The organism is Dyella sp. 05T440 (assembly GCF_056395965.1).
In genome coordinates this window covers 171850-287192 of the sequence record NZ_JBFTKN010000001.1, presented here as the reverse complement: position 1 = coordinate 287192, position 115343 = coordinate 171850, and the positions used below count along the sequence as shown (strand labels likewise).

89 protein-coding genes (2 of these 89 only partly in view) are annotated in these 115343 nt (G+C 64.8%); 45 read left to right on the top strand and 44 right to left on the bottom strand.

What is annotated here, in order from left to right; translation table 11 throughout:
• The 9 genes from AC1DE1_RS01140 to AC1DE1_RS01100 form a co-directional block, all read right to left on the bottom strand.
• On the bottom strand, positions 1–2398 hold the 5' portion of the coding sequence (locus AC1DE1_RS01140) for an efflux RND transporter permease subunit (RefSeq protein ID WP_441605197.1). It extends 704 nt beyond the left edge of the window; 2398 of the gene's 3102 nt are visible here — the first part of the coding sequence; the start codon lies at positions 2396–2398; the stop codon falls past the left edge of the window.
• The gene (locus AC1DE1_RS01135) at positions 2391–3500 is read right to left on the bottom strand and encodes an efflux RND transporter periplasmic adaptor subunit (protein WP_441605196.1); all 1110 of its coding nucleotides are present in this window, start codon (positions 3498–3500) and stop codon (positions 2391–2393) included. Before AC1DE1_RS01135 ends, AC1DE1_RS01140 begins: the two co-directional genes overlap by 8 nt.
• 284 nt (positions 3501–3784) lie before the next feature.
• The gene (locus AC1DE1_RS01130; protein WP_441605195.1) at positions 3785–5434 is read right to left on the bottom strand and encodes a Na/Pi cotransporter family protein; all 1650 of its coding nucleotides are present in this window, start codon (positions 5432–5434) and stop codon (positions 3785–3787) included.
• Between the two features lie 217 nt (positions 5435–5651).
• Positions 5652–8321, bottom strand: coding sequence for a magnesium-translocating P-type ATPase (gene mgtA, locus AC1DE1_RS01125; protein ID WP_441605194.1), 2670 nt, complete (start codon positions 8319–8321; stop codon positions 5652–5654).
• 167 nt (positions 8322–8488) lie between these two features.
• Complete coding sequence (locus AC1DE1_RS01120; RefSeq protein ID WP_441605193.1) at positions 8489–8728, bottom strand: hypothetical protein; 240 nt, start codon at positions 8726–8728, stop codon at positions 8489–8491.
• Positions 8729–10025: 1297 nt separating this feature from the next.
• Complete coding sequence (cyoE, locus tag AC1DE1_RS01115) at positions 10026–10940, bottom strand: heme o synthase (RefSeq protein WP_441602915.1); 915 nt, start codon at positions 10938–10940, stop codon at positions 10026–10028.
• Complete coding sequence (locus AC1DE1_RS01110; RefSeq protein ID WP_441602914.1) at positions 10937–12103, bottom strand: COX15/CtaA family protein; 1167 nt, start codon at positions 12101–12103, stop codon at positions 10937–10939. Before AC1DE1_RS01110 ends, cyoE begins: the two co-directional genes overlap by 4 nt.
• Positions 12103–12672 (bottom strand): hypothetical protein, encoded by a 570-nt coding sequence (locus tag AC1DE1_RS01105; RefSeq protein WP_441602913.1) that lies wholly within the window; start codon positions 12670–12672, stop codon positions 12103–12105. Before AC1DE1_RS01105 ends, AC1DE1_RS01110 begins: the two co-directional genes overlap by 1 nt.
• Positions 12669–13406 carry an SURF1 family protein gene (locus AC1DE1_RS01100; protein WP_441602912.1) on the bottom strand — a complete coding sequence of 246 codons (738 nt, stop codon included), beginning with the start codon at positions 13404–13406 and terminating at the stop codon, positions 12669–12671. Before AC1DE1_RS01100 ends, AC1DE1_RS01105 begins: the two co-directional genes overlap by 4 nt.
• A 59-nt stretch (positions 13407–13465) precedes the next feature.
• Between AC1DE1_RS01100 and AC1DE1_RS01095 the strand changes: the two genes are divergently transcribed.
• A complete protein-coding gene (locus AC1DE1_RS01095) occupies positions 13466–13681 on the top strand; it encodes a twin transmembrane helix small protein (protein ID WP_046971617.1) in 216 nt (71 codons plus the stop codon).
• A gap of 388 nt (positions 13682–14069) precedes the next feature.
• On the opposite strand, the gene AC1DE1_RS01090 is transcribed toward AC1DE1_RS01095, so the two are convergent.
• The 5 genes from AC1DE1_RS01090 to AC1DE1_RS01070 all read right to left on the bottom strand — a co-directional run bounded on the left by AC1DE1_RS01090 (position 14070) and on the right by AC1DE1_RS01070 (position 18337).
• Positions 14070–14957, bottom strand: coding sequence for a cytochrome c oxidase subunit 3 (locus AC1DE1_RS01090; RefSeq protein ID WP_441602911.1), 888 nt, complete (start codon positions 14955–14957; stop codon positions 14070–14072).
• A 105-nt stretch (positions 14958–15062) separates the two neighbouring features.
• Positions 15063–15194, bottom strand: a complete 132-nt coding sequence (locus AC1DE1_RS01085; RefSeq protein WP_275586833.1) for a hypothetical protein — start codon at positions 15192–15194, stop codon at positions 15063–15065.
• 50 nt (positions 15195–15244) lie between these two features.
• On the bottom strand, positions 15245–16861 hold the full coding sequence (gene ctaD / locus AC1DE1_RS01080; protein ID WP_441602910.1) for a cytochrome c oxidase subunit I: 1617 nt from the start codon (positions 16859–16861) through the stop codon (positions 15245–15247).
• 41 nt (positions 16862–16902) lie between these two features.
• Positions 16903–17877, bottom strand: coding sequence for a cytochrome c oxidase subunit II (gene coxB / locus AC1DE1_RS01075; RefSeq protein ID WP_441602909.1), 975 nt, complete (start codon positions 17875–17877; stop codon positions 16903–16905).
• A 19-nt stretch (positions 17878–17896) separates the two neighbouring features.
• Entirely contained in the window at positions 17897–18337 is a 441-nt protein-coding gene (locus AC1DE1_RS01070; protein ID WP_441602908.1) for a DUF2244 domain-containing protein, read from the bottom strand.
• A 509-nt stretch (positions 18338–18846) separates the two neighbouring features.
• Between AC1DE1_RS01070 and putA the strand changes: the two genes are divergently transcribed.
• Together putA and AC1DE1_RS01060 are read left to right on the top strand one after the other, a co-directional pair.
• A complete protein-coding gene (gene putA / locus AC1DE1_RS01065) occupies positions 18847–22002 on the top strand; it encodes a bifunctional proline dehydrogenase/L-glutamate gamma-semialdehyde dehydrogenase PutA (RefSeq protein ID WP_441602907.1) in 3156 nt (1051 codons plus the stop codon).
• A 54-nt stretch (positions 22003–22056) separates the two neighbouring features.
• The gene (locus AC1DE1_RS01060) at positions 22057–22791 is read left to right on the top strand and encodes a TlpA family protein disulfide reductase (protein WP_441602906.1); all 735 of its coding nucleotides are present in this window, start codon (positions 22057–22059) and stop codon (positions 22789–22791) included.
• A 273-nt stretch (positions 22792–23064) separates the two neighbouring features.
• On the opposite strand, the gene AC1DE1_RS01055 is transcribed toward AC1DE1_RS01060, so the two are convergent.
• Positions 23065–24534: a flavin-containing monooxygenase gene (locus tag AC1DE1_RS01055; RefSeq protein WP_441602905.1), complete on the bottom strand. Its 1470-nt coding sequence runs from the start codon at positions 24532–24534 to the stop codon at positions 23065–23067.
• A 61-nt stretch (positions 24535–24595) separates the two neighbouring features.
• Positions 24596–25402 carry an acid phosphatase gene (locus tag AC1DE1_RS01050; RefSeq protein ID WP_441602904.1) on the bottom strand — a complete coding sequence of 269 codons (807 nt, stop codon included), beginning with the start codon at positions 25400–25402 and terminating at the stop codon, positions 24596–24598.
• A 129-nt stretch (positions 25403–25531) separates the two neighbouring features.
• On the opposite strand from AC1DE1_RS01050, the gene AC1DE1_RS01045 reads away from it, so the two are divergent.
• Positions 25532–26608, top strand: coding sequence for an AraC family transcriptional regulator (locus tag AC1DE1_RS01045; RefSeq protein WP_441602903.1), 1077 nt, complete (start codon positions 25532–25534; stop codon positions 26606–26608).
• A 13-nt stretch (positions 26609–26621) separates the two neighbouring features.
• On the opposite strand, the gene AC1DE1_RS01040 is transcribed toward AC1DE1_RS01045, so the two are convergent.
• Positions 26622–27254 (bottom strand): nucleotidyltransferase family protein, encoded by a 633-nt coding sequence (locus AC1DE1_RS01040; RefSeq protein ID WP_441602902.1) that lies wholly within the window; start codon positions 27252–27254, stop codon positions 26622–26624.
• Positions 27251–28348 carry an XdhC family protein gene (locus tag AC1DE1_RS01035; protein WP_441602901.1) on the bottom strand — a complete coding sequence of 366 codons (1098 nt, stop codon included), beginning with the start codon at positions 28346–28348 and terminating at the stop codon, positions 27251–27253. The genes AC1DE1_RS01040 and AC1DE1_RS01035 overlap by 4 nt, the downstream gene beginning before the upstream one ends.
• A 211-nt stretch (positions 28349–28559) precedes the next feature.
• Between AC1DE1_RS01035 and AC1DE1_RS01030 the strand changes: the two genes are divergently transcribed.
• The 5 genes from AC1DE1_RS01030 to AC1DE1_RS01010 all read left to right on the top strand — a co-directional run bounded on the left by AC1DE1_RS01030 (position 28560) and on the right by AC1DE1_RS01010 (position 35970).
• Entirely contained in the window at positions 28560–29039 is a 480-nt protein-coding gene (locus tag AC1DE1_RS01030; RefSeq protein WP_441602900.1) for a (2Fe-2S)-binding protein, read from the top strand.
• Between the two features lie 41 nt (positions 29040–29080).
• The gene (locus AC1DE1_RS01025; RefSeq protein WP_441602899.1) at positions 29081–31357 is read left to right on the top strand and encodes a xanthine dehydrogenase family protein molybdopterin-binding subunit; all 2277 of its coding nucleotides are present in this window, start codon (positions 29081–29083) and stop codon (positions 31355–31357) included.
• Positions 31354–32640: a c-type cytochrome gene (locus tag AC1DE1_RS01020; RefSeq protein ID WP_441602898.1), complete on the top strand. Its 1287-nt coding sequence runs from the start codon at positions 31354–31356 to the stop codon at positions 32638–32640. The genes AC1DE1_RS01025 and AC1DE1_RS01020 overlap by 4 nt, the downstream gene beginning before the upstream one ends.
• A gap of 316 nt (positions 32641–32956) precedes the next feature.
• Positions 32957–33307: a DUF4242 domain-containing protein gene (locus AC1DE1_RS01015; RefSeq protein WP_441602897.1), complete on the top strand. Its 351-nt coding sequence runs from the start codon at positions 32957–32959 to the stop codon at positions 33305–33307.
• Positions 33308–33384: 77 nt separating this feature from the next.
• On the top strand, positions 33385–35970 hold the full coding sequence (locus AC1DE1_RS01010) for an ATP-binding protein (protein ID WP_441602896.1): 2586 nt from the start codon (positions 33385–33387) through the stop codon (positions 35968–35970).
• Between the two features lie 33 nt (positions 35971–36003).
• On the opposite strand, the gene AC1DE1_RS01005 is transcribed toward AC1DE1_RS01010, so the two are convergent.
• Complete coding sequence (locus tag AC1DE1_RS01005) at positions 36004–36426, bottom strand: cupin domain-containing protein (protein WP_441602895.1); 423 nt, start codon at positions 36424–36426, stop codon at positions 36004–36006.
• Positions 36427–36809: 383 nt separating this feature from the next.
• On the opposite strand from AC1DE1_RS01005, the gene AC1DE1_RS01000 reads away from it, so the two are divergent.
• Positions 36810–37586: an SDR family oxidoreductase gene (locus tag AC1DE1_RS01000; protein WP_441602894.1), complete on the top strand. Its 777-nt coding sequence runs from the start codon at positions 36810–36812 to the stop codon at positions 37584–37586.
• Positions 37587–37725: 139 nt separating this feature from the next.
• Here AC1DE1_RS01000 and AC1DE1_RS00995 read toward each other — a convergent pair whose 3' ends face one another.
• Positions 37726–38607, bottom strand: coding sequence for a hypothetical protein (locus tag AC1DE1_RS00995; RefSeq protein ID WP_477178833.1), 882 nt, complete (start codon positions 38605–38607; stop codon positions 37726–37728).
• 340 nt (positions 38608–38947) lie between these two features.
• Here AC1DE1_RS00995 and AC1DE1_RS00990 point away from each other — a divergent pair, with 340 nt between their 5' ends.
• Complete coding sequence (locus AC1DE1_RS00990) at positions 38948–39898, top strand: RNA polymerase sigma-70 factor (protein ID WP_441602892.1); 951 nt, start codon at positions 38948–38950, stop codon at positions 39896–39898.
• Between the two features lie 51 nt (positions 39899–39949).
• Here AC1DE1_RS00990 and AC1DE1_RS00985 read toward each other — a convergent pair whose 3' ends face one another.
• Both AC1DE1_RS00985 and AC1DE1_RS00980 read right to left on the bottom strand, forming a co-directional pair.
• Positions 39950–40771 (bottom strand): alpha/beta fold hydrolase, encoded by an 822-nt coding sequence (locus AC1DE1_RS00985; protein ID WP_441602891.1) that lies wholly within the window; start codon positions 40769–40771, stop codon positions 39950–39952.
• A 136-nt stretch (positions 40772–40907) separates the two neighbouring features.
• Complete coding sequence (locus AC1DE1_RS00980) at positions 40908–41672, bottom strand: SDR family oxidoreductase (protein ID WP_441602890.1); 765 nt, start codon at positions 41670–41672, stop codon at positions 40908–40910.
• Between the two features lie 324 nt (positions 41673–41996).
• Between AC1DE1_RS00980 and AC1DE1_RS00975 the strand changes: the two genes are divergently transcribed.
• The gene (locus AC1DE1_RS00975) at positions 41997–43070 is read left to right on the top strand and encodes a LysR family transcriptional regulator (protein WP_441602889.1); all 1074 of its coding nucleotides are present in this window, start codon (positions 41997–41999) and stop codon (positions 43068–43070) included.
• Between the two features lie 77 nt (positions 43071–43147).
• Here the strand turns inward: AC1DE1_RS00975 and AC1DE1_RS00970 are convergent, their stop codons facing one another.
• Positions 43148–43579 carry a tetratricopeptide repeat protein gene (locus tag AC1DE1_RS00970; RefSeq protein WP_441602888.1) on the bottom strand — a complete coding sequence of 144 codons (432 nt, stop codon included), beginning with the start codon at positions 43577–43579 and terminating at the stop codon, positions 43148–43150.
• A gap of 297 nt (positions 43580–43876) precedes the next feature.
• On the opposite strand from AC1DE1_RS00970, the gene AC1DE1_RS00965 reads away from it, so the two are divergent.
• The 4 genes from AC1DE1_RS00965 (at position 43877) to AC1DE1_RS00950 (ending at position 50225) form a co-directional block, all read left to right on the top strand.
• A complete protein-coding gene (locus AC1DE1_RS00965) occupies positions 43877–45115 on the top strand; it encodes a parallel beta-helix domain-containing protein (RefSeq protein WP_441602879.1) in 1239 nt (412 codons plus the stop codon).
• 11 nt (positions 45116–45126) lie between these two features.
• Positions 45127–46272: an SO2930 family diheme c-type cytochrome gene (locus AC1DE1_RS00960; RefSeq protein WP_441602878.1), complete on the top strand. Its 1146-nt coding sequence runs from the start codon at positions 45127–45129 to the stop codon at positions 46270–46272.
• Positions 46273–46333: 61 nt separating this feature from the next.
• Complete coding sequence (locus AC1DE1_RS00955) at positions 46334–48796, top strand: TonB-dependent receptor (protein ID WP_441602877.1); 2463 nt, start codon at positions 46334–46336, stop codon at positions 48794–48796.
• Positions 48797–48812: 16 nt separating this feature from the next.
• On the top strand, positions 48813–50225 hold the full coding sequence (locus AC1DE1_RS00950) for a coniferyl aldehyde dehydrogenase (RefSeq protein ID WP_441602876.1): 1413 nt from the start codon (positions 48813–48815) through the stop codon (positions 50223–50225).
• A gap of 210 nt (positions 50226–50435) precedes the next feature.
• On the opposite strand, the gene AC1DE1_RS00945 is transcribed toward AC1DE1_RS00950, so the two are convergent.
• Positions 50436–51875, bottom strand: coding sequence for an OmpP1/FadL family transporter (locus tag AC1DE1_RS00945; protein WP_477178832.1), 1440 nt, complete (start codon positions 51873–51875; stop codon positions 50436–50438).
• 324 nt (positions 51876–52199) lie between these two features.
• On the opposite strand from AC1DE1_RS00945, the gene AC1DE1_RS00940 reads away from it, so the two are divergent.
• Both AC1DE1_RS00940 and AC1DE1_RS00935 read left to right on the top strand, forming a co-directional pair.
• Positions 52200–52502: a YcgL domain-containing protein gene (locus AC1DE1_RS00940; protein ID WP_441602874.1), complete on the top strand. Its 303-nt coding sequence runs from the start codon at positions 52200–52202 to the stop codon at positions 52500–52502.
• A 71-nt stretch (positions 52503–52573) separates the two neighbouring features.
• On the top strand, positions 52574–56038 hold the full coding sequence (locus AC1DE1_RS00935) for an ankyrin repeat domain-containing protein (RefSeq protein ID WP_441602873.1): 3465 nt from the start codon (positions 52574–52576) through the stop codon (positions 56036–56038).
• On the opposite strand, the gene AC1DE1_RS00930 is transcribed toward AC1DE1_RS00935, so the two are convergent.
• The 3 genes from AC1DE1_RS00930 to AC1DE1_RS00920 all read right to left on the bottom strand — a co-directional run bounded on the left by AC1DE1_RS00930 (position 55957) and on the right by AC1DE1_RS00920 (position 60129).
• Positions 55957–57126 (bottom strand): glycosyltransferase family 9 protein, encoded by a 1170-nt coding sequence (locus AC1DE1_RS00930; RefSeq protein ID WP_477178831.1) that lies wholly within the window; start codon positions 57124–57126, stop codon positions 55957–55959. The two genes, AC1DE1_RS00935 and AC1DE1_RS00930, sit on opposite strands and share 82 nt — an antisense overlap.
• Positions 57127–57302: 176 nt before the next feature.
• Positions 57303–59147, bottom strand: coding sequence for a monovalent cation:proton antiporter-2 (CPA2) family protein (locus AC1DE1_RS00925; protein WP_441602871.1), 1845 nt, complete (start codon positions 59145–59147; stop codon positions 57303–57305).
• 91 nt (positions 59148–59238) lie between these two features.
• The gene (locus AC1DE1_RS00920; protein ID WP_477178240.1) at positions 59239–60129 is read right to left on the bottom strand and encodes a LysR substrate-binding domain-containing protein; all 891 of its coding nucleotides are present in this window, start codon (positions 60127–60129) and stop codon (positions 59239–59241) included.
• Between the two features lie 105 nt (positions 60130–60234).
• Between AC1DE1_RS00920 and AC1DE1_RS00915 the strand changes: the two genes are divergently transcribed.
• From AC1DE1_RS00915 to AC1DE1_RS00905, 3 genes are read left to right on the top strand one after another with little or no spacing between them, the layout of a single operon-like run.
• The gene (locus AC1DE1_RS00915; protein ID WP_441602869.1) at positions 60235–60384 is read left to right on the top strand and encodes a hypothetical protein; all 150 of its coding nucleotides are present in this window, start codon (positions 60235–60237) and stop codon (positions 60382–60384) included.
• Positions 60385–60389: 5 nt separating this feature from the next.
• A complete protein-coding gene (locus AC1DE1_RS00910) occupies positions 60390–60926 on the top strand; it encodes a DUF4865 family protein (protein ID WP_441602920.1) in 537 nt (178 codons plus the stop codon).
• Positions 60927–60947: 21 nt separating this feature from the next.
• Entirely contained in the window at positions 60948–61328 is a 381-nt protein-coding gene (locus tag AC1DE1_RS00905) for a tautomerase family protein (protein WP_441602868.1), read from the top strand.
• On the opposite strand, the gene soxR is transcribed toward AC1DE1_RS00905, so the two are convergent.
• Complete coding sequence (gene soxR / locus AC1DE1_RS00900; protein ID WP_441602867.1) at positions 61325–61795, bottom strand: redox-sensitive transcriptional activator SoxR; 471 nt, start codon at positions 61793–61795, stop codon at positions 61325–61327. The two genes, AC1DE1_RS00905 and soxR, sit on opposite strands and share 4 nt — an antisense overlap.
• Positions 61796–61864: 69 nt before the next feature.
• On the opposite strand from soxR, the gene AC1DE1_RS00895 reads away from it, so the two are divergent.
• Positions 61865–62194 carry a hypothetical protein gene (locus tag AC1DE1_RS00895; protein ID WP_441602866.1) on the top strand — a complete coding sequence of 110 codons (330 nt, stop codon included), beginning with the start codon at positions 61865–61867 and terminating at the stop codon, positions 62192–62194.
• Positions 62195–62759: 565 nt separating this feature from the next.
• On the opposite strand, the gene hemB is transcribed toward AC1DE1_RS00895, so the two are convergent.
• Positions 62760–63752: a porphobilinogen synthase gene (gene hemB, locus AC1DE1_RS00890; protein ID WP_441602865.1), complete on the bottom strand. Its 993-nt coding sequence runs from the start codon at positions 63750–63752 to the stop codon at positions 62760–62762.
• Between the two features lie 187 nt (positions 63753–63939).
• On the opposite strand from hemB, the gene AC1DE1_RS00885 reads away from it, so the two are divergent.
• The 4 genes from AC1DE1_RS00885 to AC1DE1_RS00870 all read left to right on the top strand — a co-directional run bounded on the left by AC1DE1_RS00885 (position 63940) and on the right by AC1DE1_RS00870 (position 69627).
• Positions 63940–65496, top strand: coding sequence for a S53 family peptidase (locus tag AC1DE1_RS00885; RefSeq protein ID WP_441602864.1), 1557 nt, complete (start codon positions 63940–63942; stop codon positions 65494–65496).
• 721 nt (positions 65497–66217) lie between these two features.
• The gene (locus AC1DE1_RS00880; RefSeq protein WP_441602863.1) at positions 66218–66997 is read left to right on the top strand and encodes an alpha/beta fold hydrolase; all 780 of its coding nucleotides are present in this window, start codon (positions 66218–66220) and stop codon (positions 66995–66997) included.
• 489 nt (positions 66998–67486) lie between these two features.
• Positions 67487–67783 carry a hypothetical protein gene (locus AC1DE1_RS00875; protein ID WP_441602862.1) on the top strand — a complete coding sequence of 99 codons (297 nt, stop codon included), beginning with the start codon at positions 67487–67489 and terminating at the stop codon, positions 67781–67783.
• Positions 67780–69627 (top strand): tetratricopeptide repeat-containing diguanylate cyclase, encoded by a 1848-nt coding sequence (locus tag AC1DE1_RS00870; RefSeq protein WP_441602861.1) that lies wholly within the window; start codon positions 67780–67782, stop codon positions 69625–69627. The genes AC1DE1_RS00875 and AC1DE1_RS00870 overlap by 4 nt, the downstream gene beginning before the upstream one ends.
• A gap of 24 nt (positions 69628–69651) precedes the next feature.
• Here the strand turns inward: AC1DE1_RS00870 and AC1DE1_RS00865 are convergent, their stop codons facing one another.
• From AC1DE1_RS00865 to AC1DE1_RS00845, 5 genes are all read right to left on the bottom strand, one after another.
• Positions 69652–72687 carry an efflux RND transporter permease subunit gene (locus AC1DE1_RS00865; protein ID WP_441602860.1) on the bottom strand — a complete coding sequence of 1012 codons (3036 nt, stop codon included), beginning with the start codon at positions 72685–72687 and terminating at the stop codon, positions 69652–69654.
• Positions 72684–73730 (bottom strand): efflux RND transporter periplasmic adaptor subunit, encoded by a 1047-nt coding sequence (locus AC1DE1_RS00860; RefSeq protein WP_441602859.1) that lies wholly within the window; start codon positions 73728–73730, stop codon positions 72684–72686. Before AC1DE1_RS00860 ends, AC1DE1_RS00865 begins: the two co-directional genes overlap by 4 nt.
• Positions 73727–75067: a TolC family protein gene (locus tag AC1DE1_RS00855; protein WP_441602858.1), complete on the bottom strand. Its 1341-nt coding sequence runs from the start codon at positions 75065–75067 to the stop codon at positions 73727–73729. The genes AC1DE1_RS00860 and AC1DE1_RS00855 overlap by 4 nt, the downstream gene beginning before the upstream one ends.
• A gap of 87 nt (positions 75068–75154) precedes the next feature.
• Entirely contained in the window at positions 75155–76561 is a 1407-nt protein-coding gene (locus tag AC1DE1_RS00850; protein ID WP_441602857.1) for an ATP-binding protein, read from the bottom strand.
• Entirely contained in the window at positions 76558–77223 is a 666-nt protein-coding gene (locus AC1DE1_RS00845) for a response regulator (RefSeq protein ID WP_441602856.1), read from the bottom strand. The genes AC1DE1_RS00850 and AC1DE1_RS00845 overlap by 4 nt, the downstream gene beginning before the upstream one ends.
• A gap of 238 nt (positions 77224–77461) precedes the next feature.
• Between AC1DE1_RS00845 and AC1DE1_RS00840 the strand changes: the two genes are divergently transcribed.
• The 4 genes from AC1DE1_RS00840 to AC1DE1_RS00825 all read left to right on the top strand — a co-directional run bounded on the left by AC1DE1_RS00840 (position 77462) and on the right by AC1DE1_RS00825 (position 85169).
• Entirely contained in the window at positions 77462–81028 is a 3567-nt protein-coding gene (locus tag AC1DE1_RS00840; protein ID WP_441602855.1) for an autotransporter domain-containing protein, read from the top strand.
• A 75-nt stretch (positions 81029–81103) separates the two neighbouring features.
• The gene (locus AC1DE1_RS00835) at positions 81104–83524 is read left to right on the top strand and encodes a DEAD/DEAH box helicase (RefSeq protein WP_441602854.1); all 2421 of its coding nucleotides are present in this window, start codon (positions 81104–81106) and stop codon (positions 83522–83524) included.
• Complete coding sequence (locus AC1DE1_RS00830; RefSeq protein WP_441602853.1) at positions 83521–84387, top strand: ribonuclease H-like domain-containing protein; 867 nt, start codon at positions 83521–83523, stop codon at positions 84385–84387. The genes AC1DE1_RS00835 and AC1DE1_RS00830 overlap by 4 nt, the downstream gene beginning before the upstream one ends.
• A 110-nt stretch (positions 84388–84497) precedes the next feature.
• Positions 84498–85169, top strand: a complete 672-nt coding sequence (locus AC1DE1_RS00825) for a MarC family protein (protein WP_441602852.1) — start codon at positions 84498–84500, stop codon at positions 85167–85169.
• Positions 85170–85184: 15 nt separating this feature from the next.
• Here AC1DE1_RS00825 and AC1DE1_RS00820 read toward each other — a convergent pair whose 3' ends face one another.
• The 3 genes from AC1DE1_RS00820 to AC1DE1_RS00810 are packed head-to-tail and all read right to left on the bottom strand — an operon-like array spanning position 85185 to position 86830.
• Positions 85185–85913: a cytochrome c biogenesis CcdA family protein gene (locus tag AC1DE1_RS00820; RefSeq protein WP_441602851.1), complete on the bottom strand. Its 729-nt coding sequence runs from the start codon at positions 85911–85913 to the stop codon at positions 85185–85187.
• The gene (locus AC1DE1_RS00815) at positions 85913–86299 is read right to left on the bottom strand and encodes a thioredoxin family protein (protein WP_441602850.1); all 387 of its coding nucleotides are present in this window, start codon (positions 86297–86299) and stop codon (positions 85913–85915) included. Before AC1DE1_RS00815 ends, AC1DE1_RS00820 begins: the two co-directional genes overlap by 1 nt.
• A gap of 27 nt (positions 86300–86326) precedes the next feature.
• Positions 86327–86830, bottom strand: a complete 504-nt coding sequence (locus AC1DE1_RS00810; RefSeq protein WP_477178239.1) for a DoxX family protein — start codon at positions 86828–86830, stop codon at positions 86327–86329.
• 276 nt (positions 86831–87106) lie between these two features.
• On the opposite strand from AC1DE1_RS00810, the gene bufA2 reads away from it, so the two are divergent.
• From bufA2 to AC1DE1_RS00760, 10 genes are all read left to right on the top strand, one after another.
• On the top strand, positions 87107–87391 hold the full coding sequence (gene bufA2, locus AC1DE1_RS00805; RefSeq protein WP_441602848.1) for a BufA2 family periplasmic bufferin-type metallophore: 285 nt from the start codon (positions 87107–87109) through the stop codon (positions 87389–87391).
• A gap of 61 nt (positions 87392–87452) precedes the next feature.
• The gene (gene bufB / locus AC1DE1_RS00800; protein ID WP_441602847.1) at positions 87453–88295 is read left to right on the top strand and encodes an MNIO family bufferin maturase; all 843 of its coding nucleotides are present in this window, start codon (positions 87453–87455) and stop codon (positions 88293–88295) included.
• Complete coding sequence (locus tag AC1DE1_RS00795) at positions 88292–89083, top strand: HvfC/BufC family peptide modification chaperone (protein ID WP_477178830.1); 792 nt, start codon at positions 88292–88294, stop codon at positions 89081–89083. The genes bufB and AC1DE1_RS00795 overlap by 4 nt, the downstream gene beginning before the upstream one ends.
• Positions 89084–89160: 77 nt before the next feature.
• Complete coding sequence (locus tag AC1DE1_RS00790) at positions 89161–90105, top strand: AraC family transcriptional regulator (protein WP_441602845.1); 945 nt, start codon at positions 89161–89163, stop codon at positions 90103–90105.
• A gap of 467 nt (positions 90106–90572) precedes the next feature.
• Positions 90573–92564, top strand: coding sequence for a serine hydrolase domain-containing protein (locus AC1DE1_RS00785; protein ID WP_441611437.1), 1992 nt, complete (start codon positions 90573–90575; stop codon positions 92562–92564).
• 3 nt (positions 92565–92567) lie between these two features.
• Positions 92568–92948: an MliC family protein gene (locus tag AC1DE1_RS00780; RefSeq protein ID WP_441602843.1), complete on the top strand. Its 381-nt coding sequence runs from the start codon at positions 92568–92570 to the stop codon at positions 92946–92948.
• 229 nt (positions 92949–93177) lie between these two features.
• Positions 93178–96108 carry a TonB-dependent receptor gene (locus AC1DE1_RS00775; protein ID WP_477178829.1) on the top strand — a complete coding sequence of 977 codons (2931 nt, stop codon included), beginning with the start codon at positions 93178–93180 and terminating at the stop codon, positions 96106–96108.
• A gap of 224 nt (positions 96109–96332) precedes the next feature.
• A complete protein-coding gene (pip, locus tag AC1DE1_RS00770; RefSeq protein WP_441602841.1) occupies positions 96333–97286 on the top strand; it encodes a prolyl aminopeptidase in 954 nt (317 codons plus the stop codon).
• A 255-nt stretch (positions 97287–97541) separates the two neighbouring features.
• Positions 97542–98492, top strand: a complete 951-nt coding sequence (locus AC1DE1_RS00765; RefSeq protein ID WP_441602840.1) for a hypothetical protein — start codon at positions 97542–97544, stop codon at positions 98490–98492.
• Between the two features lie 108 nt (positions 98493–98600).
• Positions 98601–99062: a hypothetical protein gene (locus AC1DE1_RS00760; RefSeq protein ID WP_441602839.1), complete on the top strand. Its 462-nt coding sequence runs from the start codon at positions 98601–98603 to the stop codon at positions 99060–99062.
• A gap of 66 nt (positions 99063–99128) precedes the next feature.
• On the opposite strand, the gene AC1DE1_RS00755 is transcribed toward AC1DE1_RS00760, so the two are convergent.
• The 4 genes from AC1DE1_RS00755 to AC1DE1_RS00740 all read right to left on the bottom strand — a co-directional run bounded on the left by AC1DE1_RS00755 (position 99129) and on the right by AC1DE1_RS00740 (position 107583).
• Positions 99129–100709, bottom strand: a complete 1581-nt coding sequence (locus AC1DE1_RS00755; RefSeq protein WP_441602838.1) for a tryptophan halogenase family protein — start codon at positions 100707–100709, stop codon at positions 99129–99131.
• Between the two features lie 201 nt (positions 100710–100910).
• Positions 100911–103352 (bottom strand): TonB-dependent receptor, encoded by a 2442-nt coding sequence (locus AC1DE1_RS00750; protein WP_441602837.1) that lies wholly within the window; start codon positions 103350–103352, stop codon positions 100911–100913.
• A gap of 368 nt (positions 103353–103720) precedes the next feature.
• Positions 103721–106174, bottom strand: a complete 2454-nt coding sequence (locus AC1DE1_RS00745; RefSeq protein WP_441602836.1) for a glycoside hydrolase family 3 protein — start codon at positions 106172–106174, stop codon at positions 103721–103723.
• A 395-nt stretch (positions 106175–106569) separates the two neighbouring features.
• On the bottom strand, positions 106570–107583 hold the full coding sequence (locus AC1DE1_RS00740) for a LacI family DNA-binding transcriptional regulator (RefSeq protein ID WP_441602835.1): 1014 nt from the start codon (positions 107581–107583) through the stop codon (positions 106570–106572).
• A gap of 304 nt (positions 107584–107887) precedes the next feature.
• On the opposite strand from AC1DE1_RS00740, the gene AC1DE1_RS00735 reads away from it, so the two are divergent.
• Complete coding sequence (locus AC1DE1_RS00735; RefSeq protein ID WP_441602834.1) at positions 107888–108376, top strand: hypothetical protein; 489 nt, start codon at positions 107888–107890, stop codon at positions 108374–108376.
• A 70-nt stretch (positions 108377–108446) separates the two neighbouring features.
• Positions 108447–109142, top strand: coding sequence for a dienelactone hydrolase family protein (locus tag AC1DE1_RS00730; protein ID WP_441602833.1), 696 nt, complete (start codon positions 108447–108449; stop codon positions 109140–109142).
• Between the two features lie 22 nt (positions 109143–109164).
• On the opposite strand, the gene AC1DE1_RS00725 is transcribed toward AC1DE1_RS00730, so the two are convergent.
• A complete protein-coding gene (locus tag AC1DE1_RS00725) occupies positions 109165–110013 on the bottom strand; it encodes a LysR family transcriptional regulator (RefSeq protein ID WP_441602832.1) in 849 nt (282 codons plus the stop codon).
• A gap of 166 nt (positions 110014–110179) precedes the next feature.
• On the opposite strand from AC1DE1_RS00725, the gene AC1DE1_RS00720 reads away from it, so the two are divergent.
• On the top strand, positions 110180–110959 hold the full coding sequence (locus tag AC1DE1_RS00720; RefSeq protein ID WP_441602831.1) for an alpha/beta hydrolase: 780 nt from the start codon (positions 110180–110182) through the stop codon (positions 110957–110959).
• A 66-nt stretch (positions 110960–111025) separates the two neighbouring features.
• On the opposite strand, the gene AC1DE1_RS00715 is transcribed toward AC1DE1_RS00720, so the two are convergent.
• Entirely contained in the window at positions 111026–112210 is a 1185-nt protein-coding gene (locus AC1DE1_RS00715; protein ID WP_441602830.1) for an alpha/beta fold hydrolase, read from the bottom strand.
• A 304-nt stretch (positions 112211–112514) separates the two neighbouring features.
• Here AC1DE1_RS00715 and AC1DE1_RS00710 point away from each other — a divergent pair, with 304 nt between their 5' ends.
• Positions 112515–113636 (top strand): hypothetical protein, encoded by a 1122-nt coding sequence (locus tag AC1DE1_RS00710; protein WP_441611441.1) that lies wholly within the window; start codon positions 112515–112517, stop codon positions 113634–113636.
• 182 nt (positions 113637–113818) lie between these two features.
• On the top strand, positions 113819–114463 hold the full coding sequence (locus AC1DE1_RS00705) for a hypothetical protein (protein ID WP_441602828.1): 645 nt from the start codon (positions 113819–113821) through the stop codon (positions 114461–114463).
• A gap of 52 nt (positions 114464–114515) precedes the next feature.
• Here the strand turns inward: AC1DE1_RS00705 and AC1DE1_RS00700 are convergent, their stop codons facing one another.
• Positions 114516–115343: the 3' portion of a M20/M25/M40 family metallo-hydrolase gene (locus tag AC1DE1_RS00700; protein ID WP_441602827.1), read on the bottom strand. The gene runs 822 nt beyond the window's last position; the window shows 828 of its 1650 coding nt (coding positions 823–1650); the start codon falls outside the window, past its right edge; its stop codon occupies positions 114516–114518.

Below are 115343 nucleotides of genomic sequence, written 5' to 3'. Positions count from 1 at the left end.
CAATGGTGCTCTCGCCGGTCTTGAAACGGATATCCGCCACCTGCTTCAACGGCACCTGCGCGCCGCTGGCGGAACTCAACGGCAACTGGCCGATCGCTTCGAGGTTGTTGGCGGTCTCGTTCGACACGCGCGTGGTCACGTTGTAGATGCGGTCGCCGACATAGACCTGGGTCACCGGCGTGCCGCCAATAGCCGTCTGGATCAGGTTGCTGATGTCGCCGATATTGATACCGTAGCGCGCTGCCGCGTCGCGATCGGCGGTGATCGCCAGCTGCGGGATCGGCGGCTCCTGGAAGATCGACGCCTCGGCCGTGCCGCGCACGCCGTGCAGTACATCGACAATCTGGTTGCCCACGCGCCGCAGCTCGGTGAAGTCGTCGCCATAGATGCGCAGCACCAGCGGACTGTGCGCGCCGCCGATCATGTCGTTCTCGCCATCGACGATGGGCTGGCTGATGCCCACCGACACGCCGGGTATCTGCTGCATGCGTGCATTGAAGCGGCGCAGGAAGACCGCCTTGTCCTCGCCATGCGGCCAGGTGTCGTACGGCTTGAGCCCCACGCCGGCTTCCACGTGCGACGGCGTCCACGGATCGGTGCCGGTATCGTTGCGACCCAGCTGCGTCACCACGTACGACACTTCGGGAAACTCGCGGATCACGCGACGCAGCTCGGCCGTCATCTCGCTGGCCTTGTCCAGTGACAGGCCCGATGGCATCTGCACCTGCAGCCAAAGCGAACCTTCGTCCAGGTCCGGCAGGAATTCGCGACCGATGGTGGCGCCCAGCAGCAGCACGCCGACCAGGGCGACGCCCGCCACCGTGTAGACCACGGGCAACTTGCCGAGCAGCTTGCCAAGCCAGGCCGTATATCCCGCCTGCAGGCGCTCAAGTGGCTTGTTGCGGAACAGCTTGCGCGGTTTGCGCAGCGCAAAGTACGCCAGACCGGGCGTCAACGTGACCGTGCACAGCAGCGCCGCCAGCAGGGCATAGCCCACGGTGAACGCCATCGGCCGGAACAGCTTGCCCTCGGCATGCTCGAACGCGAACAGCGGCAGATACGCCGTGATGATGATCAGCGTGGCGAAGAAGATCGAGCGGCCCACGTGCTTGGTCACCGTCATCACATCGTCTTCGGTGAGCACCGAATTGGGCCTCTCCTCGCGGCGCCGCAGGATGGCCTCGGTCACCACGATCGTGCCGTCCACGATCACGCCGAAATCGATCGCACCCAGCGAGAACAGATTCGCCGGCATATGCGTGAACTGCATCAGGATGAACACGGTCACCAGCGACATCGGAATCGCCACCGCAGCCACCATGGCCGAGCGCGGGCTGCCCAGGAACAGGATGAGCACGATGCACACCAGGCCGACGCCTTCCATCACGGTGTGCAGCACTTTTTCCTTGGTCGCGTTCACCAGGTCGTCGCGGTCGATGTACGGCACGATGCGCACATCCTGTGCGGCCAGCTGCCTGTTGAGGTCGGCGACGGTGGCGTGGATGTTCTCCAGCACGCGCGACGGGTTCTCGTACTTCAGCAGGTCGACGATGCCTTCGATCGTGTCCGGATTGCTGTCCTTGCCCAGAATGCCCTGGCGCACCTGATGACCGTATTGCAGCTTGCCCAGGTCACGCACCAGCACGGGGACGCCGTTGCTCTGGGTGACCACGATGTCGCCCAGTTCCTTCAGCGTGTGCACCATGCCGATGCCACGGACGATGTACGACTGATCGCCGCGCGTGATGCGTCCACCGCCGGCGTTGGCCGTGTTGGAGGAGATCGCGCCGGTCACCTGGTTCACGCTCACGCCGTAGTGCAGCAGCTGCGCGGGGTCGAGCTCCAGCTGGAACTCCTTGGTGAAGCCGCCAAAGATATCCACGTTGGCGACGCCCGGGATCTTCTGCAGCGCGGGTATCACCACCCAGCTCTGCAGCTCCGACAGCTGCATCAGATTCTTGCTGTTCGATTCGAGCGTGTAGCGATAGATCTCGCCCGCTGGACCAGATACGGGATCGAGGCTGGGCGTGATGCCGGACGGCAGCGTGGCTTGTGCGATGCGCTCCATCACGCGCTGGCGTTCCCAGTAATCCTCGGCGCCGTCCTTGAACACCAGGGTGATCAACGACAGGCCGAACGTGCTGCTCGAGCGCATGGCCACCAGACCCGGCGTGCCGGCCAGCGCGCGCTCCAGCGGCGTGGTGATCTGCTGCTCGATCTCTTCAGCGGCTAGGCCCGGCACCTGGGTGGTGACCTGCGCGGTGACGTCGCTCAGTTCCGGGTAGGCCTCGATGGCCAGCTGCGTCCACGAGTAGTAGCCGAAGCACAGCACCAGCACCGACACCACCAGGAAGATCACGCGCTTCTGGAAGCAGAAGTGGAAGATCGCGTTAATCATTGAGCAGGACTCCGCCCTTCACCACCACGCGATCGCCAGCCTTCAGCCCCTTGACCACGCGTGCATCGGTCGACTCGTCGTAGCTCAGCACGATCGTGCGACGCTCGAATGCCCACGGCGACACTTCCACGAACACCGTGGTGTTGTCGTTGTTCATCAGCAAGGCGGACTCTGGCACGAACACTTGTGCCGGTTGCGCCACGGCGATGCTGGCCTTCGCGAACATATTGGGCTTCAGCCGTCCATCCGTATTGGCGAACACCGCGCGCACCATGTCGCGACGCGTATCCGCCTGCAGCACCTGGCTGACGAACCCCACCTGGCCGTGGAACACCTGATCGGGATAGGCCGACAGCGTCGCATCGACGGCCTGCCCCCTGGCGATGCCGCCCACGTCCACCTCCGGCACGTTCGCCGTGATCCACACCGAATCGAGATCGGCGATCGTCATCAACGGCGTGGTGGTGTCGTTGGCATAGGTGCCGGGCGCGGCGGACAGCGCCGTCACGTAGCCGCTCACCGGTGCGGTGATGCGGATGCTGCGCGAGGGGCCGGCCTGCCCGGCGACATTGATCGATTGCAGTCGCGTCTGCGCGCGTTCGAGTTCGGCCTGGGCCTGGCTGTAGGTGCTTTGTGCGGCTTCCAGGTCCTTTACCGCGTTGCCACCGGCCTGTTGCACGCCGCGCGCGCGATCGAGCCCTTTCTTTGCCAGCGCGAGTGCGTCCGTGGCCTTGGCGACATCGGCATACGCCTGCGCCATATCGCCGGATTCGATCACCGCCAGCAACTGGTTGCGCGCGACATGATCGCCCAGCCCGACCTTGAGCTCGGTGATGCGACCGGTGAGCGGCACCACCACGTTGGCCGTGCGCGCAGGATCCGATTCCACCGTGGCGGGAAACACCATCGTATGAGGCGCGGCGCGCATCTCTACCGGTGCGATGCTGAGCGCCTTGCGCAGCGGGGAGTCAGCGGGAACACGCAGCATGCCGTGGTCTTCCACGAACGGCGGCGACGGTGCCTGATCGTCGGCGCGGTGCGAACACGCAACCAGGGACAGACCGGCGAGAGCGATGAAGAACGAGGTGAGGCGTAGCGTCATGGGTATTCCCCTTGCAGTACTTGGCATGCCTGCCCGCCACGGTCATCGACCATGAGGCAGTGTTTGCGAAGGGGATGGCGCGCGTCTCTTCAGGAGACCGAGCGCATGACCCGCTCGCGGACTGGCCGTTGCCGGCCGCCGCGTGCGGGTGTCACTCCAGGGGGAGTGAACGCAGTAGCGGGGTCGACTCGGTCAGCAAGAATTTTCGATGTCAGTCGATGGGTCCGGGTCCAATGTGCCGCTGCTCCGTTACAAGTTGAGTACGTTATCCAATGAGGCTTACGTCAGGTCGTCGCGGGCTCGCGAACAAGGCGATCCTGCAGCAAACCGGCGCGCTCCAAAGGCAGGTAAGCGAGTGCTGCCAGGTGAGAGTGAATACGCTTGAGATCGCGCAAGATGCGCAGATAGACGTCTCCACCGCCGCCGCCATCGCGACGTTCGCGCAGCGCACGGATATGGCGCTCCGACGCTTCGTTCTCCAGCTTCCACAGCACCTCCTTGCGCGCCATCAGCTGCTGCGCTGCACGCACATCGCCGCGCAGGAACACGGTGAGGCCCAGGCGCAGGCTTTCCATCACCTGCGTGTGCATCAAGGCCAGGTCCTGGATGTCTTCGGCCGAAAAATCCTGGCCGCGCTCTGCCTTTTTGGCGGCGAACTCCATCAGGTTGTTGGCGGTGATGTCGCCGATGTGCTCGATGTTGATCACGAACGCGAGGATCTCCTGGCTACGCTCGCCGTCCTCCTCGTTCAAGGCTTCGCCGTTGAGGTCGGCGAGATACTCACGGATGGCCATGCCGAGTCGATCCAGCGAGGTGTCCATGCGGCTGATCGCCGTGGCCCGCGCGCGGTCGTCCTTGCCGAACACTTCCACCAGCCCCGTGAGCATGCCTTCCACCATGTCGGCCATGCGCATCGATTCGCGCGCGGCATTCGCCAGCGCGACGTTCGCCGTTTCCAGCGCACCCTCGTCGAGGTATTGCGGCACGCCGGGATCGTTCGGCTTGGGCGGATCGGGCAGCAGGCGCACCAACAGGCGCGCCAGCCTTTCCACCGGCACGATGAAGAGCAGAGCGAGCGACAGATTGAACGCCGTATGGAAGTTCACCACGATGCGCGCCGGCGAGGCGCCCAGCGGTGCCAGCCAGTGCGCCAGCAGCGGCAGCATCGGCAGGCACACGATGCAGCCGAAGGCTCGCACCATCAGGTTGCCCATCGGCAGGCGACGCGCCACCGGCGTGTGCGCTTCCATCAAGGCAGGAATGGTGCCGCCGAGATTGGCGCCGAGCACGAGCGCGAGTGCACCGGAGGCATCGACCACACCCGCATTGGCCAGCGAGACGATCAGCAACACCACCGCCACGCTCGAATGACAGGCCCATGTGAGCAGCGCGGCCACCAGCATCGCGAGCACCGGCTCGCTGGCCAGGCTCTGCAGGATGGCGCGCAGCACCTGCGCGTTTTCCACCGGCGCCATCGCCCCCACCAGCAGGTGCAGCGCCAGCAGCATCAGCCCAAGACCAATGGAGACGCGGCCGATGTTCTCGTAACTCACATCGTCGGTGCGGCGATGGATGGTGAAGCCGATCAGGATAAGCACCGGCGCCACCACCGCGATATCGAACGACATCACCTGCACGATCAGCGTGGTACCGACGTTGGCGCCGAGCATCACGGCAAGACCCGGCGCGAGACCGAGAAAGCCGCTTGCGGCAAACGACGTGGCCATCAGGCCGGTGGCCGTACTGCTTTGCAGGATCGCCGTGACGCACACGCCGAAACCCAGCGCGGCCGGACGATGACCGAGGTAACGACCCATCCAGCGGCGCAACGCGCTGCCGTAGCCACGCAGCACGCCGCTGGTGACCATGTGCGTGCCCCACAGCAGCAGGGCGACGTAGCCGGCGATATCGAGCAGAGCGAAGGTGCCTTTCATGGCGCGACCTCCTTGGGTAGGCGGAATGCATGAAGCATCCGCGGACTTCCTTGCGGGAGTCTTTGGTGTGGAGCGAAACGCCTCGGCGTCGCACTGAAGGAAACGCTGGTGACTGCCCGTCAAGGGCGAAATTTCGCGTTGCATAGCTGCCGTCATTCCGGCAAACCGCAATGACGAATTAGCGAGGCGCGGCAGACTCTACCGCCGCGCCCTCACCTCACAACCAGCGTCCGTACCGCTTGATGTAAACCAGCTTCACCAACTGCGTCAGCACGCAATAGGTGAGCACGGTCAGCGCGAGCCAGCCGAAATAAATGCCCGGCAGCGGCACCATGCCCAGCTTGCCGCCGATCGCCGTGAACGGGATCAGCATGCCGATGATGATGATCGCCGTGGTCAGGGCCAGCACCGGTGCCGAGGCGATGCTCTGCAGGAACGGGATGCGGCGCGTACGGATCATGTGCACGATCAGCGTCTGCGTGAGCAGGCTTTCGATGAACCAGCCCGACTGGAAGAACGACTGGTGCGCGTTCGAATTGGCGCCGAACAGATACCACAGCAGCAGGAAGGTGGTGATGTCGAAGATCGAGCTGACCGGTCCGATCCACACCATGAAACGGCCGATATCGCTGGCATCCCACTTGCGCGGCTTGCGCAGGTACTCATCGTCCATGCGGTCGAACGGGATCGACAGCTGCGAGATGTCATACAGCAGATTAAGCACCAGGATCTGCAACGGCAGCATCGGCAGGAACGGCAGGAACGCGCTCGCCACCAGCACCGAGAACATGTTGCCGAAGTTGGAGCTGGCGGTCATCTTGATGTACTTGATGATGTTGCCGAAGGTGATGCGACCTTCGATCACGCCTTCTTCCAGCACCATCAGGTTCTTTTCGAGCAGGATGATGTCCGCCGATTCCTTGGCGATATCGGTGGCGGTATCCACCGAGATGCCCACGTCTGCTTCGCGCAGCGCGGGCGCGTCGTTGATGCCGTCGCCCAGGAAACCCACGGTGTGGCCCTGGCGCTGCAGCGACTTCACCACGCGTGCCTTCTGCAGCGGCGACATCTTGGCGAACACGGTGGTGCGCTTGACCAGCGCGTCGAGCTCGTCGTCGTTCAACGGCTCGATGTGCTTGCCCTGCGCGGAGTGCTCCACGTCCAGGCCCACTTCGCGGCAGATCTTGCGCGTCACCGCCTCGTTGTCGCCGGTGATGACCTTCACTTCGACGCCGTGGTGATGCAGCGCCGCGATGGCGGTGGCCGCGCTGTCCTTCGGCGGATCGAGGAACGCCAGGCAGCCGACCGCGATCAGGTTGCTTTCGTCCGCCACGCCATAGGCACGGCCGGCCGGCGGCTGGCGCTTGATGGCGACCACGAGCACGCGCAGACCATCTTCGTTGAGGCCGCGCGTCATCGCCTTGATGTCGGCACGCATCTCGTCCGTCATCGGCAGGATCTCGTCACCGGCCTTGGCCGACGCGCAGATCGACAGCATTTCCTCGACGGCGCCCTTGCACACCAGCAACTCGTTGCCATCGCCATTGCCCAGCACTACCGACATGCGGCGGCGCTGGAAGTCGAACGGGATCTCGTCGACGATGCGGTAGTGCTGCGCGACCACTTCCAGGTCGCGATGGGTCAGCACCGCCTTGTCCATCAGGTTCTTCAGGCCGGTCTGGAAGCGGCTGTTGAGATAGCCGTATTCCAGCGCCTCGTCCGACTCCTCGCCGTACAGATCGAGGTGACGTTCCAGCACGATCTTGTCCAGCGTCAGCGTGCCGGTCTTGTCCGTGCACAGCACGTCCATCGCACCGAAGTTCTGGATCGCATTGAGGCGCTTGACCACCACCTTGCGCTTGGACATCGCCAGGGCGCCCTTGGCCAGGTTCGCCGTGACGATCAGCGGCAGCATCTCGGGCGTCAGGCCCACTGCCACCGACAGCGCGAACAGGAAGGCTTCCCAGAAGCTGCCCTTGTCGTACCAGTTGATCGCCAGGACGATCGGTACCATCACCAGCATGAAACGGATCAACAGCCAGCTGACGCTGTTCACGCCGCGATCGAAGCTGGTCTGCACGCGCTCGCCCACGATGGTGCGCGCCAGCGAACCCAGGTAGGTGCGCGAACCCGTCGCCACCACCACCGCAGTGGAGGTGCCGCTCACCACGTTGGTGCCCATGTAGCAGACGGTGGGCAGATCCAGCGGATTGTCAGCGTGCTGGCCGCCTTCCATTTCGTCGGCGCCATGCAGGTGCGCGGGCGCGGACTTCTCCACCGGCAGCGATTCACCGGTGAGGATGGCCTGGCTGATGAACAGGTCCTTCGCCGATACCAGGCGAAGATCCGCGGGCACCATGTCCCCGGCGGCGAGATGCACGATGTCGCCGGCGACCAGTTCGCTCACCGGCACTTCGATGCGCTCGCTATGGCCGTCCGACGCGCGACGCGTCACCGTGGCGGTGTTGCGCACCATGGCCTTGAGCTTTTCCGCGGCCTTCGACGAACGGTATTCCTGGGTGAAGCTGAGCAGCACGCTGATGCCCACCATCACCGCGATGATGATCGGGCCGGTGAGATCGGAGCTGTCCGTCGCCAGCTGGACGATGGCCAGCACCAGCAGCACGATGATGAACGGGTTCTTGAACGCCGTGAGCAACTGCACCGACCAGTGCGGCGGCTTCTCGTGCGACACCTCGTTGAGCCCGTCGCGATCCAGGCGCTCGGAGATCTGCTCTTCGTTCAGACCGGCGGCACTGGTGTCCAGCGCCGCATACAGCGCCTCGTTGTGGCGGAACGCTTCCTGCGCCACGGCCACGCGCACCGGCGCGGCGGCGCTCGTGCCGGCCGCCTTGCCTGCGACGGTCTGGGTGGAGTGCTTCAACATGACTCGCTTCCGTGAAATCGGTGACATCTGAGCCGGACCAGCGAGCCGGCGGGACCTGTCCCGCGCGTGACGCCAATGCCTGCGCTACGAACTTCGTCGCAATCGACGCCCGCGGACTGGTGGGGGCCAGCCCTTGCGCGGCAGCTCGAGGCGCGGCGAGGTTTTCATCAGTGACTGGATACCAGTTGCAGATGACGATGCGCTTGCGAAATAGCATGTTCCTGCCAACGCGCGGCCTGGCGGCCGTGCGGGGCATCGGAATGACGAAGGTCGGACGACGGGGAAGACTGCGCCTCGCCCAGCGGGGCAGGCACAGTGATCGTCCAGGAACGGCGGGTATCCGCACGACGGCTTGCCAGCGCGCGGGGTGCGACGCGCAGGCGGAAGAATTCGCGAAGGAGCTTCATGGCCCTTTCTCCTCGTTAACGGCGCCAACAGCGCCGTCAGAGGTGGGCCGGTCTTCCCTAGTCCAGGAAAGCGCCAGCCGACCGCAGGCGGTCGCCGCAGCAGATCAGCTTGTTATGCAATGCCGGCACCCGATGCTCGCGGATGTCGACGTTGCGACTAGGGTAAACGTCCATATGCCTTGGGTTGATAGGACAGAGGCCACTGAGGGCGCGTAACGCCCGGTAGCGGGCGAATTGTCTTGCTGCGGTGCGCAAGTGTCAACCCTGTGACGGGGGTTTGGGGGGCGAAAGTTGTTGCGGTGAGGTGGGTGTGTTTTTGGTGTGAGCCCAGCGCAGGTAGGTTTTGGTCGTCACCCAGGCGCACCCAGAAAGGACGGGGATCGGTCGCGCCTTTCGACAGCCGACTGGCTGATCATCCATCGCCCCGGTGTTTGGTTTTAGCGATACGGCGATCTGGCTCGCCTGCCGCGGGCTTCCGTCCTCCTGCCCGCGACGCAAAGCTAGTCCCCTTTTTGGGAAGGCCGGGAGAAGGCCCCCCCCCGGATGACGCGCCTTCCGGGCCTGCGGCCCTCCAGGTGCGCGGTCGGGTTACGGGGACCCCGAAGGTCACGAGCGACATCAAGAGCCGGGCAGCGTCCCGTGTTGCAGGCCCGGGCCGGCAGATCTTTTGTAGGAGCGCACTTGTGCGCGACCAACCGGAGCGATCCACCGCGGCGCTGCGGTCGCGCACGAGTGCGCTCCTACAAGGGTTTCGCACGCTGTGACGCCCATTCAATCTTGCGATCGCTCTTTGTGGGAGCGCACCCTGTGCGCGACAAACCTACGGAGCGGTACACCCCAGCGTGGCCGTCGCGCACAGGGTGCGCTCCCACAGACAAGCGGCAGGCGCGGCAAAGGACGGAGCGATGCCCGAAGCCGATGCGCAGCGAGGCCCCGCTTTAAGTCCTCAGCGATTCGGGCGCGTTGCGCAGCGCTTTGCGGTATCCCCTGTGTACCCTCGGAGGTTGTCCCATCAGACGCGCCTCGAGCGTTCGGGCTTATCCCAGCACGATGCTGCGGGCGTTATCAGGCCATTTTCTTTGGGTTACTTTCGACGCGAAGCTAGTCCCGTGGGATCTTTTGGGCCAGCAAAAGAAAAGTGACTCGAGCGGCGGCAGCCGTTCGAAACGCCCGCCGCGTAGGCGGCACCCTGGCCTCGACGTGAAAACCAGGCGATATCGCTCCTGGATCCCGGCCTACGCCGGGATGACGACCAAAGGGGCGGCCTGCGCCGGAATGCCGATCGAACGAAACCTACTTAGAGCGAACGCTCAAACACCACACCCTGGTGCTGCACCAGCGGCTCCATCACCCAATGATCCACCAACAAAAACGCAAACAACGCCATCAGATACACGATGGAATAGTTGAACACCTTCATCGCGAAAAACTCATCCGGCGGATTGAGCAAACGGATCGCGTAATAAAGAAAGCCCAAGCCCAACACCACCGCACCGCCCAGATAAACCATCCCGCTATAACCCGTGAGCGCCGGCAACAGCGTCACCAGCACCAGCAGGATCGTGTAGAACAGCACGTGCCAACGCGTGAACACCACGCCATGCGTGACTGGCAGCATCGGTACCTGCGCGCGGGAGTAATCGTCGCGGCGGAAGATCGCCAGCGCCCAGAAATGCGGCGGCGTCCACACGAAGATGATCAGGCACAGCTGCAGCGCAAACGGATGCAGCGCACCCGTGACGGCCGTCCAACCCAGCACCGGCGGAATCGCACCGGCCAGGCCACCGATCACGATGTTCTGCGGCGTGGCGCGCTTGAGGTAGGCCGTATAGATCACCGCGTAGCCGATCAAACCGCCGAAGGTGAGCAGCGCGGTCAGCGGATTGACCAGGAACACCAGGATCAACATCGACACTGCACCTAGCGCGAGCGCAAAGGTCAGCACCTGCTTGGGCTTCAGCTGACCGGTGGCCAGAGGGCGATGGGCGGTGCGCGCCATCACTTTGTCGATGCGCTGATCGATCAGGTGATTGAAGGCTGCAGCGGAACCCGAGGCCATCCAGATGCCCAGCGTGCCGAACACCAGCGCACGCCACGGCGGAATGCCGGGCACGGCGAGGAACATGCCGATCACGGCGCAGAACACCAGCAGCGCGACTACGCGCGGCTTGGTCAGTTCCAGGTACTCATGGAAACGGCTGCTCATCGTCATCGGTATCCGTGGGAAACAAACATCGCGTCCTCGCGACGCTTTTGCGTGCGCGCCAGCGTGGCCAGCAAGGTAAACAGGAGCAGCGCCGCCACGCCATTGTGCAGCGTCGCCACCGGCAGCGGCAGCCCGAAGCGCACGTTGCTGATGCCCAGCAGTACCTGGGTCAGCAACACCACCGCGATCGCCACGCCCAGCGAACGCAGGCCGCGACGCGACACCCGGTGCGAGAGCCAGGCGAGGTAGCAAAATACCACCAGTGCGCCGATGCGATGCGCAATCTGGATGGCGCTGCGCGCCGCCATGTCGAGCACACCGCCTTCATAGTTCACGCCGATGCCGCGCCACAGCACAAAACCCTGCTGGAAATCGGTGGGCGGCATCCACTGCCCGAGGCATTTGGGGAAATCCGTGCCACAGGCGAGCGCGGCATAGTTGGACGAGGTCCAGCCGCCCAGCGCGATCTGCGCGAGCAGCAGGACAATGCCGACGATCACGGTCTTGCGCAGCGCCGCGTGACGGTCGTCGTTGGCACCCACGCCAGCGAAACGCAGTGCCGCATAGGCCAGCAAGGCGAAGGTGGTGATGCCGCCCATCAGATGGCCCATCACCACGATGGGCTTCAACAGCAGCGTCACCGTCCACATGCCGAGCATGGCCTGGAACACCACCACGGAAAGCGCGAGCACGCTGATGCGCCACGCGCCCGGACGATCAAGCCCGATCGCCGCGATCAAGGGCAGCCCGATCGCGAACAGCGATACCAGCAAGGACCAGTGATGCTCGCCCTTGATATACATGCCAACGCCGATCGCCGCGCATAGCGCGCCGACAATCACCGCATAGCGCGCCCATGGGCGACGCCAGCTGGCGATCAAGGCCAGCGCAAACACCAGCGTCCCCAGCGTACCGGCAAGAAAGCGATGCACCTGCTCGCGCCACGCCTTGTGCGTTTCGTAGGGACGATCAGGGAAAGCCTGATTCGCCTGCGCGATCTCGTGCTGCTGTTCCGGCCATGCCGCGCGGCCGTAGCAAGTCGGCCAGTCCGGGCAAGACAGCCCGGCATTGGACAGACGCACGAACGCGCCGAACATCACCACGCCAAAGGCGAACACGGCAGCGAGCAAGGCCAGCCCGCGCAGCACCCTGATCGAACGGGACGTCATCAGCGGATCACCTTCTGCAGATCCTTGCGCAAGCCGGTGGGATCAAAGCCTGCGGGATAGAACGACAACGCGGTGCCGTCCGATTCCACCAACAGTGCATTGACGCTGTCCGGCGTGGTCGGTGCGAAGGGAGCCAGCGCGCCCATCGAATCCTGACCGAGCTTCCAGTAGTTCGTCATCCCCGTGGCAGCAGCATCTGCCGGCGGCTTGCCGACGTAGAGCAGGCGCAGGCGCGGTGCATTCTGGTTGAGCGTGAGGCGCGCCGCGGCCATCTTGGTCAGTACGTCCATGCATTTCTCGGCGCATCCTGGACCGGCCAGGGCGACCAGGGTGAGCTGCGGTTCCTTCGCGCGCCACGCCCAGGTGTCGCCATTGGTGAGCGACACCGGCACCTGCTCGGTGGCGAAATTGCGCTGCGGCATCACGGCAAGGCCATTGGCCTTGCCCGAGGGCTGCCAGCCCGCGAAGGTGAGCAGCATGGCCGCCACGATCGGCGCGGCAAACACCAGCATGATCAACAGCAGTTTTCGTCGGCTTGCGCGCAGTGCGGCGGGATCGGGTGTATTCATGACTGGTCCGGTCGGGAAGGACGACGACGATGCAGCACCAGCAGGATCACCACCACCGCCACGGCGAAGGTGAACCACTGGAATGCATAGGCACGGTGGCGCGCGGGCGGCATCGAGGAGAAATCGATGGTGTGTTCGCGCACGTAGATGGATGCAGGCTCCGCGTCGAGCGCGAGCACCTGCGGATACAGCGTAGCGCCAAGATCGGCCGCCACCTGGGGAAGCTCGAGATAAACCGTGGTCTTTGGCCAGCTCTTCTGCAGGGCGAGGGCATTGCCGCCCATTTCAAAACCAACGCCGGGCGCGGGCACATACAGGCCGTGCAGCTCCAGCGGGCCGGCGGGCAACGGTGGTAATTGCGGCGCCTGATGCGTGCCGTTGCCCGGAAGAAATCCCAGATCGACCAGCAACAGACGATCGCCGTTGCGCGGACGGAAAGGCGCATAGACTTCCACACCGCCGCGCTGGTCATGCTTGGGATTGTCGAGCAGATAGATGCGATCGGCGAGGTAGCTGCCCTGCACGTTGACGCGGGCAAACGCATCGATGGGGGGATTTGAGGCCACTGCGGCAAAGTCGCGCGGAGCCGCGGTTTCCGCTGTGGCATACCGTCGCAGAATCTGCTCTTTCTCGTCCGCGCGATGCAGCTGCCACACGCCCAAACGTATGAACAGCAAGGCACTCACCGCTGTGAGCAGCAGTGCGAACCAGGATGGACGGCGCAGCCACTTCACGCGGTGGCGCCGTGCACGACCGCTATACTGCGGATGTCAAAAACGTTCGGACCAATCACGTGGAAACCATCTACAAATATGCGCTGGTGATTCTGCTGCTGGTGGTGTTGTTCAATCTTGGTCAGGCCCTGTACTTCATGATGACCGACAAGGAAGGCAGCAAGCGCACGGTGTGGGCGCTGACGCGTCGCATCGGGTTGTCGGTGCTGCTCATCCTGATGGTCGTGTTCGGCATCTGGATGGGCTGGCTCCACCCGCACGGCGTGGGCCAGTAATTGTAGCTTCCCGCGGTCGGCAGCGCTCCGCTGCGACATCTGGTTCCATCGAAGGCCCGCCATTGGCGGGCCTTTGGTTTGGGGGGCAGCGGTCCCCTTGTAGGAGCGCACTTGTGCGCGACCACCCCACGGAGCGGAGGCGGCGGGGCGTTGCGATCCCCTTGTAGGAGCGCACTTGTGCGCGACCACCCGGCGGAGCGGAGGCGGCGAGGCGTTGCGATCCCCTTGTAGGAGCGCACTTGTGCGCGACCACCCTACGGAGCGGAGACGACGGGGCTCTGCGGTCGCGCACAAGTGCGCTCCTACAAAGGGGCGTAGAGGGTGTGATCCCCCCAACAAAAAGCCCGCCTTTCGGCGGGCTTTTTGGCCGCTGCGACGCGCCAGCGTCTCAGAGGATGTAGACGAACATGAACAGGCCCAGCCACACCACGTCCACAAAGTGCCAATACCAGGCCACCGCTTCGAACGCGAAGTGGTGTTCCTTGGTGAAGTGACCCTTGGCCACGCGCAGCCAGATGATGGCCAGCATGATGGTGCCCAGCGTCACGTGCATGCCGTGGAAGCCGGTGAGCATGAAGAAGGTCGAACCGTAGACGCCGCTCTGCAGCGTGAGGTTGAGCTCCTTATAGGCTTCGATGTACTCGTGCGCCTGGAACCACAGGAAGGTGGAGCCCAGCAGCACGGTGAAGCCGAGGAACCACAGGATCTTGGCGCGCTGGCCGGCCTTCAGCGCATGGTGAGCAATGGTCACCGTGACGCTCGAGGACAGCAGGATCAGCGTGTTGAGCAGCGGCAGGCCCCAGGGCAGCACCGTCTCGAAATTGCCGCCGATGCGCTCCGGACCACCGCCGCCACCGGCGCCCCACGAAGCGGCGTAGTCGCTCCACAGGAACTGGTGGGTCAGCACGCCATGGCCTTCGCCGCCGAGCCACGGCACCGCGAACATGCGGGCGTAGAACAGCGCACCGAAGAAGGCGCCGAAGAACATCACCTCGGAGAAGATGAACCACATCATGCCCATGCGGAACGAGCGGTCCACCTGGTTGTTGTAGCTGCCCGCCAGCGATTCGCGGATCACCGAGCGGAACCATCCGAAGAACATCAGCAGGATGCCGATGAAGCCGATGGTGAGCATCGTCTTGCCAAAGCCCGCTTCACCCGGGGGAGCGTTCAGCCAATGCGCGGCACCGAGCACGGTGACGAACATGACCACCGCAGCCACGATCGGCCACTGGCTCTTGGATGGAACGAAATAAACGCCTTCTTGCTGGGCCATGCTGAGATCCCTATGGAATGCTCTGTCTACTTCCGCCCGCGCAATGGTCGCCCGGGCTGCAACCCGTGATGCCGCTCGGCACCGCGGAGGAATACGGCGGTTGCGTCAGGAGTACTTCAGCCCCTGCAACAACGAGAGCACGAAGATCGCAAAGGCGATGGTGCCAACCACCGTGACGGTGAGTCGCACACCTTTCTTGCGGGCTTGCTCGATCGTTGTCATGGACGGCTGGTTCATCGCTTCGCTTCCTTCCGCTCCGGCGCGACACCGGAGCGGCAATGCTTGGATCAATCTTCGACGTGACCGTGTGCCAGTTCGTCATCATGGATGACCGGCGGCACATCGAACGTGTGATACGGCGCCGGCGACGGCAGCGTCCACTCCAGGCCCTTGGCGCCTTCCCACACGCGATCGGGTGCCTTCTTCTTGGAGAACCACACCGCGTGCACGATCACGCCGAGGAAGATCAACTGCGAGGCGCCGAACAGGAAGCCGCCGATCGAGCTGATCATGTTGAAGTTGGCAAACGCAACGTTGTAATCGGGGATGCGGCGCGGCATGCCGGCCAGGCCCAGGAAGTGCTGCGGGAAGAACAACACGTTCACCCAGATCACGCTGTTCCAGAAGTGGATCTTGCCCCACGTTTCCGAATACATGTGGCCGGTCCACTTCGGCAGCCAGTAGTAGGCGCCCGCGATGATCGCGAAGATGGCACCGGTCACCAGCACGTAGTGGAAGTGGGCCACCACGAAGTAGGTGTCGTGATACTGGAAGTCAGCCGGCGCGAGCGCGAGCATCAAGCCGGAGAAGCCGCCGATGGTGAACAGGATGACGAACGCGATGGCAAACAGCATCGGCGTTTCGAAGGTCATCGAGCCGCCCCACATGGTGCTGACCCAGTTGAACACCTTCACGCCGGTCGGCACCGCGATCAGCATGGTGGCGTACATGAAGAAGATTTCGCCGCCCAGCGGCAGACCCACTGCGAACATGTGGTGCGCCCACACGATGAACGACAGGAACGCGATGGAGGCAATGGCGAACACCATCGCCTTGTAGCCAAAGATCGGCTTGCGCGCGAAGGTCGGGATGATCTCGGAGACCAGGCCAAAGGCCGGCAAGATCATGATGTAGACCTCGGGGTGGCCGAAGAACCAGAAGATGTGCTGGAACAGCACCGGGTCGCCGCCACCAGCCGCATTGAAGAAGCTGGTGCCGAAGTACTTGTCGGTGAGCAGCATGGTCACCGCACCGGCGAGCACCGGCATCACGGCGATCAGCAGGAAGGCGGTGATGAGCCAGCTCCACACGAACACCGGCATCTTCAGCAGATCCATGCCCGGCGCGCGCATGTTGAGGATGGTCGCGATGATGTTGATCGCGCCCATGATGGAGCTGATACCCATCAAGTGCACGGCGAACACCAGGTAGGCGACCGAGTCACCCTGCAGCGACAGCGGCGGGTACATGGTCCAGCCGCCGGCCGGGCCACCGCCGGGCAGGAACAGCGTGGACAGCAGCAGCGAGAAGGCGAACGGCAAGATCCAGAACGACAGGTTGTTCATGCGCGGCAACGCCATATCCGGCGCACCGATCATCAGCGGGATCATCCAGTTGCCCAGGCCCACGAAGGCCGGCATCACCGCGCCGAAGATCATGACCAGCGCATGCATGGTGGTCATTTCGTTGAAGAAGTACGGCTGCACCAGCTGCAGGCCGGGCTTGAACAATTCCGCGCGGATCACCATCGCGAAGCTGCCGCCGATGAAGAACATCAGCAACGAGAACACCAGGTACAGCGTGCCGATGTCCTTGTGGTTGGTGGACATGCACCAGCGCACGAAGAAATTCTTCGGCGCGCCGTGATGGTCGTCGTGGTGATCGTGTGTAGCTGCGTGGGCCATGCCTTGCACCTCTACCTAAATACGAATGCTGTGATGGGCGATTAGCCCTGGTGGCCCTGGGAAGCAGGTGCGTCGGTTGCCTGCGCCGTGGCGGGCGCGGCAGCGGTGGAAGCTGCCGCCGGAGCGGCAGGCTGCGCCGGCTGCTGCGGCTTGTTCGCCTCGGCCTGCTGATCGGCCAGCCATTTTTCGAATTCGGCCTTCGGCAAGGCCTGCACCACGATCGGCATGAAGCCGTGATCCTGGCCGCACAGCTCGGCGCACTGGCCGCGATACACACCCGGCTCGATGATGTTGGTCCAGGCGGCGTTGACGATGCCCGGGATGGCGTCCATCTTCCAGCCCAGCGCCGGCACCCACCAGGAGTGGATCACGTCGCCGGCGGTGATCACGAAGCGGATCTTGGTGCCCACCGGCACCACCAGCGGCTTGTCCACATTGATCAGGTAGGTGTTGTAACCGTCGACCTTCACCGCGTTCGGGTCCAGGCCCGAATGCAGCTGGCGCGTCTCGTCGCTCTCGCGATCGAGCTTGGACATGAAGCCGACCTTGTCGATCGCCTTGCCCTTGTATTCGACATAGTCGTAACGCCACTTCCACTGGTAACCGGTGACCTTGACGGTCATCTCCGAACCGGTGGTGTCGGCGAAGGTGCGCAGGCCGCCCGTGGCGAGATAGGCCAGCACGATGAGAATGATCACGGGGATGGTGGTCCACACGATCTCGAGCGTCGTGTTGTGCGACCACTTTTCGGCGACCGCGCCGCGCGATTTGCGGAAGCGGAACATCGCGATGAACATCGCGCCGAACACAAGGATGCCGATCACGACGCAAACGCCGAGGGCAACGTTGTTAAGGAAGTAAGCCTCGGGCGACCAGGTCGACGCGCCGCGGGTCATGTTCAACTGCCCTGGCTGCGGATTGGCCAGGGCCACGCCGCCGAACATGGTGAGAGCGAAGAGCGCGCTTGCCGCTACTGCTCGCTTGATGCTGCCAGGCTTGATGCCGCCAGATGTCATGTTTGCACCTTTGTTGAACCTACCTGCGCTGCTGTTGGTTGAGCTCCGCCAGCAACACCATGAGTTTCCTTGACAGCTCGGCACGCTCCTCTTCCCCGAGAAAGCTACCGATTTCCAGCTCGCGTCCGTGCGACGTCAGCAGCAGACGCGCCCTCCCCTGACCGGACCGCAGTTTCACGCGCACCCAATACGTGGGAAAGCGCGCACTGCGACGACCTGGCAGGGATTGCACCTCCAGCGACGACTCGTCGAGGGTGATGCGTTCGCTGCGGTCGCCGGCCCGCCAGGCTACGCCAAGGGCGAAAGCCACCGCGGAGGACTCGACCAGTGCAAACAAAGGAGCGAAGACATTCCCCTGCCATGCTCCCAACACGGCCGTCGTCAGCGCCAGCGCCGCCAGAACTCCGATCAATCGACGCAGGTCGCGACGGCTCAGTGCACGATTGGGCTTGAGCCACATCGTTGCGCACGGCAAGCCGGCTGCTGCTGGTCGAAGCACGATCATGAGAACCCGGCGTGCCTGGAACCCAAGCATGATAGGCCGCGACCGCGTCGGGGAGCAAGAATGACGCATGTGCTTGATTTGAAGCAGGGATGAATGCGCAAGGATGTGCGCACTGATCATTGTGTCAGCTTGATCTCAGCGCGTTTGCGTGGATTGTCATGGGGATAGAGACGGCGCGACGACGGCGCCCACGCTGGCGACCTGACGCCGCGCACCGGGTGCGACGGTTTGCCACACGCCTCGCGTGAGATCCCATGGGTCGCACGACCGTACGTCAGGTCCGGGTGGCTGGTCTTCACGCCCTCACTCCTCGCCCCCGCCTACTACCCAACCGCCAATCCCGCCCATATATAAGGTGTCGGCGCCCGCCTACCGCACCGCAGCACCACGTACGGTCGCGTGCGTATGCCCCCACGCGTACAATCCCGCGATTCCCCGCCCCATCACGTTTCGGCTAAAACCCTGTGACACAACCTATTCTCAGCCCCGAATTGCCGACCGCTGTCGAGCCGGCACGCGCGCGCATCACCGCCAACTGGCTGCGCGACGAGACCGAAGCGGTCAACGACCTGCTGGCCCAGGCCACCCTGCCGCCGGTCGAGCGCGAAAAGGTGATCGACCTGGCCGCCGAACTGGTCACCCGGGTGCGCGTACGCGCCAAGGACCAGAGCGCCGTCGAATCCTTCATGCGCCAGTACGACTTGTCGTCGGAAGAAGGCGTGCTGCTGATGTGCGTGGCCGAGGCGCTGCTGCGCATTCCCGACAAGACCACCGCCGACAAGCTGATCCGCGACAAGCTGGGCGATGCGAACTGGAAGAAGCACCTGGGCCAGAGCGAGTCGTTGTTCGTCAACGTGTCGACCTGGGGCCTGATGCTTACCGGCAAGCTGGTCACGCTGTCGGAAGAGACGCGCCACGATTTCACCGGCGCGCTGCGTCGCCTGGTGGGTCGCGCGGGTGAACCGGCGATCCGCCTCGCCGTGCGCCAGGCCATGCGCATCATGGGCCACCAGTTCGTGATGGGCCGCACCATCGGCGAGGCGCTGGATCGTTGCGCGCAGAAGGAATATGCGGTCTATCGCTATTCCTACGACATGCTGGGCGAATCGGCGCTCACCAGCGAAACCGCCGAGCGTTATCAGCAGGACTACCGCAACGCCATCGCCGCGATCGGTTCGCGCGGTCCGTTCGCCAACCACACGGATGCGCCGTCGATCTCGGTGAAGCTCTCCGCGCTGCATCCGCGCTACGAAGTGGCCAAGCGCGATATCGCCCGCCGCGACCTCACCGCCAAGCTGCTGGAACTGTCGCAGCTGGCGATGAAGAACGGCATCGCGCTGTCCGTCGATGCGGAAGAAGCCGATCGTCTGGAACTGTCGCTGGATATTCTCGGCGACGTGTTCGCACATCCGTCGCTGGAAGGCTGGAACGGCCTCGGCATCGTCGTGCAGGCCTATGCCAAGCGCACCCCGTTCGTGATCGACTGGCTGATCGAAACGGCACGCGCCAGTGGCCGTCGCTGGTATGTGCGCCTGGTCAAGGGCGCGTACTGGGACGCGGAAGTGAAGCGCGCGCAGGAAAACGGTCTTGCCGGTTATCCGGTGTATACGCGCAAGCCGAACACCGACGTGTCGTACCTGGCGTGCGCACGCAAGCTGTTCGACGCCGGCGTGGCGCTGATCTACCCGCAGTTCGCCACGCACAACGCGCACACCATCGCCGCGGTGCATCACCTGGCGCAGAACCGTCCGTACGAATACCAGCGCCTGCACGGCATGGGCACGGACCTCTATGCCGAAGTGATCGGCAAGCAGAATCTCAACGTGCCGTGCCGCGTGTACGCGCCGGTGGGCACGCATGAAGACTTGCTGCCCTACCTGGTGCGCCGCCTGCTCGAAAACGGCGCCAACACCAGCTTCGTCAACCGCGTGGTCGACGAAACGCTGCCGGTGCGCGAACTGGTCGCCGATCCCTGCGAGACCGTGCGCTCCTTTGCCTCCATCCCTCACCCGCGCATCCCCCTGCCGGTGAATCTCTACGGTGAACTGCGGAAGAATTCCATGGGCGTCAACTTCTCCAACGACAACGAACTGAAGGCCCTCGCCGAGGCGATCCAGAGCAAGAGCGGTCCGTGGAACGCCGAGCCGCTGGTGCCGGGCGCCAAGAGCACCGGCGCCACCGTGCAGGTGACCAACCCGGCCGATCGTCGCCAGGTGGTGGGCAGCTATGTCACCGCCGATAGCGCGACGGTCGACAAGGCGCTGGCCAATGCGGTGAGCGCGCATCACGCGTGGGATCGTCTGCCGGCTGCCAGCCGCGCGGCGATTCTCGAGCACGCCGCCGAGCAGCTCGAAGCGCGTCGCGGCGAATTCATCGCACTGTGCGTGCGCGAAGCGGGCAAGAGCCTGCCCGACGCCATTGCCGAAATCCGCGAGGCGGCCGACTTCCTGCGTTACTACGCGACCATGGCGCGCCGCCTGTTTGGCCATCCGGAACAGTTGCCCGGTCCCACCGGCGAGAGCAACCAGCTGTTCTTGAATGGCCGCGGCGTGTTCGTCTGCATCAGCCCGTGGAACTTCCCGCTGGCGATTTTCCTTGGCCAGGTGAGCGCCGCACTCGCCGCCGGCAACAGCGTGATCGCCAAGCCCGCCGAGCAGACCAGCCTGATCGGCTACGTCGCCGTGAAGCTGCTGCATGACGCTGGCGTTCCGGCCGACGTGCTGCAGTATCTGCCGGGCGATGGCGCCACGGTTGGTGCCGCGTTGACGCGCGATCCGCGCGTGTCTGGCGTGGCGTTCACTGGCTCGACGGAAACCGCGTGGGCAATCAACCGCGCCCTTGCTGCACGCAATGCGCCGATTGCCGCGCTGATCGCCGAAACCGGCGGCCAGAACGCGATGATCGCCGACTCTTCCGCGTTGCCGGAACAGATCGTCAAGGACGTGATCTCCTCGGCGTTCCAGTCCGCCGGCCAGCGCTGCTCCGCCGCGCGCGTGCTGTTCGTGCAGGAAGACATCGCCGACAAGGTCAACGCCATGCTTGCCGGCGCGATGGCCGAGCTGAAGGTGGGCGATCCGGGCCAGCTGTCGACCGACGTGGGCCCGGTGATCGACGAGGATGCGAAGAAGATCCTGGTCGACCACGCCGCGCGCATGGACAAGGAAGCGAAGAAGATCGGCGAGGTCACACTCGATCCGGCCACCACCGGCAACGGTACGTTCTTCGCGCCGCGTGCTTATGAAATCCCGGGCCTGGCCACGCTGACCCGCGAGATCTTCGGTCCGGTGCTGCACGTGATCCGCTGGAAGGCCGACGAGCTGCCGAACGTGGTGGACCAGATCAACGCCACCGGTTACGGCCTCACGCTGGGCATCCACAGCCGCATCGACGACACGGTGGAGTTCATCCAGAGCCGTGCGCGCGTGGGCAACTGCTACGTCAACCGCAACCAGATCGGCGCGGTGGTCGGCGTGCAGCCGTTCGGCGGCGAAGGCCTGTCGGGCACCGGCCCGAAGGCCGGCGGCCCGCACTACCTGCTGCGTTTTGCCGGCGAGCGCACGCTCACCATCAACACCACCGCCGCTGGCGGCAACGCCTCGCTGCTCACCATCGGCGAGTAAGCGCACTACGGGCCGGCGCAACTGCGCCGGCCCACTTGTTCGAAGGGAGCCCGCATGCGGCATGCTTCGCGATTGTTTGGTCTGTTCGCCCTTGCGCTTATGTTCTTCCCGCTGCACGCAGCGGAGTCGCGGAGCAGTGAGCAAGGCTTCGTCGCCACCTTGCAGCTGGGTCCCTCACCCGACGTCCATTACCTCGACGCTGCCGGCAAGCCGCTGAGCTATGCCGCGTTCGCGCAGCAGCTCGGCCAGGGCCGCAGTTACAGCAGTACGATGGACAGCAAGGCCAATGCCGCGATGCTGCGCTTGCGGCCGCCGGGCACGAGCACGGGCGCGGGTCGCTTTTCGTTTGGGCGCGGCAGTGCCTTCCCGCCGTTCGAGTTGCCGTCGCTCAAAGGCAATACGCAGCGGCTCAGCGATTTGCGCGGTCGCTACACGCTGGTGAGTTTCTTCTTCGCCGAATGTGCGCCGTGCATTGCCGAAGTGCCGGTGCTCAATGCTTATGCGCACGCGAACGCTGACATGAATTTTGTCGCCATCACCTATGAAGACGCTGCCACGGCGCGCCAGTTCGTGGCCGATCGTGGTTTGAGCTGGCCGGTGCTGCACGACGGGCAGGCGTTGATCGATACGCTGGGCGTGAGCATTTATCCGACCCTGATGTTGATCGATCCGTCGGGTCGCGTGGCGGGTGCGGCGGTAGGCATGTCGATGCGCGAGGGGCAGGACAAGCAGTTTGCGGATCTCACAGGGTGGGTGATGCAGTGGAAGAAGGCGGTGCAGCGTCCTTAATGCGCTAGGTTCTCCCCTGTGGGAGCGCACCCTGTGCGCGACGGCGGCGCCGTGCCGGTATCGCTCCGTTAGGTTGTCGCGCACAGGGTGCGCTCCCACAACAAGCTATGGCGCCGTCACCAGCTCCAACGCCTCATCCGCCACCGACTGCCTGATCAACATCTCGCAATCGCGCTCATAGTTGTTCAATCGGTTTTCCCTGTGCGCGACTGCGGCGCCGTGTCGGTATCGCTCCGTGAGGTTGTCGCGCACAGGGTGCGCTCCCACAAGAAGCTATCGCACCGTCACCATCTCCAACGCCCCATCCGCCACCGGCTGCTTGAGCAGCATCTCGCAATCGCGCTCGTAGTTGTTCGACACCCGCCAGGGCAGCTCACGCCCCTGCTTGGGCAACACCGGCGCACCACGCTGCACATAGCCGGAGGTAAGCGTAGCCATGATCGATTCGCCCTGTCGCTCATCGTCCGGCGCACGCGGCGTCACCACTTCCGCGCCACATTCGCGCATATAGGCAAGCAGGCGGCACACGTATTTCGCCGCAAGATCTGCCTTGAGCGTCCACGGCGCATTGGTATAGCCAAAGATGCAGGCGAAGTTGGGCGTGTCCTGCAGCAGCACGCCTTTGTAGGTGACCAGATCGCCCATCACGCGCGGCTGTCCGTCCACGTCGAGCTTCATGCCGCCGAGCGTCTGCATGTTGAGCCCGGTGGCCGTGATGACGATATCGGCATCCATATGCTCACCCGATGCCAACTGGATGCCGCGCTCCGTGAACGTGGCGATGCCATCGGTGACGACGGAGGCCTTGCCGCTCCTGATCGCGGCAAACAGGTCGCCGTCCGGCACCACGCACAAGCGCTGGTCCCACGGCTCATAGACGGGCGTGAAGTGCCGCATGTCGGCACCCTCGCCCAGCTGGCGCCGCACACCGGAGACCAGGAATGCGCGCACTTTTTCCGGCCAGCGTCGCGCGGCCTTGTAGATAAGCCGCGTGAGAAAAATATTCCGCTGTCGCGCCATGCGAAACACCAGCGACTTCGGCAGAAAGCTTTGCAGCACCGCGGAGATCTTGTCGTAGCGCGGCAACGACAGGATGTAGCTGGGCGAGCGCTGCAGCATCGTCACGTGTGCGGCGTCTCCCGCCATCGCCGGCACCAGCGTGACCGCCGTTGCGCCACTGCCGATCACCACCACGCGCTTGTCGCGATAATCCAGCCCGGACGGCCACTGCTGCGGATGCACGCACTGGCCCTGGAATCTATCCACGCCGGGAAACGCCGGCAGGTAGCCGCGATCGTAGTTGTAGTAGCCGGTGCAGACGATGAGGAAACGGCTGGTGAAGTCGCGCGTTTCGCCGCGCGACTCGTCGAGCACCTGCACGCGCCACAGGCGCTGTGCGCTTGACCATGAGGAGGCGAGCACTTTCAAGCCGTAGTGAATCTTGTCGTGCACGCCGTATTCGCGCGCGGTGTCGATGACGTAGTTGCGGATGGCATCGCCGTCGGCCATCACATCCAGCGCATGCCAGGGGCGAAAGGCGTAGCCGAAGGTGAACATGTCCGAGTCCGAGCGCACGCCGGGATAGCGGAACAAATCCCAGGTGCCGCCCATCGCGGCGCGCCGTTCGATCAGCGCCACGCGCAGCTGCGGATGATCCATGGCGAGATGGCAGGCCATGCCGATGCCGGACAGACCGGCACCGATGATCAACACGTCGAACGTGGAGCCAGCCTCCTGATCCATGCACTCGTCTCCGTGGCATGTCGCAGCGATCCAGGTGGGCAGCTTACGCCGCCTCGCGTGCTCAGTACGGTGTGGGCTCGATCAAGGCCTTTTGCGCGGAACACTGGGGGCTGGTCGTGCTGGGGTTGGCCTGGCGGTAGGCGTCCAATTCCTGCCTGGCGTCGGCAAGGCTGGACTGGAACGCTGGGGATGCGTGCAGGACGGCAACGACGGCAGCGCCATTCATCGCGCCCGCCTCGATCGCACTGAGATTGTGCACGCCGCAGACCACGCGGCTGTCGCCGTAGGAGCGGGATCGCAGCAGCAGCTCGGTCGCGCGATCGGGCGCCAGCTCGGCCAGCACCAGGCCCACCGCCCAACCGCGCGTGGCATGGCCGGAGGGATAGTCGAAGCTGTGCGAAATCTGCACGGTGGACTGGCAGGTCGCGCCCTGGTCGATCAGGAACGGCCGCTGGCGCTGATTGGCTTTCTTGGCCGGCGCGGTCGAGGCATCGGCAGCATTGCTGGTCGCATCCACCAGCGCCGTGAGCTTGGGCAGCCGCGCCGCGTCCAGCGGCACGCCCATGGCGCAGCTGAAATCGCCCATCAGCTTGGGAGTGGCGTAGTCCACGTCCTGCTGTGCCAGCAGCCAGCGCGGTGAGTCCTGCAGTTTGCGGGTGGCCAGGAAGATCTGGCGGTCGGCCTCGTAGCGGGGCGTGCCGGCCTTGGGCGCAGCCGGCAGCAGCTCGGCCGTCTGCAGCGAGGTGGCCACCGAACGGGCGCCGGCAGGCGACACCTTGGCCACCGGGGTTTGCACCGGGGCGCAGGCCGCCAGCGGCAGCAGGGCCAGCCAGGCGGCGCGGCGGCAGGCAAGCAAAAGCGTGTTCATCGGCGTTCTCCCCGGGCAGCGGCGACGCCGGCCTTGTGCATTGCATAAGGCGTTGGCGGCGAGGCCATGATATAGATCAAGCGATCACGCCGGATCATCCGGCGCTCTCAGGGGTGGGAGCCACGTTTCATGACGTCCGCTGTCGTCAGCCAGGTCACCGACGATGCCGCTGCGGCGCCACTGGGCGCCGACGCGCGCTACACGGTGGCCGAAACGCCACCGAACATCCTGGTGCACCTGACCCAGCTGGCCCTGTCGCGTGGACAACGCTGCGACGGCTGGTTCGCCGGCTCGGGGCTGACCCGCGAGCAATTGAACGACCCTACCCTGCGCGTTTCCTACCGGCAGGCGCATTCGGTGATCCGTCGCGCGCTGCAGGCCACCGGCGAGCCGGGCCTGGGCTTGGCGGTGGGACGCGGTGAGACGCTGGGCAGCTTTGGCCTGCTCGGACTGGCCATGATGACCTCGGCCACCTTCGGCGACGCCATGAAAGTGGGCATCGCCCATCATCGGGTGAGCGGCAGCCTGGTCGACGTGAGTTTCGAAGTGGTGGGTCCGCGCGAAGTGGCGCTGGCGGTGTGGCCGCGCTTCAATGACGCGCCGCTGCTGCCTTTCCTGTGCGAGGAATTGTTTGCCAGCTCGCTGGCGATCGCGCGCGAGCTGGCCGGTCCCGGGTTTCGTCCGCTGCGACTGGAGCTGACCTATCCGCGTCCGGCGCACGTGCAGGACTATGCGGATTTCTTCCAGTGCGAGCTGCTGTTTGGCGCACGCCACAATCGCGTGGTGATCGCGGCGCAATGGCTGGAACATCCGCTGCCCTCGCACAACCCGCTGACGGCGCAACAGGCGCTGGCCTTGTGCACGCAGCAGCACGATATCGAAGGGCCGCAGCAAGAAGTGGTCGCATCGGTGGAACGCCTGCTGCGCAGTCACTTGCGCCATCAACCGCGTCTGCCGGATGTGGCGCGCATGCTCAATATGAGCGAACGCTCGCTGCGCCGCCGGCTGGCCGAAGGCGGTCGGGTATTCCGTGAAATCCACGACCGCGTGCGCGCCGAACGCGCGCTGGAATTGCTGCACGGCGGTTCGCTCAGCGTGGCCGAAATCGGTTTGGAAATCGGCTTCAGCGATCCGCGCGAGTTCCGTCGCGCGTTCAAGCGCTGGACCGGCATGCCGCCACGCAGCGCGCGCCAGCACGCTGCCTGAGATTCCGGCTGCGTCAGCTGGATGCATCCATCGGGTTCATGCCGCGCTGCGCTTCCCACGCGGCGTAGTCTTCGGGCGTATCGATGTCGAAGAACGCCGCGGGCAAGTGGAAGCCATCGACCAGGGCTGCGTGCCTTTCCAGCAGCACGTGTGCACCCTTCGCACCATCCAGCGCTGCAAGCTCGCCCGCATGGCTCCAGGGGAAAATGCATGGCGGACTGAATCGACCCTCGTGCTGGCAGGCGAGGATGCGATCTGGCGACTGCGCATGCCTTGCAAGCATGCGCTCCAGATCCACAACGCGGATGGCGGGTTGATCAGCCAGCATCACCATGACCGATTGAAGCGGCGCCGCTTGCATCATCAGCGCCTTGACGCCGGACGCGATGGAGCTGCCCATGCCGCTGGCCCACTGGGCGTTTTCCACCGTATGGACGGCCATTTGATTGAGGCAGTCGACCACCCGCTCCGCTCGCGAACCGACGACCACCATGACCGGACTCAATCCGGCCGCCAGCACGTTGCCGGCGATGCGCCTGACCATCGGTACGCCGTCGATGGAGAGCAGCTGTTTGGGGCTGCCATAGCGACGGGCTTCCCCCGCCGCGAGGATCACCGCTGCCGTTGGAACCGTCGTCGCGGTCACGGGTGTATGGACGTCTGCGTATGCACCAGCGAGCCACCGCTGCGACCGTTGCGCAGAGCCAGTATCTCCGCGGCGATGGCCAGTGCGATTTCCTGCGGCGTCTCTGAGCCGACATCGAGGCCCGCTGGAACATGCAGCCTGTCGTCGGCCTGCGGGAAGGCCGCTCGTACCTGACCCGCACGCTGGCGCGAGCCGATCACGCCGATATAGCGCACCGGCGTTGCCAGCAGAGGCGCGACATACGCTAGGTCAAGCTCCAGCCGATGGGTCATGACCACCACCGAGGTCTGCGGGTCCAGTACCAGGTCCGTGAGCAGGGCTGCGGGAGTTTTGTAGACGCGCTGCACGCCATCGGGCGCGCGATCGGCGACTTCGCGCGTACTCACCATGGTCGTGCGCCAGCCCAGTTGATGGCCGAGCTGAGCCAGTAGCTCCGCACCGGCGCTATCACCCACGATTAATAACGCATGCGGCGGCCGCAGCGTTTCCAGCAGTGCGTCGTAGCGCTGCCCTTCGTTGTCCACCTGGCGCGTGACGGCACTGCCCGAAGCGACGGCCTGCGTGGTCAGGTTCGCAAGAACCTGCTGCATGAGTGCAGCCTGCCCGATGTTGGTCCACAGGCTGCCGCTGCCGCGAACCAGACGCAGGGGACGACGTGCAATCGCGCCGCCATCCACCGCGAACAGCGAGGCCATGACGCCGGGCATGCGCCTGGCATGCAGCTCGGCGATGGCATCGAGGAACTGCAGGTCGCCCGCTTCGTGCCACGGTTCGATCAGCACTTCGAGCTCGCCGCCGCAGCCGGTTTCAATCATCACGTCGTAATTGCTGTCGCGACCGTAGGCCACCAGCGCGGCCTCGGCGTAATCCATGGCATGTTGCGCGCGCAGCACGATATCACGCTGCGGGCAGCCGCCCGAGAGTTCGCAGACCATGCTGCCGTCGCGATGCACCAGCATGCTTGCGCCGGCGCGGCGGAAGGTGGAACCGCGCGTGCGGGTGATGGTGACCAGGGCAGCCTCGCCCGTGCCCCGATCGAGCTTCAACGCCTTGGCGGCGCGGTAGAGCGAATCGAATTCCTGGGCGACATTCATGGCGTGAAGTCAGCAACGCGGCACGTCGATGCTGCGTCAAAGCCGGTGTAGTCTGCCAGTGCATAGACGCTTGATCGCAGGATCTCCCTTCACTTGATCTTTCGTTCGGCGGGAGGAACATCGTCGCGTCCAAGCGCCGCGCGACCTTGTCACCGCCTGTGGTCCAGCGTGTTGCCCAATACGGTGAACTCGTCTCGTCAAGGAGAGCCCGATGATCGTCCTTTCCATCAACGGCCAGGACACCCAGGTCGACGTACCTGAGGACATGCCGCTGCTGTGGGTGTTGCGTGATGTGCTGGGACTCAATGGCACCAAGTTCGGTTGCGGCATGGCGCAATGCGGCGCCTGCACCGTGCATCTGGATGGCCAGGCCGTGCGCTCCTGCGTGCTGCCGGTGACCGGTGCCGTCGGCAAGAAGATCACCACCATCGAAGGACTCAACGCCACCGACCTGGGCAAGCGCGTGCAACAGGCATGGCTGGGTATCGAGGTGGCGCAGTGCGGCTATTGCCAGACCGGGCAGATCATGTCGGCCGCGGCGTTGCTGGCTGAAAAGCCCACGCCCACCGACGCGGATATCGATGCGGCCATGTCCGGCAATATCTGCCGATGCGGCACCTATGTGCGCATCCGCGCTGCCATCAAACAGGCGGCCACCGGCCAATTGACGCTGCCGCAAACGATCGTCTGAGTTCGGCCACTCCGTTCACTGCTGACTGCCGAGAGTTCACCATGATGCTACGCGTAGATAACGAGTTGGAGTTGCCGAACCCGGAACGCCGCGAGCTGATCAAGCGGGGCGGACTGGTGGTGGCCTTCATGTGGCTGGGCGGTGCCAGCCGGGTTTGGGGATATACACAAGGCGCGCGCCTCGAGCCGGATCATCCGCAGTTCGCGCCGAACGCGTTTGTCCGCGTGAACACCGACGGCAGCGTGCAACTGGTGATGCCTTGCATCGAGATGGGCCAAGGTGCGTATACCGGGCAGGCCACGTTGCTGGCCGAAGAACTCGATGTCGGCCTCGATCAGATCACCGTCGAGCATGCACCGCCCAATCGCAAGCTGTATTCCAATCCCTTGCTCGGTGACCAGGCAACCGGCGGCTCCACCACCATCCGTTTCTGCTGGACCACCTTGCGCGATGCCGGCGCTGCCGCGCGGGCCATGCTCGTGACAGCCGCGGCGCAGCGCTGGAAAGTGGATCCGTCGCAGTGCACGGCGGCGCGCGGCGTGGTCACGCACACGGCGAGCGGACGCACGCTGCGCTACGGCGAGCTCGCTGATGCCGCCGCGAGCGTGACGCCGCCCACCAAGCCGACCCTGAAGGATCCCAAGGACTTTCAACTCATCGGCAAATCGTTGCGCCGAGTGGACACGCCGGCCAAGGTCGACGGCACATTGCCGTTCGGCATCGATATCCGCGTGCCCGGCATGAAGGTCGCCACCGTGCAGGCCTGCCCCACCTTCGGCGGCACGCTGGCATCGGTGGACGATAAGCGCGCACTGGCAATACCTGGTGTGCTCAAGGTGGTGAAGATCGACAACGCCGTCGCGGTGATCGGCGAACACTTCTGGGCGGCCAAGCAAGGCCTCGAAGCGCTCACCATCCAGTGGAACAAAGGTGCCGGTGCCGGCTACAGCACGGAGCAGCTGTACAAGGATCTTGCCAACGCGTCCGAACATGGCACGCCCATCCTGGGACGCGAAGTAGGCCAGGTGGACAAGGTCCAGGGGAAAGTGGTTTCCGCAACGTATCAGCTGCCGCTGCTGGCACACGCGACGATGGAGCCGATCAACACCACGGTGCATGTCCGCCCCGATGGCTGCGACATCTGGGTCGGCACGCAGGTACCGGCACGCTGTGTCGACGTGGCGATGAAAGTCACCGGCCTGCCTGCCGAGAGCATCCAGGTCCACAACCAATACATGGGCGGCGGCTTCGGCCGGCGCTTGTTCGAAGACTCCGTCGGCCAGGCGGTGGCGATTGCGCGCGCGGTGGACTATCCGGTCAAGATCATCTGGACGCGCGAAGAAGACATTACGCAGGATCGCTATCGGCCGGCCTACTACGATCGCATCTCCGCAACGCTTGACGATAAAGGGCACCCGATCGCGTGGACGGATCGCACCACCGGCCCGTCGATCCTGGCGACGTTCGCTCCCGGGGCGATGGGCAAGAACGGCCTTGATTCGGACCTGGTCGAATGCGCCGCCGACATTCCCTACCAGATCCCCAATATGCGCGTGGACTGGGTTCGACACGACATGCCCAATGGGATACCGATTGGCTGGTGGCGCGGCGTCGGGCCGACCCACAATGTGTTCGTCGTTGAAAGCTTCATCGACGAGCTGGCGCATGCGGCGGGCAAGGACCCGATGGCTTATCGGCGCGAAATCCTTGCTGACAACCCACGCGCCAAAGCCGTGCTGGAACTGGCCGCCGAAAAATCTGGCTGGGGACGCGAAACCGTGCCGGCACGGCATGGCCGCGGCATCGCCTTGGCCGCACCGTTCGGCAGCTATCTGTGCGTGATCACCGACGTCGAAGTAACGCCACAGGGCGAAGTGATCTTGAAGCGAGCGGTGGCCGTGGTCGACTGCGGCACCGTGATCAACCCCAATACCGTCGAAGCGCAGATCGAGGGTGGCGTGATTTTCGGCTGGAGCGGAGCGCTGTACAGCGGCATCACCTTGAAGGACGGCGCCGTAGAGCAGCGCAACTTCAACGACTATCGCGTGCTTCGCCTCAATCAGACACCGCCGATCGAGGTGTACCTGATACCCAGCAAGGAAACACCGGGCGGCATCGGCGAAACCGGCACGGTGATGGCGATGCCCAGCCTGGCCAACGCGATTTTTGCGGCAACCGGCGTGCGTCTGCGCACGTTGCCGATCGATCGCTCGGCGCTGGTGCAGGACAAGAACGCACTCAAGTCGGTGCTGTCGGCAGCGAACCCTGCACCATCCACGCCGGGTGGCGTCGCTGAGCAGCCGGGGATAGTCACATGAAAATCGGGCGCATCATCGGAACGATCGTCGGCGTCGTCGTGCTGATCGCCATCGTGTTCACCGCGTACGCGCTGATCACGGTCACCCATGGCGGCAACGAACAGGCCACCCAGCCCCAGGGCGCGGGCGTGCCGGCGGATCTCCCCGCCACCATGGCGCGCGGCGAATACCTCACGCGCGCGGCCGATTGCGAGGGCTGCCATACCGCACCGGGTGGCCAGCCGTTTGCCGGCGGCGTGGCGTTCAAGTTGCCATTCGGCACCATCTACTCGTCCAACATCACCGCCGACAAGGAAACCGGCATCGGCGACTGGAGCGACGACGAATTCGTGCGTGCACTGCATGCCGGCGTCGACAAGCAAGGGCGGCCGCTGTATCCCGCCTTCCCCTATACCTCGTACACGGCCTTGAGCCGAGACGACATCGTCGCCATCCGGGCCTATCTTGCCAGCCTGCCGGTCGTGCATGCACCGGCGCGGCCCAACGAGCTGTCCTTCCCGTTCAACCAGCGCTGGACCTTGAGTTTGTGGAATGCCGTCTTTCTCAAGAAGGATCGCTTCCAGCCCGAACAAGGCAAGCCCGAAGCGTGGAATCGCGGCGCGTATCTCGCCACGGCGCTAGGCCATTGCGGCGAATGCCACACGCCGCGCAACGTCGGTTTCGCCATGAACAGCAGCAAGGCATTGGCCGGTGCCGAGCTGCAGGGCTGGCAGGCTTACAACATCACCTCGGACAAAGAGCATGGCATTGGTGCATGGAGCGACCAGGAGCTGATCGATTACTTCTCCAAAGGGCATGCGGCAGGACGCGGCACCGCATCCGGGCCGATGGGTGAAGTGGTGGGCTACAGCCTGCAACACCTGACGCCTTCGGATCTTGCCGCGCTGGTTGCGTATCTGCGCGATGTGAAACCCCAACAAGGCGGTGCGCCGCCAGTCGCGGCTGCAGCGGCGCCCACAGCGACCGCCGCCACGGCGAGCCCAGGCGAACAACTGTTCGTCGGCGCCTGCGCCGGTTGCCATCTGGAAAGCGGCCAGGGTCGCCAGACCAACTACGCAATGCTCACCGGGCTGCGTTCGGTGCGCGATCCGCACGCCACCAATCTCACCCAGATCATCCTCAATGGCTCGTCGCTGCATGTCGGCGGCCAGGAGGTGTTCATGCCTTCGTTTGGTCGTGCGTATTCCGATGCCGAAGTGGCTGCGCTGTCGAACTATGTGGTCAGTCATTTCGGTGGACAGCAGGGCACGCTGAGCGCAGAGGACGTGGCCAAGCGGCGGTGAAGTCGTTGCAACGACGCGGCATGATCGCCACGTTTCTCTATGTCGTGACAGCGAATTCGACGGGAACAGCATCGACCAAAAGGCGTACTTTGCGCATTCGCGCAAACTGCGTTTAGCTCACATGTCGCAGTTCGCATTGCGACCATCGACCCCCTAAATCGTTGCTTCAATGAAACACCCGCGATAACACCGGTCGCGCAAAATGAGGGGAGGCTCCGCGCAAATTGGGGGAAACTCCCGATGTTGCAGCGCATGCCAACTCGTAGCCTGTGATCGCCGCTTGAGCCCAAGCCGCGATTCTTACGAGGACAATGTCATGCCGCGCTATATCGTCGAACGTTATTTCCCGAACGGCCTTTCCCTGCCCACCAACGCCAGCGGCGCCGCCAAGTGCGTCGAGATCGTCAATACCAATGCCCAGGAAGGCGTCACCTGGCTGCACTCATACGTCAGCGAGGACAAGACCCGGACCTTTTGCGTCTACGATGCTCCCACGCCCGAGGCGATTCGCCAGGTGGCCCGCCGTAACGAGCTCCCTGTAGATCAGATCACCGAAATCTCCGTACTCAACCCCTATTTCTATTTGAGTATGGCGGGAGCCAGTCGTGCATCGGCGACGCGTACGGTTTATAGAGCACCGTGGCGACCGTTCCGCTATTTCCTCTGACGGAACGACGCCATGCAGGTTTCGCCCACCCTCCCCCCGGTCGGTGCGAACGTTGATCCAGCGTTGAGGATGGCAGGTTGGAACTGGTCGAGCGTGACTACGCCCTGCGGCGGCTTCGGGATGCTCTCGAGCTCGCGCGACAAGGCTCAGGCCGCACCGCACTGGTGTATGGCGAAGCAGGCATCGGCAAGACGTCTCTGGCGCGATGCCTGGCTTCGACTCACAGCGATGGGCGTGTCCTGATCGGCGGGTGCGAAGCGTTGTTTTCGCCCCGCCCGCTCGGGCCGTTCTACGACATCGCCGACGCCTTCACCAGCAAGACGCGCAATCTGCTCGGACGCGAAGGCCGTCGCGCGGAACTATTTGCCTCGGTGCTCACCGATCTGCAGGAGCTCGATGGCACCACCCTGGTGGTGCTCGAAGACCTGCACTGGGCCGATGCCGCCACGCTGGATCTGGTGAAATACCTGGCGCGGCGCATCGAACGTGTGCGTGCGCTGTTGGTGCTCACCTATCGCGATGATGAACTCGACGCACGGCATCCGCTGCGCATGCTGTGCGGCGACCTGCCGAGCGAAGTCGCCGTGCGCGTGCCCTTGTTGCCGCTGACGGAGGCGGCCGTAGTGGACATGGCGCGGCGCACCGGCCATCCGTCCGAAGGTTTGTTCGCAGCCACCGCCGGCAATCCATTCTTTGTCACCGAAGCGTTGTCGGCGGAAGGTTTGCCCGCCTCCGTGCGCGACGCCGTGCTGGCTCGCGCAGGACGGCAGTCACCGGCCGTGCGCGAGTTGCTGGATCTGGCCGCCATCGTGCCGGCGCGCATCGAAGTCTCGCTGGTGGAGGCGCTGCTCGCACCCAGCGACGAAGTCGTGGCTGGCGCGCTCGCGTCCGGATTGCTGGTGGCCGAAGGCGGCAGTTATGCGTGGCGCCATGAACTGGCGCGCATCTCGATGGAGCAGGCGCTGCCCGCGCCGGTGGCGACCGCGTTGCACGCACGCCTGCTGCATCATCTGGAGACGCTGGGGGATGGCGTCGCCGTCGCGCGCCTGGTGCATCACGCCGCCGGCGCAGGCGACTGCGCGGCGGTGATGAAGTACGCACCCAAGGCCGCGGACGACGCCGCCGCGCATGGCGCGCACTGCGATGCCGCCTGGCTCTACGGCAAGGCGCTGCCGCATGCAGGCGGGCTGGCCGACGAGGAGCGGGCCGACCTGCTCGAGCGGCACGCCTATCAGTGTTATCTCACCAGCCAGATCGACTGCGCCATCGACTCCAACGAGGCCGCGCTGGCGATCTGGCAGAAGCTGGGCGACGACCGCCAGGAAGGCCATTTGCTGCGCTGGCTATCGCGCATGTATTGGTTTGCCGGGCGCAATGCCGAAGCGGAGGTCTACGGCAATCGCGCCGCGCAGTTGCTGGAGTCCATCCATGCCGACGAAGAGCTGGCATGGGCGTTCAGCAATCGATCGCAGATGCGCATGCTGTCGCATCGCACCGCCGAAGCGGTGGCCTGGGGCAAGCGCGCGATCGAGATGGCCGAGCAGCAAGGCAACACGGAAGTGCTGGCGCATGCCTTGAACAATGTCGGCACCGCGCGCGCCGTGCACGGTCATCCCGATGGCCGGGAGATGCTCAAGCGCAGTCTGGCCATCGCCACCGAACACGGCTATGGCGAACACGTGGCGCGCGCCTACGCCAACCTCACCAGCAGCTCGGTCACCACGCGCAATTATCCCGATGCCCAGTGGTATATCAGTCAGGCCGCCGTGTATTTCTCCGACCGCGATCTCGATTCATGGTCGCAATACGTGGTGGCCTTGCAGACCCGCGTCGATTTTGAATTGGGCCGCTGGGATGCCGCCGGCCAGCTCGCCAGTCAATTGCTGACGCGCAGCGACGTGACGCCGGTGACGCGCATCCCCGCACTCACCGTGCTGGCACGGATCCGCTTGCGCCGGGGCGATCCCGGTGCTGCCGCCGCGCTGGAAGAAGTCACCGAACTGGCGTGGGCCACCGGCGAACTGCAGCGTCTCGCGCCGGTAGCCTCAGCGCGTGCTGAAGCCGCGTGGCTGGCGGGCGACGAGACCGGCGACGACCCCTTCGTGCGCGAGACCATCCGACTGGCCGAAGAGTTGGGCGATCCGCGCGCGCTGGGCGAACTGCTGTTCTGGCGTCGATGGATGGGGCTGGGCGGCTCGAGCCCGGGCGAGATCGAAGCCAACTATGCGTGGCAGCGCGATGGCCAGTGGCAGCAAGCGGCCATGGCCTGGCAGGGCATGGGCTGCCCTTACGAGCGCGCGCTGGCTTTGCTCGAGGGCGACGAGCATGGCATCGCCGAAGGCCTGGCCACACTCGAGTCACTCAAAGCCACGGCCAGCCTTCGGCGTTGCCGCGACTGGCTGTGCCGCGCCGGCATGCGCGGCGTCACGCGCGGCCCGCGTGCCAGCACCTCGGCGAACCCTGCCGGACTCACCCTGCGCGAACTGCAGATCCTCGACCTGCTCACCCAGGGCCTGTCCAACACCGAAATCGCCGGACGCATCGCACGCTCGGAGAAAACCGTCGAACACCATGTGTCCGCCGTGCTGCGCAAGCTCGACGCGCGTTCGCGGGGCGAGGCGGTGGCGCAGGCGGGCCGGCTGGGGCTGGGCGAGACGCACTGAGCGACGCGATCAGCCCTTCAGCTCGGCGGGAACTCACTGCACCGGCGTGAGTATTGGCTTGTTCTGGTCCTTCAGCAGAAACACCACGAACTTCGCCGGCTGCGTCGTGCTGGCGTTGCGGCCCACCGTGTGTTTGTCCTCCGGCCCTTCGTAAAAGGTCTGGCCCGGCCCCAGCGTCACTTCCTTGCCGCCATTCAGGCTCATCACGATGGAGCCTTCAAGCACATAGACGAAGGCATGCGCAAAGTGGCGATGGACGGGATCCACCGAACCCGGCGGATAGGTGACAAGGATCATCTTGCCTTCCTTGCCCGGGTAGTCCTTGAGCGCCTTGGTCATCAGGTCCGAGACCTGCGCCTGCGGTGCGGCGGGAGAGCTCTGGGCGAAGGCTTGTTGGGTAATGACGGCGGGGCAAGCGAGCAGGCACAGCAGGCCTAAGGTGTTGAACATGCGCATGGAGGTTTCCTCTTGAATGGCGCAAGTGGCCGGCGTAGGGCCACTCCGGAGCCCAGCCTAAGTACGATGCAGCGCTGCCACTAGATACCTTGGCAGGCTCGCCGTGTTGCCTTGTGCGCATCAGTCTTCCGATGCTGTCACAGGCGACGTCGCTGAAACGTCTATCGAGAGAGGCTGGCTGTGTCGCACGCCTTGTGCCGGGGACGAAGACGGCAGCTTCGCGCCTACCCGAGTATGGCTATCGACCTGCGGCTTGATGACCGTACCGATCCATGCGCCGCTTCAACATGGTGAATCCGCGAGCGGTTTATCGACACCCGACAGCCACGCCTGAGCTCAACCCAAGAGGCGCCATTGGCGTCAACGCAAACTGGAGGATTCCCATGAAAATCGTCGTACTCGGTGGTACCGGACTGATCGGCAGCAAGGTCGTCGAGCGCTTGCGCAAACACGGTCACGAGGCGGTACCCGCGGCGCCGTCCACGGGTGTCAATGCGCTTACCGGCGAAGGCCTGGATGCGGCCATGGCGGGCACGGACGTGGTGGTGGATCTGTCCAACTCGCCCTCGTTCGAAGACAAGGCGGTGATGGATTTCTTCCAGACCTCCCAACGCAACCTTGCCGCCGCCGAGAAAAAGGCAGGCGTGAAGTATCACGTAGCCTTGTCGGTAGTGGGCACCGGGCGTCCCGCCTTTGCGGCCAGCGGCTATATCCGCGCCAAGGTGGCCCAGGAGGAAGGGATACGCGCTGCTGGTGTTCCCTACACCATCATCCACTCCACCCAGTTCTTCGAATTCCTCAACGGCATCGCCGGCGACGGCACCAAGGGACAGGAGCTGCATATTTCCAGCGGGCTGATGCAGCCGATTGCCTCCGATGACGTGGCCGATGCCGTCACCGACGTCGTGCTCGCCGCGCCGGCCAACGGCATCGTGGAAATTGGCGGCCCCGACAAGGCGCCGATGGCGGAGTGGGTGCAGCGCTTCCTCACGGCGATCGGCGATACGCGCAAGGTCATCGCCGATCCCAAGGCGCCCTACTTCGGTGCCGTGCTGGAGCCGGGCACCTTGCTGCCGGGCGACGGCGCACGGCTGGGCAAACAGGACTTCAAGACGTGGTTTGCGCGCTCGATCTACGCCAAGCAGGGAGCGGCAGGCTGAGTATCGGCTTGCTGCCGATGTCTTGCTCGAATGAGTGGTGCGCCTTCATGTTGTCATCGGCTGGACACGACAGCATGAAGGCGCCGTTGCACCTGGCGCGCAACGCAGTAGCAGCAAGGGCACCGCGAACGATGAACTGCTAAGGCATCCGTCCAGCCAGCCACTGGGCCAGGTTCTTCATGTATTGTCTGATCGATTGCTGCGCATCGGTCGAATGAGCAAGCCCACTGCCGGGTGGCTCGCTGACAAAGCTCGGCGAGCCTTTGGAGGGATCCCAGTTGTAGTCGGCAAAATGATGGAAGGTCGATTGCGCCATGGCGGGGCCACCGGACTGCGATGGCTCAAACGCCACAGCCAGATTGAACGATCGTCCGCTGACGGCGCTGCGCCCCGTCGCAATGACACGCGCCGTGTCGTCGTGCTCAGGCTTGCCCACCGCGCCTTCGTGAGGATGCGAAGGCAAGTAGCGGATCGCGCCCGTCGGCGATGCCGGATCGGCCAGCACGGGATGGATGGGTTCACTCGGTTCGATGGTCTGGAAGTCGCCGTTCGAGCCGGAGTGATAATTGGGCCAGGAAATATTGGTGGTGACGGTGTCGTCGATCTGATGCCGCGACGCATCGGGATCCTGATTCTTGGAATGGAAGAAGTGCGCCGCACCGACGCCGCCCAGGGTGCATACCGAGCTGCCCAGGTCCATATGATCGCGTGCCACCAGCATGCCGCCTCCACGCTGGCGGAAGCGTCCGATCGCCGCACAGTCCTCGGTGGTCAGCCCGTCGCCGGTGTCGACCGCGAACAGCCACAACTCATCGATGTCCGAAGTGTCCAGTTGCGACAGCACGCTATCGGGCTTGCCGAGCGCATCCCGATCGCGCGCACTGACCTCGAACAGCGGCGATCCGTCGTCGCTGCGCAGACCGGCCAGATACGCGTGCAACAGGCCGAAGCGACCGATATGCCAATCGTCGGCGGCGTAAGGGATCGTCGTCTGCAGCAGAATTCGTTTGATTTGTGACATGGCTTATCCCGAACGTTTTCGTATGCGCCACCGGCGCGTGCATCATGCCTCACGCGGCCGATGCATCGCAGGTAGCTGGAGGGGCTTACCGTGTTTCCCTGCCGGAACCAGTGCATGGGGACTGCTGCTGATCCAGCGCAGAGATCCGTCTTGGCCGTCGATGGCCAGCGACACCCGTCACATGATATCGACGCCCTCATCAATGCTTCGTGTTTGCCACGGGCATGCGTTGAGCTATGACTGAAGTCCGATGCTGGGAGCCAGCGAAATACGGCATACTGGCCTCCGATCCCCGTGGCCGGCATGACGTTGCGCGATATGCCGCCCCTTGCGCCGCGCAGTGACTCGGGTTTACCACGTCAAAAGGGCCAGCTCGGCACTCATTGCTGTGAACGACGCCAACGCCACTTTCTATCGTCTTCGTCCCCGCTTGCAGGCGATTGCATACAGCATGCTCGGCTCCGTAGCCGACGCCGAAGATGTCGTCCAGGATGTGTGGCTGCGCTGGCACGGCACCGATCAGGCGGCCGTCAACAACGTTGAAGCATGGCTGGTGACTGCCACCACGCGCGTGGCGATCGACAGGTTGCGCTCCTTGAAGGCCCGGCGTGAGCACTATGTCGGCCTTTGGCTGCCCGAGCCGATCCTGAGCGATGGCCCGGCCACCCCCGAACAGATCCACGAACGTCACGGCGAGGTTTCCGTGGCGCTGCTGTCGATGCTCGAGCGCCTCTCGCCAGAAGCGCGCGCAGCGTTTCTGTTGCACGAGATCTTCGACGTGGGCTACGCCGACATCGCCGAAACGATCGACAAGAACGAAGCGGCCGCGCGCCAGATCGTGCATCGGGCCAAGACCCAGCTGCGCGAGGGAGAGCCCAAGTACGCCGTATCGCCCGAGGCACACGGTCGCATCGTGGAACGATTCGCGCAGGCACTCTCACTGGGACAGTTCAAGCTGCTGAAGGCGATGCTGGCCGACCAGGCCGAACTGATCGGCGACGGTGGCGGCAGGGAAACCAGTTTCCCCAGGCCGCTGCTTGGCGGTCAGCGCATCGCGCAGCTCTTCTATGCATCCAATCTGCGCTACAAGAGCGCACTTCGCATCGACCTGGCCTCGATCAATGGCGAGCTCAGCGTGCTGCGCTACATCCATGACGCACTGGAGTCGGTACAAACCGTGGAAACCGACGGCGACCGCATTGTCCGCGTACTCGTTCAGCGCAATCCGGACAAGCTGGCGCGCATCGCGTCCGAACTTGGCGTCCCGCTGTTTTCCTCAGCACGAGCCTGACCGGCGGCATGATCGTCGACGACCTACCGCCGGCCTGGCCCACGGCAACGATCAGAGCTTGAGGAAAGCCAGCAGATCCGCGTTGACCTGATCCTGATGGGTGGTGGTCATGCCATGCGGTGCGCCCGGATAGTAGATGCCGCGCGCGCCCTCGATCATGTGCACCGATTTCAGCGCCGAGGCCGCGATGGGCACGATCTGGTCGTCCTCACCGTGCATGATCAGCGTGGGCACGTCGATCCTGGCCAGATCCTCGGTGAAGTCGGTTTCGGAAAAGGCCTTGATGCACTCGTAGGCATTCTTCAACCCCGACTGCATGCTCCACTGCCAGAACTGCAGCAGCACACCGTGCGAGACCTGCGCGCCGGGGCGGTTGGCGCCGTAGAACGGCAGCGCGAAATCCTTGAAGAACTGCGAACGGTCGCGCTGCAGGGCGCTGCGCAGGCCATCGAATACATTCAAGGGCAGGCCTTCCGGATTCGTCGGGCTCTGCAGCATGACCGGTGGAACTGCGCCGATCAAAACAGCCTTGGCTACACGCCCTGTGCCGTGTCGGCCGATATAGCGCGCCACTTCGCCGCCGCCGGTGGAGTGACCGACCATGGTCACGTCGCGCAGATCGAGAGCTTCGAACAGTTCCGCGAGATCGTCCGCATAGCCATTCATGTCGTTGCCCTGCGACGACTGGCTGGAACGCCCGTGGCCCCGGCGATCATGTGCGATCACGCGATAGCCGTTCTGCGCCAGGAAGAGCATCTGCCCATCCCATGCATCGGCATTCAATGGCCATCCGTGCGAGAAGGTGACGACGGGGCCGCTGCCCCAATCCTTGTAATAGATCTGCGTACCGTCTTTCGTGGTGATGGTGCTCATCGCGCGTATTCCCGTGCTTCGTCAGCCTGCAGATTAGGCAACGGGATCAAGCATCGGTAGATACGCCAAGAGCGCTGCGGTGTTGCTTGCCTGGCATCAATCGCGACGTATTGGTCGCGACGCGTGCCGTCTTTCACTACCAGTCGGCGCCGCAGTATTCGGACTGATGGATCCAGGCAGGGAAACTCGTGGTGCACAGGTGGGCGCCGTCGTGTGGAAGCAGCGAGTCCTCTTTCAGCGTTGCACCGAAGTACGGCGCAAGCGGATCGGTGACCACGTCATACGGCGCTTCGATCTCGGTGAGAAAGCGCTGGATGATTTCGGAAAGCCGCACGCGATCGGGACCCGCCATTTCGATCATGCGGTTGCGCGCAGGCTGTACGGCAAGTTCGGCCATCGCGACGGCGACGTCGGCTGAGGCAACCGGCTGGATATAAGCGGGCGACAAACTGAGCTCCTGCTCATACACGCTCAGCTCGACGATGCGCAGAAGAAACTCGTAGAACTGCGTCGCGTGCAAGATGGTGTAGGGGATGCCAGAGCGCTGGATCATCGCCTCCTGAATCGCCTTGCCCACGAAATACGGACTATCGACGAGGCGATCGGTGCCCACTACCGACAGCGACACATGGTGCTTCACGCCCGCCGCGGCTTCCGCACGCAGCAGATTGACTCCCGCGGTCTGGAAAAACGCCAGCGGAGCATCGCCCTCGAGCTTCGGCGAATTGCTGACATCGACCACCACGTCGGCGCCGACCAGCACCTCGTCAACGCCCACCCCGGTGACGATATCCACGCCGGTCGAGCGCGAAGCCGCCGTGACGTCGTGTCCGCCAGCCCGGAGCCGTCGAACGACGTTTCGTCCCACCAGGCCATTGCCGCCGATCACAACGATTTTCATGAGGAACCTCGACTGTCGTCCGTCTAAACGTGGTCGGGTGCGGTATGCGCAGGAACGGCAGGCGATACCGCGGCCGCTTGTTCGCCGATGCTAGGTGACGCGAGTCGGCGTCAGTAGGTGCATGGGGGTACACATCTAATGGCCGGTCACGCACCAATGTTATGTCCCTTGGGTGGCGTGCGCCGTGAAGCGAAGGGCCCCGCCCCGCCGCTCCTGTCACAACAGCGCCGCCCCATACGACTAGACCGTACGGGGAGAGCCGATGGCGGCTCTCTGCGAGCCACCGTCCGCTCATCAGCTTGAAAACCAGCAGGTATCGCGCCTATGACACTCAACCATGATGGCAAGCCGCAGGGCGATGTCACCGATACGCTGGCGTGCAGCTTCACGGCGAGTTATGCCGGTGTCGTTGCCTTTATTGCCGTGGCAGCCGAAGGGAGCTTCGCGCGTGCGGCCGATCGCCTGGGCATCGGGCGCTCGGCGGTCAGCCGCAGTGTCCGCAAGCTCGAGGCCCAGCTCAACGCGAGGCTGTTTCTTCGCACCACGCGCAGCACCTCGCTGACCCGCGAGGGCGAGCTGTTTTACGAAAACTGCCACCCGGGCGTGCAGCGCATCGTGCAGGCGCTTGAGGATATGCGCGAACTGCGTTCAGGGCCTCCGCGCGGACATCTGCGCATCAGCGCCTCGATGGGCTTTGGACGCCAGATCGTGGCGCCCTTGCTGGCGGATTTTCGCGCCCGCTATCCCGAGATAACGCTGGATCTGCTGCTCGACGACCGTCCGACCGACTTCACCACCGACCGCGTCGACGTCGCCATCCGCGATGGCCAACTCGAGGACAGCCAGATCGTCGCCAAGCGGCTGGTTCCCATGCAGATGCTGGTCTGCGCCTCGCCTGCCTATCTGCGGCGACATGGTGCGCCGCAGGGTGTGGACGATCTGGCCAACCACACCTGCATCAACTTCCGCACCGCGTCAGGGCGTATCGCCGATTGGGAGTTCAACGTGGACGGTCAGCGGCGCAAGCTGGCGCCGCCATCGATCTGTACGTTCAACGACGTCGGGCTGGTGCTGCAGAGCGTGCTCGACGGCGTCGGCATGGCGCAACTCGCCGGCTATCAAGTCGCCGACCATTTGCGCGAGGGGCGGCTGGTCCCCTGCCTTGAGTCCTACGCCCCCGATGATCGCGGCCATTACCTGTGCTACCTGAGCAGGCAGCATCTGCCGGCGCGGATCCGCGTATTCATCGATTATGTCACCGAGGCGATCCGCGCACTCGACCTTCAATACGTGGCAGGCATTTCGCCACCGGCGACAGCCGCGAACGAGCCGATTCACGCCCTCGCCGATGTCGTCACCCTGCCGGTTTACCAGGGTGCCCGCAGAACCTCGCCGTAGTGTGACAAAGCTCGCCAGCCCTGTTGGCGCCACGTGCAAATCCAGAAAAACAGACGCGCGCCCTCAGTGAAGAGCGATCACCGTTTCCGGGGACCTTGCGCCCCTGTTTGGGTCATCCTGATTTGATCCAAGGCCTCTTGCGCGTCCTCGTCCCCGAGCTCAAGAGAGCGCTGAAACCAATATTTGGCCCATCTCAGATCGCGATGCTTTCGATAAACGACGCCAAGGTTATAGGCCGCTTGAGGGCTGCCCTGGCTGGCAGCCCGCTTGAGCCACCGGCGCGATGCTTCCAGGTCGGCTTTGATGCCAGTGCCGAATGCCAAAGCAACGCCGAGATTCACCTGAGCCTCGATGTTGCCCATCGACGCCGCCCGTTTCAAAAGCGATATCGACTGCCTGAGTTCGCCCAGGTCATCCAGATAACACGCCGACTCCAGAAACGACCGGGCCATCTGCTCGGCGCGCGCGGCCTCCCATTTTTTCTTCGCGTTGGCGTCTTTCGTTGCCACGGTACTGCCCCTTGTCAGGTGCCAACAGGCAAAAAATAGATAGTAACCAGGATGGCCACCAGCTCGTTCCTCGGGTGACACCCCATTCGCCATCGTTGGTGCAGGCACATGCAAACCGCGGCGGCCTGACCATCAACCCGCTGCACGGAGCGCTCCCCCAACAGCGACGATTTTCAAACGATCGTCACACTGGCCGATTTGCCCCCCTTCGACGGCCGTTCTCCCCTCCCTGCCGGGCGGCGGTTTCCGGGACAGTGGCTTGTCACGCAGCCAGCGCTCCTGGGGAGGAAAGCGACCATGCGCAAGATCTACCTGATTCTCGCCCTACCGTTGGCCCTGGCGGCCTGCAACCATGATGAACCCACCGCGCAGAGCAGCGGCGACGTCTCGTTCGAGGCCAAGTTGCAGCAGCAGTTGCTGGATGCCAAGCCTGGCAGCGTCATCGATATCCCGGCCGGTCACTACCACCTGCAGCGTGGCCTGAGCCTGCGCACCGACGGCGTCACCATCAAGGGCGCCGGCATGGACAAGACCGTGCTGTCGTTCAAGGGCCAGGTGGTTGGGCCCGAGGGCCTGCTGGTCAACGCCAACGACTTCACCATCGAGAATCTCGCCCTGGAAGACACCAAGGGTGACGCGCTCAAGATCAACCAGGGCAAGAACATCACCATCCGCGGCGTGCGCGTGGAATGGACTGGCGGTCCCAAGACCACCAACGGCGCCTACGGCCTGTATCCGGTGAAGACGCAGAACGTGCTGGTGGAAGACTCGGTGGTGATCGGCGCCTCCGACGCCGGCATCTACGTGGGCCAGTCCAACAACATCGTGGTTCGCCGCAATCGCGCCGAATTCAACGTGGCCGGCATCGAGATCGAAAACTCGGTGAACGCCGACGTGTATGAGAACACCGCCACCAACAACACCGGCGGCATCCTGGTGTTCAACATGCCCAACCTGTCGCAGGCCGGCCACAGCACGCGCATCTTCAAGAACAAGACGATAGGCAACAACACCGACAACTTCGCCGCCAAGGGCGCCGCGGTGGCCAGCGTGCCGCGCGGCTCGGGCGTGGTGGTGAACTCCAACGACAAGGTGGAGATTTTCGACAACGACATTGCCGACAACAAGACGGCGAACGTCATCATCTCCAGCTATTTCTCCACCAATTACTACAACACCAAGGGTGTGGCGGCCGATTACAACCCCTACCCGAAGGGCATCTTCATCTACGACAACCGCTTCAAGGGCGGCGGCGATTCGCCGGATGGACTGAAGCTCAAGACCTTGAAGACCGCGGTGTTCGGCCTCAGCGGCAAGTTCCCGGACATCCTGTGGGACGGCTATGTGGATCAGACGAAACTGGTGAACGGCTTGCCGCCCGACAGCGACCGCTTCTGCATCCAGAACGGCGACGTGGGCGTGATCAACGCCGATGGTCCGCACGATTACAAGAATCCCAGCACCGACACCAAGCCCTACCAGTGCACGCTGCCCAAGCTGCCGCCGGTCGTACTTGACCCGGAACCGAAAGCCTGAGGTTGCAGCAGATGATGAAGTGGTTCGTGCATGTCGGCCTGTTGCTGGCATTGGTGCTGTTGACTGCCTGCCACCGGGGTATGGACCCGGTGGCGTTCCAGGCGGATGGTCGCCCGCCCAAGTTGAGCGACTGGCATGTGGTGGAAGCGCGCGATGGCGCACTGGTGCTCAACCAGGGCGTCGTGCCGTACGACCTCAATACGCCGCTGTTCACCGATTACGCGCACAAGCTGCGCACGATCTGGATGCCCAAGGGGGTCTCGGCCAAGTACGACCCGACCGATACCTTCGATTTCCCGGTCGGCACCATCATCAGCAAGACCTTCTACTATCCGCGCGCCGCGGACGGGAAGCTCGGCGACGTCGCGCGCACGTACGACAGCTCGCACGATTTCTCCGGCGAAGGCCTGGACCTGGCCCGCGTCCATCTGATCGAGACGCGCATCCTGGTGCGTCGCGAATCAGGTTGGGCGGCCATTCCCTATGTTTGGAAAGACGACCAGAGCGACGCGCTGCTCGCGCGCACCGGCGCCGTGATTCCGTTGACCCTGGTGGCCGACAGCGATGCGCGCGAAGACTTCAACTACGTGGTGCCCGACGAAAGCCAGTGCGCCAGCTGCCACGCGCAGGACTGGGTGACGCGCAAGATCCATCCGATCGGCCCGAAGGCACGTCACCTCAATCGCGACTATCACTACGCGGCCAGCGACGAGAACCAGTTGGCGCACCTCGCCAGGGTCGGCTACCTCAGCGGCGCGCCGGCAGCGACAGAAACGCCGCGCAACGCGAACTGGATGGACGAGCGCGCATCGCTCGACGCACGGGCACGCGCTTATCTGGATATCAACTGCGGGCACTGCCACAACCCCAAAGGCGCGGCCAACACCACCGCCCTTACGCTGGATGTGAGCGCGCCCGAAGACCGCCATCTCGGCATCTGCAAGCCGCCGGTCGCGGCGGGACGTGGCACGGGCGATCATCTGTTCGACGTCGTGCCCGGCTCGCCCGATGAATCCATCCTGCCCTACCGGATGGATTCGGCCGACCCGGGCGTGATGATGCCGGAACTGGGCCGTAGCACAGTGCACCGCGAAGGCGTGGCATTGATCAAGGCATGGATTGCGGCGCAGTCGGGGGGCTGCGTCGCGATTCATTAAAACCAAGCAGTGCCGCGGCCTCCGGGCCGCGGTTTTTTCATATCGAGGGGAGAAACTGCTGATGAACATGCGTCCGCGTCCGTTGTCCGTGTGCCTGCATCGCCTGCTGCTGGGGAGCAGCCTGGTGCTAGGTGTATTGCCCACCGAAAGCTGGGCGAGCGACGACGTATCGCCCGCGCCGCAGGACAGCAGCAGCGCCCAACCCGCTGCCGGCACCAAGGCCGATCCGGAGAAAGCCAAGCTATTGGGTAACGTCACCGTGACCGCGCAGAGCCGCACGCAAGAAGTGCAATCGGTACCGATTTCGATGGAGATCGTCACCGCCAAGCAGATCGACACGCTGGCAGCAACCGATCTGAGCAAGATGGATATCTTCGTACCGGGCCTGGTGATCAGCGCCAGCCAGCCGACGCAGCCGACGTATGAGTTGCGCGGCATCTCCACCAGCAACTTCGGCATCGGCACGGAACCGTCGGTGGGCGTCTACGTCGACGGCGTCTACGCTGCCCGCTCGGGCGGCGCGCTGCTCGCGTTCAACGATATTGCGCGCGTCGAAGTGCTGAAGGGCCCGCAGGGCACGCTGTTCGGCCGCAATGCGGCGGCTGGCGCCATCTCCATCGTCACCAACGAACCCACCGACAAATTCGAGGGCGATGCGCGCGTGCGCGTCGGCAACGATGGCCGCAAATACGCCGATGCGCTGGTGAACATCCCGATCAACCAGGATATGGCGCTGCGCCTGAGCGTGCTCGACAACCAGAGCGACGGCTGGATCCGGGACGCGGCCACCGGCAAGCAGTACGGCGGCGACAACGATTGGGGCACGCGCGCGGTGTTCCGCTGGAACGTCACCGACAATACGCGCGTGCTGCTGTCGTGGGATCACGAGAAACTCAACCAGACACCCGAGCCTGCGATCGGCCTGATTCCGCTGTCCAACGACACCAATGAACGCGCGCCGTTCCCGGCCGATCCGGCCAACTATCTCAACCCCTTGCATGCGCCGCTCTACAACGACGCCATCGGTGGGCGCGAATCGCGGCGCTTCGACGGCGCCACCTTGCGGATCGATCATTCGTTCGGCTGGGGCGACTTCGTTTCCACCACCGCCTGGCGCGGTTTCGACACGTTCAACCTGGGCGACTACGACGGCACCAACCATGTCGTGACCTATCTGGACACGGCGAACATCGAGCACAACAACAGCTGGTATCAGGAGTTCAAGCTGTCGGGCAACAACGACCTGATGGATTGGGTGGGTGGCGTCAGCTACTACCAGGAGCAGGCGCGCCAGACCAGCGAGACCAACGTCAACACCAACAGCATCGACACGCTGGCCAACAATGTACTGGGCGTGGGCACGCCGCTCACCGATATCAGCAATATGCTTGCATCGTTCGGGCTGCCGTTCTCGCTGCTGGGCGACCCGTGGCACGAGGCGATCAGCAACGACGGCAACTTCAAGGCCTACGCCGCCTTTGGCGACGTGATCTGGCACGTGAGCGACAAGTTCGACGTGACCACGGGTCTGCGCTACACGCGCGATGAAAAGGAGTTCAGCTGGTACAACATGCCGCGCAGTGCACCCGCCTTCGACGCCACCATCGCCGGCCTGTATGGCCTGGGCATCCTCCCGCCCGGCACCCTGGACGCGTTCCAGCAGAACGTGATCTTCACCAGCGCCGTGGGCACGCCGGTCTACGCCAGCAACACCTGGAACAACTGGAGCCCCCGCGTGGTGGCCAGTTACAAGTTCACGCCGGACGTGATGGGCTATGTCTCCGTCACCCGCGGCTACAAGGCTGGCGGCTACAACAGCGTGCAGCCCGGCTCGACTTTCCAGCCGGAAAAAGTGACCAACTACGAGGGCGGCATCAAGAGCCTGTTCCCGGATCAGAACCTGCTGCTCAACGGCTCGGTCTACTACTACCGCTACGACAATATGCAGTCGCTGGCGCTCGATCCGAACAGCCCCGCGACCGGCCTGCCGATCTATGTGGTCAACAGCAGCAACCAGGAAGCGAAGGGCCTGGAACTGGAAGCGCAATGGCAGCCTATCGAAGGTTTCCGCATCAATTTCGCGGGCGCTTATATCGATTCGAAGTATCGCAGCGCCACCGCGCCCGACGGCGTGGATCTCAGCGGCCAGCCCACCGGCGCGCCGTACTTCTCCGGCGCGCTGTCACTGGCCTACACTTGGCGCAACGTGGCCAACGGCGACCTGGAGTTCGATCTGTCGCAGGGTTATCGTGGAGCAACGCGCTGCAATGACGACTCGCAGTATCAGGGCTCCTGCAACATCAGCCCGAACTTCAAGATCGGCAGCAGCGAGCAGCGCACGGATGCACGCATCGACTGGCACTCTCCGGGCGACCGTTGGGGCGTGGCGCTGTACGGCAACAATGTGTTCAACAAGCGATACGTGACCGGCGTGAACAATATCAGCACCTCCGTGTTCGGCACGCCGTTCGCCTCCATCACGCCGCCCCGCATGTGGGGCTTGGAATTGCGCGCGAAGTTCTGACCGTGAGCCGATGACCATGAAAGAACCCAGCTCGTCACTGCATTCCATCCTCCTGCGCATGCGTGAAGCGCAGTCGCGCGATCCGTTGCCGCCCTGGGACGTTCGCGCCACGCGATTGCGCACCCTGGAGAAGATGCTCGACGAGCAGCGCGGCGCGTTTGCCGAAGCGATCGATGCCGATTTCGGCCATCGCCCGGCGGAAGAGACCGAGTTGCTGGAGCTGTATCCCAGCCTCTCCAATCTGAAGCACTCGCTACGCCGTGGCCGCCGCTGGATGCGGCCACGCGGCAAGCTGGCCAATCTGGTGTTCCTGCCCGCGCGCACCACGCTGCTGCCGCAGCCGCGTGGCGTGGTCGGCATCATCGTGCCGTGGAACTATCCGCTGTTCCTGGCCGTGGGCCCGCTGATCGATGCACTCACCGCGGGCAACCGCGTGATGCTGAAGATGAGCGAATTCACTCCGCGCTTCTCGCAGTTGTTTGCCGATCAGGTGGCGCGCTATTTCTCCGCGGACGAAGTGTCCGTGGTCACCGGCGACGCCGAAGTGGCGCAGGCATTCTCGGCACTACCGTTCGACCATCTGCTGTTCACGGGCTCCACTGCCGTGGGCCATCACGTGATGCGCGCGGCGGCAGCCAACCTCACGCCGGTGACGCTGGAACTGGGCGGCAAATCGCCTGCCATCGTCGGTCCCGGTGCGCGGCTGGATCATGCCGTCGAACGCATCGTGTTCGGCAAGCTGGTCAATGCGGGGCAGACCTGTATTGCGCCGGACTATGTGCTGGTGCCGCGTGCGCAGATGGCTGCGTTCGTGAGCGCCGCGCGCGACATGGTCGGCAAGCTGTATCCCAATCTGCGCCTGCAGCAGCAGTACTCCTCGATCGTCTCCGATCGCCAGTACGAACGCCTGGGCAGGTTGCGCGACGAGGCCGTGGCCGCGGGCGCGACACTGGAGCCGATGAGCGACGCGCATGACATCCCTGCCAAGCGCCTGCTGGCGCCGGTGATGCTGACCAACGTCAACGACGGCATGGCAGTGATGCAGGACGAGATCTTCGGTCCCTTGCTTCCGGTCATGCCATACGACTCGCTGGACGAAGCGATCGGCTATGTCGCCAGCCATGCGCAACCGCTCGCGTTGTATCTGTTCGAGCAGAACAGCGCGACCATCGACGAGGTGCTGACGCGCACGCAGGCCGGCGGCGTCACCGTGAACGACACGCTGTACCACATCGCGCAGCATGGCCTGCCGTTCGGCGGCGTGGGCCCGTCGGGCATCGGCGGCTATCACGGCGAGGCAGGCTTCCGCACGTTTTCGCATATGAAGCCGATTTTCCGGCAGGCGCGCTTCAACGGCACCGGCATGCTCAATCCGCCGTACGGGGCGCAGTTCAAGCGGATGTTGAAGTTGTTGATGCGGGTGGGCTGAAGCGCGCGAAACCTCAATGGGCGAAAACCCCTTTGTGGGAGCGCACCCTGTGCGCGACGGCCACACCGTACGTTGGCGCTTCGATGTGGCCAGTCGCGCACAGGGTGCGCTCCCACAAGGTGGCGTTTTGTTTTCACCCGTGACGCCATAAAAAAACTCCCCGCTTTCGCGGGGAGTTTTTTTGCAACCGTTGCTCGCGATGAACCGCGATTAGAACTTGTACTGCGCCGACAGGCTCAGCAGGTTGCCGTAGTCGTCCGACTCGCCGGTGATCACGTCGCCGGTGGCGCTGGTGGCGTTCACGCGCGCGCTGTTGACGAAGATGTGCGCGTACGAAGCGTTCAGCACGAAGTGGTCGTTGACCTTGTAGCCGACGCCGAACGAGGCCAGCTGGCGGGTGCCATCGGGCACGCGCGGATCGCGGGTGGCGGTGACGGTCGGCGTGGTGTCGAGTGCGAGACCCGCACGCACGGTGAACTTGTCGTTGACGTAGTACTCGCCGCCCACGGACACGTACCAGCTGTTGCGCCAGTTGAACGGCTCGGTGGTGGTCGGCTGCGCCGGGTTGGCGTAGTACACGTTCAAGTTCTTGAACACGTCCCACTTGGTCCAGGCCACGTCGGCGCCCAGGCCGAACTTCTCTTCCTGGTGCCAGTAGCTGGCGGTCGCCACGGCGGGCGTGGTGAACGGCGCGGTGCCTTCGGTATGCGTGAACGGCACGCCACCCGCACCGGCCAGCAGCGCGGCGACGGTCGGGTTGCTCAGCAATGCCTGCACGTTGGACGGTACGGTGAAGTTGGCCGTGCCTTCGATGGTGTGCGAAATCTTGGAGCGGTAGTCCAGCGCGAACTTGTCGTTCGAGGTGATCCGCCACAGCATGCCGACCTGCCAGCCATAGGCCCAGTCGTCACCCTTGATGCGGGCGACGCCGTCCGAACCCGGCGGCACGATGGCGCCGACCTGCTGGGCCAGTGTTGCGCCGGTGGCCGGCGGAATCGCACCCGCCTGCACGGCCTGATTCACCAGGCCCAGGCCCACGGCGTTGTAGTTGATGGCGGAGGTCAGCTCGGCCGAGGTCTTCTGCGCGATGCCGCTCACGCCCAGGGCGAAGTTGTCGGTCACGTCGTAGGACAGCGACAGCGTGCCGTCGAGCGATTCGAACTTGGACTTGAGCGCGTTGTAGCGGCCGATCCAATTGTGGTCGTACTCGGTCTGGAAGCCGAACGGCACGGTGAAGCCCGCGCCCACGTGCCACTTGTCACCCAGCTGGGTGGCAAAGAAGAAAGCCGGGACCGGCATGGTGGTGCCGGCGTCGCCGCCGTTGCCGCCGCTGATCGGGCGACCCAGCGCGTCGTGCGCGGAACCACTGAAGGTGGTGCCGAAATTGATGGCGGTGACGTCAGCCTGGAAATAGGTGCCCTTCAGGTCGCTCATGGCGGCCGGGTTGTTGGCCACCACCGACACGTCGCCACCGGCAGTGGCGGAACCGGCATAGGCGCGACCCATCGCGGCGGCGCTGTCTTCATGCAGCTGGAACGCACTGGCATGGGCGCGCTGCGGTGCAGCAAGCGTCCCAAGGATCGCCAGGCTCAGCGCAGCGAGCGTGAGCGGACGACCCGCACGTGAAAATTGACGGTATGACATCTGCATCAGCAATGCTCCTGCTTATCGTTGATCTGGCATCGGGGTGGTAGCAGGGGCTTGACGTCCACGCTTGATTTTCATACGCGCGTTTGACACCCCTGGCCGGCACTGTGCCGACACAACGCAAGCTTTACAAGTGCGCTTGCAGCAAAATTCCCCGTGAATTACCCGCTCATCCGCTCTGTTCGTCGTCGATAGGCGAAGATAGGGGGTGTAACGCGTCTGGCACAGGGGACTACGCGGAAAATCGCGGTGGCGTGACAAGCGGTGCTAATCTCTCAGACCGCGCCCGCGGGTGCGCCCCTCCCATGATTGCCGACGGGTGCCGCCATGCACTGTTTTGTCTACGCCAGCCAGCGCAAGCCCGATACCTATCTGTGGGTGGGCCGCCGCGACGATTTCGAGAGGCTGCCCGAGTCGCTCGCCCTCATGCTTGGCGACCTGCGCTTTGTGCTCGAGGTGGAACTGTCCGGCGAGCGCAAGCTGCCGTATGAAGACGCCGCTCAGGTGATCAAGCATCTGGACGCGCAGGGTTGGCATCTGCAATTGCCGCCGAACGAGACGCTGGCCACCGCCAACCATCTTGTCTACAACAGCGCGCCGCTCGATCCTCACGACGATCGCGATCACTAAAGCGCACGCCGCCGTATCCGTTAACACCGGATTACCTTCTGGCCTCGTCACGATTCCTATACTCCGCGCATATGGCCTACTCAAAAACGCGTCGCCCGCCTCCGTTTCTGCAAGCCCTCGCCTGGTTCGTTCCAGGTCTGGTCGCCGCAGCGATAGCCGCCTTCGGGGCCCATCCACTCGCGCTGATTCCGCTGCTGGTCGCCAATGCGCTGACCATGGCGGCGGTATGCCATGCGATCGGCTTCGACCCGGAACCGCGTTTTGGCCGCACCGTGCTGCGCCGTGGCGCGGCTTACCTAGTGATGTTCACCGGCTATGTGGTGCTGGTGTTCCTGCTGGTGGCGTGGCCGATGCTCAAGCTCAACCAGTCGCCCAGCCTCGGCGCGGCCTTGCTGCTGGCCGGTGCGCTGGTGGTGGCGCTGGCGGCGCTGTGGCGGTTGTGGCCGGCGTTTGGCCTGGTCTATGTGTGGGACGACGCTTATCCCGCCCAGAGTGACGGCTCGTGGATCTTCACCGCCACGGCACGCAGCCTGGCGTTTGGTCGCCACTTGTCACGCGAAGAGCGCTTCTTTACCCATTTCCTGCCTTCGGCGATTGCGCTGCTGGCGCTGGCCTTCATCGCCATCGCGCTCACCGGTCTGTATGGCGTGCTGCCTTCCGAGCTGCGCACCGCGGCGCTGGTGATCTACGGCGTGGTTCTGATGCCGCTGGGCTGCCTGATCGTCGCCAACCGTACGCTGCGAGCCATGCTGTGCGAACGCCGTCGCCCTCGTCAGCCCGCCGCTGGCGTGATCGATGCGCCGGCGCCGACACCGCCGCCCAAGCCTGCGCCGACGCTCACCGAGCAGGAACGCACCGCCGGTACGCCTGAGCAGGCTTATGCCTTGCTGATGGCCACGCGCGAGGGCGACATCGAGCGCGCCCTGGCCCTGGTGGAAGCCGGCGCCGATCCGAACACGGCGCCTGCGCCGGGCGATCGCGACCAGCGCCCGGTGCTGATGCTCGCCGCCCTGCTGCCGGATATGCGCCTGTTGCGCGCGCTGATCGCCAAGGGCGCCGACGTCAATCGCGCCAGCGGCGGCCTGACGCCGCTGCTCGCCGCCACCCGCGACAGCTGGCATGGCCGTGCCGAAGCGGTGATGACGCTGCTGGCCAACGGCGGCAGCGCACTGGCCACCGACGCGGAAGGCAACACGCCGCTGCATGGCGCGGTGCTCAGCGGCGAGGCGATCGTTGCCGCGATGCTGCTCGACGCCGGCGCCGTCATCAATGCGCTCAACAAGGCCGGCCTCAGCCCGCTGGCCGTGGCCTGCCGCGCCGCCAACTGGCCGGTGGCCAAGTTCCTGCTGGAGCACGGCGCCAAGCCCACGCCCGCCGATGGCGAACCCGCCCTGGTGACGGCCGCTGGCGTGCCCGACGACGACGTCGAAGGCGTGAAGCTGCTGCTCAAGCATCGCGCCGCCATCAACGCCGTGGATGCGCGCCACCGCAGCGCCCTGATGGCTGCCTCGGCCGAAGGCCACGAACAGATTGCCCGTACGCTGCGTGCCGCCGGCGCCGATGTGAACCTGACGGATCGCCACGGCAGCACCGCCTTGATGGAAGCGGCACGCGCCGGCGCCGTAGGCATCGTCAAGCTGCTTGCCGAAGCGCAGCCCGACGCCCGCCTGCGTGACAGTCATGGTCGCGATGCGCTCACCCTGGCCTGCCAGTCGCCGCAGGCGCACGCCGATGTGGTGCGCGCCCTGCTCGCCCTGGGCGCCGAAGCCAAGACCGCCGGCAGCAATGGCCGCAGCGCGCTCGATTACGCCGCTGCCGCGGGCCGCTGGGATCTGGTCGCCCTGCTCGATCCGGAAACGCCGCTGCCCGCCAGCCTGAGCATGGATGCGTTGCCCGAAGGCGCGGACACGCCGGCGCACCTGCTGGACGCGCTGCGTTTCGGCCACTGGGCGGTGGTGTCCACCTTTACCCAGCGCGTGCGCGAGTGGCCGCAGTCGCAGCTCGCCCAGCTCTATCTGGATCTGGCCGGCGCCGGCCAGAGCGCCGCGCGCCGTTGGCTGCTCGATCATGCGCTCGATCCCGAAGCACGCTTGCAGCCCCAGTTGGTCGACGACGCTGAAACCGTGGAAAACATCGAATCGTCGCTGCCGCCGCTCGGACGCCGCCTGTTCGACGCCTTGCTGCCGCAACTGCCCGCCGCCACCGAGGCCATCGACGATCTGCTGAGTGCCGGCGCTACGCCCGCTGGCGCCGGCTTGCTCGCGCAGGCTTTGCTGCGCCTGGAAGACAGCGCGCAGGGCGCGGCCTTGCCGCTGGCCATGCTCGAGCGCGGCGCCGATCCCTTCGGTGCCGATGCACGCGAACGCACGCCGGTGCATCTTGCCGCCACGTACGGCCACGCGGCCTTGCTACAAGCCTTGCTGGCACGCGGCTGCGATCCGAATACACGCGATATCAGCGGCCGCACGCCGTTGTTCGCCGCGCTGGAACATGGCGAGCGCGCGTTGCCGCTGGTGCGTTCGCTGGTGGCGCATGGCGCCGATCCGGAAGCCATCGATGCCAATGGCGAAACGCCGCTGGGCCTGGCGCTGGAGCACGAGGCGATCGAGCGCTGGATGAATTGGGGCGACTGGACGCGCCCGCTGCGTCCCCTGCGCGCGGACGATCTGCCTGCCGCCGCCAAGGCCGGCGCGGTCACGGCGGTCGAGCGCCTGCTCGAACTGGGCTTTGCCGTCGACACCCGCGATCACCAGGGCGCCACCGCGTTGCTGCATGCCTGCGGCGCCGGCCAGCGCGACGTCGCCGCCCTGCTGCTCGACAAGGGTGCCGACACCACGCTCGCCGCCACCAACGGCATGACGCCGCTTGCCGCTGCCGTCAGCGCGCGACGCGAAGCACTGGTGGCCTTGCTGCTGCAGAACGGCGTGGCCGTCGACCAGCGCCTGCCGGGCGAAGCGACCGCACTGATGATTGCCGCCGCGATGGGTTATCCCGATCTTGCCGAGCAACTGCTCGACGGCGGCGCCGAGGTGAATGCCGTGGACGAGCGCGGTCACTCGCCGCTGCATGCGGCGGCACAGTACGGCTTCGATCACAACGACAGCCTGCGCGCGCGCCGCCTGTTCGACGCACTGCTCAAGCGCGGCGCCGACGTGAGCCTGGCCGACAAGGAAGGCAAGACGCCCTTGCTGCTGTTGCTTGGCGCGCATCTGCGTCCGGGCAGCGATTGCGATCCCACGCACATCGGCGCGCTGGTGCCGGTGCTGCTCGATGCCGGCGCCACGCTCGAACACGCCGATCAGCGTGGCGTCACCGCACTGCACTCCTGCGCCATGCATGCGCTGCTCGCGCCGGCACGCGTGCTGCTGGCGCGTGGCGCCGATCGCCAGGCGGCGGATGCCTTCGGCCGCACGCCGGCCGATGTGGCGCGTGCGATCGGCTATGTCGACATCGCTCACGAACTGGCGGCGCGCAGCGGCTCGGCCATTCCCAGCGTGCGGCAGATGTTGAGGCAGCCGGCCCAGCCGGCCGACTGAAGCGCCTCTTCGACCAGACGACGAGCCATCGTCTCGGGGCGTGGCGGCAACTGCCGCCACGCGCTCACGACTTCATCCAGTCCGATGCGATCCACGCTGGGCACATCCGGCAATCCGCCAATGGCGTGCACCGCGCTGCCCGTTGCGCTGCGCGGCGTCCACATGGAGGGCCAGCGGTTGCCGAACAGGACGACCAGCGGACAACCCACCGCGGCTGYCAGATGCGCAGGCCCTGTATCCACCGACACCATGCTGTGCGCGATATGCAGCAACGCGCGCAAATGACCGAGCGGCAGTCCTTCGCGCGGGACAATCACCTGCGCATGCTCTGCCGCGTCGCCAATCGTGGCGAGATAAGCCGCCTCGGCCGCCGAACCACACAACAGCACACACGCATCGGGCATGGCTTCGACGATGGCGCGACACAAGGCAGCCCATCGTTCCACCGGCCACGACTTGTCGTCGTCCTCGCGCTTGCGTATGCCATTCCAGCGCATCGTGCGCTTGTTCGCGGGTTGCAGCAGTACCAACGGACGTCCGTGCAGATTGCGCCGCGCCAGCCACAACTGCGCTTCACCGAGTTCTATGGCGGTTGGCTCCAGTCGTGGCGCGCAAGGTAGGGCATGCGACGAACACAGGGCATCGTGAAAGGCCGCTGGCGTTTCATCCGCAAACCGCATCAGCCAGTCGATCCAATGATCGCCCTGGATAAACGGCGTGTCTTCGATGAACACGCAATGCTCGGGCGCAATGCCGGCCAGCGCCAGCATCGGCCTTATCTTCGTGCGCGTACGTACATCCGGCTCGCAGATGTAGAACGGCGCCGCGCGCAGTTCGCGCAACGCGAACGCCGTGCGCAATCGCTGCGGATTGAGCCAGAGCGAACCATACTGGCTGTCGACCTTCCGCACTTCGGCGACGTCTTCATGGCCCTCGTACAACACGCGCGAGCATTCGCCCAGCGAAACGAGCCGGCATGCACTGCCATAACGGCGATGCAGCTTGTGCAGCAGTGGCTGCAAAAGAATGGTGTCGCCCAGTCGTCCGAATCGAATGACGACGGGATGAAGTGGCGCACGCTGGCCCATGCAATTCAGGTCGACGTCGGGCAGGCCCGATCCCTCAGGCGGCCCGCCCCGCGACGGCACGACCTTCAGGCGCGCCTATCTTTCCCGATGCGCGGCGAAATGAGTTGCGGATTTGACGCAAGTTCGCATGCAGTCACGTGCAATAACGGCACGCAAGAAATCCCGTCAGCCCAACGTCAGCGTGTCACATCTTCGTCATTTGCCTTGGCATCGGTGGGCTTCTCCAAGGCACGCGTGACCTCGGGCGAAGCGTCGGCCTGGAACAGCTGTTCCAGATCGACCAGCGCTTCGCGCGTGGTCTGCACAATGCGCGCATCGTCGTCGTAGACGAGGTATTGGCGCTTGAGCAGTTCGGCATCCTGTCGACGAAAACGCTCGACGTGATCGGCCGCCATTTCCGGCGACATGCCGAGTGCTTCCAGTGTCTGGCGCGTCATCTTCAAGCTGGAATACAGCGTTTCGCGCACCGGCAAATCCACGCCCAGATCCATCAGTCGCCACGCATGCTGGCGATTGCGCGCACGCGCGATGATCTTCAGGCTCGGATACATGCGACGCACCACGCGTGCCGTGCGCAGGCTTGCCTCGGGATCGTCCACCGCGAGCACAAACACCGCCGCCTGGTCCGCCTGCGCGGCGCGCAGCAATTCCGGACGCGCCGGATCGCCGTAGAAGATGTCGGTCCAGTTGCCAAAGCGCTGGACCAGGTCGATCTGCTCCACCGAATGATCGAGCGCCACGAACGGAATGCCTTGCGCGCGCAACATGCGCGCCACGATCTGCCCCATGCGCCCGTAGCCGGCAATGATCACGCGCGGCTTGTCGGCCACGATGGTGTCGAACTCGCGCTCTTTCTTGGTCTTGGCCTGATACAGCATGCGACCGAGCACGGCCACCATCAGTGGCGTCAAGGCCATCGACAAGGTGATGGCCAGCACCTGCAGGCTGTGCTGCTCGGTGGTGATGAGGTTTTGCTCGCCGGCGAGCTTGAGCAGCACGAACGCGAATTCGCCGCCGCAGGCCAGCAACACCGCCAGGCGCAGCGCATCGCGACCATTCAGGCCGCCCACGATGCGACCCAGCGGCCACAGCAGAGCGCCCTTGATCAACAACAGGAACAGCACCAGCAGGAACACGCGCATCGGCTGCTCGATCAGCAGGGTCAGGTCCATCGACATGCCCACGCTGATGAAGAACAGGCCGAGCAGCAAGCCCTTGAACGGTTCGAGATGCGATTCCAGTTCGTGGCGGTATTCGGAATCGGCCAGCAGCACGCCGGCCAGGAACGCACCCAGCGTGGCGGACACGCCCACCAGCTCCATCAACCACGCTGTGCCCATCACGACCAACAAGGCGGTGGCGGTGGACACTTCGACATTGTCGACCTTCGCCACGAAGCGGAAGATCGGACGCAACAGATAGCGGCCACCGACCATTACCGCCACGATCGCAGCCACCGTGCGCAGCACCGCGTAGACATCAAAACCATGCTTGGTCGATGCGCTGGCCAGCAGCGGCACGGCCGCGATCAGTGGAATCGCCGCCAGATCCTGGAACAGCAGCACGGCGAACGCCTGTCGCCCGTAAGACGTACCGGCTTCCTTGCGCTCGGCGAGTATCTGCAAGCCGAACGCGGTGGACGACAATGCCAGGCTGCCGCCCACGATGGTGGCGGCATTCACCGTGAGTCCAAACAGGTAGTACGCCGCCGCACCGATCACCAGGCTGGTCGCCAGCACCTGCAGCAGGCCCGTGCCGAACACCTGCTTGCGCATCACCCACAGACGCTGGGGCGACAGCTCCAGGCCGATCACGAACAGCATCAGCACCACGCCGAACTCGGAGATGGTGGCCACGCCCGCGGTATCGGAGATCAGGCCCAGCTCCTGCGGACCGATGACGATGCCAGCCAGCAGATACCCGAGCACGGAACCCAGGCGGAAGCGCTTGGTCAGCGGCACCGCGATGACGGTCGCCAGCAGGAATACGAGCGCTGTCTGCAGAAAATGGCGGCTATCCACTCGTGCGCTCCATTCGGGGGAATCGCATTATTCCACGCTGACGCTGTGTAAGCCGACCCCTGAAGAGAAAGTCAGCGATCAACGCTACGACTTATGCAGCAAGCGAAAGGCCTTGCCATTGTTGCGTGATGATGGATGCAAGGCGCTCCACGGCGGGTGACGACTCGGCCTCGGCGCGGTGCAGGCACAAGCCCAATTCGCCCATCGACGGCAGCGTGGTCTCGTGTGGCAGCAGGGCGCGCACGCTGGCCGGGAGTCCGGCGGGCGTACGCAATGACACGCCCAACCCTGCCGCGACGGCGGCCCAGGTGCCCGCCAGGCTCGCGCTGGTGAAGGCGATGCGCCAGGGGATATTCGCGCGGTCCAGCGCCGTGGTGGCGGCGGTCCGCATGATGCAGGGCGCGTCCAGCATCACCAGCGGCAAGGGCTCGCCGTCCTTGCGTGGCCAGTTGGAGCCGGCACCTGCGCCGTCGATCCAGCGCAGCGGCAGGGTGCCGATGCGTTCGGTATGAGGCGTGGTCATGCCGGCCTCCCAGGCCAGCGCTAGGTCCAGACGCCCCGAGCCCACGCGCTCGAGCAGCTCAGCGTTGCGCGCGATGCGCACTTCCACCTTCACGCGTGGATGCGCCCGGGCGAAACGGCCCAGCACGTCAGTGAGCAGGCTCTCGCCGAAATCTTCCTGCAGGCCCAGCCGCACCGCACCTTCCAGCTCTGCACCGTGCAGCGCGGCGGCGGCTTCGTCATTGAGCTCGAGCAGGCGGCGCGCATAGGCAAGCATGGTTTCGCCGGACTCGGTGAGCGCCATGCCGCGGCCGGATTTGCGCAGCACCGGCGTGCCGGCCTGCTCTTCCAGTTTCTTCAGCTGCGCGCTGACGGCCGAGGTCGAGCGCCCCAGCCGGTCAGCAGCGCGGGCAAAACTGCCCAGCTCCACGCCCGTCACGAAGGTGCGCAGCACATCGAGATCAAAGGTGATCCGCCGCATGGCAATCATCCTGTTTTTATGGACTATTGATTCAATATTTTCCGCTTTTCAGGACGGTACTCTCCGCCCTAGGCTTCGCTTCGTCAAGCGCACGAGGAGTCGTTCATGGGCATTCGTTCCGGCCACGGGCAAAGCAGCTTCGGCGATGTGGCGGGCGAACTCGGGACGCTCACGGCACATCTGGCTTGCTATGCCGCCTGGCCTGCAGCCACGGCGGTACTGCGCGAATTGAAAGACGAGGAGGCTCACTCGTGATCGCGATGCAATACAGCTTCACCCTGCCCGCCGACTACGACATGGCGATCGTCCGGCAGCGCATCGCGGACAAGGGGCACCTGCTCGATCACTTCGAGGGGCTGATGCTGAAGGCGTATCTGCACGCGGAGCGCGGTCCGTCGTCGGATGAAAATCTCTACGCGCCGTTTTACGTGTGGCGCGACAGCGCGGCAATGCAACGCTTTCTCGGCAGCGAGGGCTTCGCCAATCTCACCAAGGCTTTCGGCTGGCCATCCATTCGCGTGTGGCCGGTGTGGGATGTGTATCTCTCGCCGGAGGCCGAGCATGCGCGCTTTGCTACACGCGACATCCAGCCGATCGCGCCTTATGCCGCGCTCGAGTCACTGCGCGAGGAACAACGCAGCGTGCTGCAGCGTGATATCGAGCGCGGCGCCGTCGCCGCCGTCAGCGCCTTCGAGCCCACCACGTGGACGCGAGTGAGCTTTCGCCTGTGGGATGAGAGCCTTCCTGCCCACACCTCTGGCCAACGCTACGACGTTGGCCACGTATCACAACCCTGATCCTTCACCGGAGATTCCCCCATGCCTCTCGTACGCGTCTCGCTTCGCCGCGGCAAATCCAAAGAACACATCGCCGCCATTCGCAACAGCATTTATCGCGCGATGATCGAATCCTTCAACGTGCCGCAGAACGACCGCTTCATCGTGGTGCACCAGCACGACGCCGACGAATTCGACTACGACTCCAATTATCTCGGCATTGCGCGCACCGACGACCTGGTGATCATCCAGATCGCCTGCAACAACACGCGCACCGTCGAGCAGAAAAAGGCGTTCTACAAGTACACCGCGGAGCTCCTCAGCAAGGAACCCGGACTGCGACCGCAGGATGTCTTCATCAACCTGCTGGAAACGGCCAAGGAGAACTGGTCGTTCGGCAACGGCGAGGCGCCATACGCCTAAGTTCGTTGCTTGACGAGCAGCCGCCGTGGCCCGGCGCCTTCGCTGGCCAGTCGATCGCCGGGATTGCGCAGGCGGCAGCGGTCGATCGACAGGCAGCCGCAGCCTATGCAGTCGTCGAGCGTGTCGCGCAGTTTCCTCAGCTGCGCCATGCGCTCGTCCAGTTCCGCGCGCCATTGGGCGGACAAGCGCGCCCAGTCGCGTCGGCTGGGCGCCTCGCCGGCCGGCAGCGCAGCCAGCGCAGCAGCAATATCGGCCAGGGAGATGCCCACGCGCTGCGCGACACGAATGAACGACACGCGCCGCAATACCGCACGCGCATACCGCCGCTGATTGCCTACCGAGCGTTCGCTGCGGATCAGTCCCTTCGTCTCGTAGAAGTGCAACGTGGAGACCGCTACACCACTGCGACGCGCAACCTCCCCCACGCCCAGCGTGGTCGGCAGCCCGTGCTTCGCACCCTCACTCATGCGACACCTCTTGACCTCAAGTTAGCTTGAGGTCCTAGAGTGCCACGCACTTCATTGCGAGGCATACCCATGAGCCCACCGACCGCCCGTCGATCCATCTACCGCATCGACCGCTTCAACGTCCCCGCCAAAGCCCTAGCGGCCTTCATGGAACGCCTGCACCTCACCCAGCGCCTGCTCGACAAACTCCCCGGCTGCCGCCAGAACCTGGTACTCACCCAACCCGACCTGGCCGGCGAGTTCAATGTGATGACCCTGGTGGAATGGAGCCACGAATCCCACTTCGCCGCCGCCAAAGCGGTGATGCAGGCGCGTTATGCGCAGGAGCGGTTTGATCCCGCAGCTTTCATGCAGCAGTTGGGGGTGCAGGCGGATCTGGGGACGTATCGGCATGTGTGATGGGTGGACGTAGTGAGGCGCTTGCTATCTCTTGCACTCACATCGCCGGCATTGAAACGAAGAATAGATATGCCCCCGCGAGCACCCGACCCTCTCCCCGGAGGGGAGAGGGAGAAGTGCGGTGGATCGCTCCGTAGGTTTGTCGCGCACAGGGTGCGCTCCCACAGACAAGCGCCAGGCGCGGTACTCAGTTCGCAATGTACGGGACTAAAGCCGATGCGAAGCGAGGCCCCGCTTTGAGTCCTCAGCGATTCGGGCGCGTTGCGCAGCGCTTTGAAGTACCCGCTGTGTACCCTCGGAGGTTGTTCCATGACAGCGAGCCTCGAGCGTTCGGGCTTATCCCAACACGATGCTGCGGGCGTTATCAGGCCATTTTCTTTGGGTTACTTTTCTTTTGGGCCAGCAAAAGAAAAGTGACTCGAGCGGCGGCAGCCGATCGAAACGCCCGCCGCGTAGGCGGCACCCTTGCGGTAACGCGACAACCAGAAACCGAGGCTCTGGATCTCCGCCTGCGCCGGGATGACGAGCTAGTGAATGCGCGCGCCGGGACAACGAGCGAGAACCCTCACTCCCCCCTCAACCACCTCGCCGCATCCACCGCAAAATAAGTCAGGATCGCATCCGCCCCCGCCCTCTTGAACGCCGTCAACGACTCCAACACAACAGCCTTCTCGTCGAGCCACCCATTCTGCGCAGCCGCCTTCAACATCGCGTACTCACCGCTCACCTGATACACAAACGTCGGCATGCCAAACGCATCCTTCACCCGACGCAACACGTCGAGGTAAGGCATGCCCGGCTTCACCATCACCGCATCCGCGCCCTCGTGGATATCAAGCTCGATCTCGCGCAGTGCTTCGTCGCTGTTGCCCACATCCATCTGGTAGGTGTGCTTGTTGCCCTTGCCGAGATTGGCGGCCGAACCCACGGCGTCGCGGAACGGGCCGTAGAACGCCGAAGCGTATTTGGCGGAATAGGCGAGGATGCGCGTATGGATGTGGCCGGCATCCTCCAGCGCATCGCGAATCGCACCAATGCGGCCATCCATCATGTCCGAGGGCGCCACGAAATCCATGCCGGCCCCGGCCTGCGCCAGCGACATCTTGATCAGCGCTTCGATGGTGGGCTCGTTCATCACGTAGCCGTCCTCATCGATCAGGCCGTCCTGTCCGTGCGTGGTGTATGGATCGAGCGCCACGTCGCCGATCAGGCCGAGCTCCGGATACTGGGCCTTGAGCGCACGCGTGGCGCGCTGCATCAGGCTGTCCGGGTTCCATGCTTCGCGTGCATCTTCGGTTTTCACCGCGGCACCGGGCGACGGGAACAGCGCCAGCGCCGGGATCCCCAGGCGCACGCACTCGCCGGCGAGCTTGAGCAGTTCGTCGATGGACAATCGCTCCACGCCCGGCATGGACGGCACCGGTTCGCGCTGCCCTTCGCCTTCGATGATGAAGGCGACCATGATCAGGTCGGTGGGCAGCAAGGTGTTCTCGCGCATCAGCGCACGCGAGAAGGCATCGCGACGCATGCGACGCATGCGGACAGCGGGATAGCTCATGGGTGAACTCTCGGGCAGGACATCGGCCCATTTTAGCGCCTGTTGGAGGGTTCGCCGGGAAAGGCAGGTTGACGCGGTCGATGAGACGACAAAACCGCACCCTGCATGAACGCGCCGCCGCGCAAACACCCTGCTGCAACATTTGAGAGTGCAGTCTCTCTGCCCGCCGCCCCGCAGGAGTCAGACCATGAGTACGCCCGCCGTCCAGCAGCATCACTGGCCGCTCGCCAATGAAGCCCGTTACCTGGGACCGCATGAAGGTACGGATCCCATCGATATCACGGTGGTGATGCGACGCCGCGGCGACCATCCGACGCCCGCTGCGTGGCCGCACCAGGCCGCCGTGCCGCGCGAGGATTTCGGTGCGCAGTGGGGCGCCGATCCGGCGGATGCCGAGTCGATTCGCAATTTCGCACGCGGTCACGGACTCACCGAAACCAGTTGCGAGCTGCATCGTCGCGTGATGCATCTGCGCGGCACGCCGCAGGCGCTGCAACAGGCGTTCGGCGTGCAACTGGGGCGTTATCAGATGCCCGATGGCGGCCCGGAGATGATGGGGTGCCATCTGCCGCCGTCGCTGCCCGGCGATATTTCGTCCCGCGTCATTGCGGTGCTCGGCTTCGACAAGCGACCCATCGCGCGCCCGCACTTCCGTCGCCCCGCTGCCAAGCCCGCACAAACCTATACGCCGGTGGCACTGGGCACGCTGTATCAGTTTCCCGCGAAGCTCGACGGCACGGGCCAGAGCGTGGCGGTGATCGAACTCGGTGGCGGTTTTACGCAGAGCGACTTCACCCAATGCATGCAGTCGCTGGGCATCAAGCCGCCCACCGTCAACGTGGTATCCGTGCAGGGCGGCAGCAGCCAGCCCGGTGGCGATGCGGACGGCGAGGTCATGCTCGATGTGGAAGTGATTGGCGCGCTCGCGCCCGGCGCGAACATCGACGTGTACTTTGCGCCCAATACCGACCAGGGATTCTACGAAGCCATCTCGCAGGCCGCGCACGACGCCACCCATCAGCCGTCGGTGATTTCGATCAGCTGGGGCGGCCCGGAAGACAGCTGGTCCGCCTCATCGCTCAACGCCATGGAGAGCGCACTGCAGGATGCCGCGGCGCTTGGCGTTACCGTCACCGTCGCCTGTGGCGACAGCGGCTTTACCGATGGCGAGAGCGATGGCAAGCCGCATGTCGACTTTCCTGCCTCCAGCCCTTATGCGCTCGCCTGCGGCGGCACCAAGCTGGTGGCCAGCGGCACGGCGATCACCAGCGAGACCGTGTGGAACGAACTGGCCACCAACGAAGGCGCCACCGGTGGCGGCGTCAGCGCGAGCTTTGCGCTGCCGGCCTGGCAGAAGGCGATGAAAGTCCCCAAGGCCGCCAATGGCTTCGTCGGGCGCGGCACGCCGGACGTCGCGGGCGACGCCGATCCCAATACCGGTTATCAGGTGCGCGTGGACGGACAGAACGAGGTGATCGGCGGCACCAGCGCAGTCGCGCCGCTGTGGGCGGCCCTCATCGCGCGCTTCAACCAGCAGCTGGGGCAGAACATCGGCGATCCGCATGAGGCGTTCTACAGCATCGGACTTGCCGCGTTCCATGACATCACCCAGGGCAGCAACGGCAAGTTCAAGGCAGCCAAAGGGTGGGATGCATGCACGGGCCTGGGCACGCCCAAGGGACAGACCCTGCTCGATGCACTGGCCAAACTGAAGACGGGCAGCGGAACCTCGCCCACGACGTAAAGCCAGTGATCACACCTCGGCAGTCACGACGTTGCGCAACGCGCCAGTGCACTCGCTGGAAGTGTCACCGGCGTCCCGATCAAGCGACTGAAGTGCTCAGGGCTTGACGGCTACGCCGGGCCCGCGGTGCTCCATCGTCACGATCGCGTCGGTGTTGCAGGCCGCCGGCATGTTCTGCGAACCCAGGGGCGGGCAAAGTCGTTCGGTGGTTGCCGGCTCAGGCACGGACATAGCGGGGCGATAAGGCTGCGATGGCGCAGATGCAGGGGGCGGGAAGCTGCCCCGCTTTTGGGCTGCCAGCGAGACAGCAGTGAGGGCCGCAAACGTCATCGCGTTCTGCGAGACGCGCTGGGCCGCGGTGGGCTGCACTGCAAAGGTTGGCAACGACGCGCGAGCTGCCAGTGTCGGCGCCGAAGGCGCTTGTGTCTTTGCCGCCGCGCTCAGGGGCTCATGGTAGGGCGCCTCCGACTGAGCCGGCGTGTCCTGCTGCGCCCATGCCGGCGCGATTAAAACGCCAGCCCACAAGCCCATCGCAAAAATCGTTCGCTGTTTCATCGCCCTATTCCTCTCCATGGCCTGACCGATGTTGTGCTGCCGACACCCCGTCGACCGACCGATCATAGCCAGCTCAATATGAAGCGAGCCAGTAACGACTTTCCTGCTACCGCATCGCCGGTCGCCATGCGACATTGCCACCATCGCGCCGTGGAGCCCGGATGTCTTGGATAGCCGCCTGTCGATGCATCGCTTCCTCCCGCTGCGCGGCCATCGGCTGGCCTATCGCTCGTGCGGTGACGAGGGCGGCGAACCAGTGGTACTCATCCACGCGTTTGCGAGCCAGTCCGGCAGCTGGGAGTACATCGCCGAAGCGTTGGCGCGACAGGGCTTCCGGGTAATCGCCCCGGACCTGCGCGGGCACGGGCGCAGCCAGTGGACGCCCACCTATTCGCTGATGGATTTCGAAGAGGACTTGAGCGCCCTGCTCGATGCGCTCGGGCTGGGCGCCATCAACCTTATCGGCCATTCGCTGGGCGGGCATCTGGCCCTGAAACTGGCCACTCGCCAGCCCGAGCGCATCCGTCGCCTGATCATTGAAGCCGCCCCGGTACCACCCCGCGACATGGCGGACGCCGCCGCCCTGGCAGCCGCCCGGCCCGGCCCCGCCTGGGTGCGCTCCCTGCATCTGCTGGGTGGAGGAAAACTGCTGCGCCTGATGCTGTTGCGTCAATTCGACGTGCGCTCCGCCCGTACCGTGCTGCCGGAACTGCGCACGCCGATGCCGGCATGGTGGGCACGCCTGGGCGGCGTGCGCGCCCCGTGCCTGTTGCTGGCCAGCCATGACGACGGCCTGGTCAGCGCGCGACTGCCCCTGCTGGCCGCACAGATTCCGCACGCCGTCACCCGCCAGTTCGGCAGTGGGCATCGCCTGCATGGCGAACATACGGACGCCTTCCTGGCCGAAGTGATGTCCTTCGTGGGGACCTCTTCGTACGCGCAATGACACAATCGGACGCTAACCTGCCGGTCACCTCGGTGCTGGAGCACGTCGCCCAAGCTCGCCTTCAGGCCGCCAGCTTCGTTTGCGTGGGCAGCGACTGCTGCCCGAATGTCCAAGCCCAACGAAGCATGCTATCGAATCGATCCAAGTCCATGGCCGATCTCACGCTGGCGGATACCGCTGCCATCGCCGGCGCGCACCGCATCTAAGTCGACATGCGATCCGCGGCGGCCCGGTCTGTCTCGACGCCGAGCCGGCGCAGGTCCGGCGTCGTCTTCACCTTGCACATTTCCAGCAAAAAACAGCGCTATCATCACAAATCGCGCCGAGCCAGGGGCAAAGTCGAATCGGCCAGTCGCGTGGGGATATCGGGGAAAACAAGCGAGACCTCGTTGCCGCTCCTTCCGCCTGGGAAAAGCGCAGCGTCGCCGTTCACGCGCAAGGCGCAAGGAAGTTGTGGCCGTCGTATCAACCGCTAGGGGGGAAAACCGCATGTCCAACGTGATCGAGTTTCTGGAAAGGCTTGGCAGCGACGCGCGTTTATTTCAGGGCGCCAAGGACGAAATCGCACTGGCGCTGGCCGATGCAAAGATCGAGGCTACCGCCGGTGAAGCCATCCTGGCTCGCAACGTGGAAGAGCTTCATGCGCTGCTGAAGGTCGTACCGCTGTGCTGCTTCCAGACCGTGCCGCGTCGCCCCGACGAGGAAGAGGAAGAAGAGCAGGAAGGCGAGGAAGGCGAAGAGAGCGAGAGCGACGCACCCCCGTCCAAGCCCAGCAAGAAAGCATGACGATGTTCCGCGCCGGCCACTTCGGGCGGGCGATCATCCTGGCAGTGCTGCTGTCAGGTTGGCACGCAGGTGCGGCCGTCGCGGCCGCAGCTGCGCCTGCGCAAGATCCGGTGCAGATGCTGGCGCAGGCCGACAAGATCAAAACCGCCGACCACGCCCAGTTCCTGCGCCTGCTCGGTGAACTGGACCAGCGCGCGAGCGAGCTTTCCTCCGACCAGCAATGGCATTTGCGCTATCTCGATGCCTGGCAACTGGCGTTCGAAGGTCGCTACGACGTCGCCGGGCCGGCGCTGCACGACATCGTCACGCACTCGGGCGAGACCACGCTGCAGGTTCGCGCGCTGGCCACGCTGGTGAACATCCTCGGCTTCAGTCGGCACTACGAGGAAGCGTTCACCCAACTGAGCGTACTGATGGATCTGATGCCGGCGGCGAAAGATCCGGAGGCCCGCTACCAGGCACTCGGTGAAGGCGCGCAGTTCCTTGCCGCGGCGGGGCAGTTCGACCTGGCGTCCAGCTACGCGCAGCGCATCCTGGATGACCCCCAATTGCGCGACCGCGCGTGCCAGGGCATGGCGTTCAAGCTGCGCGTGCTGTTCCGCGCAGGCAAGGTGCGCGGCACCGATCCCGAATACGATCGCGGCATCGATACGTGCATCAAGGCCAACCAGGCCTTGTATGCCAACTCGCTGCGCAACGACCAGGCCAAGTACGCGATCGACCAGGGGCGCCCCAAGGACGCCATCGCCCTGCTGCAGGCGCATTACGACGAATTCGTCTCGTACCACTATCGCGTGCTGATGAACGCGGTCAACGTGACGCTGGCGCAGGCTTACTGGCAGCTGGGCGACGCCACGGCGGCGCGCAAATACGCGGGCGAAGCCGTTGCCGAAGCCATCAAGGACAAATACTCCGATTCACTGGGGCCGGCCTACCAGGTGCTGTACCAGGTCGAGGAACGCGAAGGCAACACGCGTGCCGCGCTCGACCTCCACAAGTTGTACATGGATGCGGACAAGGGCTATCTCACCGACGTGAGCGCCCGCGCCATCGCCTATCAGACGGTCAGGCAGCAATTGCTGGCCAACAAGGTGCAGGTCGATTCGCTCAACAAGCAGAACGAGATCCTGCAACTGCAGCGCAAGCTCGACCACAAGGACATGGAGACCAGCCGGCTGTATATCGCCCTGCTGCTCACCGTGGTGGCCTCGATCGCGCTATGGCTGCTGCGCATCAAGCGCTCGCAGATGCGCTTCAAGCGTCTGGCGACACGCGACAGCCTCACCGGCATCCACAGCCGCCAGCACTTCATCGACGAGACCGAACTGGCGTTGCGCGCGGCGGCCAAGGCCACCCGCACCTCGTGTCTGATCCTGCTGGACCTGGATCACTTCAAGGAAGTGAACGATACGCACGGCCACGTCATCGGCGACCTGGTGCTCAAGCGCGCCGTCGCTGCCTGCCAGCACCATCTGCATCGCCGCGACATCTTCGGGCGCCTCGGCGGCGAAGAGTTTGCGTTGTACCTGCCTGACTGCAGCGCGTCGCAGGCGCGCGAACGCGCCGAGCGCATCCGCCAGGCGATTGCCGCCACCCCGCTGTGGGGCGAGACCCGCAACGTGGTGATCACCTCGAGTTTTGGCGTGGCGTCTACCGATCGCAGCGGCTACGAATTGCGCCAGCTGATGATCGATGCCGACAACGCGCTGTACCAGGCCAAGCGCGAAGGCCGCAACCGCGTCATCTACGGCGAGCATGCCGAGGGCATCGTGCCCACGACCGTGCCGGCGGCGGAGCCGCCCCACGATCATCCGATCGAAGGCATCGCCGGTCTTCCGAGCTAGGCACCAGCCGGCGCTGGTGGCCGCTCATCGCCTTCGTGCATGTCCTGCCACCACGCCGATCAGGGTCGGCATCACCAGCAGCACCAACGGATATTGCAAGGCGAGCCCCGCAATGATCGCGATGGCGAGCGGTTGCTGGATGCCAGCACCCTGCCCCCAGGCCAGCGCGAGCGGCAACAGCGTGAGAATCGCGGCGAGCGTGGTCATGGTGATCGGTCGCAGGCGATCGCGGCTGGCCAGGCGCAAAGCCTGCAGCGGCGGCAGCTCGCGCGACAGCGTGACGTACTCGGACACGTAGAAGATCGCCATCTCCGTGCCCATGCCGATGATCATCGTCATGCCCATCATCGCGGTGATGTTGAGGTCCACGCCGCACAGCCATAGCGCGATGAACACCGCCGTGGCCGAGAACAACGAGCAACCCATCACCACCAGGGCCAGCCCGGCACGGCCGTAGAGAAACAGCAGCAGCACGAATTCCGCCACCAGCGCCATCAGAAACACCTTGCCCAGGCCGAGGAAGGCGATCTGTTGCTGCTGGTAGAGGCCGCCCAGTTCGTAGCGCGTATCGGCATCGAGCATGCCCGGCTGCGCGAGCAGTTTCTTGACGTCGGCCACGGCAGCGCCCATGCCGCGGCCGTCGATGCGCGCCGTCACCGCCGTCATCTGCTGCAGGTTTTCGCGGGAAATCTGCGGTTGCCCGTTTTCAGTCGCGATACTGGCGACGCGGCTCAATGGAAAGACATGTCCGTCGGGTGCGCGTACCGGCAAGGCGAGCAGCTGCGGCAGCCGCCACTGCATCGAGTCCGGCATGCGGATGCGCACGCCCACGCTCTTGGTGGCCTGCGGCAACTGCGTGGCCACCACGCCGGTCAGCGCGTTGTTGATCGCCTGCGTCACCGCCGCCACCGTCATGCCCTCGAGCGTGGCGCGGTCGGGATCGATCCGCACGTTCAAGGCATCGCCGGCCAGTTGCAGGCCATCCTTGATCTCCACCACGCCGGGGATATCGGCCAGCGCCTTGGCCACGCGTCGCGCCTGCGGCACCAGCGTGTCCGGATCGGCCGAATACAGCTTGATCTCGATCGGCTGCGGCACGGCGGTGAGATCGCCGATGAGATCTTCCATCAGCTGTGCGAGCTCCACCTCCACACCGGGCACCTCGTGCTCCACGTGTTCGCGCACGTCGCTCATCACGTCCTCGGTGGCACGCGCGTGATCGGGTTTCAGCCGCACGAAAAAGTCGCCGTGATACGACTGCCCCAGATCGCCGCCCAGCCCGGTGCCGAGACGGCGGGAGAACGTGTCCACTTCGGGCATCGCATGCAGGATGGCTTCGATCTGCGCGACCTGCCGCGCCGTTTCGGGCAAGGAGGTGCCGGGCTTGGTGTAGTAATCCATCACGAAGCCGCTTTCGTCCACCGAAGGCATGAAACCCGTGGTCACGTGCGTGTAAGCCACGCCGCCGATCACCAGCAGCGGCACGACGAACGCAAGCAGCCACGCCGGGCGGCGCGCGAACGCGTCGTACAGGCGCGCATGCGAACGCGACAGCCAGCTTTCGTGATCGAGCCCCGGATCATGCCAGTGTCGAAAGTCGATCCAGCGCCGCAACAGCGGCGGCACCACGAACGCGGTCACCAGCCACGAGACGGCCAGCGCACTGGCCATGGTAATCGAGAGCGCCTTGGAGAAGGCGCCGGTGACGCCGCTGAGCAGACCCAGCGGTACGAACACGATCAGCGTGGCGAGGCTTGATCCAGTCAGTGGTGCGAGGAACTCTCGCGCCGCTGGCAAAACGACGGCTTCGCCACCGCCATCCAGCGTGCCCGCTCGTCGCGCGACGTGTTCCACCATCACAATCACATCGTCGATCACCAGGCCGACGGCAGCCGCGATGCCGCCGAGCGTCATGATGTTGAAGCTCATGCCGAACACTTGCAGCAGCAACACCGTGACGGCCAGCGTCACCGGCACCACCAGCATCGCGATCAGGGTCACCCGCAGATTGCGCAGGAATACCAAGAGCACCACCGCGGCGAGCAGCAGGCCGATCAACACCGCATCGCGCACGCTATGGGCGGACTCCACCACCAGCTCGCTCTGGTCGTACCACGGCTTGAGCGTCACGCCCTTGGGCAGTCGATACGAGGCCAGCCGCGCGCGTACTTCGCTGGCGATCTGCACCGCATTGCCGTCCGGCTGCTCGAACACGTTGAACAGCACGGCAGGCTTGCCGTCCTCGCTCACCTTGATCCATTGCGGCACGTAGCCATCGCGCACCGTGGCGACATCCGACAATCGCACCCAGCCGTGCGCATCGTTTTTCACGATGATCTTGCGGATCGCTTCGATGTGTTGCAGCGAGTGATCGGCGACGACGAGATAAAGCTGATTGCGATCCTGCAGCCGACCGACGGCCTCCAGCTGGTTGGCGCCGCTCACGGCGGTGGCCAGGTCGTCCAGGCTCAGACCGTATTGCGCGAGCTTGCGCGGGTCGGCCTCCACCTGCACTTCGGCGGTTTCGCCGCCTTGCACGTCGACGCGCGCGAGACCCTCGACCGACGCCAGCAACGGCACGATCTGGTATTGCGCGAGATCACGCAGCGCAACCGGCGACATGCTGTCCGACTGCAGCGCATAGGAGATGATGGGAAACACCGTGGGATCCATGCGGCGCACGTTGTAGCTGGCGCCCGCGGGCAAACTCGGCAGCACGCGTGCAATGGCCGAATCCACCTGCAGAGTGGAGGCGATCATGTCGCGTCCCCAGCCGAAGTCGACCGAGATCTGTGCCGAACCGCGCGTGGTTTCCGATCGAAGACCGGCCACACCCGGCACCGTGCGGATCGCCTCTTCCACCGGCCGCGTCAGCAGCAGCGCGGTCTGGTCCGCCGGCCGGTCGCCGGCGTCGAGATCGATCACCACGCGCGGAAACGACACTTGCGGGAACAGCCCCACCGGCAGCGTGAGCGAACTGGCCAGACCCGCCAGCGCGAGTGCGAAAGCCACGATGACGATGGCACGCGCGTGCCGCGCCAAGAGTGTCGGCAAGCTCATGGCTTGGCCTGTTCCGTCGGCAGGCGCACGGCCATGCCGTCGTCCAGCTGCGTCGCGCCTTCAGTAACCAGCGGCAGCTTGGCGTCGAGTGCGCCGCTGGCGACGGTGATGCTGTCCGTCTCGCCCAGCACCTTGACCGGCACGCTCACCGCCTTGTGGTTCGCCACCTGGAAGACATGGCGATCCGCGTCGTCGCCCAGCACCGCATCACGCGGCAACAGCCAGCCTTGCCGTTGACCCACGATGATGTCGGCGCGGAAGCCCTCACCGCTGACCAGTGCGCCATCGGGCACGATCTCCACATTGAGTTGATGCGTGTGCGCATCCAACGCATGGGCCACGCGGCGCACCGTGCCGTGCATGGCGGCACCGCCATCGATGGGCGCAAGATCCGCCTTCGCGCCGACCTGCACGCGCGTCATCGCATCGCGCTCGACGCCGACCGTGACGACCATGCCGTCACCACGCTGCAGCGTGAGCAAGGCGGCACCCGCCTGCAGGTTGTCGCCCTGCGGTGCGTCGACCGTCACCACCGTGCCATCGAACGGCGCGGTGACATCCATGGTGGCGCTGCGGCCTTGTTGCTGCACCAGTGCATCGAGATTGGACTGCGCATCCTGCAAGGCCTTTTCGGCCTGCTCGAGCTGATCGCGGGTGGCGAGTTGCTGCGACAGCAGCTGCGCGGTATGGGCACGCTGCGCCTGGGCCAACTTCTGCGCCGTCAGCGCCTGTTGATAGGCCGCCACCGACGAGGGCGCCAGTGCGAAGGCAAGCAGGGACTGTCCACGCTTCACCGACTCACCCGCCGTGACGTTCCAGCGCGTCACGCGACCCGCGGCCTGCACGCTGATCACTTGCGCGGCATCGGCGGCCGGACCGGCGCTGCCGTAGGCGGTCACGGTATCGGCCACGCTGCCCTGCTTCAGCGGCACGGTGGTGACCGCGGCGCTCACGGCCGTTTCGTCCGGTGCTTCGCTGCTGGAGCAGGCGGCCAAAACAAACGCGGCCAGCGCCGCAGCGATCCATGGCTGTCGGTAACTCATGGGGCCATCACATCCTGTTCGAGAGAAGTCGGCATGCCGCGACCGACCAGCAATTCCAGTGCAGCCTGCTGTTCGAGCATGGCCTGCTCGGTCGCCAGTTGCGCCAATTGCCGGTTGAGGGCGGCCACGCGCAGATCGGTGACGTTGCGCAGGTCGATCAAGCCGGCTTGCGCCGCCTGGCCGGCCTCAGAGGCAGCGTGCACGGCGTCGTCGGTAGCGGGAGTAAGCGCCTGATGCTGCGCATCGAGCTGTGCGTATTGCGCCAGCAGCGCTTCGACGTCGTCGTGCGAAGTCGCCAGGCGCGTGGTGTATTCCTGGTGCAGCTGGTCGCGGGTGGCGCGGGCCATCGCCACGTTGTGCTGGTTGTGATCGAAGATCGGCAGCGTGAAGTTCACCGCGGGGCCGCCATTGCGCACCCGGCTATTGTCCTGCGAGGCGTCGTAGCCGATCGCCAGCGGCGGAAACTGCGCCAGCACGGCGGCGCGCAAGTTCGCTTCCTGGGCCTGATAGCCCAGCTGCAGAGCAACGAGGTCCGGCCGGCGACGACTCACGCTGTCGAACTGCGTGCGGATCGCCGCGGGGTCCACCTGGGCGGATGGCAAGTTTGTCGCCAGCGGCAGCACGACGCCCGGCTGCAGACCCAATAGCGCATGGAGCTGCTGTTGCTGGTCGAGCTGGCGGCGCTGCATGTCGCTCAGTGCGCTGCGTGCCTCGGCGGCAGCGGCGAGATCGGAAGCCACCGCCACGCGCTCGAGGTTGCCATCGCGGACGGCTTTGGCGATACGCGATTCGCGCTCCGCCTGGGCCTGCAGTGCCTGCGTCTGCAGCGCGATCTGCCGCTGGCCTTCGACCAGATCGATCACCAGCAGGCGCGCCTTGCCCACGGTCTGCCATTGCTCCCACAGCAGGCCGGCGTCGACTTCATCGGCGCTGGCTTTCGCCGCCTCGCGGCGGGGACGCAGGGTGATCAGCGAGGCGATGTCCTGGCTGATCGAGGCCGTCCAGGCCGTCGCGTCACCCGGACCCGACAGCAGATAGCCGATGCTGCCGCCGACGGTGGGATTGGGCAGCACGCCATCCTGCAGCCGCTGCGCCTGCGCCGCCTGGTGCCGGGCGCGCTGGGTCTTGAGGTCGGGATTATTGAGCAGCACCAGGCGCTCGACCGCGGCCATGTCCAGCGGCAGCGCGGCGGCGTCATAACCTTGCAGCTGCGACAGCGATGACGCGGAAGCGGCCTGTTCCGGCAGCGGCTTGGGCTGGCTGGTGGCGCAGCCCGCCAGGCACATGGCCAAGGCGATGGCCGCGAAGCTGCGATGCTTGGCAGACAGAGAAGACACCAACAATCCAGGCATGAGTAGGGAGTCCATACCCTAGCGAAACTGGCTTAGCGTTCACTTTGTAAGCGCCGCCAGGATCTCGCGGACTCAGGCGCGGCAGTCGCCCAGCGGCAGGCGGACGCAGACGCGCAGGCCGCGGCCATAGGGCGAATCGAGCAGCTGGATCGACGCATCGTGCAATTGCGCCGCCCGCTGCACGATGGAAAGTCCCAGCCCGTAGCCCTCGCCCTGACTGCCGGCCTCGCGGTGAAAGCGGGTGAAAACGGCCGCGCGGCGTTCCGGGGGAATACCCTCGCCATTGTCGATCACGTCGATCACGGCCTGGTCCTGCTCGCGCTGGATGCTGAGCCGCACCTGGCCGCCCAGCGGCACATGGCGCAGCGCGTTTTCCAGCAAATTGCGCAGCAGCGCGGCCAGCGCCACTTCGTGGCCGTGCACGATCAGCGTGCCATCGGCCAGGGCCACGTCCAGTTCCACATCGGAGTCGCCGATCAGCGATGAGAGTTCCTCGATGACATTGCGCGCGACCGCCAGCAGGTCGATATCGCTGTTCTGCTCGGCGCGCGAGCTCGCCTCCAGGCGCGCCAGCGACAGCAGCTGTTCCACCCGGCGCGCCAGCGCAGCGAGACTTTCGCGCGCGCCGGCCAGGGCCACGTCGGCTTCGCGCGTATCGCGGCTGGCCTCGGCGTTCTCCAGGTTGATCATGGTGGAGGCCAGCGGCGTGCGCAGTTCGTGCGCCACGTCGGCACTGAAGCGGCGCTCGCGCTCCAGCGCCTCCTCGAGCTGGGTGAACTGGCTGTTGAGTGCAGCGAGCACCGGCTCAAGTTCGCGCGGCGCGTCGGCGACGTCGAGCGTGTCGCGACTGCCCGGTTTGCGCGCGGCCAGTTTTTCCGCGAGCGCATCCAGCGGACGCAACCCGCGCCGCACGGCCCAGCCCACCAGCAAGGCCAGCACGGGGAGCGCGATCAGCGGCGGCAGGCCATGCTCGATCCACAGCGCAGTGCGGATGTCGGCACGGCTGTCATAGCGCTCGGCCGCACGCACGACCACGCCATCGGCGGTCGGCGGCAGGGTGAACAGGCGCCATCGATAATTGCCGTAGCGCAGATTCCTGAAACCGGGCTTGGCGGTGTCGGGCGGCGGCAAGGCAGTGAGATTGCCGGTCACCAGGAGCGGGCGATGGTCGCGGTCAAACACCTGGAAGCCGACTTCGGACTCATAGGTGTGGCCATGCAGCACCAGCTCCTGGGTGGAGCGCGCCGTGATCGGCACCACCACGCCTGCTTCGGCGTTGCGGCGTTGCAGGGCAGGCAGCCCGATCTCGCTGATCAAGGTCTGCAGCGTGCGCGCCGATTGCGCCAGGCGCCCATCGGAAAGCTCGTTCACTTCATTGGTGGTGCGACGCAGGCTGTAGATCGCCAAGGGCACCAGCACCACCGCGAGAACGCCGAGGACCAACCAGAGCAGACGTCCGCGCAAACTGCCGCGGCTCACTTGGGATCCTGCGGAATCATGTAACCGAAACCACGCACGTTGCGCACCGTCTCGAAGCTCAGCTTGCGGCGCAGCGAATGCACCAGTACTTCGAGTGCGTTGTTGCCCACCACGTGATCCAGTCCGTACAGGGAATTCTCCAGGCTCTCGCGCCGCACCAGGCGGCCGGCGCTTTCCATCAGCGCCTGCAGCAGCGCGAATTCGCGGCGGGTGAGGTCGACCGCCTCGCCGCGAAAGGTCACCTCTGAAGTGCCCACGTCCAGGCTCAGCGCACCCACTTCGATACGGTTCACCGACAGGCCGCGCATGCGGCGGGTGAGCGAGCGGATGCGTGCAGCCAGTTCTTCCACATGGAAGGGTTTGGTGAGGTAGTCGTCGGCGCCGGCATCCAGACCATCGACGCGCGCGGTGAGCCCGTCGCGCGCCGTCATCACCAGGACGGGCGTATCCACATGGGCGCGGCGCGCCTCCACCAGCACTTCGATACCGTCGCGACCGGGCAGGCCCAGATCAAGCAAGACCAGGTCGGCGGTGCGATCGCGCATGGCGTTGAGCGCCGAACGGCCGTCGCGCAGCCACGACACCGTATAGCTCAGCCGTTCCAGGGCGCGCTGGATCGCCGCTCCCAGCTGCGCGTCGTCCTCGACCAGAAGAATGTGCACGACCTGACGCTCCTTCGCCCTGCTGGCGATGTACGCCGGGATTATCGGTCATGCGCCTTAGGAAACACTTAAGCGACTGTCCCGCCTGATTTTTTCTCTGCCAGGTCAGACGCCTGCGGCTGGCCGCGAAGGCTCTCTAAGACAACGCTAAGGAAAGGGCCGGACGGCGTAGCCAAGCTGTCATGGGTCTTACGCAATGCCATCGCAACACTTGCGGGCTTACGCCACAGGGGGCCCCATGAAGAAGAAGCTGCTCGTCGCCGGAATCCTGCTCGCGCTGGTCGATACCGCCCACGCCGCCACGTTCGAGATCACCGCCGGACAAACCTCCAACACCGCACAGACCCTCGCCGCGGGCCAGACGGGCACCATCGACGCCACCGGCACGCTGTCGATCGGCGGCAGCACGGCGGTCGCCGTCACCGTGACCGGCAGCAGCACGATCACCAACAACGGCAGCCTGATCGATACGACCACCGGCCGCGCCATCCGCGACAACACCGGCAACCTCACGCTCACCGTCACCAACGGTGTGGGCGCGTTGATGCAGACGGCGGACAACGACGTCATCCAGATGAACAAGGCGAGCAGCAGCGTCGTGTTCTACAACTACGGCAAGTTGGTTTCGTCCAATGCGTCACTCGGTGGCGCCCAGGCGATCGACTTCAATGCGATCACCACCGGTAGCAATAAGCTGTACAACTACGCCAGCGGTGAAATCGACGCGTACGAAGCGGACGCCGTGCGTCCCGGCGTCAACGGCTTTGTCTACAACGACGGCCTGATCAAATCGACCAACGCAGCGGGCAGCACCGACGGCAGCGATGGCATCGATGCGCAGAGCAATAGCGGCATCACCATCGTCAATGCCACCACCGGTTCGGCCAGCGTGGCCGGCACCGGCACCATCGAAGGCGCGCGCCACGGCATTACCGGCGGCAACACGGATGTGACCACCAGCGGCGCGTACACCTTGTCGGTGACCAACAACCTCGGCGGCACCATCCAGGGCGACAACGGCTCGGGCATCAATATCGACGGCTTCAACGCCAACGAAGTGGTGACCGTGGTCAACCACGGCACGATCACCGGCAACGGCGTGAATGGCGACGGCGACGGTGTCGACGTGGATGGCCTGGTCAACATCACCAACACCGGCACGATCAAGTCGCTGCATGCGTACAACGACACCAGCGAAGGCGTGACCGTGGGCGGCGGCACCATCGTCAACTCCGGCACCATCGAAGGCGACAACTCGGCGACCAATGGCGACGGCACCGTCAACACCGGCACGGGCCGCGGCATCACCCTGGCCGGCCTGGACAAGGACCCGACCACCGACGCGTCGATTCCCACCCAGGGCATCTATGGGAATACCAGCGTCACCAATAGCGGACTGATCCGCGGCCAGAGCGACTCCGCCATCGCCGTGACCGGCGCTGCCAACGCCTTCACCGTCACCATCACCAACCTTGCCGGCGGCACGCTGGAAGGCGGCGGCACGGCAGCGGCGGTTTACACCGGCGGCAACAACGCCACCGTGATCAACTACGGCACCATCACGGCCGACAGCAGCAACCTGGCGGTGGATCTGGGCAGCGGCAACAGCAGCCTGCAGATCCTGGGCGGCTCGGCAGTGATCAACGGCAATATCAATGGCGGCACCGGCAGCAGCACGCTGACCATTGCGCCCGGCGCCGGCAACAGCTTCAGCTATGCCGGTTCCATCGCGAACTTTGCCAGCGTGATGATCGGCGCCGGCACCACCACGCTCAACGGCGCCAGTACGTACAGCGGCAACACCACGGTCAGCGGCGGCACCCTGGTGCTGGGCAACAGCAGCGCGATCGGCACCGGCACGCTGGTGGCCGCGGCGCCGACGCTGGTCTATCGCAACGGCATCAACCTCGCCAATGCGATCAGCCTGCAAGGTGCAACGACGCTCGATGTGGATGGAAGCGATGCGGCCACGCAGTCGGGCGTCATTGGTGGCAGCTTCGGCATTAACAAGACCGGCAGCGGCACGCTCACCCTCACCGGCGCGAACAGCTACAGCGGCGGCACCACCATCAGTGGCGGCACGCTGCTGGGCAGTACCGCCAGCCTGCAGGGCAATATCACCAACAACGCGGCGCTGGTGTTCGACCAGGCCAGCGACGGCATCTACAACGGCGTGCTGAGCGGCACGGGCTCGTTCACCAAGAGCGGCAGCGGCATGCTGGTGCTCGACGGCAAGAACAGTTTTGCCGGCACCACCACGGTGCAGGCCGGCACGCTGGAAGTTGGCGATGCGAGCAATGCGTCTGCGACGCTGGGCGGCAATGTGCAGGTGGCCGCGGGCGGTACCCTGCGCGGTCACGGCACCATCGTGGGCAATGTCACCAACAACGGCATGCTGCAGCCGGGTGGCTCGATCGGCACCCTCACCATCAACGGCAATTACACGCAGGCTGCCAACGGCGCGCTGGTGATCGATGCGGCGCCCACCGGCCAGGCCGACCTGCTCACCGTCAACGGCAAGGCCAGCATCGCCGGCAGCACGGTGGTGCTGGGTACGACGGGCAACTGGGCTCCGCGCACCGACTACACCATCCTCACCGCCACGCAGGGCATCACTGGGCAGTTTGCTTCGGCCAGCAGCAATCTCGCCTTCCTCACGCCCACGCTGGCCTATGGCGCCAACAGCGTGACGCTGTCGCTGGAGCGCAACGACGTAAGCTTCGCCGGTGTCGCACAGACGCCGAACGAACGCGCCACGGCCACGGCGGTCGAAGCGCTGGGCTGGAATAGCGCCCTGTACAACGCCGTGGTGATGGCTGACGCAGCAACGGCGCGCCATGCGTATGACCAGCTCTCCGGCGAGATCTACGCCAGCACACGCACCGCATTGATGGACGATAGCCGCTACGTGCGCGACGCGATCAACGATCACCTGCTTGGCCTCAACAACAGCGCCACCGGAACCAGTGCCACCAACGACAACGGCGTATCCGCCTGGACCGCCGGTTGGGGCCATTGGGGCAATCACGATGGCGACGGCAATGCCTCGCGCCTGCAAGCGAACGGCAGCGGCCTGCTGGTCGGTGCGGACATGTTGCTGGGTTCGCAGGCACGCATCGGTGCGGTGGCGGGTTTTGGCCAGAACAGCGCGAATGTCGATGCCTTGGGTTCGTCGTCGCACACCACCGGCACGCACCTGGGTGTATACGGCGGTTTGCATGCCGACGCCTTCCAGTTGCAGGGCGCGGTGGCGTATAGCTGGCAGACGGTGGACAGCCATCGCTCGGTGGCCTTCGACACCTTCAACGAACGCTACAACAGCGAGTACGACGGCAACACCGGGCAGGCCTATATCGACGCGAGCTACGCGTTCGGCACGCCGGCCGCGACGTTCTCGCCCTTCCTCAATGTGGCCTATGTGCGTCTGCACACGGATGCCGCCAGCGAAGGCGATGGCGCCGCGGCGCTGGACGCGAATGCGCAGACCGATTCGTCCACCTATGCCACGCTCGGCCTGCGCAGCGCGTTTGCGCTGGATGCCAGCGGCGGCCTGCGTGCGCACTTCAGCCTGGGTTGGCAGCACGCCTGGGGTGACACTGCCACCAGCAGCGCGTTGCGCTTTGCCAACGGCAACCTGGCCTACACCGTCGATGGCGTGCCGGTGGCTCGCAATGCGGCAGCCTTCACCGGCGGGCTGAGCTTCGCCTTGTCGCGTAACGTCACGGTGGATGCCAGCTACAACGGCCAGTTCGCCAGCCGGGCGAACGACCAGGCGGCCCGCATGAGCCTGACCTGGATGTTCTAAGCCACGCCGCACCGGGCCGTCTCAGGGATTGAGACGGCCTGCGGGTGCAATGCCATCCCCCGATGGAGCGCACCGATGAACGCCTTGCCTAACCCCATGGCCCAACGCGCGGTGCGCGGCGACGGTGCGCTGGCTGCACCCGTTTCCGGCGGCGACCAGCTCGCCCGGCGGCTTGCCAAACGTTACGGCGACCGCATCACCGGCTCGTTCGTCCTCCCGGGACGGGAGGGTCAATTCGCTCCGCTACCCGGCGACATGCCGCCAGCACTTGCCCAGGCGCTGCGAGCACGCGGTATCCATCAGCTCTATGCGCATCAAGCCCAGGCATGGAATGCCACCGCTGCGGGCGAGCATGTAGTGATTGCCACGCCCACCGCCTCGGGCAAATCGCTGTGCTACACCTTGCCGGTGATCAGCGCAGCGATCCGCCAGCGCGCCAAGGCGTTGTTCCTGTTTCCCACCAAGGCCCTGGCGCAGGATCAGGTGGCGGAGCTGCTGGAACTCAACCAGGCCGGCGACCTCGGCGTCAAAGCCTTCACCTTCGACGGCGACACGCCGGGCGATGCGCGCCAGGCGATCCGCCTGCATGGCGACATCGTGGTGAGCAATCCGGACATGCTGCATCAGGCGATCCTGCCGCATCACACCAAGTGGGCGCAGTTCTTCGAGAACCTGCGCTACATCGTGATCGATGAGGTGCATACCTATCGCGGCGTATTCGGCTCGCACGTGGCCAACGTGCTGCGCCGCCTGCAGCGCGTGTGTGCTTTCTACGGGGTGACGCCGCAGTTCATCCTGTGCTCGGCGACCATCGGCAATCCAGCGGAGCATGCGAGCGCGCTGATCGAACAACCAGTCACCGCGATTACCGAAAGCGGTGCTCCGGTGGGCGAGAAACATGTGCTGCTGTGGAACCCGCCGGTGGTCAATGCGGATCTGGGCCTGCGTGCCTCGGCGCGCTCGCAATCCAACCGCATTGCGCGCACAGCGATCCGGGCGGGACTGAAGACGCTGGTGTTCGCGCAGTCGCGGCTGATGGTGGAAGTGCTCACCAAGTATTTGAAGGACGTGTTCGACAGCGATCCGCGCAAGGCGCCGCGCATTCGCGCTTATCGCGGCGGCTATCTGCCCACCGAACGTCGCGCGGCGGAGCGTGAGATGCGGGCGGGACAGGTGGATGGCATCGTCAGCACCTCAGCGCTGGAACTGGGCGTGGATATCGGTGCGCTCGACGTGGTGGTGCTCAACGGCTATCCCGGCAGCGTCGCCGCCACCTGGCAGCGTTTCGGTCGCGCGGGTCGACGCCAGCAGGCCTCGCTCGGTGTGCTTGTCGCCAGCAGCGATCCGCTTGACCAGTATCTGGTGCGTCATCCGGAATTCTTCCAGGACGCCACGCCGGAACATGCGCGCATCGCCGCCGACCAGCCGCTGATCCTGCTCGATCACATCCGCTGCGCCGCCTTCGAGCTGCCCTTCCGCGACGGCGAGCTGTTCGGCCCGCAGGACGCCACGCCATGGCTGCAGGTGCTTGCCGAAGAAGGCGTGCTGCATCAGGAAGGCGAGCGCTTCGAATGGATCGCCGATAGTTACCCCGCCAACGCGGTGTCCTTGCGTTCGGTGGCCGACGGCAACTTCGTGGTGGTGGATCGTACCGATGGTCGCCAGACCATCGTGGCGGAGGTGGACTTCAGCGCGGCCTCGCTCACCTTGTACGAGGGCGCCATCCATATGATCCAGTCGGTGCCCTACCAGGTGGAGCGGCTGGACTGGAACGGCCGCAAGGCCTTCGTCACGCGTACCAACGTGGACTACTACACCGACGCCATCGACTACACCAAGCTCAAAGTGCTGGAGGCATTCGATGGCTCGCCGGCCGGCAATGGCAGTGCGCATCACGGCGAAGTGCATGTAGCGCGCCGCGTGGCGGGCTACAAGAAGATCCGCTATTACACCCACGAAAATATCGGCTACGGCCCGGTGAACCTGCCCGACCTTGAACTGCATACCACCGCCGTGTGGTGGCAGTTGCCGCAACGCGCGCTGGAACAGGCGTTCGATCATCGCCAGGAGGCGCTCGACGGTTTCCTAGCGGCGGCGCATGCCTTGCATATCGTGGCGACGGTGGCGGTGACGGCCGAAGCGCGCGACCTGCAGAAGGCCGTGGGTAGCGGCGACGGTGCGTGGTTCGCCACGCCGGACGCCAACGGTCGCGCGCAGCTTCGCTCGGGCTTCGGCGAGGGCGAGCCATCGATGAGCGGCCCCTTCGTGCCCACGCTGTATCTCTACGACGCCTTTCCTGGTGGCGTGGGACTCAGCGCACCGTTGTATGAGCGACGCGAAGATCTGGTGCGCCTCGCGCGCGAACTGGTGCGTCGTTGCGATTGCCGCGGCGGCTGTCCTGCCTGCGTTGGCCCGGTGCTGGCCGCGGACGAACAGAACGAGCGTTCGCTGAAATCGCTCGCTACGCGTGTGCTCGACCTGATCGTCGCCCTATGAGCGCGCTGGCCGATAAATTGCGCGGCCTGCGTCGCCAGGCCGGCGTGGTGCCGCCCGCACCCGCCGCCGTGGCTGTGCCGGCGAAGCCGCGTCCCGCGTTGCCGGACAACATCGCGCAGCTGCTCGGCATCCGCCAGCGCACGCAAGGCGCGGCCGCCACGCCACGACGCAAGGCAAGCATCGAACCCTCGTCGCTACCCGGGCAGACCATCGCACCCGGCCTGCAGCTGTGCGAAACGAGCAGCGCGTGGCCGCCCGAACCGCCTGCCTTCCATGCCGCGTTTGCGCGCGTCGACGAAGAGATCGCCGCGGAACGACTGGTGCTGTTCGACACGGAAACCACTGGACTGGCCGGCGGCACCGGCACACGCGCCTTCATGATCGGCGTGGGCGACTGGCATGAAGGCCGCTTTCGCGAACGCCAGCTGCTGATCACCACGCTGGCCGGCGAAGCGGCCATGCTCGATTGCTTCGCGTCGTGGCTGCGTCCGGATGCGGTGCTGGTGAGCTACAACGGCAAGTCGTACGACTCGCCCTTGCTCAAGACGCGCTTTCGCCTGCACCACCGTGCGTGTCCGCTCGAAGGATTGGCGCATATCGACCTGCTCCACCCCGTGCGGCGCCGCTGGCGCGGTGCCTGGGAGAACTGCCGCCTGGCCACCGCCGAGCGACAACTGCTGCAGGTCGTGCGCGAGGACGACCTGCCCGGCTCCGAAGCGCCGGCCGCGTGGCTGGGCTATTTGCGCGGCGGTTCGGCGCAGGCGCTGCATCGCGTGGCGCGGCACAACAGCCAGGATCTGCGCAGCCTGGGCGGCATCCTTCACCGCTTCGCGACACCCGACGAGGCAAACACGCAGGCATGAGGGGCGCGGTCGGCGGATCGACATGCTAGGTTTTCCCCGCGGGCTGCCAGCGGGCCCGGTGCGCCACACATCGTGATCCCACCGCAAGCCTGCCCCGGGGAGCTGCGAGCATGCTGAGAGATTTCACCCAGACCGCCCTGCTGCTCATCACGGGCCTGTTCCCGATCATCAACCCGATCGGCTCGGCCTTCATCGTGTTGAGCATGGTGCCCAACACTACGGCTGCCGAACGCACCGAACTGGCCTGGCGCGTCACCACCAACAGCTTCGCCATCCTGCTGGTGTCGCTGCTGATGGGCGCCTACGTGCTCACCTTCTTCGGCATTTCCATTCCGGTGCTGCGCGTGGCGGGCGGCATGATCATCGCGGTGGCGGGCTGGAACCTGCTGCAAAAGCCCGACGATGACGATGCCGCCAACGAGAAGGCGCAGGAAGTGAACCCCGGCTCGCGCAGCGGATCGCTGGCCGCCAAGACCTTCTACCCGCTGACCCTGCCCTTGATGGTGGGTCCGGGCTCCATCTCGGTGGCCATCGCGCTTGGTACCAGCTCGCCGAAGGATGGCTTGTCGGCCGTCCACTTCCTCGGCGTCGCCGCTGCGCTGGTGGTCTTATGCGCCAGCATCTACATCTGCATGCGCTTCGCCGACACGCTGGAGCGATGGCTGGGCTCCGGCGGCACCAAGATCGTGATGCGCCTGTTTGCGCTGGTCACCTTCTGCATCGGCATGCAGCTGTTGTGGGTGGGGTTGTCGGACCTGCTGGCATCGGTGAAGTGGCGCTAGCGTTGCGCAAGCACCTTATAGCGACGTGGTCAGGCGAGTCAGCCAATCCGGGCTGACCGAAAGCACCAGTGCTTCGAAGCGGCGGTCCAGGCCGCTGATCACCAGCACGCCGATCACCACGAAGCAGGCACCCAGCAGCGATTTGGCCACGCTGCCCGCCGACATCAGTGAGCCGCGCATGCGTGTCATGGCGGCGCCTGACACCGTGCTCAGCGCCAGCAGTGGCAGTCCGGCGCCGAGGCCAAACACCAGCATCAACAGCGCGATCTGCACCAGATGCGTGCCCTGTGCCGCCAGCGTGGTCGCCGCACCCAGGGTCGGCCCCACGCAAGGACTCCACACCAGTCCCAGCAGCAAGCCGATCAGGAACTGGCTGAAGCCGCCTTCGCCACGCACCGAACCCAGCGCCTGCTGACTTCGGTTGCCCAGCTGCGCGGTGATACGCGCAAACGTACGCTGCAGCGGCGGCAACAGCATCACCAGGCCGAACACCACCATCAGCACCGCGGCCGCAACGCGCAAGGTGCCAGCCTCCAGGCCGATCGAAGCACCGAGCGTGGCGAGCAGGGTTCCGGTCAACGCGAACGAAAGACTCAAGCCCAATGCCAGCGCCGCGACGCCCCACCGATGCCGGGACAGCGCCGATGCGATCAGGATCGGCAGGATGGGGAGCACACACGGCGACAACAGCGTCGCCATGCCGGCCAGGAAACCCAGCACATAAGTGCCCAGACCAAAATCCATCAGAGCGCCTGCTCAAGCACCGCGCGAATGGCAGGCTCTGTCGTCTGGCCAGTGGAGCGCGTTACCTCGTGGCCCTGCTTGAAAACCACGAACGTCGATTGCTGCGTGACTTTGAGCGATTTCTCCAGCGCCGTTTCCTTGTCAAAGTCCGCTACGTAGATGGTCACATCCTTTAGCCGTGGTTCCTTTGACAGGCGATCCACGATGGGTTGCTGCGCGCGACAGGTCGGACACCAGTCGGCGTGCAGGTACACCACGACGGGCTTGCCCGCGGCCAGCGTCCGCACATAGGACGCCTGGTCGAAAGGCACTTCAGCGGCGGCTGTGGTGCCGGCCAGCGCCAGCAACAGCGTGCCGAACATCCATCGGTGAAACTTGGTTTTCATGATCACGAAGACTCCTGTGCCCCACCGTCAGTCGATGACAGGGATGGCCATGCGCGCTGACGGTGTCGCCTCGGATGCGGTGCGAATTCCCAGCGCCCGCGCCAGCAGCGTGTCGAGGCTGGCCTTGCCCGGGCCGCTGATCAGCAGCCAGAAGAAGATCAGGCTGTAGACGATCTCGTCGGCTTCCACGAAGTCATCCAGGCCCGTGAGGTTGGCCGATACGACCAGCACCACGGCCACCGCCATGTTGATGAGCATGGGGATGCACACCAGGCGGGTGAACAGGCCGAGCATGATCAGCAGGCCGCCGAGCAATTCCGTCCACGCGGACAGTCCCGCGCTGAACGCCGGGAAGGGAATGCCCCAGCCGACGAAGCGCTGGGTGAAGCCATCGAGGTTGTGCACCTTGGCGATGCCGGTTTCCAGCCAGAAGTAACCGAATACCACGCGCACCACCAAGGGCCCGAGCCATTCGATGCGCTGTAGCCATGCGAGCAGTTGCGTTGCCTTGTCGGCGAGGTAGGGGCGCATGACGTCAGCTTCCGGGGATTGAGGTGCGGGCATCATGCGAAGCGCTGGCGATCGCCGCCATGGCTGGTCGTCCATGCTTTCTTGCCCGCCGTCCGGTCCTGCGCGACACCTCCATCGCCGGACGATCGGGCACAAAAGGGAGACGCGTGGGGACAGCGCGCGGCTGGCCGTCTGTCGAGAATGCTGAAGTCGGCAGTGCTTGGCCATGGTGTCCGGGCCCGACGTTGTCCATCCAAGCCGCCAGCAAGCGGCCGTCCACCTGTCAGGAGTGTTTCCATGAAGACCAACAAGCTCAACGGCGCCGCCATGGCGATGATGGTTGCCGGCCTGTTCGCCGTCACCACGATGTCCGCTTCGGCGGCCGAGAAGACCGACGGCAGCAAGTCGGCCGATACCGCCAGCGTGAAGTGCATGAACTCGTCGTCCTGCAAGGGCCATGGCGCCTGCAAGCAGGCCAGCAATGCCTGCAAGGGCCAGAACGCCTGCAAGGGCCAGGGCTTCACCATGCAGAAGAGCCAGCAGGAATGTGACGCCGCCCAGGCAGCCGCCAAGGCCTCCTGAGCTTGATCGCGGGGCTTTCGGCCCGCTCGAAAGCCCCGCGCTTTTTATCGCGAGAAACGCCATGCCCACTTCCCGCCAGCTGCCTTATCTGGGCTTCGGTCTCGGCCTGCGCGTCGATCACTACGAAACGCTGATCGACGAACCGTCCAACGTCCAGTGGCTGGAGATCGTTTCGGAAAACTATCTGGTTCCCGGAGGCCGGCCGCTGCGCTGGCTGGAGCGTTTTTGCGAGCGTTTCCCGCTGGTGATGCACGGCGTGTCGATGTCCATCGGCGGCACCGATCCACTCGACATGGCTTATCTCGACCAGCTTGCGGCCTTGGCGCGACACGTCGAACCTGCCTGGATCTCCGATCATCTGTGCTGGACCGGCGTGCACGGGGTCAACCTGCACGACCTGATGCCGCTGCCATACACCGAGGAAGCGCTGGTGCATGTGGTGGACCGCGTGCGCCGCGTGCAGGACAAGCTGGGGCGGCGCATCCTGCTGGAGAACGTGTCGAGCTACATCAGCTTTGCGCAGTCGCAGTTGACCGAGTGGGAGTTTCTCGCCGCCGTCGCCGAGCGTGCCGATTGCCTCATCCTGCTCGACATCAACAATGTGCACGTGAGCGCGCACAACCATGGGTTTGCCGCGCTGGACTATCTCGACGGCCTGCCGCCTGCACGCGTGCAGCAATTCCATCTGGCCGGCCACGAGCACGGCGGCGAGTTGTTGATCGACACGCATGATGCACCCGTGGTCGATGCCGTGTGGGATCTCTACGTGGAGGCCGTGCGGCGCTTCGGTCGCGTGTCGACCATGATCGAGCGCGACGACCACATTCCTCCGCTCGCCGAGCTGCTGGTGGAACTCGACCATGCCAGGTCGCTGGCCGACGCGCTGATGCAGGAAGCCGCGTGAGCAATCTGCGCGCCCTGCAGCTGCAACTGGCCGATGCGATGCTGGCGGGCGGCACGCCCTTGCCCGGCTCGTTGCGCGGTGACGACAGGGCCGACGAGTCGAGCCGGCTCGCCATCTACCAGCATGGCTATCGCATGCGTCTGCGCGAGGCGCTGGCAACGGAGTTTCCCGGTCTGGCCCTGCTGTCCGGGCGACGCTTCGCCGGGCTGCTGGACGACTACGTGGCCGCGCATCCCTCCACGCACTTCAATATTCGCTGGCATGGCGCAGGCCTCGCCGGGTTTCTCACCCGCACGGCGCCATGGCGTGACCGGCCCGAACTGGCCGAGATGGCGCGACTGGACTGGGGCATTTCCACCGCGTTCGACGCAGCCGACCATGGCACGGTCAGCGCCGCCGAACTGGCGGGCATCGCGCCCGAGGGATGGGCGGCATTGCGGCTGCATCCTCTGCCGCACGCGCATCTGCTGCGCAGTACCTGCAATATCGATGCGTTCCGGCGTGCGGCCGACCGGGGCGAGCCTCGTCCGGCGTTGCGGCGTTGGCGCCGGCCACGTCATCTGCTGGTATGGCGGCCGGCGCTGGACGTGCGCTACCGGCAGGTTGAAACGCGCGAATTGCCTGCACTGCTCGGCGCCCTCCATGGCGACACCTTTGCGCAACTGTGCGAACGCCTCGCCCAGCGTCATGGCGATTCAGACCTGCCCCGCATGGCCGCCCTGCTGGCGCAGTGGCTGGGCGATGGGCTGATCGGACAGCTGGCCCTGCCAGGAGGATCAGCCCTCTAAGCGGTCATCCAATCGGCGATGTAACCGGCAGCCTACCGGCGGCGAAGTCCTTGATGAGACCCGCCGGAAGGAACCCCATGTCCATCGAACCGAATCCGTCGCTACCCGCCGGCCCGCGCCCGCGACTGGTGGAACCGGCGTTGGAGTCCCTGCTCAACCGGTCGATGCTGCAGGTGCAGGTGGTCGCCGAGCTGCATCGTTGCGGTTCGTGGTTTGCGGATGCACCGCGCTATGAGTGCGGCTTGTTCCATCTGGTGGGCACCGGCCGCTGCCAGGTGGAAAGCGAGGAACTCGGCGGCGCGGTGACGCTTGAAACCGGCGACCTGGTGATCTTTCCGCACGGTGCGCCGCATCGGCTCAGCGGCATCGGCGGTGACGGGGACGGGGACGGGGACGGGGACGGGGACGACATGCTGCAGACCAGCCTGATCTGCGGCGAGTTCCGCTTCACCGGCAGTTCCCAGCATCCGCTCAATCTGGCCTTGCCCGCCTGCATGGTCATCCATGCCGCCGACGCCAGCGCTCCGTTCCGACAGCTGGCTTCGACCATGGCGCAGGTGGTGCACGCCGACTGCGCCGGCCGCCTTGTGCTGCTCAACAAGCTGGCCGATGCGTTGTTCACGCTGGCGATCTGCGATTACTCCCGCACCACGGAAGAACGCCAGGGCCTGTTTGCCTCACTGGCCGATCCGCGTATTTCCCGCGTGCTGCAGGCCGTACACGACCATCCCGGCAAGGCCTGGACCATGCAATCGATGGCCGCCCTGGCCTGCATGTCCCGTTCCGCGTTTGCCGAGCGCTTCACCCAGCTGATGCGGCAGCCGCCGATCCAATATGTCACGCAGTGGCGCGTCAGCGTGGCCGAGCAGTTGTTGCGCGACCGCCAGCAATCGGTGGCGGGCATCGCCCAGCAATTGGGCTATAGCAGCGAAGCGGCCTTTCGCCGCCTGTTCAAGCGTGTGAGCGGCCGATGTCCCGGCCGTGTGCGCGGCGAAGGCGTGCACGCTGCTGCGTTGAATTGAGTGCGACTCAGCGCGAGGGCGGCATGCACTTGCGCCCAGAACATCGAATGGGGGTTCACTGGTTTCTCGCATGCCTCGGCCGGCTTGAAGTCCTGCATGGCGAGTCTGTAGAACGCCAGCAGCACGGTCTTGGGGTCTTTGCCGGCATCCGCCGCGGACAGCGGGCGGACGACCAGCAGGCACAGCAGCAAGGACAGCCAACGCTTCATCGCAGTTCCCCTATCGATGGAACGGTCAGGTCGCGCTTAGCCGTACGCTCGGTGGCAAGGCCGCGCCGTCCGGACCGGACCGCATCGCGGCGTCTGTATGGCACGGCGTAGCGCGTGCGCTGTGGAGGCCACGCGCACTGGCACGCCATCGCAACCTGTGTAGACTCCCCCGGACCACCCGTGTCTCCGACCATGTCGCGCCGGGTCGCCGTTCCGGCGCGTGACAACAGAGCGTTTCCCTCGCTGCGAGGTACCTCCATGTTGATGCGTTGCGTTGTGTTTGTCGGGCTGTTTGCACTGGCCGCTTCTTCGCTGGCCGGCACCGCGACCTCACCTGCTGCACCGGCCGCGGGCGCGGCGGTGAAGGCCGATGCTCCCAAGAGCACATCGTCCGGCACGCAATTCATGCTGCCCTCCGACTGGACGCTGCACGCCAGCGGCAACAAGCTGACGCTCAATCCGCCCGAGGCCGGTTCGCAGGCCGTGCTGGTGGACGTGAAGGCCGGCACTCCCGATGACGCCGTGGCGCAAGCGTGGAAGGCCTATGCCCCCGCCAAGACCTGGCCGCTGCAGGTGGCGACCGATGTATCCCCGCGCGACAACTGGGACCAGATCCGCATCTACAACTACGAGACCTCCGCCAACGACAAGCGCGGCGTCACCGCCATCGCCTACCGTCATGGCGACCAGTACACCGTGCTGATCTACGACGTGGCCAATGCGGTGGGCGAAAAGCGCGCCTCGCAACTGCGCGCGATCTCCGACCGCCTGTTGCCCAAGGGCTACCAGCGCGAGAGTTTCGCCGGCAGGCAGGCGCATCCGCTCGATGCGGCGCGCATCGAAACGCTCAAGAGTTTCGTGGACGATGCACGCAAGGCGTACGACGTGCCGGGCGTCGCCATCGGCCTGATCGATCACGGCAAGGTGGTGTTCGCCGGCGGCCTGGGCGTGCGCGAGATCAACAAGCCCGAGCCGATCGACGCCGACACGCTGTTCATGATCGCCTCCAATACCAAGGCGCTGACCACGCTGATGCTGGCGCGCGAGGTCGATCAAAAGAAATTCACCTGGAACACGCCCGTGGTGCAAGTGATGCCCAGCTTCAGGCTGGGCGACGCGGCAACCACCAGGCAAGTGCTGATCAAGCACCTGATCTGCGCCTGCACCGGCATGCCGCGGCAGGACATGGAATGGCTGCTCAACAGTCGCGACGCCACGCCGGAGACAGTCTTGCGGGCATTGTCGGGCATGCAGCCCACCAGCAAGTTCGGCGAGCTGTTCCAGTACTCCAACCTGATGGCGGCAGCGGCCGGTTATATCGGCGGCCATGTGCTGTATCCGGATATGGAGCTGGGCGCGGCCTACGACCTGGCGATGCAGAAGCAGGTGTTCGATCCGCTCGGCATGAAGATCACCACCTTCGACTACGACCGCGCCCTGCTCGGCGACCACGCCACGCCACACGGCATGGATGTGGACGGCCATACGGCGGTGGCCGGCATGGGCATCAATGATTCCATCCGCGCGGCGCGTCCCGCCGGTGCGGCGTGGAGCGCGGTGAGCGACATGCTGCGCTATGTGCAGATGGAGCTGGCCAACGGCATACTGCCGGACGGCAAACGCTACGTATCAAAAGAAGCCTTGCTGGAACGCCGCAAGCCGAACGTGGCGCTCGGCACCACGGCCACCTATGGCATGGGCCTGATGGTGGATCACACCTGGGGCGTCCCGGTGGTGCATCACGGTGGCGACCTGGCCGGTTTTCATTCGGACATGCTGTGGTTGCCCGAGCAGGGCGTGGGTGCGGTGATCCTCACCAATGCCGACGCCGGCGTGTTCATACGCGGACCGTTCCAGCGCCGGCTGCTCGAAGTGCTGTTTGACGGCAAGCCGCTGGCGCAGGGTGACATCGATGCCGGCGTGAAGCGGCTGAAGGCGGAGATCGCCGCCCAGCGCAAGCGCCTGACCGTGCCCGCCGATCCCGCCCAGGCAGCCAAGCTGGCGGACCGTTATCGCAACCCGGCCGTGGGCAGCATCCAGGTGGATCGCAGCGGCAAGAACCTGGTCTTCAACTTCGGCGCGTGGCATAGCGATGTGGCGTCACGCAAGAACGACGACGGCTCGCTGTCGTTCGTGACCATTTCGCCGGGATCCGATGGTTTCGAATTCGTCGTCTCCGGCACGGCGGACAATCGCAAGCTGGTCCTGCGCGACGACCAGCATGAATACGTCTACGACGAGGTGAAGTAAGCCATGAACGCTTTGCATCGCAACGGGCTGCGCCTGGTATTGGGCGCGGCAGTCTCCGTGGCTGGCGCCACGGCGCTGGCCGATACGCTGAACGTGCCGGAGATCCCGGTGGACGGGACATTGCAGCGCAACTACCAATGCCAGGCTGGCAAGTCGCTCAAGGTGACGTACTACAACAGCCATGGCGGCCAGAGCTTTGCGCTGCTGTTGGTGAAGGACAAGCCCATGTTGTTTGTCGACACCATGGCCGGCTCCGGCGTGAAATACGTGGCCGGTCCGTATACGTGGTGGACCAAGGGCAACAACGGCGACCTGTACGACATGACCGCCGGCCCGAACGCAGCGCCCATCGTTGCCGGCTGCACGTCGTCGTCCAGCAAATAGACGACAGTCTCCTCACCTCGCTGAACCGGGGAGCGCGTCTCCTTCAGCACCATGAACGAACTTGCTGCGTCGCATGATGACAGCGGCAAATTCTCTCGCTCATGCTCCCCCTCCACGCAGAAACCTACCGCCCAAAGTCTGACCGCAAGAAATTGCCGGTCATGTCCAAGTGCGTTTCAGCGTGCTGCACCGGGGGGTGCAGTCATCGAATCACGTCATGGGGAAGGGAATGAACGGTCGCCGCTCGCAGGTTTTCGTCGCAAGTTTCATCGGGGCCAAGCGCCCACTCACCGTTGCATGTGCCGCTGCCCTGATCGCCTTGGCGGCTGCGCAACCGGTGTTTGCGCAACAGGCACAGGATCCATCCAGCACGCCGCAGAGCACCCAGCCGACGCCGGCTACGAAGCCTGCAAAGACCGACCAGAACGCGCTGCCCAAATCGGAAGACCGAGCCGCCACGCTCGATGCGATCACCGTCACCGGCATCGCGGGCAGCATCGAGAATTCAATCAAGGCCAAGATGAACTCGGACAACATCATCGAGGCCATCTCCGCCGAAGACATCGGCAAGCTGCCCGATGCGAGCATCGCCGAAAGCCTGGCGCGCCTGCCCGGCCTCGCTACGCAACGCGTGGATGGTCGTGCCAACCAGATTTCCATCCGCGGCCTGGCGCCCGACTTTGCCGGCACCACCTTGAACGGCCGCGAGCAGGCCACCATCGGCGAAAACCGCGGCGTCGAATACGATCAATACCCTGCGGAACTCATCAGCGGCGCGGCGGTGTACAAGACGCCTGATGCGAGCCTGATCGGCCAGGGCCTGTCCGGCACGGTGGACCTGCACACGCTCAAGCCGCTGGACTTGTCCACCCGTACCATCGTGGCCAACCTGCGCGGCGAGTACACCACCAACGGCAAGAACAACCCGGGCTCGGATGTGGGCGATCTTGGCCATCGCGCCAGCTTCTCCTACGTCGACCAGTTTCTGGATCACACGCTGGGCCTGGCCATCGGCTTCGCCCAACTCGATTCGCCGATCCAGGAAAAGCAGTACCAGGCGTGGTGGTGGAGCCTCAACAACGGCCCGGGCAGCATCGAAGGCGCCTGGGGCGGACCACATTCGCCGGGCCTGCCCGACGGCGTGCTCTCGCAGGAAGGCATGCAGCTGCGCGCGCAGTCGGAGAACCAGTTGCGCAACGGCCTGATGGCCGTGCTCGAGTGGGCGCCGAACGACTGGTACCACTCGACGCTGGACACCTACTACTCCACCTTCAACGAAAAGAAGACCACCAACGGCGTGCAGTGGGCGAGCGGCCCCTATGACAACGCCGGCCCCGCCGTGTACAGCAATGTGGGCGTGGTGCCGTCGCAACCCTATCCGGTCGTCACGACTGGCACGATGGATGGCATCCGGCCGATCCTGCAGAACGAGTACACCAAGGAACACGACAAGCTGTTCTCGGTGGGCTGGAACAACCAGTTCGAATTCGGCGGCGGTTGGCAGGGCGTGGCGGATCTGTCCTATTCCAGCGCGAAGAAAGACCTGCACGACGCCTACCTGTTCACCGGCATTCCTGGCCAGGGCACCACCAGCGTGCAGTTCGCCACGCCGCTCAACTACGGCTTTCCGAACTTCAACGCGGGCGTGAACCCGGCCGATCCATCGGGCATCCAGTTCACCGACCCCGATGGCTACGGCTACAACGGCCGCCAGGAGTTCGACCACCAGAACGATGTGATCAAGGCGATCCGCCTGCAGGTCTCCCATCCGGTGGGCTGGATCTTCAGCACCGTGGATGTGGGCGTGAACTACTCCGACCGCAAGAAGACCAAGTCGGCGGACGTGCAATTCGCGTGGCTCAACGGCAACGGTTCGACCGGCAGCACCTACCAGCCGGGCTACTCGGTACCGGTCAATCCGGCCTTCCTGTACGGACCCACCTCGATCAATTACGGCGGCATCGGGCCGATCCTCAACTACAACGTGCTGGCGGCGCTGAACAGCCAGTTCTATCTCACCGACGGCAACGGCCAGGGCGACTGGGCGCGCAACTACAGCGTCGAGGAGAAAGTGCCGGTCGCCTACGTGAAGTTCAATATCGACACGATGCTGGGCAACGTGCCGCTGCGCGGCAATATGGGCGTCCAGTTTGTACACACCGACCAGTCGTCGACAGCGCTGCAGACCAACGGCAACACCCTGGTGGGCAATATCAGCGGCGGCACCACGTACAACAACGTGTTGCCCAGCCTGAACCTGGCGGCTGAGATCGCCGACCAGCAATACCTGCGTTTCGGTTTCGCCAAGACCATGACGCGCGGACGCATCGATGATGAGAAGGTCGCCACCTCGGCCGGCGTGTATCAGGTCACCGATGGCCCCGCGGCCGGCCAGGTGCTGTGGACGGGCAGCGGCGGCAATCCGGAGCTCAAGCCTTATGTCGCGGTGGGCACGGACTTGTCGTGGGAGAAGTATTTCGGCAAGTCCAGCTACGTCGCCGTCGCGGTGTTCAACAAGAATCTGTTGAACTACATCTACAACCAGACGGTGCTCAACTACGACTTCTCCAAGTACGTCAACAACGATCCGACCCTGGTGCCGACCAGCAACATCGGCTCGTTCACCACGCCGGAAAACGGCACGGGCGGCCGCATGGAAGGCCTGGAACTGTCCGGTGCGCTCGAAGGCGCGCTGATCGCCCGTCCGCTCGACGGCTTCGGCATGCAGGCCAATTTCTCGCTGACCAACAGCACCGTGCCGGTGAGTTCGGTGTCCTCGATTCCGGGCGCGCCGTCCACCCTGCCCGGCCTCTCGCGCAAGGTGGCGAACCTGGCGTTCTACTACGAGAAATACGGCTGGTCGGTGCGCATCTCCGAACGCTATCGCTCCTCCTTCACCGGCGAAGCGATCGCCCTGTTCGACCAGCTGGGCTATCAGCAAGTGCTCGCCGACAAGCAGACCGATTTCCAGGCCGGCTACAACTTCACCGATGGCTCATGGAACGGCCTGTCGGTGCTGCTGCAGGTCTACAACCTCACCAACTCGGCGTACAAGACCGCGCAGATTTCCGCGCTGCCCAATGGCGTGTCGATCGGACGTCCGCTCGACTACAACACCTGGGGCCGCACGGTGATGTTCGGCATCAACTACAAGCTCTGATCGGGTTACGACCCGCCTCGCCTTAACGCCCCAGGGAAGCGGCATGAAGGAAATTGGCGGATGGATCGGGTGGGCGCTGGCCATCGTTAGCACGATGGCCAGCGCCCATTGTTCGCCCACCATGGCTCCGTAGCCTTCACACTGTGGGAGCGCACCCTGTGCGCGACTGCCCCACGAGACCAGGGATGGCTATGCTGGGACGAGCACTTCAACGGAGAACACCCGTGCGCGAGCTATACCCCGAGATCGAGCCCTACCGCACCCATCGCCTGCGCGTGGATGACATCCACGAATTGCACGTCGAGGAATGCGGCAATCCCGATGGCCTGCCGGTGGTGTTCCTGCACGGCGGCCCGGGGGCTGGTGTGTCGCCGTATCACCGCCGCTTCTTTGACCCGGCGCGCTACCGCATCGTGCTGTTTGACCAGCGCGGCGCCGGCAAGTCGACGCCGCATGCGGAATTGCGCGACAACACGACCGTGCATCTGGTCAGCGATATCGAAGCCATCCGCGAATTCTTCGGCATCGAACGCTGGGTCGTGTTCGGTGGCTCGTGGGGTTCCACGCTGGCGCTCGCTTATGCGCAGAAGCATCCCGAACGTGTGCTCGGGCTGGTGCTGCGCGGCATCTTCCTCGGCCGGCCCGGCGAGCTGCGCTGGTTCAACGAACTCGATGGCGGTGCGCGCTGGATCTTTCCCGAGCGATGGGAACGCTATCTCGCGCATATCCCCGAGGAGGAACGCCATGACATGGTGGAGGCGTACTGGCGACGCCTGGACAGCGACGACGAGGCCGTCCGCATCGCCGCGGCGATCGCGTGGGGCAATTGGGAGGGCGGCAGCACGACGCTGGTCCACGATCCCGACGAGCCCGGCAGTTTCGAGGACCCGCATGCCGCCGTGAGCGTGGCACGCGCGGAAGCACACTACTTCCGCCACCGCGTCTTCCTCGAGCCGGATCAGCTGCTGCGTGACGTGGACCGTGTGCGGCACATCCCCGCCACCATCGTGCATGGCCGCTACGACATCATCTGTCCGGTGAAGAGCGCCTGCGACCTCGCCAATGCATGGCCAGAGGCGGCATTCCATATCGTGCTGGCCGGTCATAGCGCGGCCGATCCCGCCATCGTGGATGTCCTGGTCAGCGCGACGGATGCCTTGGCCGATCGCTACGTGTGATGCCGGAGCAGCAGATCGCCACGCGTGCGCACAACGTGTGCCGCGTGGCCGATATCTCCCCCTTGTCACCGACGGGTGACTGGGGTTTGATGCAGTCATCTGGCGACGACGTCCCCCTTTGTTGCGTCGCCTGAACTCAGAAAGATAGACGCGATGCTGCGGCATTCGCGTGTCTGACCGGACCCAACGACTCCGGCCGGATGGATGTGCCTGGCTTCAGGGGTTGTCGAACTGCCACGCCAATGAGGGACTGACATGCGCGCACGCAAAGCTGGAAACACGCTGGGTTTTCTCGTCGCCGTTCTGATGTTGCTGGGAGGCGCTGTCCATGCTGCGCCATCGACTGATGCAAGCCAGGCTGCTCCCTCGCTGGAATTTGTCGCCTCGCCTTTTGCCGACTTCCTGTTCTATCTGCTGCATCGGGACAACGCGAACTTCCCCGACCTGCGAGCGTCCGTGCCGCTCGATGACGTCAAAGAGCTCAATACCGGTGCCTTTCTCCCCGCGTACGCGATGGTGTCGGATATCCGCAGCTACGCCGACCTGTATCGGCTCGCCTACACCTATGACAACAGCGCTGCACTGGTCGCAGCGTTGAAGCAGGGTGAGTCGCACTTCCCCGCGTTCATGGCCTACTGGCGGCGAAACGTGGAACCCAGGGAGCAGGAGACCATCGCTGCATGGAAGGCCGAAGAGGCGAAGGCCCGCAACGTCGAGCGGCTGGAAGGACTCACGCGCTTGCGCTTTCCCTATTCCACGGTGAAGGTCGCGGTGATCGCGCTCGGCCCGCTCGGTGGAAACATGCAGAATCCCCCGATCATGTTTGCCACCATGAAAGATGCGAGCCTGCCTGCGGTGGTGGGCTACGACGGCACCCACATGATGCTCAGCGGCCACGCTGACGACTGGAAGAAGCGCCACAAGGCATCGCAAGCCATCAACCTGATCTATGCGCACGGCGGCACGGCTTACGACATCGAGGAAGCACTATGCCTGCTCATGCAGGCCAAGCTTCCGGCGACCTATGGGACAGGCGCCGGGCAATCACCCGCCGATATCGGCGATACACCACGTCGCGTGCTGTTGCGCGCGATGGAGCGGGACTGGGACCGCTATCGCGCCGACCCGTCGATGAATGCGACGGACTTCGCCATCGACGAAACCATCCGCACGTTCGGTGCGACAGGCGTCGCCACACTGCCCTGAGCACGCTTGCGCATCGCCAACCGCCGGCTAAACGCAGGTTCTTCCGGCAAGGCCTGCGCAAGCGGGGGCGCTGAATAATGCGGCCACTTTCCTACCCGAGGGGGCCGCATGAAGTTGCTTTGCAAGCGCATGATGTTGACGACCAGCCTGGCCGTGTTGTTGCCGTTGGCTGCCCACGCCGATATGCCGGGTCGCCACCCTGCCTACCTGCACGCGCTGTCCGATCTGCGTGCGGCACGCTGGATGCTCTCGCATCGTCCGGGCGATGCTGCGGTGAGCAGCCAGGAAGATATCGCCATCTCGGAGATCGACCGCGCGATGGGCGAGATCAAGCACGCCGCCTATGACGACGGCAAGAACCTGGACGATCACCCGTCGGTCGACATGGGCACGGACCAGCCGGGCCGCCTGCATCAGGCTGCACAGCTGCTGGCCAAGGTGCACAACGATATCGATCGCGAAGAAGACGATCCGCAGTCGCGCGAACTCAAGCATCGCGCCCTGATGCACGTGGACCAGGCCCAGGCGGCCGTGGACCACGCGATCGGCGATATTCACTACGGGCGTTGAGCCGCCGCATGCCAGCGCTTCATCGAGGCGCTGGCGTGCTTGCATTGAGCGCGGAGGTCAGCGGCGCTACGCCACTGCGTTCTCGACACCCGCCCGTTCGCGAAACTCCTTGCACATCTGCTCCACCAGGGCGCGATGATCGGGCAGATCGTGCAAGGCCTGTGATGCGGCCACCTGGATATTGCGAAATTCCTGCCGCGCCTCGTCGACGCGCGGATACAGGTTGCGCATGGGCAACAGGTCCGTCTTGAATTCCATGCCATAGAGCACGTACTGCCAGCTGGAGACCAGGAACATCTCCAGGTCGCTGACAAAGTCCAGCCGATGCGGCGGCCGATGCTTCCACTGCGCCAGCTTGTCCTGCAGCGTGTCGGGAATGCTCACCGGATCGGCGTTGTCGATCCAGAACTTCGAGTCGCGACGCTGGCTTAGGCAATAGTGCATCTTGATGAAATCGATGATGCGGTCGTAGCGCGCGATCATCATCTCGTTGAAGTGGCGCGCGGCCTGCTCCATCGTGTCGGTATCGCTCGGCAGCAAATGCGTGAGCAGATAGGTCGCCAACTCGATCAGCGCAATGCCGGTGGATTCCAGCGGCTCCACAAAGCCGCCGGCAAGTCCCACCGCCACGCAGTTCTTGCGCCAGTGCTCCGGCCGATAGCCGGTTTCAAATTTGATATGGAAGGCCTTCAGGCCCTCTGCGACCGGACCAAGATAGTTCCGGAACACCGCCTCCGCTCGCTCCACGTCGGTGTGCCGCGAGGAATACACATAACCTGCGCCGCGCCGCTTCTGCAGGCCGATATCCCAGATCCAGCCCGCTTCTTGCGCGGTGGAAATCGTATACGACGGAATCGGCGAATCCGGCTGCGCATAAGGCACCTGGATGGCCACCGCGCGATCGGCGAACAGCACGTCGGCGCGGCTGCGGAACGGCGACTGCATGACGTTGCCGATCAACATGCCCTTGAGGCCGGTGCAATCCACGTAGAGGTCGGCGGTGAGTTCGCCCAGTTCCTTGGTCACCACGCGCGCAATGGCGCCGTGCTCGTCGAGCTCCGCGCGCTCTACCGTGGCCACATGGCGCTGCACGCCCAACGCTTCCTGGCCATGCTCGGCCAGCACGCGCGCGAAGCAGGCCGCATCGAAATGGAACGCGTGGTTCAACGGACCCTGGTAATCGGGGTCCTTGAGGCGCTTGGGGCCCTTGCCGTGATCGACCAGGGCGCTCTGCATCGATACCGCATCGGCGAACGGCACGCCTTCCGGCGCCACGCCGAGCAGCCAATACGGCAGCAGCTCCGGACCACCGGGACGCTGGCTCGGTGCATTGAAAGGATGGAAGAAATGATCCGCACCGGGCGTGCCCGGCGGGCGCACCCAATGGCGGTAGTGAATGCCTTGCTTGTACGTCGCCGTCGCGCCGACCAGGAAGCGACGCTCGTCCAGGCCGATGGCGGCAAGCGTGCCGCGAATGGAGGGAAACGTCGCCTCGCCCACGCCGAGCAGACCGATATCCGGCGATTCCACCAGATGCACCTGCACGCCATGGGGATCGACTGCATTCACCGCCTTGGCGAGATAGCACGCGGCCAGCCAGCCGGCGGTGCCACCGCCGACGATCAGCACTTTCTTCAGACGAGCCATGGGATCTCCCGGCTGGCGGGCAGGCCAGCGCGCTGCGGCAATGCATCCGCAGACGATAGTAAGAAAGAACTGCCGGGCCGCCCCACGCGGGCCCGGCAAAAAAGCCATTCAAGGGGAGAGGCGGCGATGCTCCCCGGAGCATCGCCTATAGAACGGCAAACCATCGGCGGCGCGTATGTCATGGGGCCGCCCCGAACTTCATCAGAACCACACGCCCAGCTGCACACCGTAGGTGCGCGGCGCCAGGTACTGCGATACGTACTGCAGCGAACCATCAGACATCAGGAAGCGACCGGCACTGGTGCGGACCTTTCCGTCGGAGATGTTCTGCACGTACGCGTTGACCCACCACTTGTCGCCCGGCTCGGTGTAGCGCAGCGAGAGGTCGCCGCGCGTATACGCCTTCTGCTGGTCGCCGGAGCCGAGGTTGAAGTAACTCAGCCACTGCGAGCTCTGGTACTGCGCGCTGACGCGCGGCGTGAGTCGACCGCCGTTGCCCAGATGGAAGTCATGCTCGTAGATCGCGGTGAGCGAGACATTGGGCGCGTGCGGCAGATCGTTGCCGGTGACGTTTGCGCAGTTGGCCAGGTTGGACGCCGGCGGACAGGCGGGCAGGCCCTGGTAATCGTTGCTGCCTGCGTAGACCAGCGTGCCGAGCTCCTTCTTCGGAATGGCCGAGAAGATCAGGTTGGCGCGATCGTCCTTGGTCTGGTACGCCAGCTCCGATTCGATCCCGAACACCTTGGTGCTGCCGCCCACGTTGGAGAAGCCCAGGCCATGGTTGCCGTCGGGATAGACAATGGGCGCGGACAGCTGGAAGTTCTTGAAGTCTTCGTAATAGACGGCCGAGTTCCAGGTCATGCGGCCATCGAGGAAGCTGAACTTGCTGCCGATCTCATAGTTGGTCAGCGTCTCGGGCTTGTACAGCGTGCCCGCGTCCTGCGTGCCGCCGGACTTGTAGCCGGTGGACACGCTGGCGTACAGCAGGCCGTTGGCGCCGACATCGGTATCCACGCGCACCAGCCAGGTCGGCTTGCTCTTGCTGTACTTGGCCGTGTTCCGCTGCGAAATGCTGAAGCCGTTGGACGGATCCGGATACACGCCCGGGGAGATCGGCAGCTGCGGCACATTGGGATCGTAGTTCCAGCCCCAGTTGATGCCGCCCTTGTTTTCCTTGTCGTCATGCGACCAGCGCGCACCACCGGTGAGGCGCCAGTGATCGGTCATGTGCCAGGTGGCCTGGCCGAACAAGGCGTACGACTCCACCGTTTCCTTCGGCTGGATGAAGGAGCCCTGCCAGTTCACGGAACCGTACTTGGTGCCGTTCATGATGGGGATGTCGAAGCGGATGTTGTTGTCTTCGTAGCCGTAGTACGCGCCCACGATCCAGTCCACGGTCTGCGGGCCGGTCGACTTCAGGTCCACTTCCTGGCTCCAGCTTTCGTAGTTGGAGTAGTTGGTGCGGTCGTCCTGGTACACGCCGTTGGTGGTGAAGCTGGTGGGCACGCTGACACCGACGTCCTGGTCGAAGTCGCTCTTGCCCGAGTAGCGGTTGTAGCCGGCGATGTAGCTCAGCTCCATGCCATCGTTGATGTTCCAGTCCATGCGGCTGCGCACCGTCTTGGACGTGCGGTCCAGGTACGGCGCCGTGTCGATCAGCGCGGACCAGAACTCCTGGCCCTGGCGCGGCGTCTGCATCAGGCTCAGATCCGGCGTGCCGCGATCGAGGAAGTACTCGTAGGAGAGGTTCCACTTGAACGTATCGCTGGGCTGCCACAAGGCACTCACGCGCGCGGCGGACTGATCCTGCGAGTTGTACTTCTTGCCGCCCTGCACGTACTGGCTGGGGTCGATCGGCTTGAAGTTGGCCAGCGTGCCGCCCGATGCGGGCGAGGCCAGATACGCCTGCTGCTGCTGCGCCACGCTGGGCAGCTCGGTGGACGGATTCTGGTAGTCGACGTAACCGTCGTGCTGCTCGTGCACCACCGCTACGCGCATGGCGAAGGTACTGCTGATCGGCAGATTGAATGCGCCGCGCGCGCCCAACTCGTTGAAGTTGCCCGCTTCCACCTGCGCATTGCCGTAGAAGCCCGCAGCGATATCGGGTTTGGCCGTCTGGAAGCTGATGGCGCCGGCGGTGGAGTTGCGACCCCACAGCGTGCCCTGCGGACCGCGCAGCACTTCCACGCCATCCATGTCCAGCAGCAGGCCGGAGGCAGCTTCCGCACGCGGCGCGTACACGCCGTCGACGAAGGTGGCGACTTCAGGATCGGCGTATTCGGTTTTCGCGCTGTCGTTGCCGATACCGCGCAAGGTCAGCGTGACCACGCCGTGGTCGCCCTGGCTGGTGCCCTGCAGGCCCGGCACCAGCTTGGTGAGATCCTGCACGGTCATGACGCGCTCTTTGTCGAGCGTGTCGGGCGTGATGGCGCTGACTGCGACGGGCGTTTTCTGCAGCAGCGTCTCGCTCTTGGTCGCGCTCACCGAAATCGCATCGAGCTGCTTCACCTTGCGCTCGCCCGGCGGCGTGGCGTTTTGCGAAGACGCGCTCTGCGGCGCTGCATCCTGATCCGCCGCCAGCACTGCGCCAGGCGCGAGTACCAGGGACATGGCGATGTACAACGCCGAATAGCGCAACTTCATTTGGCTTCCCCTCAATTCATTCGGATTGTTGTTCGTCACCGCCCTCGACGGCGACTGGTTTGATGTCATCCCCGATGACAGCGCTGTCATTTAGATTGATGACAGCGCTGTCATGCGGATCATAGACCGGTTCCCCGGCAGAAGCTTGACGCGCGGCAGCAAGTTAAAGATTCCCCCGGAACCCTTGCTGTAGCTCGTTTTCGCCTTTCAAGCGAACCGCCTTGATGCCGGTTTTGATGCAAGAGCAAATCGTCATTCAGCCATCCGTGGCGCGTTATCGCTGACACATCCCTTCCTTCAAACCCTTCTTGAGGCGGCCTGGGCTGACCTCGCAAACCTCTGCGGGCCCGCCGTTCGCCTCGCTTCCCTTACTTGACGCAATCGACCACCTGATCGACGTCCGTGCCGAGGGCCACGCGTGAAATCGCCAGCCTGGTGCCCTTGCCGGCGCCCCACGCAAACGGCTGATCGATGTGATGCATGTCGGCGCCAGCGGCCCGGAAACACTTCAACGGCACGCCGACGCGCGTCCACTGGCCCGGCGGCAATGTCGCCAGTGTCTTGGCCAACGGCACGTGGCCTTCGCAATGCGCACCGCAGCCCATGCCGACCCATGCGTTTTGCGCCGGCATCGCATCGACACGCAGCGTCGTCACCAGCAGCACGTCGCCATTGGTTTCGCGATCGAGATCGAGCGGCGTGCGCGCGTGGATCGCCAGCTGGGCGTTGTCGCTGTTCCAGCTGAAGAGGCGCGCATCCTCCTGCGCCTTGTAATCGAGTGCGGCCATATGCAGCGCGCCGTCCGGCGTCGTTGCCGGCGACACATCGCCAGTCATCGATGCGCCTTGGCCGTCCACCAGGGTGAAGCGATAGCCGTGCACGGCCTTGCCGCGATCGAGATAATTGCCGATCGGAATCTGCTCGCCGCTGATGCCCGACACTTCGGAGAGCCTGGGCACCGCCGCGCGATCGGCATAGGTGAGCCCGTAACCCAACGCGAACTGCGGCTTGCCCTGCCCCACCATGGCCGTGCCCGGCCACGCATAGGCCAGCTTGCCGTGGAAGTCGTTGGCGATTCCGCCGTCGCGCTTGCGCAGCAGCACATCGGCGATGCCGCCGCCTTCGCTGCCCGGCAGCCACGCCGCGACAAAGGCGTCGGCCGCATTGATCTCGCGATTCACCCATAGCGGACGGCCAGTGAGGAATACCGCCACCACCGGGATGTGTTGCGCGCGCAGCTGGCGGATCAATTCAAGCTCGTGATCATCGCCGGGATGGAACATCAGGTTGGGGATGTCACCCTGGAATTCGGCATAAGGGTCCTCGCCGAACACCACCACAGCCACATCCGGCCTGGCTTTGAAATGGCCGTCCGTTTCGATTTCGACCGAGCCGCCCGCGGCCTTCACCTGCTCCGCGAAACCGGCGCCGATCGACTGCGCACCGGGGAAGTTTTCATTCTTCAGCCCCGTGCCCTGCCAGTTGAGCGTCCAGCCGCCGCTCTGGCGCGAAATGTTGTCCGCGCCATCACCAGCGATGAGGATGTGCTTGCGCGGATCGAGCGGCAGCACGCCGCCGTTGTTCTTCAGCAGCACCAGCGACTCGCGCACCGCGCGGCGCGCGATGGCGCGATGGGCGGGACTGCCCACGATTTCTGCGGCCTTCTGCGCGACCGGCTGCGTCGACGGCGCACCCGCATCGAACAGGCCGGCGCGGAACTTCACGCGCAGGATCCGCGCCACCGCATCGTCCAGTCGCGCCTGCGGGATCACGCCGGACTTCACCTCGGCCAGCGTGTGCTCGACCAGGCCGCGCCAGCTGTCGGGTGCCATCAGCATGTCCAGGCCGGCGTTGAACGAAGCCGGACAATCGTCGTTCGCGCAACCGGGCACCTGGCCGTGCGAATTCCAGTCGCCCACCACCAGGCCCTGGAAATCCATGCGCTGCTTGAGCACGTCGGTGATCAGCGCCTTGTTGCCGGACATCTTGCTGCCGTTCCAGCTGGAGAACGAAGCCATCACCGTCTGCACGCCGGCATCGATGGCGGGCGGATAGCCAGCAGCGTGGAGATCACGCAGCGTCGCCTCGCTGATTTGCGCGTCGCCCTGGTCCTTGCCGTTCCTGGTGCCGCCGTCGCCGACGAAATGCTTGGCCGAGGCAAGCACATGCGAGCCGTCGAGAAACTGCGGCGTGCCGACCTTGCCCTGCAGGCCTTCCACCATCGCCGTGGCGTACTGCGCGACCAGCTTGGGATCCTGCGAATAGCCTTCGTAGGCGCGGCCCCAGCGCACATCCTGCGGTACGGCAAGGGTCGGCGCGAAACTCCAGTTGATACCGGTGGCGCGCACTTCAGCCGCGGTGGCCTCGCCGATCTGACGGATCAGTTCCGGATCGTGCGCGTTGCCCAGCGCGGAGTTTTGCGGGAACAGCGTCGCGCCCACGACGTTGTTGTGGCCGTGCACGGCGTCGATGCCAAACAGCAGCGGGATCGGCGCATGCGCGCTGCCGCTGGGCTGCATCGACGCGCGATAGAACTCGTCCGACAAGGCCTGCCATTGCGCGACCGTGGCGGTGAGCTGCGCGTTGGGCTTGGAATTGCCGCCGGCGAGGATCGCGCCAAGGTGGTACTTGCGCACATCGTCCGGCGTCACGCTGAGGATGTCGGCCTGGACCAGCTGGCCGACTTTTTCCTCCACCGTCATCTTCGCCAGCAGGGCGGCAACGCGCTGTTCGAGCGCCGCATCCTTGGGCAAGGGCCAGCTGGCACGCGGCCAGCTGTCGGGGTGCACGGTGGACGCGTCGTCGGCGGATGCGACACCCATGGCGCAGGCCAGGGCCACGGCAAGAACGGTCGGAACACAAGGCAAACGACGAACGGAAGCCCGCACGGCTCTCTCCAGCAGACAGGGGGGATGGCTCCCCCTCGGAGCCAGTCGGTCCGGAGACTGACAGAAATGACAGCGCTGTCAATTTGCGATGCAGCAAGCTGGGGCGAGGGCCGCGAGGATGCCTCATGGCTGCCTTTTCTCTTTTAAAGCAGGGTGTTATGGGAAGATGGGGCGCTTGCCGCGCAAAAGGACCCGTTGAGGGAGGCCCGTCGCGCACAGGGTGCGCTCCCACAAGTGTGCCGGCCTGTTCCTCTGTGGGAGCGCACCCTGTGCGCGACTMAGGCCGCCTCGGACCAAGGCCGGAGCGGCGGTAAGCGAGTCCGAAGTCCTTAAGGCGCCTTCGACGTGGATTCGCGCAGCTGGAGCGCATACGGCACCTGCACCAGCAGCCCATCCCCCCGACCACGCAGCACTTCCATCAACTGCAGCGCGGCCAGCTTGCCCATGTCGCGGCTGGGCTGGCGCACGGTGGTCAGCGGCGGCCACAACTGGGTGGCCAGCGGCGTGTCGTCGAAGCCGCAGACGGAGAGATCGCGCGGCACTTTCAGTCCACGCTCGTTGGCCGCCCACATCACGCCGGCGGCCATATCGTCGTTCGCGGCAAAAATCGCCGTGGGCTGCTCGGGCAACGCAAACAACTCGCGCGCAGCCAGCACGCCCGAGCCGAATGAAAACTCGCCCTGCACCACGTATTGCGGATCGAACGGCAAGCCCGCGGTGGCGAGCGCTTCCTTGTAGCCGGCCATGCGCCAGCGGCTGGCGCCGTGATTGGCGATGCCCACGATGTGCGCAATGCGCCGGTGACCCAGTTCCACCAGGTGCATCACCAGGGCTTTGGCCGCCTGCTGCTCGTCCATGCACACGCCGATGGACGCTTCGCGATGCACCGGCGAGATGCTCGAATGCGGCACGCCGTGCTCCTTCAGGCGCTGCAGCAGCGGTGCGTAGTCGGTGAGCGGCGGCGTCATGATCACGCCTTCGATGTGGTGATCGAACACCAGCGCATCGACGCGGCGGATGAAATCCTGCCCGCGCATGCGCAGGGGGCAGGCCATCATGCTGTAGCGGTGGGCATCGCAGGCGTCGAGCACGCCGTCCTGCACCTCGGCCAGATAGGTCGAGGCCGGGTTGTCGTTGTTGTCATAAAGCATCGCCACCAGGAACGAGCGGCTGCCGGCCAGGCCACGTGCCGCCGGGCTGGGTCGGTAGTTCATGGACTCCATCGCCGCCAGCACCTTCTGGCGGGTGGATTCCTTCACCGAAGATTCTTCGTTGAGAACGCGGGAAACCGTTTTTGGCGAGACACCTGTGGCGCGTGCTACATCTTCGAGGCGGACCCGCATGACTTCTCCCAACGGCGAACTGCTGCTGCCCGACCAATATGCCCCCTGCGCCCGGCGGTTTACAAGAACTGGCGTGCCACGCGGGCGCTGTCACCTGCGTTTCACAACACGCCTCGATGCAGCGCGCCCACCCACAGAAGGATTGAGGCCAGGCCGGCCACAGGCGCATAGTGGGCAGCGGGTGGCCAGGGGACCGCCCGAGTAACCAAGCGCAACACAACAGCCGATGGCGGCATCGCGATGCATCGCCCCTGCGCGAGCCGTGCCCACGTTAGTTTCCGCGACACCACCACGGAGCGCCTTGATGAATACACCACTGGGTTGGCTTACCGCTTTCCACACGCTGATCAGTCTCGTCGCAACCATCGTCGGCCTCTGGGCCATTCGCGACCTGATGGTCGGCCGCTATCGCTCAGGCGCCATCACGAGCTTCCTCTGGACGGCAGTCATTACCAGCGTCACCGGGTTCTTCTTTCCCTTTCATGGCGTCACGCCGGCCATCGTGGTGGGGGTGATTGCCCTGATCGTGCTGGCCTGGACGGTCATGGCGCGACGCTCGATTGGCCGCTCCGGCTTCTGGACGGCGCAATTTCCCATCGGCATCGTGATCAGCGAGTACTTCCTGATGTTTGTACTGGTCGCGCAGATTTTCGCGAAGTGGCCAGTGTTGAACGCGCTGGCGCCGGACCTAAAGCAGAAGCTGTTTGGCGCCACCGAACTGGTGGTGTTGATTGTCTTCATCGTGGTCGCCGTGCGCGCCACCAAATCCTTCAGGGTGCGCGCGGTGGCCTGAGGCCGCTCCATCCTGCAGGGTCTGCCACGTCGCCCGCTGGCACAGGGGCGACACATCCCCGGAGTACGTCATGGGCGAGTACCACACTCTTTCGACGGCCGACGGCAGCTTTCGGCTCTACATCGACTATCCCGATCAGACACCCGCACCAGCGGTGGTGGTGCTGCAGGAAATCTTCGGCATCAACAACGACCTGCGCCAGTCCTGCCGCGAACTGGCGGAACAGGGTTTCATCGCCATCTGCCCGGACCTGTTCTGGCGCCAGGAGCCGGGGCTCGACTTGAACGAATGGTCCGAACAGGACTGGAAAAAAGGCTTCGCGCTGTATGAAGCGTATGACTTCGACGCCGGTGAGCGCGATGTCGAGGCGGTGGTCGCCGCCGCACGCAAGCTGGAGGGCGCCAACGGCAAAGTCGGCGTGATGGGCTACTGCCTCGGTGGCCTGATGACTTACCTCACCGCCGCGCGATCAAGCATCGACGCGGGCGTGGAGTACTACGGCGGCGGCACTGAGAAATACCTGGCCGAGGCGCCGGCGATCAAGGCACCGCTGATGATGCACCTGGGCGAGGAAGACGAATTCATATCCAAGGACGCGCAGGCCAAGATCAAGGCGGCGTTTTCGAACAAGAGCAACGTGACGATCTACAGCTATCCCGGTTGCAGCCACGCGTTTGCGCGGCATACCGGAACGCACTACGACGCTGACGCCGCCAGGCTGGCGAACGGACGCACCTACGAATTCTTCCACCAGCATCTCGCCTGAAGCCAGGCGCGCGAAGGAGCGCTCAAAGCTCCTTCGCCGCGTCCGCGAGCACGTGTTCCAACGCCTGCGCGGCCTGCGAGATCGATGACTGCCGGTCGATCACGTATTCGAGCACGCCAAGCGATGGAAGATCCTCGGCCAGCGGCACGATGCCCTCGGGCATGGCATAGCCGGTGAATGCCGACACGCCCAGGCCGGCCATCACCGCGGCCTGGATCACCATGATGCTGCTGCTCACCACGGCGATGCGGTACGAACGATCTGCCGACTTCAAGGCCTCGAACATGCGCGTCCGCGAAATGCTGGGTTCGGGATGGACGGCCAAAGGCAAGACGGCCTCATCGCCACGCACCGGCGATGACGCACCGGTGCACCAGTGCAAGGGCTCGCTCTTCACCACGTAACCACGCTGGCTGCCGCTGAGGCGCTTGGCAAACACCAGGTCGTGCTTGTTCTCGTCGAGCTCGCGGAACAGATCGCCGCTAAGGCCCGTGCGTATCACCAGTTCCACTTCCGGATTGCGCCTCACGAAGCTGCCCAGCGCGCCGGTCAGCCGCGACGATGCGAAGTCTTCCGGAAGACCCAGGCGCACCGTGCCGTTCAACGGCGGGCCGCACACCGTGGTCATCGCCTCGTCCATCAGATCGAGAATCCGCACGGCGTAGCGATGCAGCGACTCGCCGTGGCGCGACACCCGCACATTGCGCGTATCGCGTTCGAACAAGGGTACGCCGACCAGGTCCTCCAGGCGCCGAATATGTTGGCTGACCGTGGATTGTGACAGGCACAGCTGCTCGGACGCCGCGGTGAAGCTGGCGGTCTGCGCTACGACGACAAAGCTGCGAAGGAGTTCGGTGGGTAACGGTCTCATCGCAAAAACCTCTCAATCGTCGCTGGATTCTTCATAAATCAACGCCTTCGCCTGGGCTAGGCTGTGTCCATCCGGGAAACATGCCGCTCGCACCCGGCCATGACCGCAACGTTTTCGATGGCATACCGACGCCATCACCCCACTTCCCTGTCGAGAGGTTATCCCCGTGAACAAGCGCTTCTTCCACCCCAACATCCTGGCCGCAGCCTTGCTGTTTGGCACCCTTGCCGCCGGCCCCGCACTGGCCGCCGAACCCGTGCACAACATCGTCCTCGTGCATGGCGCATGGGTCAACGGCAGTGGCTGGAAACCCGTCTATGACATCCTCGTGAAAGATGGCTACCACGTCTCCGTCGCCGAACATCCGCTCACATCATTCAACGACGATGTGACAGCCGTGAAACGCATCGTGGACATGCAGGATGGCCCCACCATTCTCGTGGGTCACAGTTATGGCGGCGCGCTGGTCACCGACGTGGGCAACGACGCGAACGTGGTTGGCCTGGTCTATATCGCCGCCCATGCGCTCGACCAGGGCGAAACCGAAGTAGCCAATGGCAAGAAGTTCCCCAGCGCTACCAGTCAAACGACCGACATCAAGAAGACCGCCGACGGCTTCCTCTATCTCGACCCGGCCCATTACCCCGCCGACTTCGCTGCCGATCTGCCGCTGCAGCAGGCGCAGTTCGAAGCGAACTCGCAGGAACTGACCGCGGCTTCCGTGTTTGCAGCGCCTGCTGGCCATCCTGCATGGAAGGACAAGCCCAGCTGGTACGCCGTGGCCACAGCCGATCGCATCATCAATCCGGACCTGGAGCGCATGTACGCCAAGCGCGCCGGCAGCCATACCATCGAAGTGCAAGGCGCCAGCCACTCGGTCTACGAGTCGCACCCGAAGGAAGTGGCGGCGTTGATCGAGGATGCGGCCAAGCACGCCGGTACCTGATTCGATCTATGCAGAGTGACCGAGGCGTCGTGCAGACCATGCACGACGCCTCGGTCGTTTTCGTGCTCAGCGGTCGCGGGTCACTTCCGCCGGCGCCGCATCACCCACCTTCTGCGCCAGCGGCAGCGCATCGCTCACCAGGTGCATGAGGAAGCGGCCGGGCTGCTCCTGCATCATCATGTGCGCCGAGTCGGCAAAGATCACCAGGTGCTTGGACGGCGCCTTGAGATCGCCAAACCATTTTTCGGCGGTTTCGTGCGGCGTGGTGTAGTCGTGCGCGCCCGCATACACGATCACCGGCAATTTGAAGTCCGTGACCTGATCGAAGTTCACGTCCAGCAGCGGATCGAGCAGGTGGTTGAGCGAGAACAGGCTGCCCTTGTCGATCGCATCGAGGTCTTGGCGGTTGTAATCGGGTGAGAGCTCTTCCGCGTCCACGTCGAACTGGAAATCCTTGCGGCCCCAGGCCAGGCCGCCGTAGTACATCTCCCATTTGCCGCGCACACCGATGCGGTCGATGGTGAGCTTGGTATCGCCCGGATACGGTCCGATCGATGCCAGTTCCGCGATGGCCTTGGTGTTGTTCTCGGCCTTGGCCCGGCCCAGCGCGTAGTTGTAGCCAATCGCTTCATTGCGACGGCCGTTCACCACCTGTCCCACCGAGATATACGCGTAGAACCAATCCGGATGCAGCTGCGCGAGATGCACGCCGAGCACGGTGCCCCAGGAGTGGCCGAGCAGGAAGATCTTCTTCTTGTTGTAGTGCTCGCGCAGGTATTGGGCCACCTGCGCGGCGTCGTCGGTCATGCCGTCCACCGTCATGCCCGGTGCCATCGCCGCTTCGGTGTTCGCGCGATACGTCTTGCCGGAGCCGCGTTGATCCCATTGCACGACGGTGAAGTAATCCTCCCACGGCGTCTGGAAGGTGTAGCCCTCGGGCATCGCCGGCGAGGCCGGGCCACCGTGCAGGAACAACAGGATGGGGTTGCGGCGATCCTTGCCGCGCACCGAGATCCACTGGTCGATGCCGTTGATGTGCAGCTTGATCTTTTCGTCGATGCCTTGCGGCGTCAAGATCATGCGATTGCTGTCGAGGATGCGGCGCACTTCGTCGCGCGAAATCATCGATGGGTCCGCCTTGGTCGCGGATGCCGCCGGCTTGGCCGGTGCATCGTCGGCGCGGACGCGATCGACGGGCGCGCCGATCGCGAGCAACAACGTGGCGAACAGGGATGCACGCAAGATATTCAAGTCAGCTCTCCTGGCTGGTGTGATTGGCTTTCCGCCGGGCCCCTCGCCCGAACGGGTACGGTCTGACTGCCTGGGGCATGCCGTCATGGGGACATCAGCAAACGGCGTGCCAAACCACGAAGCATCACAGATCAGTGACTTGCGCACGCTACGCGCGCCCGCGGCCGCGTCCGCGGACAAACACGCGGACGTCCGGCCGTGTCCGCCCCATCCCGGCACGTGGCAGTACCGCCTTACCTCCTCTTCACTCGCGAGACATCCGCCTTGAAGCACACTTGCCGACCTCTGTCGCAGGATCAGCCGCGTGCCAGCCGTTCAAGTTCAACGCCATGCCGGCGCTCGATGCCGCCGTTCGCTCTATTTGGCCAGCACGCTGCTGACGAGCCTCTTCGCGGTGCAGGCGCATGGTGAATCTCCGTCGCGCAATGGATCGCAGAGTTCGGCCAGCGAACAGCTTGCCGTGCAGGTCAACGACGATCGCATGACCATCTCGGTGGCGAAGGTGCCACAGGTCTATCTGTATGGACCCATCGATGCCGGCGCCGCGCAGCGCGTGCAGGCCATGATCCAGTCGCGCAGGATCCCGCCCAACAGCGACATCTATCTCAACTCACCCGGCGGCGACGTGGCTGCGGGCATGGCGCTGGGTCGTCTGTTTCGCGCCGGCAACATGACCACCCACCTGGGTTCGCCGCGCAAGACCGCGCGCCAGCCCATCGTGCCGAAATCCTCGCAATGCGTGAACGCCTGTGTCTATGCCTATGCGGGCGGACTCTTTCGCTGGGCGCCGACGGGCAGCGATCGCTTTGGCGCGCAGCCGCTGCCAGGCACGGTTACGCCCGGTAGCGATGCTGCGGCGTACCTGAAGGACATGGGCGTGAATCCGCAGGTGTTCGGCACCTCGCCCGGCGGCGAAGTGACGTGGCTCAATGCCGATCAAATGCTGGCCAACGGTCTATCCAACAATGGGCGCTTGTTGCCCACGGCGGTCAACAGCCCGGTCAGCAGTGTCGCCTCGATCTCGCTCACGCAGGTGACGCGTGAAGGCGAGCATCGCATCACTCTGCAGTGCCGCCCCGATGGCCTCACCATCACCGCGTATTACGCCATCGGCGCCGACCGCGCCCGGCAGATGGTCGCGCGCGCCAGCCGTTCGTACTTCGAGATCAACGATCAGCCCATCAACAGCAGCGACCGCGTCAGCGCATCGGCCGTCGAGCAATCGGTGGTGGTCAGCCAGCCCTTGGCGCTCGCGCAACTCAACCAGTTGCTGTCCGCGCATCTGATGGCCGCATGGCTGGCCGATCGTGGCGGCGCGGTGCGCTACGGTTTCTGGATGGCGCTCGATCCGGTGCGCAACGATCTGCGTACCTACGGCAACAATTGCGAGTATCTGGCCAAACAGGCAGGCGCGAAGAAAAGCTGAGCGCTCGCATCGGCGGACGTCCGCACCGCGTCCGCGGACAGTGCTCCCGCATCGATCCATTCGTGGCGATGGCCGTGCCAGGCGATGTGCGAGCCGCATGAACCGTGGCACGCTTGTTGCCACACCACCTGCAGCGGGACGATGTCCTGCCCTGATCCCGACACGGAACGAAGAGGTGAGTCATGTGGAAAACGATGGCAACGCTGTCGCTCGCGCTGGCCTGCGCGCTGCCGGCGCTCGCAGCGGAACCGCAGCGTACGGTGAGCGGCAGCACCGTCACCTCGACGCACGATCCGAAGATACGCGTCGATCTGCCAGCCACCGCGACCTACGTGGGTTCGGATCGCTGGATGCTGCTGGGCTTCGACGATTGCGAGATGCACGTCTTCGTGGACGCCGGACCCGACAAGCGCATCCAGCGCCTGTACTGGGTGCAATTTGAGGCTTACATACCCGAACGCCCTGAACTGCACCACGACTACTCCGGCTCGCGCCATATCACCATCAACGGCCTGGACTTCTATCTCGACACTTGGGTGCAAAGCGCCGAACAGCCGGCCGAGAAGGACTCCGATGGCGACCATCAGCGTCGCCTGCTCGCCGCCAAGGGCTATCAGCGGCCAGCCAATGCCATGTATGTGCGCCTCGTGCATCTTCCCGATGACCAGAAGCGCAAGGAGCTGATGGTGATCTATGGCGAGGATCTCGCCCCTACCGGTTTCACCGCAGCGCAACTGGGTGAGCACGGTACGGCGCACGATCGTTGGCCGGCGATCGAAAAGGCCTTGATCGCTCGCGCGCAACAACGCGTGTCGTTCAGCCCGTAAACGAAAACACCCCGGCGCGCCGGGGTGTTTTCATCGCGGGTATGGCGATAGCTCAGGGCGACTTGTCGCTGCCCGGATGCGACACAAAGCGCGGCGGCGTGGCCTCGTTGGCGAACTGCCAGGTGCTCAGGTAAGCCAGTTTGAGGATCTTGGCCATCTTCGGATAGTCGATCTTCTCGGCCGTATCGCTGGGGTGGTGATAGTCCGGATGGAAGCCGGTGAACCACCAGAACGCGGGCACATTGTGCAGCACGAAGGGGAACTGGTCGGAGCGGAAGAACACGTTCAAGGCGTATTCGTGATCGAAGCGATCGTCCAGCACCAGGCCCACGTCCCCATTGGCCTTGGCCACCGTACGCTGGTAGTCCGGGCTGTACGCGGCACCGATCAGGTTGAGGCGATTGCTGGTATCGGCGGGAATCTCGATCAGGCCGTCGGTCTGCGGGCTGGGCTTCTCGTCGCGGCCGATCATGTCGAAGTTGATCATCGCGCGCGTGGTGTCGAGAGGACGCAGCGGGTGCGCGGCGAGATAGTACGCGCCGAGCAGGCCACGTTCTTCAGCGGCAAACACCGCGAACAGGATCGAACGCCTGGGCTTGGTCGGGTTGGCGGCGAAGGCACGGGCGAGCGTCACCACACCGACTGTCCCCGACGCGTTGTCGTCGGCGCCGTGCCAGATCTTGTCGCCGGCCTGGCCGTCGTGATCGTGGTGGGCGCTGATGATGATGGTCTCGGGCGCCAGCTTCGGATCGCTGCCTTCGATCAATCCCACCGCATTCCAGGTAGTCGCTTCACGGCGCGAGCTGTTCTTCAGGTGCAGGCTGATGGTGGTATCGGGCAGGGCTTGCGAGCGCGGCTTGAGGTCGCCATCAATGCCGGA

What these genes read in the sequence shown, in the direction of transcription:
- AC1DE1_RS00955 (WP_441602877.1), top strand. Translation starts at nt 46,334, where the DNA reads ATGAACATGCGTCCGCGTCCGTTGTCCGTGTGCCTGCATCGCCTGCTG.
- AC1DE1_RS00905 (WP_441602868.1), top strand. Translation starts at nt 60,948, where the DNA reads ATGCCTCTCGTACGCGTCTCGCTTCGCCGCGGCAAATCCAAAGAACAC.
- AC1DE1_RS01000 (WP_441602894.1), top strand. Translation starts at nt 36,810, where the DNA reads ATGAAAATCGTCGTACTCGGTGGTACCGGACTGATCGGCAGCAAGGTC.
- AC1DE1_RS00825 (WP_441602852.1), top strand. Translation starts at nt 84,498, where the DNA reads ATGCTGAGAGATTTCACCCAGACCGCCCTGCTGCTCATCACGGGCCTG.
- AC1DE1_RS00730 (WP_441602833.1), top strand. Translation starts at nt 108,447, where the DNA reads ATGGGCGAGTACCACACTCTTTCGACGGCCGACGGCAGCTTTCGGCTC.
- AC1DE1_RS01105 (WP_441602913.1), bottom strand. Translation starts at nt 12,672, where the DNA reads ATGAATACACCCGATCCCGCCGCACTGCGCGCAAGCCGACGAAAACTG.
- AC1DE1_RS01070 (WP_441602908.1), bottom strand. Translation starts at nt 18,337, where the DNA reads ATGTGGCTCAAGCCCAATCGTGCACTGAGCCGTCGCGACCTGCGTCGA.
- AC1DE1_RS00750 (WP_441602837.1), bottom strand. Translation starts at nt 103,352, where the DNA reads ATGAAGTTGCGCTATTCGGCGTTGTACATCGCCATGTCCCTGGTACTC.
- ctaD (WP_441602910.1), bottom strand. Translation starts at nt 16,861, where the DNA reads ATGGCCCACGCAGCTACACACGATCACCACGACGACCATCACGGCGCG.
- AC1DE1_RS00935 (WP_441602873.1), top strand. Translation starts at nt 52,574, where the DNA reads ATGGCCTACTCAAAAACGCGTCGCCCGCCTCCGTTTCTGCAAGCCCTC.
- bufB (WP_441602847.1), top strand. Translation starts at nt 87,453, where the DNA reads ATGCCCACTTCCCGCCAGCTGCCTTATCTGGGCTTCGGTCTCGGCCTG.
- AC1DE1_RS01135 (WP_441605196.1), bottom strand. Translation starts at nt 3,500, where the DNA reads ATGACGCTACGCCTCACCTCGTTCTTCATCGCTCTCGCCGGTCTGTCC.
- AC1DE1_RS01055 (WP_441602905.1), bottom strand. Translation starts at nt 24,534, where the DNA reads ATGGATCAGGAGGCTGGCTCCACGTTCGACGTGTTGATCATCGGTGCC.
- AC1DE1_RS00775 (WP_477178829.1), top strand. Translation starts at nt 93,178, where the DNA reads ATGAACGGTCGCCGCTCGCAGGTTTTCGTCGCAAGTTTCATCGGGGCC.
- AC1DE1_RS01120 (WP_441605193.1), bottom strand. Translation starts at nt 8,728, where the DNA reads ATGAAGCTCCTTCGCGAATTCTTCCGCCTGCGCGTCGCACCCCGCGCG.
- cyoE (WP_441602915.1), bottom strand. Translation starts at nt 10,940, where the DNA reads ATGACGATGAGCAGCCGTTTCCATGAGTACCTGGAACTGACCAAGCCG.
- AC1DE1_RS00995 (WP_477178833.1), bottom strand. Translation starts at nt 38,607, where the DNA reads ATGTCACAAATCAAACGAATTCTGCTGCAGACGACGATCCCTTACGCC.
- AC1DE1_RS00975 (WP_441602889.1), top strand. Translation starts at nt 41,997, where the DNA reads ATGACACTCAACCATGATGGCAAGCCGCAGGGCGATGTCACCGATACG.
- AC1DE1_RS01005 (WP_441602895.1), bottom strand. Translation starts at nt 36,426, where the DNA reads ATGCGCATGTTCAACACCTTAGGCCTGCTGTGCCTGCTCGCTTGCCCC.
- AC1DE1_RS00860 (WP_441602859.1), bottom strand. Translation starts at nt 73,730, where the DNA reads ATGAGTTACCGACAGCCATGGATCGCTGCGGCGCTGGCCGCGTTTGTT.
- AC1DE1_RS00725 (WP_441602832.1), bottom strand. Translation starts at nt 110,013, where the DNA reads ATGAGACCGTTACCCACCGAACTCCTTCGCAGCTTTGTCGTCGTAGCG.
- AC1DE1_RS00910 (WP_441602920.1), top strand. Translation starts at nt 60,390, where the DNA reads ATGCAATACAGCTTCACCCTGCCCGCCGACTACGACATGGCGATCGTC.
- AC1DE1_RS00780 (WP_441602843.1), top strand. Translation starts at nt 92,568, where the DNA reads ATGAACGCTTTGCATCGCAACGGGCTGCGCCTGGTATTGGGCGCGGCA.
- AC1DE1_RS00790 (WP_441602845.1), top strand. Translation starts at nt 89,161, where the DNA reads ATGTCCATCGAACCGAATCCGTCGCTACCCGCCGGCCCGCGCCCGCGA.
- AC1DE1_RS00865 (WP_441602860.1), bottom strand. Translation starts at nt 72,687, where the DNA reads ATGAGCTTGCCGACACTCTTGGCGCGGCACGCGCGTGCCATCGTCATC.
- soxR (WP_441602867.1), bottom strand. Translation starts at nt 61,795, where the DNA reads ATGAGTGAGGGTGCGAAGCACGGGCTGCCGACCACGCTGGGCGTGGGG.
- AC1DE1_RS00830 (WP_441602853.1), top strand. Translation starts at nt 83,521, where the DNA reads ATGAGCGCGCTGGCCGATAAATTGCGCGGCCTGCGTCGCCAGGCCGGC.
- coxB (WP_441602909.1), bottom strand. Translation starts at nt 17,877, where the DNA reads ATGACATCTGGCGGCATCAAGCCTGGCAGCATCAAGCGAGCAGTAGCG.
- AC1DE1_RS00755 (WP_441602838.1), bottom strand. Translation starts at nt 100,709, where the DNA reads ATGGCTCGTCTGAAGAAAGTGCTGATCGTCGGCGGTGGCACCGCCGGC.
- AC1DE1_RS00810 (WP_477178239.1), bottom strand. Translation starts at nt 86,830, where the DNA reads ATGCGCCCCTACCTCGCCGACAAGGCAACGCAACTGCTCGCATGGCTA.
- AC1DE1_RS00705 (WP_441602828.1), top strand. Translation starts at nt 113,819, where the DNA reads ATGTGGAAAACGATGGCAACGCTGTCGCTCGCGCTGGCCTGCGCGCTG.
- mgtA (WP_441605194.1), bottom strand. Translation starts at nt 8,321, where the DNA reads ATGTTGAAGCACTCCACCCAGACCGTCGCAGGCAAGGCGGCCGGCACG.
- AC1DE1_RS00760 (WP_441602839.1), top strand. Translation starts at nt 98,601, where the DNA reads ATGAAGTTGCTTTGCAAGCGCATGATGTTGACGACCAGCCTGGCCGTG.
- AC1DE1_RS01025 (WP_441602899.1), top strand. Translation starts at nt 29,081, where the DNA reads ATGATGCTACGCGTAGATAACGAGTTGGAGTTGCCGAACCCGGAACGC.
- AC1DE1_RS01015 (WP_441602897.1), top strand. Translation starts at nt 32,957, where the DNA reads ATGCCGCGCTATATCGTCGAACGTTATTTCCCGAACGGCCTTTCCCTG.
- AC1DE1_RS01035 (WP_441602901.1), bottom strand. Translation starts at nt 28,348, where the DNA reads ATGAATGTCGCCCAGGAATTCGATTCGCTCTACCGCGCCGCCAAGGCG.
- AC1DE1_RS00945 (WP_477178832.1), bottom strand. Translation starts at nt 51,875, where the DNA reads ATGCAGATGTCATACCGTCAATTTTCACGTGCGGGTCGTCCGCTCACG.
- AC1DE1_RS01030 (WP_441602900.1), top strand. Translation starts at nt 28,560, where the DNA reads ATGATCGTCCTTTCCATCAACGGCCAGGACACCCAGGTCGACGTACCT.
- AC1DE1_RS00965 (WP_441602879.1), top strand. Translation starts at nt 43,877, where the DNA reads ATGCGCAAGATCTACCTGATTCTCGCCCTACCGTTGGCCCTGGCGGCC.
- AC1DE1_RS01020 (WP_441602898.1), top strand. Translation starts at nt 31,354, where the DNA reads ATGAAAATCGGGCGCATCATCGGAACGATCGTCGGCGTCGTCGTGCTG.
- AC1DE1_RS01130 (WP_441605195.1), bottom strand. Translation starts at nt 5,434, where the DNA reads ATGAAAGGCACCTTCGCTCTGCTCGATATCGCCGGCTACGTCGCCCTG.
- AC1DE1_RS00950 (WP_441602876.1), top strand. Translation starts at nt 48,813, where the DNA reads ATGAAAGAACCCAGCTCGTCACTGCATTCCATCCTCCTGCGCATGCGT.
- AC1DE1_RS00785 (WP_441611437.1), top strand. Translation starts at nt 90,573, where the DNA reads ATGTTGATGCGTTGCGTTGTGTTTGTCGGGCTGTTTGCACTGGCCGCT.
- AC1DE1_RS00735 (WP_441602834.1), top strand. Translation starts at nt 107,888, where the DNA reads ATGAATACACCACTGGGTTGGCTTACCGCTTTCCACACGCTGATCAGT.
- AC1DE1_RS00840 (WP_441602855.1), top strand. Translation starts at nt 77,462, where the DNA reads ATGAAGAAGAAGCTGCTCGTCGCCGGAATCCTGCTCGCGCTGGTCGAT.
- AC1DE1_RS00895 (WP_441602866.1), top strand. Translation starts at nt 61,865, where the DNA reads ATGAGCCCACCGACCGCCCGTCGATCCATCTACCGCATCGACCGCTTC.
- bufA2 (WP_441602848.1), top strand. Translation starts at nt 87,107, where the DNA reads ATGAAGACCAACAAGCTCAACGGCGCCGCCATGGCGATGATGGTTGCC.
- AC1DE1_RS00820 (WP_441602851.1), bottom strand. Translation starts at nt 85,913, where the DNA reads ATGGATTTTGGTCTGGGCACTTATGTGCTGGGTTTCCTGGCCGGCATG.
- AC1DE1_RS00985 (WP_441602891.1), bottom strand. Translation starts at nt 40,771, where the DNA reads ATGAGCACCATCACCACGAAAGACGGTACGCAGATCTATTACAAGGAT.
- AC1DE1_RS00940 (WP_441602874.1), top strand. Translation starts at nt 52,200, where the DNA reads ATGCACTGTTTTGTCTACGCCAGCCAGCGCAAGCCCGATACCTATCTG.
- AC1DE1_RS01060 (WP_441602906.1), top strand. Translation starts at nt 22,057, where the DNA reads ATGCGGCATGCTTCGCGATTGTTTGGTCTGTTCGCCCTTGCGCTTATG.
- AC1DE1_RS00765 (WP_441602840.1), top strand. Translation starts at nt 97,542, where the DNA reads ATGCGCGCACGCAAAGCTGGAAACACGCTGGGTTTTCTCGTCGCCGTT.
- AC1DE1_RS00980 (WP_441602890.1), bottom strand. Translation starts at nt 41,672, where the DNA reads ATGAAAATCGTTGTGATCGGCGGCAATGGCCTGGTGGGACGAAACGTC.
- AC1DE1_RS01085 (WP_275586833.1), bottom strand. Translation starts at nt 15,194, where the DNA reads ATGAACCAGCCGTCCATGACAACGATCGAGCAAGCCCGCAAGAAAGGT.
- AC1DE1_RS00740 (WP_441602835.1), bottom strand. Translation starts at nt 107,583, where the DNA reads ATGCGGGTCCGCCTCGAAGATGTAGCACGCGCCACAGGTGTCTCGCCA.
- AC1DE1_RS00915 (WP_441602869.1), top strand. Translation starts at nt 60,235, where the DNA reads ATGGGCATTCGTTCCGGCCACGGGCAAAGCAGCTTCGGCGATGTGGCG.
- AC1DE1_RS00870 (WP_441602861.1), top strand. Translation starts at nt 67,780, where the DNA reads ATGACGATGTTCCGCGCCGGCCACTTCGGGCGGGCGATCATCCTGGCA.
- hemB (WP_441602865.1), bottom strand. Translation starts at nt 63,752, where the DNA reads ATGAGCTATCCCGCTGTCCGCATGCGTCGCATGCGTCGCGATGCCTTC.
- AC1DE1_RS01050 (WP_441602904.1), bottom strand. Translation starts at nt 25,402, where the DNA reads ATGAACACGCTTTTGCTTGCCTGCCGCCGCGCCGCCTGGCTGGCCCTG.
- AC1DE1_RS00885 (WP_441602864.1), top strand. Translation starts at nt 63,940, where the DNA reads ATGAGTACGCCCGCCGTCCAGCAGCATCACTGGCCGCTCGCCAATGAA.
- AC1DE1_RS00920 (WP_477178240.1), bottom strand. Translation starts at nt 60,129, where the DNA reads ATGCGGCGGATCACCTTTGATCTCGATGTGCTGCGCACCTTCGTGACG.
- AC1DE1_RS00960 (WP_441602878.1), top strand. Translation starts at nt 45,127, where the DNA reads ATGATGAAGTGGTTCGTGCATGTCGGCCTGTTGCTGGCATTGGTGCTG.
- AC1DE1_RS00815 (WP_441602850.1), bottom strand. Translation starts at nt 86,299, where the DNA reads ATGAAAACCAAGTTTCACCGATGGATGTTCGGCACGCTGTTGCTGGCG.
- AC1DE1_RS00875 (WP_441602862.1), top strand. Translation starts at nt 67,487, where the DNA reads ATGTCCAACGTGATCGAGTTTCTGGAAAGGCTTGGCAGCGACGCGCGT.
- AC1DE1_RS00745 (WP_441602836.1), bottom strand. Translation starts at nt 106,174, where the DNA reads ATGGGTGTCGCATCCGCCGACGACGCGTCCACCGTGCACCCCGACAGC.
- AC1DE1_RS00835 (WP_441602854.1), top strand. Translation starts at nt 81,104, where the DNA reads ATGAACGCCTTGCCTAACCCCATGGCCCAACGCGCGGTGCGCGGCGAC.
- AC1DE1_RS01090 (WP_441602911.1), bottom strand. Translation starts at nt 14,957, where the DNA reads ATGGCCCAGCAAGAAGGCGTTTATTTCGTTCCATCCAAGAGCCAGTGG.
- AC1DE1_RS01110 (WP_441602914.1), bottom strand. Translation starts at nt 12,103, where the DNA reads ATGACGTCCCGTTCGATCAGGGTGCTGCGCGGGCTGGCCTTGCTCGCT.
- AC1DE1_RS01045 (WP_441602903.1), top strand. Translation starts at nt 25,532, where the DNA reads ATGACGTCCGCTGTCGTCAGCCAGGTCACCGACGATGCCGCTGCGGCG.